104 protein-coding genes and 1 pseudogene (1 of these 105 cut by a window edge) are annotated in these 112336 nt (G+C 68.6%); 45 read left to right on the top strand and 60 right to left on the bottom strand.

From position 1 onward, the window contains the following. From ACWF9G_RS03915 to ACWF9G_RS03880, 8 genes are all read right to left on the bottom strand, one after another. Nucleotides 1-1489: the 5' portion of a toxin glutamine deamidase domain-containing protein gene (locus tag ACWF9G_RS03915; protein WP_452513476.1), read on the bottom strand. 1121 nt of this gene lie to the left of the window's left edge; the window shows 1489 of its 2610 coding nt (coding positions 1-1489); it begins with the start codon at nucleotides 1487-1489; its stop codon lies beyond the left edge, outside the window. Beyond that, a complete protein-coding gene (locus tag ACWF9G_RS03910; RefSeq protein WP_452513474.1) occupies nucleotides 1486-2100 on the bottom strand; it encodes a hypothetical protein in 615 nt (204 codons plus the stop codon). The genes ACWF9G_RS03915 and ACWF9G_RS03910 overlap by 4 nt, the downstream gene beginning before the upstream one ends. A 203-nt stretch (nucleotides 2101-2303) precedes the next feature. Further along, nucleotides 2304-3071 (bottom strand): peptidoglycan recognition protein family protein, encoded by a 768-nt coding sequence (locus ACWF9G_RS03905; RefSeq protein WP_379309336.1) that lies wholly within the window; start codon nucleotides 3069-3071, stop codon nucleotides 2304-2306. 241 nt (nucleotides 3072-3312) lie between these two features. Beyond that, complete coding sequence (locus ACWF9G_RS03900; RefSeq protein ID WP_379309337.1) at nucleotides 3313-3567, bottom strand: hypothetical protein; 255 nt, start codon at nucleotides 3565-3567, stop codon at nucleotides 3313-3315. Between the two features lie 19 nt (nucleotides 3568-3586). Next, nucleotides 3587-3817, bottom strand: a complete 231-nt coding sequence (locus ACWF9G_RS03895; RefSeq protein ID WP_379309338.1) for a hypothetical protein — start codon at nucleotides 3815-3817, stop codon at nucleotides 3587-3589. 30 nt (nucleotides 3818-3847) lie between these two features. Further along, the gene (locus tag ACWF9G_RS03890; RefSeq protein ID WP_452513472.1) at nucleotides 3848-4633 is read right to left on the bottom strand and encodes an alpha/beta fold hydrolase; all 786 of its coding nucleotides are present in this window, start codon (nucleotides 4631-4633) and stop codon (nucleotides 3848-3850) included. Nucleotides 4634-4913: 280 nt separating this feature from the next. Beyond that, complete coding sequence (locus ACWF9G_RS03885; protein WP_452513470.1) at nucleotides 4914-5483, bottom strand: hypothetical protein; 570 nt, start codon at nucleotides 5481-5483, stop codon at nucleotides 4914-4916. 761 nt (nucleotides 5484-6244) lie between these two features. Beyond that, nucleotides 6245-6994, bottom strand: a complete 750-nt coding sequence (locus ACWF9G_RS03880; protein ID WP_452513468.1) for a hypothetical protein — start codon at nucleotides 6992-6994, stop codon at nucleotides 6245-6247. Between the two features lie 328 nt (nucleotides 6995-7322). Between ACWF9G_RS03880 and ACWF9G_RS03875 the strand changes: the two genes are divergently transcribed. Then, the gene (locus tag ACWF9G_RS03875) at nucleotides 7323-7712 is read left to right on the top strand and encodes a helix-turn-helix domain-containing protein (protein ID WP_379309342.1); all 390 of its coding nucleotides are present in this window, start codon (nucleotides 7323-7325) and stop codon (nucleotides 7710-7712) included. A 61-nt stretch (nucleotides 7713-7773) separates the two neighbouring features. On the opposite strand, the gene ACWF9G_RS03870 is transcribed toward ACWF9G_RS03875, so the two are convergent. The 4 genes from ACWF9G_RS03870 to ACWF9G_RS03855 all read right to left on the bottom strand — a co-directional run bounded on the left by ACWF9G_RS03870 (nucleotide 7774) and on the right by ACWF9G_RS03855 (nucleotide 11940). Then, nucleotides 7774-8271 (bottom strand): hypothetical protein, encoded by a 498-nt coding sequence (locus ACWF9G_RS03870; protein ID WP_452513466.1) that lies wholly within the window; start codon nucleotides 8269-8271, stop codon nucleotides 7774-7776. Between the two features lie 492 nt (nucleotides 8272-8763). After that, on the bottom strand, nucleotides 8764-9129 hold the full coding sequence (locus tag ACWF9G_RS03865) for a hypothetical protein (RefSeq protein WP_452513465.1): 366 nt from the start codon (nucleotides 9127-9129) through the stop codon (nucleotides 8764-8766). A gap of 586 nt (nucleotides 9130-9715) precedes the next feature. After that, nucleotides 9716-10585 (bottom strand): MaoC family dehydratase, encoded by an 870-nt coding sequence (locus tag ACWF9G_RS03860; protein ID WP_452513463.1) that lies wholly within the window; start codon nucleotides 10583-10585, stop codon nucleotides 9716-9718. Continuing rightward, nucleotides 10585-11940 carry a 3-oxoacyl-ACP reductase gene (locus tag ACWF9G_RS03855; RefSeq protein WP_452513461.1) on the bottom strand — a complete coding sequence of 452 codons (1356 nt, stop codon included), beginning with the start codon at nucleotides 11938-11940 and terminating at the stop codon, nucleotides 10585-10587. Before ACWF9G_RS03855 ends, ACWF9G_RS03860 begins: the two co-directional genes overlap by 1 nt. Nucleotides 11941-12041: 101 nt before the next feature. Between ACWF9G_RS03855 and ACWF9G_RS03850 the strand changes: the two genes are divergently transcribed. Further along, a complete protein-coding gene (locus ACWF9G_RS03850) occupies nucleotides 12042-13364 on the top strand; it encodes an acetyl-CoA C-acetyltransferase (protein WP_379309348.1) in 1323 nt (440 codons plus the stop codon). A gap of 67 nt (nucleotides 13365-13431) precedes the next feature. Here the strand turns inward: ACWF9G_RS03850 and ACWF9G_RS03845 are convergent, their stop codons facing one another. From ACWF9G_RS03845 to gnd, 5 genes are all read right to left on the bottom strand, one after another. Further along, nucleotides 13432-13659: a hypothetical protein gene (locus tag ACWF9G_RS03845; protein ID WP_379305544.1), complete on the bottom strand. Its 228-nt coding sequence runs from the start codon at nucleotides 13657-13659 to the stop codon at nucleotides 13432-13434. Nucleotides 13660-13703: 44 nt separating this feature from the next. Then, entirely contained in the window at nucleotides 13704-13919 is a 216-nt protein-coding gene (locus ACWF9G_RS03840; RefSeq protein WP_452513460.1) for a hypothetical protein, read from the bottom strand. Between the two features lie 114 nt (nucleotides 13920-14033). After that, complete coding sequence (locus ACWF9G_RS03835) at nucleotides 14034-14990, bottom strand: alpha/beta hydrolase (RefSeq protein WP_452513689.1); 957 nt, start codon at nucleotides 14988-14990, stop codon at nucleotides 14034-14036. A 130-nt stretch (nucleotides 14991-15120) separates the two neighbouring features. Then, complete coding sequence (locus ACWF9G_RS03830; protein ID WP_379305548.1) at nucleotides 15121-15822, bottom strand: hypothetical protein; 702 nt, start codon at nucleotides 15820-15822, stop codon at nucleotides 15121-15123. A 282-nt stretch (nucleotides 15823-16104) separates the two neighbouring features. After that, on the bottom strand, nucleotides 16105-17136 hold the full coding sequence (gene gnd, locus ACWF9G_RS03825; RefSeq protein ID WP_379305550.1) for a phosphogluconate dehydrogenase (NAD(+)-dependent, decarboxylating): 1032 nt from the start codon (nucleotides 17134-17136) through the stop codon (nucleotides 16105-16107). Nucleotides 17137-17472: 336 nt separating this feature from the next. Here gnd and ACWF9G_RS03820 point away from each other — a divergent pair, with 336 nt between their 5' ends. Beyond that, a complete protein-coding gene (locus tag ACWF9G_RS03820; protein WP_452513457.1) occupies nucleotides 17473-19335 on the top strand; it encodes a VanW family protein in 1863 nt (620 codons plus the stop codon). A gap of 7 nt (nucleotides 19336-19342) precedes the next feature. Here the strand turns inward: ACWF9G_RS03820 and ACWF9G_RS03815 are convergent, their stop codons facing one another. From ACWF9G_RS03815 to ACWF9G_RS03805, 3 genes are all read right to left on the bottom strand, one after another. Then, complete coding sequence (locus ACWF9G_RS03815; RefSeq protein WP_452513455.1) at nucleotides 19343-20539, bottom strand: DUF5685 family protein; 1197 nt, start codon at nucleotides 20537-20539, stop codon at nucleotides 19343-19345. Nucleotides 20540-20607: 68 nt separating this feature from the next. Then, the gene (locus ACWF9G_RS03810) at nucleotides 20608-21207 is read right to left on the bottom strand and encodes a TetR/AcrR family transcriptional regulator (protein WP_379082275.1); all 600 of its coding nucleotides are present in this window, start codon (nucleotides 21205-21207) and stop codon (nucleotides 20608-20610) included. 85 nt (nucleotides 21208-21292) lie between these two features. Then, nucleotides 21293-22462, bottom strand: a complete 1170-nt coding sequence (locus ACWF9G_RS03805; RefSeq protein ID WP_452513453.1) for a glycoside hydrolase family 3 N-terminal domain-containing protein — start codon at nucleotides 22460-22462, stop codon at nucleotides 21293-21295. Between the two features lie 113 nt (nucleotides 22463-22575). Between ACWF9G_RS03805 and ACWF9G_RS03800 the strand changes: the two genes are divergently transcribed. The 4 genes from ACWF9G_RS03800 (at nucleotide 22576) to ACWF9G_RS03785 (ending at nucleotide 28859) form a co-directional block, all read left to right on the top strand. Further along, nucleotides 22576-23043, top strand: coding sequence for a universal stress protein (locus tag ACWF9G_RS03800; RefSeq protein ID WP_379305559.1), 468 nt, complete (start codon nucleotides 22576-22578; stop codon nucleotides 23041-23043). A 57-nt stretch (nucleotides 23044-23100) separates the two neighbouring features. Then, nucleotides 23101-24270 (top strand): isochorismate synthase, encoded by a 1170-nt coding sequence (locus ACWF9G_RS03795; protein ID WP_452513451.1) that lies wholly within the window; start codon nucleotides 23101-23103, stop codon nucleotides 24268-24270. 67 nt (nucleotides 24271-24337) lie between these two features. Then, entirely contained in the window at nucleotides 24338-24508 is a 171-nt protein-coding gene (locus ACWF9G_RS03790) for a DUF2613 domain-containing protein (RefSeq protein ID WP_022566695.1), read from the top strand. After that, a complete protein-coding gene (locus ACWF9G_RS03785; protein ID WP_452513687.1) occupies nucleotides 24489-28859 on the top strand; it encodes an alpha-(1->3)-arabinofuranosyltransferase in 4371 nt (1456 codons plus the stop codon). The genes ACWF9G_RS03790 and ACWF9G_RS03785 overlap by 20 nt, the downstream gene beginning before the upstream one ends. Here ACWF9G_RS03785 and ACWF9G_RS03780 read toward each other — a convergent pair. After that, a complete protein-coding gene (locus ACWF9G_RS03780; protein ID WP_379305563.1) occupies nucleotides 28839-30029 on the bottom strand; it encodes an acyltransferase family protein in 1191 nt (396 codons plus the stop codon). The genes ACWF9G_RS03785 and ACWF9G_RS03780 overlap by 21 nt on opposite strands. Before the next feature lie 146 nt (nucleotides 30030-30175). Between ACWF9G_RS03780 and ACWF9G_RS03775 the strand changes: the two genes are divergently transcribed. Next, nucleotides 30176-31375, top strand: coding sequence for a DUF3068 domain-containing protein (locus tag ACWF9G_RS03775; protein ID WP_379305565.1), 1200 nt, complete (start codon nucleotides 30176-30178; stop codon nucleotides 31373-31375). Between the two features lie 171 nt (nucleotides 31376-31546). On the opposite strand, the gene ACWF9G_RS03770 is transcribed toward ACWF9G_RS03775, so the two are convergent. Beyond that, entirely contained in the window at nucleotides 31547-32914 is a 1368-nt protein-coding gene (locus tag ACWF9G_RS03770; protein ID WP_452513448.1) for a polysaccharide biosynthesis protein, read from the bottom strand. Between the two features lie 543 nt (nucleotides 32915-33457). Between ACWF9G_RS03770 and ACWF9G_RS03765 the strand changes: the two genes are divergently transcribed. Further along, the gene (locus tag ACWF9G_RS03765; protein WP_452513446.1) at nucleotides 33458-35863 is read left to right on the top strand and encodes a histidine-rich protein; all 2406 of its coding nucleotides are present in this window, start codon (nucleotides 33458-33460) and stop codon (nucleotides 35861-35863) included. Here ACWF9G_RS03765 and ACWF9G_RS03760 read toward each other — a convergent pair. Continuing rightward, nucleotides 35829-36998, bottom strand: a complete 1170-nt coding sequence (locus ACWF9G_RS03760; protein ID WP_379305571.1) for a glycosyltransferase family 4 protein — start codon at nucleotides 36996-36998, stop codon at nucleotides 35829-35831. The genes ACWF9G_RS03765 and ACWF9G_RS03760 overlap by 35 nt on opposite strands. A gap of 152 nt (nucleotides 36999-37150) precedes the next feature. Between ACWF9G_RS03760 and ACWF9G_RS03755 the strand changes: the two genes are divergently transcribed. Then, complete coding sequence (locus ACWF9G_RS03755; protein ID WP_452513444.1) at nucleotides 37151-38023, top strand: class I SAM-dependent methyltransferase; 873 nt, start codon at nucleotides 37151-37153, stop codon at nucleotides 38021-38023. Here ACWF9G_RS03755 and ACWF9G_RS03750 read toward each other — a convergent pair. Further along, a complete protein-coding gene (locus tag ACWF9G_RS03750) occupies nucleotides 37951-38247 on the bottom strand; it encodes a hypothetical protein (RefSeq protein ID WP_379305575.1) in 297 nt (98 codons plus the stop codon). The genes ACWF9G_RS03755 and ACWF9G_RS03750 overlap by 73 nt on opposite strands. A 211-nt stretch (nucleotides 38248-38458) precedes the next feature. Between ACWF9G_RS03750 and ACWF9G_RS03745 the strand changes: the two genes are divergently transcribed. Continuing rightward, the gene (locus ACWF9G_RS03745) at nucleotides 38459-39907 is read left to right on the top strand and encodes an aldehyde dehydrogenase (RefSeq protein ID WP_379305577.1); all 1449 of its coding nucleotides are present in this window, start codon (nucleotides 38459-38461) and stop codon (nucleotides 39905-39907) included. On the opposite strand, the gene ACWF9G_RS03740 is transcribed toward ACWF9G_RS03745, so the two are convergent. After that, nucleotides 39904-40083 (bottom strand): hypothetical protein, encoded by a 180-nt coding sequence (locus ACWF9G_RS03740; RefSeq protein ID WP_379305579.1) that lies wholly within the window; start codon nucleotides 40081-40083, stop codon nucleotides 39904-39906. The two genes, ACWF9G_RS03745 and ACWF9G_RS03740, sit on opposite strands and share 4 nt — an antisense overlap. Nucleotides 40084-40544: 461 nt before the next feature. Between ACWF9G_RS03740 and ACWF9G_RS03735 the strand changes: the two genes are divergently transcribed. Genes ACWF9G_RS03735 through ACWF9G_RS03725 form a run of 3 tightly spaced genes read left to right on the top strand, consistent with a single transcriptional unit; the run spans nucleotide 40545 to nucleotide 41874 of the window. Continuing rightward, a complete protein-coding gene (locus ACWF9G_RS03735) occupies nucleotides 40545-40748 on the top strand; it encodes a hypothetical protein (RefSeq protein WP_452513441.1) in 204 nt (67 codons plus the stop codon). Continuing rightward, nucleotides 40745-41059 (top strand): type II toxin-antitoxin system PemK/MazF family toxin, encoded by a 315-nt coding sequence (locus tag ACWF9G_RS03730; RefSeq protein WP_452513439.1) that lies wholly within the window; start codon nucleotides 40745-40747, stop codon nucleotides 41057-41059. The genes ACWF9G_RS03735 and ACWF9G_RS03730 overlap by 4 nt, the downstream gene beginning before the upstream one ends. A 59-nt stretch (nucleotides 41060-41118) precedes the next feature. Next, nucleotides 41119-41874, top strand: coding sequence for an HD domain-containing protein (locus tag ACWF9G_RS03725; RefSeq protein ID WP_452513437.1), 756 nt, complete (start codon nucleotides 41119-41121; stop codon nucleotides 41872-41874). A gap of 53 nt (nucleotides 41875-41927) precedes the next feature. Here ACWF9G_RS03725 and ACWF9G_RS03720 read toward each other — a convergent pair whose 3' ends face one another. The 3 genes from ACWF9G_RS03720 to ACWF9G_RS03710 all read right to left on the bottom strand — a co-directional run bounded on the left by ACWF9G_RS03720 (nucleotide 41928) and on the right by ACWF9G_RS03710 (nucleotide 46625). Beyond that, the gene (locus ACWF9G_RS03720; RefSeq protein ID WP_379305585.1) at nucleotides 41928-43757 is read right to left on the bottom strand and encodes a phosphoenolpyruvate carboxykinase (GTP); all 1830 of its coding nucleotides are present in this window, start codon (nucleotides 43755-43757) and stop codon (nucleotides 41928-41930) included. A gap of 251 nt (nucleotides 43758-44008) precedes the next feature. Then, the gene (locus ACWF9G_RS03715; RefSeq protein WP_452513435.1) at nucleotides 44009-45529 is read right to left on the bottom strand and encodes a hypothetical protein; all 1521 of its coding nucleotides are present in this window, start codon (nucleotides 45527-45529) and stop codon (nucleotides 44009-44011) included. Then, nucleotides 45516-46625, bottom strand: coding sequence for a hypothetical protein (locus ACWF9G_RS03710; RefSeq protein ID WP_452513433.1), 1110 nt, complete (start codon nucleotides 46623-46625; stop codon nucleotides 45516-45518). The genes ACWF9G_RS03715 and ACWF9G_RS03710 overlap by 14 nt, the downstream gene beginning before the upstream one ends. A gap of 166 nt (nucleotides 46626-46791) precedes the next feature. Between ACWF9G_RS03710 and trmB the strand changes: the two genes are divergently transcribed. The 4 genes and pseudogenes from trmB (at nucleotide 46792) to ACWF9G_RS03690 (ending at nucleotide 53222) form a co-directional block, all read left to right on the top strand. Then, nucleotides 46792-47649, top strand: a complete 858-nt coding sequence (trmB, locus tag ACWF9G_RS03705; RefSeq protein ID WP_452513431.1) for a tRNA (guanosine(46)-N7)-methyltransferase TrmB — start codon at nucleotides 46792-46794, stop codon at nucleotides 47647-47649. Further along, complete coding sequence (locus ACWF9G_RS03700; protein ID WP_379305593.1) at nucleotides 47646-48368, top strand: NYN domain-containing protein; 723 nt, start codon at nucleotides 47646-47648, stop codon at nucleotides 48366-48368. Before trmB ends, ACWF9G_RS03700 begins: the two co-directional genes overlap by 4 nt. Further along, nucleotides 48369-51591: pseudogene (locus ACWF9G_RS03695) on the top strand (MMPL family transporter). A 560-nt stretch (nucleotides 51592-52151) separates the two neighbouring features. Next, nucleotides 52152-53222 (top strand): hypothetical protein, encoded by a 1071-nt coding sequence (locus tag ACWF9G_RS03690; RefSeq protein ID WP_452513429.1) that lies wholly within the window; start codon nucleotides 52152-52154, stop codon nucleotides 53220-53222. 63 nt (nucleotides 53223-53285) lie between these two features. On the opposite strand, the gene ACWF9G_RS03685 is transcribed toward ACWF9G_RS03690, so the two are convergent. The 6 genes from ACWF9G_RS03685 to ACWF9G_RS03660 all read right to left on the bottom strand — a co-directional run bounded on the left by ACWF9G_RS03685 (nucleotide 53286) and on the right by ACWF9G_RS03660 (nucleotide 60626). Then, complete coding sequence (locus ACWF9G_RS03685; RefSeq protein ID WP_452513427.1) at nucleotides 53286-54134, bottom strand: LLM class flavin-dependent oxidoreductase; 849 nt, start codon at nucleotides 54132-54134, stop codon at nucleotides 53286-53288. Nucleotides 54135-54296: 162 nt separating this feature from the next. Then, nucleotides 54297-56048: a DUF2339 domain-containing protein gene (locus tag ACWF9G_RS03680; RefSeq protein WP_452513425.1), complete on the bottom strand. Its 1752-nt coding sequence runs from the start codon at nucleotides 56046-56048 to the stop codon at nucleotides 54297-54299. A gap of 791 nt (nucleotides 56049-56839) precedes the next feature. Then, nucleotides 56840-57505 carry a DUF1707 SHOCT-like domain-containing protein gene (locus ACWF9G_RS03675; protein WP_189034385.1) on the bottom strand — a complete coding sequence of 222 codons (666 nt, stop codon included), beginning with the start codon at nucleotides 57503-57505 and terminating at the stop codon, nucleotides 56840-56842. Between the two features lie 52 nt (nucleotides 57506-57557). After that, nucleotides 57558-58214, bottom strand: coding sequence for a response regulator (locus tag ACWF9G_RS03670; protein WP_378850376.1), 657 nt, complete (start codon nucleotides 58212-58214; stop codon nucleotides 57558-57560). 14 nt (nucleotides 58215-58228) lie between these two features. Then, nucleotides 58229-59407, bottom strand: a complete 1179-nt coding sequence (gene macS / locus ACWF9G_RS03665; RefSeq protein WP_452513423.1) for a MacS family sensor histidine kinase — start codon at nucleotides 59405-59407, stop codon at nucleotides 58229-58231. Further along, nucleotides 59388-60626, bottom strand: coding sequence for an AI-2E family transporter (locus ACWF9G_RS03660; RefSeq protein ID WP_379305604.1), 1239 nt, complete (start codon nucleotides 60624-60626; stop codon nucleotides 59388-59390). Before ACWF9G_RS03660 ends, macS begins: the two co-directional genes overlap by 20 nt. A 72-nt stretch (nucleotides 60627-60698) precedes the next feature. Here ACWF9G_RS03660 and ACWF9G_RS03655 point away from each other — a divergent pair, with 72 nt between their 5' ends. Together ACWF9G_RS03655 and ACWF9G_RS03650 are read left to right on the top strand one after the other, a co-directional pair. Further along, a complete protein-coding gene (locus ACWF9G_RS03655; RefSeq protein WP_379305721.1) occupies nucleotides 60699-62219 on the top strand; it encodes an adenylate/guanylate cyclase domain-containing protein in 1521 nt (506 codons plus the stop codon). A 4-nt stretch (nucleotides 62220-62223) separates the two neighbouring features. Further along, nucleotides 62224-63306, top strand: a complete 1083-nt coding sequence (locus tag ACWF9G_RS03650; RefSeq protein WP_452513421.1) for a lysylphosphatidylglycerol synthase transmembrane domain-containing protein — start codon at nucleotides 62224-62226, stop codon at nucleotides 63304-63306. A gap of 8 nt (nucleotides 63307-63314) precedes the next feature. On the opposite strand, the gene ACWF9G_RS03645 is transcribed toward ACWF9G_RS03650, so the two are convergent. Together ACWF9G_RS03645 and ACWF9G_RS03640 are read right to left on the bottom strand one after the other, a co-directional pair. Next, nucleotides 63315-63671 (bottom strand): DUF3054 domain-containing protein, encoded by a 357-nt coding sequence (locus tag ACWF9G_RS03645; RefSeq protein WP_379305608.1) that lies wholly within the window; start codon nucleotides 63669-63671, stop codon nucleotides 63315-63317. Nucleotides 63672-63755: 84 nt separating this feature from the next. Beyond that, a complete protein-coding gene (locus tag ACWF9G_RS03640; protein WP_379305610.1) occupies nucleotides 63756-65435 on the bottom strand; it encodes an NTF2-like N-terminal transpeptidase domain-containing protein in 1680 nt (559 codons plus the stop codon). A gap of 398 nt (nucleotides 65436-65833) precedes the next feature. Between ACWF9G_RS03640 and ACWF9G_RS03635 the strand changes: the two genes are divergently transcribed. Continuing rightward, entirely contained in the window at nucleotides 65834-66412 is a 579-nt protein-coding gene (locus tag ACWF9G_RS03635; protein ID WP_452513418.1) for a hypothetical protein, read from the top strand. A gap of 19 nt (nucleotides 66413-66431) precedes the next feature. Beyond that, nucleotides 66432-66890 (top strand): type II 3-dehydroquinate dehydratase, encoded by a 459-nt coding sequence (gene aroQ / locus ACWF9G_RS03630; protein WP_452513416.1) that lies wholly within the window; start codon nucleotides 66432-66434, stop codon nucleotides 66888-66890. Nucleotides 66891-66987: 97 nt separating this feature from the next. On the opposite strand, the gene ACWF9G_RS03625 is transcribed toward aroQ, so the two are convergent. Continuing rightward, nucleotides 66988-67434: a nitroreductase/quinone reductase family protein gene (locus ACWF9G_RS03625; RefSeq protein ID WP_379305723.1), complete on the bottom strand. Its 447-nt coding sequence runs from the start codon at nucleotides 67432-67434 to the stop codon at nucleotides 66988-66990. A gap of 181 nt (nucleotides 67435-67615) precedes the next feature. Here ACWF9G_RS03625 and ACWF9G_RS03620 point away from each other — a divergent pair, with 181 nt between their 5' ends. From ACWF9G_RS03620 to ACWF9G_RS03610, 3 genes are read left to right on the top strand one after another with little or no spacing between them, the layout of a single operon-like run. Beyond that, nucleotides 67616-68545 carry an ABC transporter ATP-binding protein gene (locus ACWF9G_RS03620; protein WP_452513414.1) on the top strand — a complete coding sequence of 310 codons (930 nt, stop codon included), beginning with the start codon at nucleotides 67616-67618 and terminating at the stop codon, nucleotides 68543-68545. After that, the gene (locus ACWF9G_RS03615; protein ID WP_452513412.1) at nucleotides 68542-69378 is read left to right on the top strand and encodes an ABC transporter permease; all 837 of its coding nucleotides are present in this window, start codon (nucleotides 68542-68544) and stop codon (nucleotides 69376-69378) included. Before ACWF9G_RS03620 ends, ACWF9G_RS03615 begins: the two co-directional genes overlap by 4 nt. Continuing rightward, on the top strand, nucleotides 69368-69604 hold the full coding sequence (locus ACWF9G_RS03610; RefSeq protein WP_189034374.1) for a helix-turn-helix transcriptional regulator: 237 nt from the start codon (nucleotides 69368-69370) through the stop codon (nucleotides 69602-69604). Before ACWF9G_RS03615 ends, ACWF9G_RS03610 begins: the two co-directional genes overlap by 11 nt. A gap of 48 nt (nucleotides 69605-69652) precedes the next feature. Here ACWF9G_RS03610 and ACWF9G_RS03605 read toward each other — a convergent pair whose 3' ends face one another. Further along, nucleotides 69653-70582, bottom strand: a complete 930-nt coding sequence (locus ACWF9G_RS03605) for an NAD(P)-dependent oxidoreductase (RefSeq protein WP_452513410.1) — start codon at nucleotides 70580-70582, stop codon at nucleotides 69653-69655. A 93-nt stretch (nucleotides 70583-70675) separates the two neighbouring features. Here ACWF9G_RS03605 and ACWF9G_RS03600 point away from each other — a divergent pair, with 93 nt between their 5' ends. Continuing rightward, the gene (locus ACWF9G_RS03600) at nucleotides 70676-71059 is read left to right on the top strand and encodes a winged helix-turn-helix transcriptional regulator (protein WP_379305620.1); all 384 of its coding nucleotides are present in this window, start codon (nucleotides 70676-70678) and stop codon (nucleotides 71057-71059) included. Nucleotides 71060-71104: 45 nt separating this feature from the next. Here the strand turns inward: ACWF9G_RS03600 and ACWF9G_RS03595 are convergent, their stop codons facing one another. Then, a complete protein-coding gene (locus ACWF9G_RS03595) occupies nucleotides 71105-72232 on the bottom strand; it encodes a glycerate kinase (RefSeq protein WP_379305622.1) in 1128 nt (375 codons plus the stop codon). A gap of 82 nt (nucleotides 72233-72314) precedes the next feature. Here ACWF9G_RS03595 and ACWF9G_RS03590 point away from each other — a divergent pair, with 82 nt between their 5' ends. Further along, nucleotides 72315-72626: a GNAT family N-acetyltransferase gene (locus tag ACWF9G_RS03590; RefSeq protein ID WP_379305624.1), complete on the top strand. Its 312-nt coding sequence runs from the start codon at nucleotides 72315-72317 to the stop codon at nucleotides 72624-72626. On the opposite strand, the gene ACWF9G_RS03585 is transcribed toward ACWF9G_RS03590, so the two are convergent. Next, entirely contained in the window at nucleotides 72620-73381 is a 762-nt protein-coding gene (locus ACWF9G_RS03585; RefSeq protein WP_452513407.1) for a lysophospholipid acyltransferase family protein, read from the bottom strand. The genes ACWF9G_RS03590 and ACWF9G_RS03585 overlap by 7 nt on opposite strands. A gap of 106 nt (nucleotides 73382-73487) precedes the next feature. Between ACWF9G_RS03585 and ACWF9G_RS03580 the strand changes: the two genes are divergently transcribed. From ACWF9G_RS03580 to ACWF9G_RS03570, 3 genes are all read left to right on the top strand, one after another. Further along, on the top strand, nucleotides 73488-74126 hold the full coding sequence (locus ACWF9G_RS03580; RefSeq protein ID WP_379305628.1) for a YqgE/AlgH family protein: 639 nt from the start codon (nucleotides 73488-73490) through the stop codon (nucleotides 74124-74126). A gap of 68 nt (nucleotides 74127-74194) precedes the next feature. After that, the gene (locus ACWF9G_RS03575) at nucleotides 74195-74704 is read left to right on the top strand and encodes a sigma-70 family RNA polymerase sigma factor (protein WP_379305630.1); all 510 of its coding nucleotides are present in this window, start codon (nucleotides 74195-74197) and stop codon (nucleotides 74702-74704) included. Continuing rightward, the gene (locus ACWF9G_RS03570; RefSeq protein ID WP_452513405.1) at nucleotides 74701-75399 is read left to right on the top strand and encodes a zf-HC2 domain-containing protein; all 699 of its coding nucleotides are present in this window, start codon (nucleotides 74701-74703) and stop codon (nucleotides 75397-75399) included. Before ACWF9G_RS03575 ends, ACWF9G_RS03570 begins: the two co-directional genes overlap by 4 nt. Before the next feature lie 51 nt (nucleotides 75400-75450). Here ACWF9G_RS03570 and ACWF9G_RS03565 read toward each other — a convergent pair whose 3' ends face one another. The 3 genes from ACWF9G_RS03565 to ACWF9G_RS03555 form a co-directional block, all read right to left on the bottom strand. Next, on the bottom strand, nucleotides 75451-76233 hold the full coding sequence (locus ACWF9G_RS03565) for an ABC transporter permease (RefSeq protein WP_452513403.1): 783 nt from the start codon (nucleotides 76231-76233) through the stop codon (nucleotides 75451-75453). Then, on the bottom strand, nucleotides 76230-77189 hold the full coding sequence (locus tag ACWF9G_RS03560; RefSeq protein ID WP_452513401.1) for an ATP-binding cassette domain-containing protein: 960 nt from the start codon (nucleotides 77187-77189) through the stop codon (nucleotides 76230-76232). Before ACWF9G_RS03560 ends, ACWF9G_RS03565 begins: the two co-directional genes overlap by 4 nt. A 113-nt stretch (nucleotides 77190-77302) precedes the next feature. After that, nucleotides 77303-77830 (bottom strand): EXLDI protein, encoded by a 528-nt coding sequence (locus ACWF9G_RS03555; protein WP_379305638.1) that lies wholly within the window; start codon nucleotides 77828-77830, stop codon nucleotides 77303-77305. A gap of 164 nt (nucleotides 77831-77994) precedes the next feature. Here ACWF9G_RS03555 and ACWF9G_RS03550 point away from each other — a divergent pair, with 164 nt between their 5' ends. The 5 genes from ACWF9G_RS03550 (at nucleotide 77995) to ACWF9G_RS03530 (ending at nucleotide 82888) form a co-directional block, all read left to right on the top strand. Then, entirely contained in the window at nucleotides 77995-79698 is a 1704-nt protein-coding gene (locus tag ACWF9G_RS03550; protein ID WP_452513400.1) for a thiamine pyrophosphate-binding protein, read from the top strand. Beyond that, nucleotides 79695-80354, top strand: a complete 660-nt coding sequence (locus tag ACWF9G_RS03545; RefSeq protein ID WP_452513398.1) for an SRPBCC family protein — start codon at nucleotides 79695-79697, stop codon at nucleotides 80352-80354. The genes ACWF9G_RS03550 and ACWF9G_RS03545 overlap by 4 nt, the downstream gene beginning before the upstream one ends. Then, the gene (locus ACWF9G_RS03540) at nucleotides 80351-81370 is read left to right on the top strand and encodes a 3-oxoacyl-ACP synthase III family protein (RefSeq protein ID WP_452513685.1); all 1020 of its coding nucleotides are present in this window, start codon (nucleotides 80351-80353) and stop codon (nucleotides 81368-81370) included. The genes ACWF9G_RS03545 and ACWF9G_RS03540 overlap by 4 nt, the downstream gene beginning before the upstream one ends. Beyond that, nucleotides 81367-82395, top strand: a complete 1029-nt coding sequence (locus ACWF9G_RS03535) for a pyridoxal phosphate-dependent aminotransferase (RefSeq protein ID WP_452513396.1) — start codon at nucleotides 81367-81369, stop codon at nucleotides 82393-82395. Before ACWF9G_RS03540 ends, ACWF9G_RS03535 begins: the two co-directional genes overlap by 4 nt. A 109-nt stretch (nucleotides 82396-82504) precedes the next feature. Next, a complete protein-coding gene (locus ACWF9G_RS03530; protein WP_452513394.1) occupies nucleotides 82505-82888 on the top strand; it encodes a cupin domain-containing protein in 384 nt (127 codons plus the stop codon). A 490-nt stretch (nucleotides 82889-83378) separates the two neighbouring features. Here the strand turns inward: ACWF9G_RS03530 and ACWF9G_RS03525 are convergent, their stop codons facing one another. The 3 genes from ACWF9G_RS03525 to ACWF9G_RS03515 form a co-directional block, all read right to left on the bottom strand. Further along, nucleotides 83379-83678: a hypothetical protein gene (locus ACWF9G_RS03525; RefSeq protein ID WP_452513392.1), complete on the bottom strand. Its 300-nt coding sequence runs from the start codon at nucleotides 83676-83678 to the stop codon at nucleotides 83379-83381. Nucleotides 83679-83711: 33 nt separating this feature from the next. Beyond that, nucleotides 83712-84005 carry a hypothetical protein gene (locus tag ACWF9G_RS03520; protein ID WP_452513390.1) on the bottom strand — a complete coding sequence of 98 codons (294 nt, stop codon included), beginning with the start codon at nucleotides 84003-84005 and terminating at the stop codon, nucleotides 83712-83714. 74 nt (nucleotides 84006-84079) lie between these two features. Beyond that, nucleotides 84080-84487, bottom strand: a complete 408-nt coding sequence (locus ACWF9G_RS03515; RefSeq protein ID WP_452513389.1) for an SdpI family protein — start codon at nucleotides 84485-84487, stop codon at nucleotides 84080-84082. A 120-nt stretch (nucleotides 84488-84607) separates the two neighbouring features. On the opposite strand from ACWF9G_RS03515, the gene leuS reads away from it, so the two are divergent. Then, nucleotides 84608-87493, top strand: a complete 2886-nt coding sequence (gene leuS, locus ACWF9G_RS03510) for a leucine--tRNA ligase (RefSeq protein WP_452513388.1) — start codon at nucleotides 84608-84610, stop codon at nucleotides 87491-87493. Nucleotides 87494-87587: 94 nt separating this feature from the next. On the opposite strand, the gene ACWF9G_RS03505 is transcribed toward leuS, so the two are convergent. The 4 genes from ACWF9G_RS03505 to ACWF9G_RS03490 form a co-directional block, all read right to left on the bottom strand. Continuing rightward, the gene (locus tag ACWF9G_RS03505; RefSeq protein ID WP_379305656.1) at nucleotides 87588-88457 is read right to left on the bottom strand and encodes an SGNH/GDSL hydrolase family protein; all 870 of its coding nucleotides are present in this window, start codon (nucleotides 88455-88457) and stop codon (nucleotides 87588-87590) included. Nucleotides 88458-88566: 109 nt separating this feature from the next. Beyond that, on the bottom strand, nucleotides 88567-89691 hold the full coding sequence (locus ACWF9G_RS03500) for an IS4 family transposase (RefSeq protein ID WP_452513684.1): 1125 nt from the start codon (nucleotides 89689-89691) through the stop codon (nucleotides 88567-88569). A 55-nt stretch (nucleotides 89692-89746) separates the two neighbouring features. Beyond that, nucleotides 89747-90535: a polysaccharide deacetylase family protein gene (locus ACWF9G_RS03495; protein WP_379305729.1), complete on the bottom strand. Its 789-nt coding sequence runs from the start codon at nucleotides 90533-90535 to the stop codon at nucleotides 89747-89749. A gap of 227 nt (nucleotides 90536-90762) precedes the next feature. Further along, nucleotides 90763-91452 (bottom strand): SDR family oxidoreductase, encoded by a 690-nt coding sequence (locus ACWF9G_RS03490; protein WP_379305658.1) that lies wholly within the window; start codon nucleotides 91450-91452, stop codon nucleotides 90763-90765. Nucleotides 91453-91598: 146 nt separating this feature from the next. Here ACWF9G_RS03490 and ACWF9G_RS03485 point away from each other — a divergent pair, with 146 nt between their 5' ends. Together ACWF9G_RS03485 and ggh are read left to right on the top strand one after the other, a co-directional pair. Then, nucleotides 91599-92153: a DUF6069 family protein gene (locus ACWF9G_RS03485; RefSeq protein WP_379305660.1), complete on the top strand. Its 555-nt coding sequence runs from the start codon at nucleotides 91599-91601 to the stop codon at nucleotides 92151-92153. A gap of 54 nt (nucleotides 92154-92207) precedes the next feature. Continuing rightward, complete coding sequence (gene ggh / locus ACWF9G_RS03480; protein ID WP_452513386.1) at nucleotides 92208-93548, top strand: glucosylglycerate hydrolase; 1341 nt, start codon at nucleotides 92208-92210, stop codon at nucleotides 93546-93548. Nucleotide 93549: 1 nt separating this feature from the next. On the opposite strand, the gene ACWF9G_RS03475 is transcribed toward ggh, so the two are convergent. The 4 genes from ACWF9G_RS03475 to ACWF9G_RS03460 all read right to left on the bottom strand — a co-directional run bounded on the left by ACWF9G_RS03475 (nucleotide 93550) and on the right by ACWF9G_RS03460 (nucleotide 97922). Further along, nucleotides 93550-94236 (bottom strand): pentapeptide repeat-containing protein, encoded by a 687-nt coding sequence (locus tag ACWF9G_RS03475; RefSeq protein WP_379305664.1) that lies wholly within the window; start codon nucleotides 94234-94236, stop codon nucleotides 93550-93552. 141 nt (nucleotides 94237-94377) lie between these two features. After that, entirely contained in the window at nucleotides 94378-96441 is a 2064-nt protein-coding gene (locus ACWF9G_RS03470) for a PhoX family protein (RefSeq protein ID WP_379305666.1), read from the bottom strand. Between the two features lie 132 nt (nucleotides 96442-96573). Then, on the bottom strand, nucleotides 96574-97368 hold the full coding sequence (locus ACWF9G_RS03465) for a hypothetical protein (protein ID WP_452513383.1): 795 nt from the start codon (nucleotides 97366-97368) through the stop codon (nucleotides 96574-96576). A gap of 41 nt (nucleotides 97369-97409) precedes the next feature. Then, nucleotides 97410-97922 carry a lipoprotein LpqH gene (locus ACWF9G_RS03460; protein WP_379305670.1) on the bottom strand — a complete coding sequence of 171 codons (513 nt, stop codon included), beginning with the start codon at nucleotides 97920-97922 and terminating at the stop codon, nucleotides 97410-97412. Between the two features lie 144 nt (nucleotides 97923-98066). Between ACWF9G_RS03460 and ACWF9G_RS03455 the strand changes: the two genes are divergently transcribed. The 4 genes from ACWF9G_RS03455 (at nucleotide 98067) to ACWF9G_RS03440 (ending at nucleotide 103521) form a co-directional block, all read left to right on the top strand. Next, nucleotides 98067-99392, top strand: coding sequence for a hypothetical protein (locus tag ACWF9G_RS03455; protein ID WP_452513682.1), 1326 nt, complete (start codon nucleotides 98067-98069; stop codon nucleotides 99390-99392). Beyond that, the gene (locus ACWF9G_RS03450) at nucleotides 99392-100627 is read left to right on the top strand and encodes a hypothetical protein (protein WP_452513381.1); all 1236 of its coding nucleotides are present in this window, start codon (nucleotides 99392-99394) and stop codon (nucleotides 100625-100627) included. Before ACWF9G_RS03455 ends, ACWF9G_RS03450 begins: the two co-directional genes overlap by 1 nt. Nucleotides 100628-100726: 99 nt before the next feature. Next, nucleotides 100727-102241: a tetratricopeptide repeat protein gene (locus ACWF9G_RS03445; RefSeq protein ID WP_452513380.1), complete on the top strand. Its 1515-nt coding sequence runs from the start codon at nucleotides 100727-100729 to the stop codon at nucleotides 102239-102241. A 62-nt stretch (nucleotides 102242-102303) separates the two neighbouring features. Further along, nucleotides 102304-103521 (top strand): CHAT domain-containing protein, encoded by a 1218-nt coding sequence (locus tag ACWF9G_RS03440; RefSeq protein WP_452513378.1) that lies wholly within the window; start codon nucleotides 102304-102306, stop codon nucleotides 103519-103521. Nucleotide 103522: 1 nt separating this feature from the next. Here ACWF9G_RS03440 and ACWF9G_RS03435 read toward each other — a convergent pair whose 3' ends face one another. From ACWF9G_RS03435 to ACWF9G_RS03415, 5 genes are all read right to left on the bottom strand, one after another. Further along, complete coding sequence (locus tag ACWF9G_RS03435; RefSeq protein WP_452513376.1) at nucleotides 103523-104590, bottom strand: alpha/beta hydrolase; 1068 nt, start codon at nucleotides 104588-104590, stop codon at nucleotides 103523-103525. Nucleotides 104591-104740: 150 nt separating this feature from the next. Then, complete coding sequence (locus ACWF9G_RS03430) at nucleotides 104741-105037, bottom strand: hypothetical protein (RefSeq protein ID WP_379305679.1); 297 nt, start codon at nucleotides 105035-105037, stop codon at nucleotides 104741-104743. Between the two features lie 105 nt (nucleotides 105038-105142). Next, nucleotides 105143-105868: an amino acid ABC transporter ATP-binding protein gene (locus ACWF9G_RS03425; protein WP_452513374.1), complete on the bottom strand. Its 726-nt coding sequence runs from the start codon at nucleotides 105866-105868 to the stop codon at nucleotides 105143-105145. Then, on the bottom strand, nucleotides 105865-107658 hold the full coding sequence (locus ACWF9G_RS03420; RefSeq protein ID WP_452513372.1) for an ABC transporter substrate-binding protein/permease: 1794 nt from the start codon (nucleotides 107656-107658) through the stop codon (nucleotides 105865-105867). Before ACWF9G_RS03420 ends, ACWF9G_RS03425 begins: the two co-directional genes overlap by 4 nt. A 69-nt stretch (nucleotides 107659-107727) precedes the next feature. Continuing rightward, entirely contained in the window at nucleotides 107728-108522 is a 795-nt protein-coding gene (locus ACWF9G_RS03415; RefSeq protein ID WP_452513371.1) for an LLM class F420-dependent oxidoreductase, read from the bottom strand. A gap of 144 nt (nucleotides 108523-108666) precedes the next feature. Between ACWF9G_RS03415 and ACWF9G_RS03410 the strand changes: the two genes are divergently transcribed. Further along, nucleotides 108667-109749 carry an ABC transporter ATP-binding protein gene (locus tag ACWF9G_RS03410; RefSeq protein WP_379305687.1) on the top strand — a complete coding sequence of 361 codons (1083 nt, stop codon included), beginning with the start codon at nucleotides 108667-108669 and terminating at the stop codon, nucleotides 109747-109749. A gap of 139 nt (nucleotides 109750-109888) precedes the next feature. Beyond that, a complete protein-coding gene (locus ACWF9G_RS03405; protein ID WP_379305689.1) occupies nucleotides 109889-110536 on the top strand; it encodes an NADPH-dependent F420 reductase in 648 nt (215 codons plus the stop codon). Nucleotides 110537-110542: 6 nt separating this feature from the next. Here ACWF9G_RS03405 and ACWF9G_RS03400 read toward each other — a convergent pair whose 3' ends face one another. Next, nucleotides 110543-111064: a winged helix-turn-helix transcriptional regulator gene (locus tag ACWF9G_RS03400; RefSeq protein WP_379305691.1), complete on the bottom strand. Its 522-nt coding sequence runs from the start codon at nucleotides 111062-111064 to the stop codon at nucleotides 110543-110545. Nucleotides 111065-111157: 93 nt separating this feature from the next. Between ACWF9G_RS03400 and ACWF9G_RS03395 the strand changes: the two genes are divergently transcribed. Further along, the gene (locus ACWF9G_RS03395; RefSeq protein ID WP_379305693.1) at nucleotides 111158-112327 is read left to right on the top strand and encodes a thiolase family protein; all 1170 of its coding nucleotides are present in this window, start codon (nucleotides 111158-111160) and stop codon (nucleotides 112325-112327) included. Nucleotides 112328-112336 lie beyond the last annotated feature (9 nt).

The following is a 112336-nucleotide window of genomic DNA, read 5'->3' as shown; positions in this document are numbered from 1 at the left end:
GACCGAAAGGCCCCTGACCTGCGCCGATCTCAGGGAAACCGGGCACTTCGCCAAACTGCGTGTATTTTGCGACCGGCCGAAAGAGCGAGCCCGGACCGTCGATGTCGGTATAGGTAACGGGTTTGCGGCTTGGCCCCCACTCCACAGATACGAGCGTTTTCATCGTCCCATTGCGCGAGGAGGATCGGTCGCGGAGTTCTTGAGTGGCTGTGAATCTGGTCAGCCCATCCGGAAATGTAACCAACGTGCCGAGAACTACCCCGTCCAGCTCAATCTGTTCGCTACCATCAGCATTTCTGCGAAGCACGTAGCTGTCATCCAAGACCTTGCGGCCATCGAACTCATATGACTCGGCGCCGAATTGATAATCAGCCAGCTGATATCCATCGACCCGGCGCCACAACAGCTCCTGTCGCCCATCTGCGAGCAAACGGTAATGAGCCTCGTCGCGCCCATTCAGGTCACTGACAATCAGTTCGATCCACTCGTCTCCCGAACCGCCGTTCTTGACAACATTTGTGACGATCTGCTGAGCAACCGGGTCATAGACCTGTGCATACCGCTGGCCCCAGGTATCAGTACCAAAAGTGGCTTGTGTGCCGGTCACCCCGTTGAACCAGCCAGAACCATCGGGATTACGGACGCCGACTGTCCATGGCTCCTGAAAATCTGGCGACCCTGGCCTGAACGCGACCGTCACTGACCCGCCATCGGGTGTTGGGCTGGTTTCGTTGTAGGTCACGCCGTCGGACTGAACTTCGACGTGGGATGTAACGGTCGCCCCATCCGGCCCTACCGCCTGCTTATCCCACGATCCGTTCCCATCTCCGACGGTGACTGCCGCCACATCGGCCTGAGGCGCGCTTGAGGGGTACGAATAGTTCTCGGTCTTGGAATGGCCATCTGCGTCGGGGGCGGAAACGTAGGTAACTGAATGTGTGCCATCAGGCAGAGTCGTCCAAATGGTGGCTCCACCCTCGCCATCGGAGACAACGCGCGAAGAGGTCGTCGACCCATCGGGATTCGTGATGACGGTGTCGTAACTCTGTCCGCCAGTTCCCGGGACGACGGTGATCGTTTGGCTACCGCCATTGTCCGTGGGCTGAGTGACATTCAGGTCGTCGGGCAGCCCCTCCGGAACGACAGTTTTCGGCTTCTCAACGCCCGGGACGACAGGCTGGGGAAGTTGGTCAGGCCCGCCAGGAATTGGACCATCGATCTGCTCAGCCGTGAGACCCGGGAAATCGCCGGACGGTCCCTGATCGTTGACGAACCTTGCGCCCGAATGATCGGCATGTACCGCTTGTACTGTCAGCTCACGCTGCCCGAGTACTCGGTTGTACGCCCGCGCAGCTGCGGCAGGGGTCATTCCGGCAAGGTTGAAGACTCGGGGTTGATGACCCTGAGAATCCGGAGACTCGGCGCCAATCGGCGTCAGCGAAGCACGCCATGCCGCACCAGCGGTAACCCAATCGGACGCGACGGTCATTTCGACCCCCCCGACGCATCATCGATCCGGCGGCGCAGCTCGGCGACCATCGCCGCATACGCCTCCGACTTCGTCTTCCCCTCACACGCGATCCCGCGGGGATGCGTCGCGTACCAGGCGCTCCCCTCGACCTGCTTCACCGAGATCTCGTCGAAGTCGTAGAACTCCTCGGCGTCGGGTGTAGGCCAGCTGCCTTCGGCGTCGGGGGTGATGTGGGCGCCGGTGTCGAAGGCGCCGGGGGCGCCCGCTGGGGTCGGGACCCACCTAATTTCTTCGAGTTCAGGGTGCACGCGCACGCCGCGCTTGATCAGGTATTCGGCTACCCGGGTTGCCTGCTTGATCGAAGTGACGGTCGGCTCGGCCAGTTTGCGGCCGACGGGGCTGGTCCACTCGGGGAGGTGGATGACCGAAAGTTCTTCTGCCAGTGCGCGAACCTGCGGGTCGAGTTCTTCGTCATGGTCCGGCTCGGCGAGCTTGCCGGACAGGGTCTGCTGGAGGAGGGCCAGAAACTCGGGAGTGACCAGCTGTCCGGATTCGGTCTGAACGTATTCCGGTGTCGATACTTCGTTGGTGCTGAAGTCGACCGAGCCGATGATTTCCTTGCCGGACATGTGGTGGAGCCTCCCGAGCTTGGGCATGAAAAGAGCCCGCACCTACTGGGCGGGCTTCGTGTGGTTGCGGGTGTGGAGTTAGGACAGGCCGAGCAGCGGCAGGATCACCGGGGCTAGGACCACGGCCAGCTCGAGCAGTTCGAGGAGGACAGGAAGCATGGAATTCACCTCCTTCCGTCGTGCGAGGTGACGGGCAGGGCGCGTCAGGTGCGGGGAGCTTCGAGGGCCTTCAGGCGGTCCAGCACGTCGGCCAGGGCGTCGACGACGGTCATGCCGTCGAGCTGTTCCCAGCCGGCGAACATGCCGGCGTCGCGCTGCTGGCTACCGCACAGCTGCTCGCGAATGTCCTTGACATCGGTACCGATCGGGCCGCAGAAGGCGGTGATGAAGTCCTGGATCTGGGCTACTTCGGATGCGCTCATCGGAGCGTCCTCTCCGTCGATGAATGCCTGCACGTCACGGCGGAATTCGTCCATGTCGATACCGGCGGGGTCGATTTTTCCTTCGTGCGAGTACTCGCGGTGGGCCACGCAGTCCTCGGCGGAGCGGCCGATTCGCGCCAGGATGGCCGCGCAGCCGCGCTTGTAGGCGTCGAGTTGGGCTGGGGTCCAATCACTTCCGTCGCCACGCGATACCGCCTCGATGCCGATCACGTGGTAGTTGGCGTTGTCGGTGGGCCAGCCGGGCCATGAGCCGCGGCCCGCGTGCCAGCAGACGCCTGCGGCGATCACGCGGTAGGTGCCGTCGCGTTCGAGGACCAGCTGGGCGAGTGGGCCGGGGAGGTCGGCGCGGCCGTCCTGGACGATGCGCCAGTCGTTCTTGCCGCCGCCGGCGGTGTGGTGGCACAGCACGCCGCGCAGGTCACGGAAGTCGCCGTGGCCTCGGTCTCGCCAGCCTTCGTGTTCGATCACATCGAGCCCGGCGTCGCGCAGCACATCGGCCAGCCATACCGGGTCTCCTGTCCAGCTCATGGACTTCTCCTTGGTCACAATGCTCGGTGGAGGTTTGTGGTCCCGCCCTCGCCGATGAGGGGAAGTGGCAAGGGCGGGACGTGCACCCCTGACGCAGCGACGGCGTCTTCGACCGCAGACCACCTACGGGAGACGGGCGCGTCAGGGGCGCGGCATGCGGCGGGCTCGAATCCCGCACCGTATCGAGTGTTCTCCGGGGGTCCGCCGCATGCGGTTCGGGGACGGCACCGTGGTGGTGCGGTCAGATTTCTTCTTGGAGGGTGGCCGGGATCTTGTATTGGGCCACCGGGGGTTCCTGGCCGGGGACGTGCAGGCGCAGGAAGCCGAGAAGTTCGTCGATGTGCCGCTGCAGGGCGCGGATCAGGCGGATCGCGTCACGGAATCGCAGTTTGTCGTCGGCGGCCTGCTCCTCGAGGGCGACCACGCGCTCGCGCAATTTGGCGACTTCTCTGGCCTGCCAGGCCGTCACCGCGCCGATCACGGTGGCGACGGCCACACCGGTTGCTTGGACGAACTCAGGGCTTAGCCACGACGCCATCCGATTCACCCGCCGATCCCGACACCGGGGTGACCGCGGGTCTGATCACCGCCCCGGCGATCACCGGTGTGGCCAATCCGTACAGGGTGAGCAGGGTCTCGACCCAGGCGGTGTCGACCTCTCGGCCGATGAGAAACGCGACCACACCGGTGATTGCGACGAGTACCGACCGGATCAGCGCGGGCTCTGGTACCTTGCCGATTCGCATTTGGAGGTTCCTTTCCACAGTTCGCGGATGTCAGATTCGCCCTTCGGCGACATCGCGGTTCAGGGCCTGGGCCAGCGCGCGAGCATGGCCGTAGCGGACGTAGTCATCGGTGTGTCTGCCGTCGAACAGGTATCCGCGGGCATAGGCGACAGCGCCCGCCCAGTGGCGCCAGTTGGCCGGTGACCACCAGCGCTGCAGCTGATTCCGGGTGGCCGTGTCCAGCATTCGCTGCGCCCACCGGATGGCCGCGGTCGCGCTGGCGAAGCTGAAGAAGGCGCTCAGATCCGCGATAGTCCGCAGGGGGTTGCCCGCGGGCAATGCGGTGATGGGGTCGCCGGGCGCCGCGGCCCAGTAGGCGGGGATGCCGTCGATCGGGCGCTCCCCGACCACGCCGTAACCGCCGGGGTCGGTGTCGCCGAGGTAATGGCCCGCCGGTCTCCGTGGATCGGCGATCAGCGCGCACGCGATCACCTCGCGGCCCGGATGTTCACCACGGCCGATTTCCGCGGCGAGATCACCGGCGACAGCGGCTCCCTGCGAATATCCCGCCAGTACCACCGGGTTCGGTGTGCGATCGATCGCGGCGAGCAACGCCCGCCTGCCCTCCGCGACGCTGTCGGCATAGCTCACGTGCGAGCCGTAGTCGGCGGGATACGGGACCATGCGCGGTCGGAACATCGACTTGTTCAGTGCGTCGGTGAAGGCGGCGGTGACCCCGTCCCCACCGGGGTTCCAGGTTCCGCCGACGACCAGCACATCGATGACGCGCGAGTCACGGCTGGGACGAGGCGATCCTTTCGGAGACCACAACGACATGTGAAGTACCTCTTTCGGATATGACGTGGGTGGTCCCGCTCCGGACGGTTGTCCGGAGCGGGACCAATTCGCCCCTGCGCGGCGTCGACGTCTGCGACCACAGCTGTGCGGTGGGAGACGGGCGCGTCAGGAGCGGGCATGCGGCGGGCTCTGAACCCGCTGGCGATCGAAGTGTTCGTTCGGGGGCCGGCCGCATGAGCTCGAAGGTCGGCGCGGGTGCGCTGACGACGAAGCCCTCGTTCCGTCTCGGAACGAGGGCTGAGAAGTGGTGTCGTGGTGGCTATTTGTGGTGTCGGCCGGGGGCAAGCCTGCGCAGCATCTCGCCTGAACTCGAGGTCGGCCACAGGCAGAGATACGGGTACTCGGAAGCCATGCCGGGTAGCCAGCCGAGACGGTTCAGCAGGTGGACCGGAATCATCGCGAACTCGTCGTCCGCCAGGTGCTGCAAGCGCCACCCGAGCAGGAACTCCGTCACGCCGAGCACGGCCGCGACGTCGGGAAGGTTGTTGCCTATCTCCAGCGCGTCACGCAGGTCACCGAGCGGGATCAGTCGCTGTGCGACGACGTGGTGCACCTTCATCTCGATCCGGCCGCGCCACAGTTCGCCGTCGAGCGCCGCTGCCAGCTCGAGTGATTCAGCCATCTCGATGTGTGCCACCGAGTGCGCGATCACCTCGTTCCTGACGTGACCGGACAGATCCGCCTGGATCAAGACAGCACGATCGACAACGGACCAATACGAGACGAAGTCGAACACGACGACCGAATCGACCCTGATGCCCTGGTTGAACGCAATTTCCTGCGCATTGAACCCGTTGCGCTGCACCGCGATACCTTGTCGGTCAGGCATCACCGCATCCGACTCACCTTCAACACCCATGGGGACACACAACTCTCACCCTTACCGATGACCACCATCTGCCGCATCCGGACCGCCCGACCAGACCGGATGCCAGAGTTCATTTCACCGCGAGATGTGCTGCCCCACAACGACCGGCGGGCGTAGCGACCGCCACCGGTCCACCGCGCCTGCGACTACTTGAAGGTCTTCTACGCAGATGTCCGCCAGATCGACGTGTCCGGACCGGTTCCTTCTGACCGGCACCGAGTTGCCCTCGCTCCGGAAGGGTCCGCCATCCTCGTGCCGGGGCTGCTCGTCCGCTGGGTTGCCCGAGTCGTCGGGAGTGAACGCGTCGAATGCACCTGACACAAGAAAACCTCACCCAGCAGCCGAAATGTACAGACCCTCGGTCGAGAGCACCTACCCACTCTACCGTCGAGGAAAACCTGAGCCTTGCTCAGGAGTTGATGTGCAGACGGTCACTGAGAATGAAATCTGTTGTGGTTGCCCAATTTTGGGCATGCGAATCCCCGCTGTGACTATCTTGCAACATCGTTCGCCCTGTGTCAACTTATCGCTCTACAATCACCGAAATCGCTGGTGAGAGACAGCTTCTCGATTCGGGCCGAGGCCGCGATCTAGCGAAATAGCCCTTGGCGTAAGGCATTCGGGTGGCAGTGACCGCAAGGGCGCCGCGTCTGCGGATCTCCGAGAACAGCGACGGGGCGCCGGCCACAATCGGCCGACGCCCCGCTCGGGTACTCAGTTCGCTACACGTCTTTCGCACGCTGCCGCGCCGGGAGAGCGCGGTGCGCATCCAGAACCTCGCCGACTACGAACAGCTCGGGCCAGTCGCGCGACCAAGGGCCGGGCACCGGCTGGATCAAGCCCGCTGCACGGAGCGTGCGCACCCGCCGGGCGTTCAAGTTGCCGTACCCATCCCCCAACTGCGTTGCCAGCTTGGCGATCCCAGAGGCATTGAGGCGCACAGCCCTGGCGCGCAGTACCAACGCGGCATCAACGCTGGACGCCTCGGCGGGCGGGCACACGACCGACACCGCCGCCTCGATCGCGGCGCCGATCTCGGCGGGCGCGCCCTCGACACCTTCGGTCATGACGAAGGCGATGATGTTGCGCTGCAGCCACTCCGCCAAGCCCGCGATGCTCGTAGCGCCGTCGTAGGCGAAGTCGCGTTGCTCGCAGACCAGTCGGACCCACGACACCAGGACGGCCCGTAGCTCATCCTCCACCCGTGCCGCGGCCGGATTGAACGGGAGCCGCTGCTCCCTGGCGCCATTGCGGGTTCGGAAGTCCACGGCGCCGAACCGGGTCTGCCTCGTCCGCGCATCCGCCAGATCCTCGGCCAGATCGGGGATGTCGCCGAGCATTCGCGCCAGGTCGCGGGCCGCGTCTCGATCCAGGAACAGGTGCGTATCGTCGATCCACCTGTCCAGCGGGGTCACACCGCATGAATCCTCCAGCATGCGGTTCGACGCCATACCGGCATCGGTCGTGCCCATGTATTTGCTCCTTCAGTCGATAGCGGGTCAGAACCCCGGCCGCACCCGGCGCCGAATGGCCGGAACGGTTGCGCGCCGGGGTGGCGTCGAGTGGACCCCCCTTGCCGAGACCCACAAATTCAACACTCGTTGTATGCAACGTTGTTGCAACCCCGCTGTCAAGCTGAGACGAAACTCAGGGGTACCCAGTTAGGTTGCGCCACAATCACTGTCCTTTGCAGGTTGAGTTGTCGACTATGCTGTGGAGCGCCCAGGACACCCTGTCGCCGCACGGTTGGCGCTACATACACTTCATGCATCACTGCAAACAATCTGCTAGCATCTCAACATGGTGAGACAACGGAGCGCGGTGGTCCCGCCCGAGGTCAGCGCCACCCTGCGGCTTGCTCGCAAGGAGCGCGAGATGTCGATGGACCGCGCCGCGAAGGCAGCACGGATCAGTACCAGCCTGTGGACGCAGGTCGAGAACGGCACCCAGTACAAGCGCGGACAGAAGGTGCCGGCCAGCACCACGGCCGAAACTCTGCAAGCAATGGCGGAGGCCGTCGGGATCGATGCCGAGCCGCTGCTCACGCAAGCGGGATTGGAGCCTGTCGAGGTGGAACAGTCTGCGCCGCAGCAGTCTGCGGGCATCGTCGACCTTTCCGGCCTCTCCGAGGGCGACCTCCGGATCGTGGCCGCCTACGTCAACGGGATTCGCGCAGCCCGGCGCAGCTGATCACCACTGAAACGAACGAATGCCCCGCCGACGGCGGGGCATTCGCTGCGTTACCGGTGCTCTAGGACGGGCAGTTGACCGTGTACTCCCATTGGGTGTCGTCCATGCCGCTGACGCGGACGGTCACTGTTGTCGCCGAGCCCGCGGGGAGGGAGACGACCGCGGAGCCGGTGCCCTGGTTGACGTTGTCGCCGATGTAGCCGGTGTCGAGTACCTGGCCGCCCTCGTAGAAGACCTGGATTCGGTCGGGGATGTTCAGGGTTTCGTAGGACAGGACGAACGAGGTCGGGCCGGTGACGCCGAGCTGGTGGGTGGTTGTGGTGACGCCCTCGCCGCCGGACTTGGTCGATGTGTTGCACGGCTGGACAGTTTCCGACGAGCCGCCCGAGCTTCCGCCGAGAATGCCGCTGCCGGTACCGAGTAGGTCACCGAGAATGCCGCTGCCGGTGTCGATCACGCCGCTTCCGGTTGTGCCGCTGCCCGTGTCGGCGCCGGCCAGGCCGGGCACCATCATCAGCGACCAAGCCGCCGCCAGTGCGATAGCTGCTGTCTTTTTCAACGCTTCCTCCACACCACTTCTCGCCAAAGGATCATCAGGTGAAACGCGTTGGGCGGCCGCATGATCGCCACCCGAGCGGGGATTTCGAAATCCCCGGTTTGCCAGTCGCGTGGACTGGGCACAGAAGTTCTAACACGCGTTTCGGGGGACGAGGAGCGACTGGAATTCGGGCAGCAGGCTGTTCAGATGCCGGTGAGTTGCCGCCTTTTCCCGGCCGGAATGTTGGCGCCGTGGCAACACTGCGATCGGCAGCCCAGACCAGCCTAGGCAACTTCTTAGCTCGTGGAACAAAACACCGGTCGGTAGACCAAGTTCGCGCGAAATCGACTGCGCTGCAATAGTTCAGCAAACTGCTATGTCGAAAATGAGTAATCTCACAGCGAATTGACGTAACGGAGGGCGGGAACCCGCCGATCGGGGCACAATGAATCCGCTGCCCGGAAACGACGAATGCCCCGCCTGGTGGCGGGGCATTCGGTGTGTCACCGGTAATCAGTCGACCGGGTCGGTCTCCGGCTCCTCGGCACCCGCGGAGCCCGAGGTCAGAGCCTCGAGCAGGGCGGCAAGACCGGAAGCGGAACCGGTGTCGGCGCCGGCCTCGTCCTCGTCCTCGTTGATCGCCGTCGCATCCTCGGTCGCCGGCTCCTCGGCACCCGCCGAGCCGGTCGCCAGGGACTCGAGCAGCGCAGCCAGGCCGTCCGCCGAACCGGTGGTGGTCTCCTCCTGGCCGCCACCGGTCTCCGGCTCCTGGGCGGTAGCCACGCCGGTACCGAACATTGCCAGACCTGCCGCGATGGCGATGCCGAAACCGAGCGTCCGGAACTTCTTCATGAAGTTAAACCCCTTGGTAGTAAGCATGATTGTCGACGTTATTGCCGACTGGAAAGTTTTAACACGACCTACCGACGCCACCCCAGCCCGTGTAATTCGGGGCATTAGCCAGCCGTATGCCGAAAGTTTGCCGGGACCGAGCACGGCGACCAACCCGGAGTGAGGATTTCACTGCGGTCCTTCGTCATGTGACGCTCGGAGCCACCCCGACCGGCGCCGACCCCGGCAAACCCGCTGGACAATCAGCCGGGAGTGAAGTTGCGTGGACTACACGCGCAGATGAACGGCAGAGGCAAAATATCGACTCGGAGCCGAACATTGGTGATTACCCAGCTATCCGAGTTCTATGCCATGATTGATCTCACGTCGAAAAGGTGTAACGCTGCCGCCGCGAAAACGATTTGCGCCGCTGCGGTTTGAACGCGAGACGACGAGGGCCGATAGAGCCCCGGAGAAACTCTGGCGGGCAGTTCCTATCGATTCAGAAGGCGTTACTCAGCGTAACGATGGCCGCGTTCAGCGTGCGCCCGATCGAAACCTTCTTTCGCCACGGGCACAGAAATCGCAACGGGCCGCACACCCTTGCGGATGTGCGGCCCGTGGGACCCTGGGCTCAGCGCAGGGTTGCGGTGAGGTGGGGGTAGCCCTTCTTGGGGTTCAGCATGGAGAGGTCCCAGCCGGATCCGACCTGGTCGGCGTAGACGTTGACCGAGGACGGGAGGAAGACCGGCTTGCCGAATTTGACCGTGTAGGTGGTCTTTTCGGGGACGCGGCCCTCGATGGTGGCGAGGATGTTCGCGGCCGACCACATGCCGTGAGCGATGGTCTTCGGGAAGCCCATGGCCTTGGCGCCGAGTCCGGAGACGTGGATCGGGTTGTGATCGCCCGAGGCGGCGGCGTAGCGGTTGATCATCTTCTGATCGACGCGCTGCACGCGCAGCGGCGGCGGTGGGACCACGTCGGCGGGTGGCTCCGACTTCGGGCCGCCCGACAGCGAGGTGCGCTGCTGGTGCAGGAAGGTTGTCACCTGCCGCCAGACCAGCTCGCGGCCGACACGGATCTCCGTGATCGCGTCGACCAGCAGGCCTTTCGGGTGCTCGCGCAGGTTCTCGATGTGGGCGGCGAAATCGAGCGGCTCGGCGACCGAGATCTCGCGGGTGCGCTCGATGACATTCTCGAAATGCACAGCGCCCACCGCGCTGAACGGGAAGTCCCGGGCGACAACCAGTTGCATCGCCAGCGGGAACGCCAGGATGAACGGGTACGTCAGCGGCAGGGTGTCGCTGAAACGCAAGCCGGTGGCGTGGCAGTACGCCGCCAGGTGGTCGGGGTCGACCTGGAAACCGTCGAGGACGACCCGGCGGTCCGGCAGGGTCGGCTTGCGACCCGACAGCGGGCCGGGCAGCGGGACGGCGCCCAGCGCCGCCTTCGCGTACAGCCCGCCGTTCTTCGGAACCTCGGAGAGGGTGATCGTCTGGGTCATCAGGCGCCGATCAGGCTCTGTCCGCAGACGCGAACCACGTTGCCGCTCACCGCGTTCGACGCCGGGCTGGCGAAGTAGGCGATGGTCTCGGCGACGTCGACGGTCTGGCCACCCTGCAGCAGCGAGCTCATCAGGCGGCCCGCCTCGCGGGTGCCGACGGGGATGGCGGCGGTCATCGCGGTCTCGATGAAGCCGGGTGCCACCGCGTTGATGGTGATGCCCTTCTCCTCGAGCAGCGGGGCCTCGGCGTCGACCATACCGATGACACCGGCCTTGGAGGCGCCGTAGTTGGTCTGGCCACGGTTGCCCGCGATGCCCGCGATGGAGGACACGTCGATCACGCGGCCGCCTTCCTTCAGCACACCCTTGGCGACGAGGCCGGAGGTGATGCGGTGCGGGGCGGCGAGATTGACGTTGATGACCGAGTTCCAGCGGCCCTCGTCCATGTTCGCGAGCAGCTTGTCGCGGGTGATGCCCGCGTTGTGCACGACGATGTCGATGCCGCCGAAACGCTCGGTGGCGAACTCGGCGAGGCGCTCGGCGGCGTCGGGGGCGGTGACGTCGAGGGCGAGCGCGGTGGCGCCGACCTTGTTGGCGGTCTCGGACAGGGCCTCGCCTGCGGCGGGGATGTCGGCGACGATGACGGTGGCGCCGTCACGGGCGAAGACCTCGGCGATGGTGGCGCCGATGCCGCGGGCGGCGCCGGTCACGACGGCGACCTTGCCCGCGAGCGGCTTGTCCCAGCTGGCCGGGGCGACGGAATCGGCCTTGCCGACCCGGATGACCTGGCCGTCGACGAAGGCCGACTTGCCCGAGAGCAGGAACCGCAGGGTCGATTCGAGGCCGGTCGCGGACGCGCCCGCCTCCGGGTGCACGTAGACCAGCTGGCCGGTGGCGCCGCGCAGCAGCTCCTTGGCGATCGAACGGCTGAAGCCCTCGAGCGCGCGCTGGGCGATCTGCTCGTCGACCGAGCCGACCAGTTCCGGGGTGGTACCGATGACCACGACACGCCCCGAAGGTGCGAGGTTACGCATCGCGGGCTGGAAGAATTCGAACAGCTGCGACAGCTTGTCGATGGAGTCGATGCCGGTGGCGTCGAAGACCAGCGCGCCGTACTTGGTGCCTGAGTCGAGCGAGTCCGCGACGGTGTAGTCCGACAGCAGCGCGCGGATCGGCTCGGCGAGACGGCCCTTGCCGCCCAGCAGGACCGGGCCGGGAAGTGCGGGCTCGCCTGCCTTGTAGCGGCGCAGCTGCGCCGGCTGGGGCAGGCCCAGCTTGCTCGCCAGGAACGCGCCGGGGGCGGAGTGGATGAAGGATCCGTAGAGGTTGGGTGCACCCTTGCTCTTGGCTGCCACTGTTCCTACCTTCACATTTGCGGGTTCGGTGTCGACAATGAACTTACTCCAGAGTAAGTTATATGTAAACCGATCACCCGACGAGACCATGGAGAACTCGAGTGACAAGCAAAGCCCGCTCGGCGAAGACCCCGGCAAAGACCGCGAAGACCCAGCGCCCGGTCGCGATCGTTGGCGGTAATCGAATCCCGTTCGCTCGCTCCGACAAGGCCTACGCGAAGGCGTCGAACCAGGACATGTTCACCGCCACCCTGGACGGGCTGGTCAGCCGGTTCGGGCTGCAGGGTGAGCGTCTCGGCATGGTCGTCGGCGGCGCTGTGCTCAAGCGCGTCGGCGAGCACAGCCTGATTCGCGAGAGCGTGCTCGGCTCCAAGCTCTCGCCCTACACCCCGGCCCACGACCTGCAGCTCGCCTGTGGCACCGGCCTGCAGTCGGTCGTCACCGTCGGCGACGCGATCGCCATGGGACGCATCGAGTCCGGCATCGGCGGCGGCGCCGACACCACCTCCGACGCGCCGATCGGCGTCAGCGAGGACATGCGCGAGTGGATGCTCACGGCCAACCGCGCCAAGTCCAACAAGGACCGGCTCAAGCTGGTCGGCCAGCTGCGTCCCTCGATGCTCGGCATCGAGATCCCGCGCAACGCCGAGCCGCGCACCGGGCTGTCGATGGGTGAGCACGCCGCCATCACCGCCAAGGAGTTCGGCGTCGCCCGCGAGGCGCAGGACGAGCTGGCCTACCTCTCGCACAAGAACATGGCCGCCGCCTACGACCGTGGCTTCTTCGACGACCTGATCACCCCGTTCCTCGGCCTGACCCGCGACGACAACCTGCGTCCCGGCTCGACCGTGGAGAAGCTGGCCACCCTCAAGCCGGTGTTCGGCACCAAGCTGGGCGACGCCACCATGACCGCGGGCAACTCGACCCCGCTGACCGACGGCGCGTCGGCGGTGCTGCTGTCCAGCGACGAGTGGGCCGCCGAGCGCAAGCTCCCGGTCCTCGCGCATCTGGTCGACTCCGAAGTCGCCTCGGTCGATTACATCCACGGCCCCGACGGCCTGCTGATGGCGCCCACCTACGCGGTGCCGCGCATGCTGGCCCGCAACGGCCTGACCTTGCAGGACTTCGACTACTACGAGATCCACGAGGCCTTCGCCTCCGTGGTGCTCTGCACGCTGGCCGCGTGGGAGTCCGACGCCTACTGCAAGGAGCGCCTCGGCCTCGACGGCGCGCTCGGCTCGATCGACCGCAGCAAGCTCAACGTCAACGGCTCCTCCCTCGCCGCGGGCCACCCGTTCGCCGCGACCGGCGGCCGCATCGTCGCCTCCACCGCGAAGATGCTGGCGGAGAAGGGATCCGGCCGCGCGCTGATCTCCATCTGCGCCGCGGGCGGCCAGGGCGTCGTCGCGATCATCGAGCGCTAGTCACTCGCCGACAACGACAACGGCGGGTGGTTTCCGGTTTCGGAACCCACCCGCCGTTGTTGTGTTGTCAGCGGCAGATCGGGTTGGGGTGGGGCTCCGAGGAGGCCCACGGCCCGCAGATGATGAACTTGATGAAGCCGAGGGGGAAGTCGACGAGGGCGGAACCGGTGCCGGCGGAGCCTGATTCGGCGACGACGGCCGGGGTCGCGGGGGCGGCGACAGCGGGGGACGCGCCCGCGGCGATACCGGCGACCGCCGCGGTAGCGACCAGGATGCGGATCATACGACGTGGCATGGCAAACCTTTCAGTGACACTGAGCGAAGCCGAGAACCGCACCGTCAGGCGCAGATCGGGTTCGAGGGGCCGCCCGCACCGTGGCAGAGGATGAACTTGAGGAAGCCGAGGGGGAAGTCGATGAGGGCGGAGCCGGTGCCGACGGAACCTTCCGCGATGACGCCCGGGGCCGCGGGGGCGGCGACAGCGGGGGACGCGCCCGCGGCGATACCGGCGACGGCTGCGGTGGCGACCAGGATTCGGACCATACGACGGTGCATGACAAGCCTTTCGAGAACAACTGATCAAGATCTAACGACAACATCGTTCGTCTCAATCTGATTGTTAGCCATAACTTTTCGGGGCTTGACGATTCCGATTCACGACCGATCGTTCTAGTTCGCGTCGATGGCGGCGGCGAGCAGCGGCCAGGAGTTGTGGAGGTCCTGTTCCCAGTACTTCCAGGTGTGCGTGCCCGCGGCGCGGAAGACGGTCTGGGCGGGGATGTTCAGTTCCTGGAGACGGGTGGCAAGGCGCTGGGTGCAGAGGTTGGTAGCGGCTTCGATGGCGCCGCCGAGGAGGATCTGGTCGGTCATGCCGATGACCTTGCCGGGACTCGCGCCCGGCGGGAGGGTCTCGGCGATGCCGGGGAGGCCGGTCGCGCTGGAGAGATAGATTGCCTTGTCGCGCAGGCGTTCCGCGTTGAGGTAGGGGTCGTTGGCGCGCCAGGCGGGATCGCCGGGCGGGCCCCACATGTTGGCGGGGTCGGCGCCCGCGCGGGCGAAGACCACGTCGACGTAGGCGCGGCCCATCGGGTCGGCGACCGAGGCGCAGCCGCTGTAGGCGCCGACGGCGCGGTAGCGGTCGGGGGCGGCGATGGCCAGGTTGAGGACAGCGGTGGCCGACATCGACAGTCCGGCAATGGCATTCACGCCCGTCGTGTTCAGCGTGGCGTCGATGATCGGCGGGAGCTCTTCGGTGAGGAAGGTCTGCCACTTGTTGCGGCCGAGTTTGGGGTCGTCGCGCTGCCAGTCGGTGTAGTACGAGAACTTGCCCGCGGCCGGCGTGACGACATTGACGTTCTTGTCGGCGAAGAACTGCACGATGTCGGTCTGGTTGTACCAGTTCGCGACGTCCTCACCGCCGCCGGCGCCGTTGAGCAGGTACAGGGTCGGCCGCGGGACGCTGGTGTCGTGCGCGGTGATGACCTGCAGCGGGATCACCCGGTCCATCGACGCGGAGTACACGTGCAGCGTCTGCTGACGCTGCCCCGGCCGGTCGACGCGATCCAGGCGCGAGCCGTCGGCGCCCGCGGTGCCGATCGAGGCGACCGACAGCAGCACCAGCGCCATGGCCGCCACCGCGACCGAGCGGGTACGGGTGAACACGAACATGAATCCTCACTACAGATGGGGCGATTCCCGGAACCCAGAACGCCGGGACGGCAGCGCGAGACCGTCCCGGCGACCAGGTGCTACGCGATCAGCTACCGATCAGATTGCGCAGCACGTCGGAGATGATGTCGCTCATCGACCCGGTGGAGCTCAGCTGACCGTCGGAGGAGCCAAGCCCGTTGTCGCCGAGGCTGCCGATCACGGTCTCGCCCGCGTTGGCGCCGCGCGCGGTGAAACAGGCGGTGAGGCCGGGCATTTCGTTGCTGACACCCACGGTGCCCGCGACGCCGACGCCACCGCTGGTGACCATCTGGCCCGCCTTGACGCTGTCCGGCACCGGGTAGGTGATGGTCAGGGTGACGGGGTTGCCGGAGTTGACGAACCAGCCGGTGCTGGTGACCTTCCAGCCGCCCGCGTTCGGCTCGGGGGTGACGTCCTCGGTCACCTGGCCGCCGATCGCGTGGTAGGCGGTGATGGTGGTCTTGGTCGGGGCGCCGAAGCCGACCGGCGGGAAGTCGGTGATGGTGTTGACGTAGGGGTTGCCGATCCCGGTCGTACCGACGACAACCTTGTAGGTCACCGAGGTGCCGACACCGATCTGCTCGGCGCTGGCGGTCTTGTCGTAGACGTGCGTGATGCCGACGGTGCTGGCATCCCGCTTCTCGGCGTGGCTGCTCACCGCGCAGGAGCCCGCCGCGGCGGCGACGCCGGAACCGAGAGCGACGCCGACACCGGCGACGACCAGAGCGGTGGTGGCGACGCCCGCGGTGATACGCGAAGTCCGGATCATGATTTTTCCTCCAAGCCCCGGCGAAGTCGGCCGGGACGAATTCCTCATCGGGTGGTCTATCCCCCTTCTGACCAGAAGGTATCCGGTGGACTGGACGGTTGTCCTGGAAAAGAGGAACGTGTTCCCATTTTTGTGGAACATTAGCGTTTTACTCTTTGGGCGGGTGTTTGGCGGGTACCATCCGGACATTTTCGGCCGATCCGGAATCGCCCCGAACAGCGACCACCGGCCTCCCGTCGGGCGACGGGAGGCCGGTGGTGAGCGTCAAGAGGTCTCGACGGCCTACTTCTCCGGCAGCTCGTTGTGGCCGCCGAACGCCTTGCGCATCGCCGAGATCATCTTGTCGGCGTAGAGGGCCTCACCGCGCGAGGAGAAGCGCTGGAACAGGGCCGCCGACAGCACCGGGACCGGCACGGCGGTGTCGATGGCGGCATCGATGGTCCAGCGGCCCTCGCCGGAGTCCGAGACGCGACCGCTGAACCCGTCCAGGTTCGGATCGGCGTACAGGGCGCCCGCGGTGAGGTCGAGCAGCCAGGACGCGACGACCGAACCGCGGCGCCACACCTCGGTGATGTCCGGAATGTCCAGGTCGTACTGGTAGTACTCGGGGTTGTCGAGCGGGGTCTCCTCCGCCGAGTGCTCGCCGCCACCGTGGTCGGCGCCCATGTTCGCGTGCTGGAGGATGTTCAGGCCCTCGGCGTAGGCGGCCATCGCGCCGTACTCGATGCCGTTGTGCACCATCTTCACGAAATGGCCGGCACCGGCCGGACCGCAGTGCAGCCAGCCCTGCTCGGCCGGGGTCGGCTCGCCGGTGCGGCCGGGGGTGCGCGGGGCGGCGTCGACACCGGGGGCGATCGACTCGAACAGCGGCTCCAGGTAGCGCACCTGCTCCTCCTCGCCGCCGATCATCAGGCAGAAGCCGCGCTTCAGGCCGAACACGCCGCCGGAGGTGCCGACGTCGAGGTAGTGGATACCCTTGGGCGCCAGCGCCTTCGCGCGCTTGATGTCCTCGTGGTAGCGGCTGTTGCCGCCGTCGATGATGATGTCGCCCGGCTCGAGCAGCTCGGCCAGATCGTCGACAACGGCACCGGTCGCGCCAGCCGGAACCATCACCCAGACGACGCGGGGCGCGTCGAGCATGGCGACGAATTCCTTCAGGTCGGTGCTGCCCTTGAAGCTGTCGCCGAGCTCCTTCTCCAGCTCGTCGATGTGGCCCTGATGGCGTTCGTGACCGACAGCTGTGTTCCCGTCCCGCACGATGCGGCGCACGATATTGGCGCCCATCCGGCCGAGGCCGATCATTCCCAGCTGCATCAGTTCTCCCTCGTTGTCCGGTACCTGGTGTCGAGTCTCACGTCAGATTGTCCCGGGTGGTCCGGCCTGCCCGCAGGGCGGCCGTCCGTGGGCGTCGCGAAACTCCTCGGAAACAGGCTGTAACGCCCCGGAACGGGCCGCGATAAACAGATCGGCTCCGTGTAGTTGCCAGACCCCCGACCCGGCAACTACGCGGAGCCTTCCTGTTGTCCATCCACTGTTGCCAGGGTGCCGAGGGCGACGAACACCATTACCCTTGGCCGGGGCCCCGCAAACACCTGGGGCCGGGCGCACCTGATCCAGGATGACGCCATAACACCCAACGGAAGGACCTCCGTGCCCAGCGAGTCGAACGCCGGACAACCGGCCGACCGGAGGGGCGAGGTCGGACTACGCAAGCTGCTCGAAGCAAATCGCACTTTCGATGCCGACACCACCGCCCTGCCCACCCAGCCACTCACCACCGTGACCCGTGATCGCTGGTCGCCCGCGCCCCCACCCACCGGCGCGCAGCCGCCGACCGGCTCGGACATCCCCGAACTGACCAAACGGATCGGCATCGCCGTCGGCGCCGTTCTCGCTCTCGGCACCGCGGCCTATCTGGCCGACCTGGCGCTCAGCGCCGGTGACGTGCCGCGCGGCGTCGTCATCGCGGGCGTCGACGTCGGCGGTATGGACAAGGCCGCGGCCGACGCCTTACTGCACAGCCAGCTCAGCCCCAAGGCCGATCGCCCGCTCCCGGTCCGCATCGGTGACGTGCAGGCGACCATGGTGCCCTCCGCCGCCGGTCTGGCCGTGGACTGGGACCGCACCTGGGACGCGGTCGGCGACCAGCCGATCAATCCGGTGAGCCGGCTGGTCTCCCTGTTCGGCTCCCGCGACGTCCAGGTGGCGAGCACGGTCGACGCGGCCGCGCTCGATCAGCAGCTGGCCGGTTTCCGGGTGCACGACAACCCGACCGTGGAAGGCACGGTGCGGTTCGAGAACGGCAGGCCGGTCGCGGTCGCGCCGGTGCCGGGCCGGGTGCTCGACACCGACGCCGCCCGCACCACGATCACCGAGCGCTGGGCCTCGAGCAACGAACTGGATCTGCCGGTGGTGGCCGCGCCCGTCGCGGTGCGCAACGAAGCGGTGCAGGCCGCGCTGCGTGACATCGCCACCCCCGCCGTCGCGTCGCCGATCACGGTGAGCGGCAAGGATTCTCGCGCCGTGCTCACCCCCGAGCAGATCGCGGGCGTGCTCAGCTTCGTTCCCGACGGGAACGGCGGCTTGGCGCCGAAGATCGACAACGACGCCGCGATCGCTGTTCTCGCACCGCAATTGGCGGCCTCCGAGGTGGAACCCAAGGACGCCACCTTCACCGTCGGCGCGGGCAAGCCGACGGTGGTGCCCGCCGTTGTCGGCAACAAGGTCGACTGGCCCAAGACGCTGGAGAAGCTGCCCGCGCTGCTGGCCAAGCCCGGCGACCGGACGGCCGAGGCCGTCTATCAGCGTATCGAGCCGAAGCTCACCACCGAGGCCGCCAACGGTCTCGGCGTCAACGAGATGGTCGGCCAGTTCACCACCGGTGGCTTCAGCGGTCCGTCCGGCGTGAACATCCGCACCGTGGCCGCGAAGGTGAACGGCGCGGTGGTGAAATCGGGAGAGACGTTCTCGCTCAACGAGTTCACCGGTCCGCGCACCGCCGCGGAAGGCTATGTCGAGTCCGGCATCATCGACAAGGGCAGGCCGAGCACCGCGGTCGGCGGCGGCATCAGCCAGTTCGCCACCACGCTCTACAACGCGGCCTACTTCGCCGGCATGGAAGACGCGGGCCACACCGAGCACAGCTACTACATCTCGCGGTACCCGGCGGCGCGCGAAGCCACCGTGTTCGACGGGGCGATCGATCTGGCGTTCCGCAACAACAGCCCGTCCGGCATCTACATCGAGACCGTCGCGACGGGTTCGGACATCACCGTGCGGCTGTGGGGCACCAAGACCGTCGAGGTGGAGTCGATCACCGGCGAGAAGTCGAAGCCGACCGAGCCCACCGAGATCACCCTGCCCAAGGGCAAGGACTGCATCGCCTCCGAGGGCGCGCCCGGGTTCACGATCTCCGATACCCGGGTGATCACCGATCGCAAGACCGGCGCCCAGGTGTCACGGCACACCAGGACGGTGAAGTACGACCCGATCCCGATCGTGAAGTGCGAGTGAGGGTTTCCTAGCAGCTGCAATCGCAGCCGCAGTCGCCACAGCAGCCGTCCTCGCCACCGCAGCTGCAGCAGTTGCCGCAACACTCTCCACAGTCGCAGCAACTGCCGCAGTCGCACCGCTTGGCCCAGGCTTCCTTCTCCTCGCCGGTGCACGGGCTGGTGTGGTCGACGCAGCAGGCCATGCCGGTGCAGTAGACGCCCAGGATCAGCCCGCCCGCCTTCAGTGGGCCGGGCCGGTTCGGGCGCCTGCCCGGCGGGGACGGGAACTGGTAGGGCGAATGCTGCTGGGCGACAGGCGAAGTGCGGCAGACATGGCCGACCGCCAGCCCGAGTCCCTGGCCGAGGCGGCGCAGCAGGGCCGACAGCGGGTCGAGCAGTGCCCAGCGCACCGTCGGCAGCTGGTCGAGCTCGGCCTCGGCGGCGGCGTGGCGGATGGCCGCTTCGCTTTCGCGGACCAGCTGGTAGGCGCGGGGCATGTCGGTGCCGGTGGCGTCGAGGGGGTTGAAGCGGCCGCGGGCTCGGTCGCGTTCGAGGTCTTCGATGGCGTCGGCCAGGTGGGCGATGCGGCCGACGTGGCGGCCGATCTCCTGTAGTGCGACAACGTTTTCCGGACGGTCGGCAAGTGTCGCCGTATGGCCGAACAAGGTGGCGGCGCAGAGTTGAGTCGGGCCGGTCAGGTCATCGAGCGTGATCAGCGTGCCGAGGGAGCCAGCGTCGGGCACGGCCTTGGCCTCGAGTGCCGACTGTGTGGCGATCGCGGCCAGCATCGGCTGCACGTCGAGGCCGATCCGCGCGGCCTGCTCCTGCGCGCGGGCCGCCCAGGTGGACGACACCCGGCGCATCGGCAGACGGGCGAGCGCGGCGGCGTCCCCGTCGTCGACATGATCGCGAATCTTGGCCGCCCCCAACAGCAACGACGCCGTCGCGGCCAGCTGCACGCCCGGCGCGTTCGCCGCGACCACCGATGCCCGGCGCATGCCGCGCAGCGGGCACGGTCCCGCGGTGGTGCGCGCGCCGGAATCGCCGGTTTGGGCTTCGGTGAGCACGCTCAGCACGATCGCGTCGGTATTTGTCGCGGCGCGGGCCACCTGGCCGTGCCCGTCGCGCAGACCGAGGCACAGGCCGCACATGTGCGCCTGCCACTGCCCCGGATCGATGCCGTACTTCGCCGCGCCGTGCGCACACGGCTTCAACACACCGAACACTTCCCACCCCGTCTGTCGTGAATCTTCTAGCCGTGCACAATCGCAGGCCGACGGGGTTGCCGCAAGCGCTACTCCGGTTTCTTGCGGCCCGCCAGACCGCGCCAGGCCAGATCGTCGAGGAGGTCGACCGCCTCGGCGACGTCGATCCGGCCGCCGGCGACCCGGTCGGCGATCGCCTCGCCCGCCCCGATCACCGCCGCAGCGACGACTTCGAAATTGGTCCCCGGATCGGCGTGCTTGGCACTGGACTCGAGCAGTTTCGCGGTGAGCTCGATGACGCGTTCGCGCGCGTTGTCGATTTCCGAGGCGAAAGCTTGCTGGCCGATTGCCTGCCGGTAGAGCACCTGCCAGGACTGGCGGTTGCGGTCGACGAAATCGAGGAAGCCCTCGAGCGCCGTGCGGACCTGCTCGTGCGGGGTGAGATGCGGATTGCCCGCCGGCGCGACGGCCTCGATGAACCGCAGTCCCTCGCGCTGGATGCAGGCGCGGAACAACTCGTCCTTGGAGCCGTAATACAGGTAGAGCATGGGCTTGGAGATCTTCGCCTCGGCCGCTATCGCGTCCATCGAGGTGTCGTGGAAGCCTTTGCGCGCGAACACCTCGACAGCGGCGTCGAGCATCTGTTGCTCACGAACCGCCCGGGGAAGTCGCTTCGTCCCGCCTGCCATCCACTCTCCTACCGCAGGGTGAACCCCTATCTTACTCCAAGGTAAGATCGCGGGTACCCATTTGCCGCTCAGTCGCCGGACCGGCTCAGCAGCCCAGCGCCACACCCTTGTAGCGCGCCATCCGCAGCACGGAAGCATCGACCCGGTCGGCGGGCAGTTTGCCACTCGCCACCGACTGTTCCAAACGGTCGAGTACCTGGGGCACCGCGTCGGTACTGATCCACAGGGCATTGTCGGCGCCGGCGACCAGCGAAGCCTCGACCGCATCGGCGATCGACATGCGGGCGGTGATGGCCGCCATGCCACCGAGATCGTCGGTGAAGATCGGGCCGTCGAACGGCGGCGCGCCGTAGCCGGTGCCCTCACGCAGCAGCGTCATCGCGGCCGGGCTGATACTCGCCGGCACATCGGGTTCGGTCAGCCCCGGCACGTCCAGGTGGCCGACCATCACCGCGGCGCCGGAATCCACCAGTTCGCGGAACGGGACCAGATCCTTGTCCTGCAGCTCCGACAGCGGCGGCGTGCGGACCGCGCCGGTGTGCGAGTCACCGGAACCCGAGCCGTGACCGGGGAAGTGCTTGATGACCGAGCCGAGGCCGACCTCGTTGGCCGCGCGGATGTAGGCGCCTGCGTATTCGGTCACCACCTGCGGGTCGTCGCTGAAGGAGCGGTCACCGATGACGCTGTCGTCGGGCTGGCTGCTCACGTCGACACTGGGGGCGAAGTTCACCGTGATGCCCAGGTCTTGCAACGCCTTCGACCTGGTCAGCGTGTTCTGGTAGTACTGCTCCGAGGTCTGGGTCTGGGCGATCACGCGGGCCGACGGGATCACGCCGATCACGTTCTTCGCGCGCGAGACGCGGCCGCCCTCCTCGTCGATGGTCACCATCAGCGGCGCCTTGGCCAGCGCCTTGACCGCGTCGAGCTGGGTCTTGTCCATCAGCCCCGGATCGGTCCAGCTGCCGATGAAGATGCCGCCGACCTGCTCGGTGCTCACCACATTCGTGGCGTCGGCCGAGCCGGTGATGCCGACGGTGAGCAGCTGGGCGAGTTTCTCGCGCTGGGTGAATTTCGCGAGATAGTCGGTGCCGCATGGGCTTTGGGCTTGGGTGCCCGGCGCGGGCGACCCCGCGGGGGACGACGTGGGAAGGCCGGTGCCGGTCGCCGCGGTGGTCGTCTCAGGCGACGAACCTCCCGAACAGGCGGTGGCAACGGCGGCCAGGACTGCGAACACGACCACAGGCGATTTCCGCATGTGCTCCACGGTAGCCGGGTTCGCGGCGCGATCACGTCACCGGTGTGCGATTGAATCGCCGAATGCGGGGGTAATCTGTGGGAACAGACGCTGGACCAGCGCAGGAGGTCGTCATGGCTTGCGATCGGATGCTCATCGCCTACGACGGTTCCGAACACGCCAAGCGCGCCGTCGAGTACGCGGGCCGCTTCCTCTCCGCCGAGCGCGCGATCCTGCTCACCGCCTGGGAGCCGATGGTCCGCCAGGCCGCCCGGATCTCCGGGCTGGCCGGGGTGATGCAACCGGACTGGGTTCCCGACGAGGAGATCGAGGACATCGCCTACACCGATGCCCGCAAGATCAACGCCGAGGGCGTGCACCTGGCCAAACTGGCCGGAATCGATGCCGAGCCACGGACCGCCGAGTGCACGACCACGATCTGGAACGCGATCGTCGACTGCGCCGACGAGCTCGACGTCGACATCATCGTCGCCGGTACCCGCGGCTCGACCGGGCTGCGCGCGCTACTGCACAGCAGCGTCGCCGAGGCGGTGCTCAAGCACGGGCACCGGCCGGTCTTCCTGGTGCCGCCCGAGCACTGAGAGTTCGATCGCTCTGCTGGCCGGCGGGCGTGGTGCCGGCGTTATGGTCGAAGCACCATGGAACCGTTCCTGCTCGCCCGACCCGATGCCGTGCTGGTGGCCACGGGTGTGCGCGCGTCCTACGCCGACCCCCGGCAGGCGGTCGCGGTGCTGCGTGCCTGGCAGGACGGGGCCGACGACGGCACGGCGGCCGAGACGCGCGCGGCCGAGTCCACACCGCGATCCGGCGAGTCACCGGCGCCGAGGCTGATCGTCGGAGCACTACCGTTCGATCCGAGGGAGCCCGCGGCGCTCTGGCAGCCCGAGACAGCGGTGCACACCGCGGGCCCGTGGCGGCCCGCGGCATTGCCGGAGCTGCCGGATGTGCGGGTCATCCGCGAAATACCCAGTCCCGCAGAGCACATCGCGCGCGTGACCAAACTGGTCGACCAGCTCGGCGACCCCGCGAACGAGCTGCGCAAGGTCGTGGCCGCACGCAGCATGGTGCTCGAAGCCGAGGAACCGCTCGATCCGGAGGTGCTGGCCGGGCACCTGCTGACCAGGCATCCGGCGGCGAGTGTGTACGTGGCCGACCTGTCGGTGGCGGGCAGGCCCGGCGAGATCCTGCTCGGCGCCACCCCCGAGGTACTGGTCGCGCGCCACGGTGACCGCGTCAGCCTGCATCCGCTGGCAGGCACCCTCCCCCGGCGCGCCGATCCGGAGGCCGATGCCGCGCAGGCGCGCGAATTGCTGTCGAGCGCCAAGAACCACGACGAGCACGCGTTCGTGATCGAGTGGATCCGGCGGCAGCTGGATCCGGTCTGCACCGAACTCCACATTCCGGACGCGCCGGAACTGCTGAGTACCGAACAGGTCTGGCACCTGGCCACGCCCATCCATGGCGTGCTGCGCGACCCGTCGACGACAGCGTTGGACCTGGCGTTGCTGCTGCATCCGACACCGGCCGTCAACGGGACCCCCTTCGGCGCCGCGCTGGACGCGATCGTCGCCGACGAACCACAGCGCGGTTTCTACGGCGGCGCGGTCGGCTGGTGTGCCGACGACGGCGACGGCGAATGGGTGGTCGCCATCCGCGGCGCCGAACTCGCGGCCGACCGCCGCACGCTGCGGGCGAGCGCGGGCGGCGGGATCGTCGCGGCCTCCGATCCGCGGGCCGAGCTCGCCGAGACGACCGCCAAATTCCGGACGCTGCTCGGCGCGCTGGATTGCCACGTGCCCGAAGACTGACCTCGCGGGCCACACCTGCTAGGTTGGCCGAAGTACCACCCCGACGTCGAGCGTATTGGAGTGCGCGATGAAGTTTGCTGTTCCGGCTGTTGCCAGCGCGGTCGGCGGCGCCCTGCTGAGCGCAATCGCCGTCTTCGCGATCACGGCAGCGGTGCAGCAGAACACGGCGCCCTCGATCGACCGCAGCGGTGACAAGGACTCCTCGCTGCTCAACGCCCCTGAATACGGCAGCCGCTGAGTCCGACGCCGGCGCGTCACGCCCCCTACTAGCGGGGCAACCGGACACGGCTCCACTGGGTTGGCGCTGGTTCGTCGGCACGGTCGTAGCCGCCTTCGTCCTGACGTTCGCGCAGGCGCCAGGGCTCACCGTCGCGGACACCAAATACGACCTCGCCCAGAACCCGCTGGGTTTCCTCGCGCGGGCATCGCACCTGTGGAGCAGTCAGGCTCCGATGGGCCAGGTGCAGAACCAGGCCTACGGCTACTTCTTCCCGCACGGCACTTTCTTCTCCGCCGGGCATCTGCTGAACCTGCCCGCATGGGTGACTCAGCGCGTCTGGTGGGCGCTGCTGCTGCTCGCCGGTTTCTGGGGCATCGTCAAGCTGTGCGAGACGCTGGGGATCGGCGCGCGCGGGTCGCGGGTGATCGCCGGTATCGCGTTCGCGTTGTCGCCGCGGGTGCTCACCACGCTCGGCTCGATCTCCTCGGAAACGCTGCCGATGATGCTGGCGCCGTGGGTGCTGCTCGCGCCCGCCGCGCTCGGTGTCGCGGTACGGAATCGACGGGGTGTTGGGGCGACCGCGCCTGGTAAACAGAGCGCGCAGGGCGACCGGGGTGCGGGCGCGACCGCGCGCGGCGAGACAGGAGCCGCCCCCGACGACCGGGGTGCCGCAGCAGACGCCCACGGCGATCTGGGTGGGGGTGACCCGGACCGGACAGTGCGGCGCGGTGGCGCGCTCTCGCCAGCCGGTAGTGCGCTCGCGCTGGCACTGATGGGGTCTGTGAACGCGGTCGCGACCGTGGCCGCGTTCCTGCCCGCCGCGCTGTGGTGGGCCTCGTACCGGCCGAATCGGCGGTGGTGGCGGTTCACGGCGGCCTGGATTCCGCTGCTGGTGCTGGCGACTTTCTGGTGGGTGGTGCCGCTGCTGCTGCTCGGCAAGGTCAGCCCGCCGTTCCTGGACTACATCGAGTCCTCGGGGGTGACGACGCAGTGGGCCTCGCTGAGCGAGGTGCTGCGTGGCACGGACAGCTGGACGCCGTTCGTGTCACCCGAGCGCATCGCGGGCGCGGTGCTGGTCACCCAGCCCGCTGCGGTGCTGGCGACCGGGTTGCTCGCCGCGGCGGGTATGGCCGGGCTGGCCCGCTCGTCCATGCCGTACCGGGGCCGGTTCGCGCTGATCCTGCTCGTGGGTCTGGCCGGGATCAGCGCCGGATACGTGGGTGAGCTCGGTGGCCCGTTCGCCGAGTCGGTGCGGGTGTTCCTCGACTCGGGCGGCGCGCCGCTGCGCAATGTGCACAAGCTGGAGCCGCTGATCCGGCTGCCGCTGGTGATCGGCCTGGCGCACCTGCTCGGCCGGGTGCCGCTGCCCGCCTCGGTGCCGCTGCGGGAGTGGCGCAACACGTTCGCCCACCCCGAGCGGGACCGGCTCGTCGCCGTCGCCGCCTTGATTTTGGCCGCGCTCGCCCTCGCCACCTCGCTGGCGTGGACCGGCAAGCTCGCGCCGCGCGGCGCCTACGACGAGGTGCCCGCGTACTGGACCGAGACCGCGGACTGGCTGGCCGACAATGCCGCCGACACCCGCGCGCTGGTCGTGCCCGGCGCGCCGTTCGGCAGCCAGATCTGGGGACTCACCCGCGACGAACCGCTGCAGGCCCTGGCGAGCACGCCCTGGGCCGTGCGCGATTCGGTCCCGTTGAACCCGCCGGGCACCATCCGCGCGATGGATTCGGTGCAGCGCCTCATCGCCGATGGCAGGCCGTCGACCGGACTGGCCGCGACGCTCGCCGACCAGGGCATCGGCGTTCTGGTGCTGCGCAACGACCTCGACCCCGAGACCTCGCGATCGACCCGGCCGATGCTGGCGCACCGCGCGATCGAGGGGTCGCCGGGCCTGACGAAAGTCGCCGAATTCGGTGACCTGATCGGGCCGCGCGCGGCGGACGCCGGGCTGGTCGTCGACAACGATCTGCAGCCCGCCTATCCGGCGATCGAGATCTACCGGGTCGAGGTGCCACCGCCGGGCACCCCGGTCGACGTGCGCGGCGGCACCGGCGCGCCGCCCGGGTTCCCCGGCGCGTACACCGTCGCGCTGGATTCGGTGCCGGTCGTCCAGGGCGGCCCCGAGGTGCTGGAGCGGATCCGGCGCGATACCGGAAACCCCACGGCCCCTGTGCTTCTCGCCGCCGATGCCGCGCGCGCCGGGCTGCCGCCGAAACCGACGCTGCTGACCGATACGCCGATGGACCGCGAGGCCGACTTCGGCCGGGTCGACAATCACAACTCCGCGGTACGCGCCGCCGACGACGCGCGCCGCACCCACAATCTGGTACCCGACTATCCGGTCGACGGCACGCCGCTGGTGCGCGGCGAGTGGTCGGGCGCGAAGGTCACCGCGTCCAGCTCCGCGGCCGACGCCACCCAGATCGGCGGCTCTGCGCCAGGCAGCTCCACCGCCGCCGCTGTCGACGGCGATCCGAGTACCGCCTGGATCAGCAACGGCGCCGAATCCGCACTCGGACAATGGCTCCGGCTCGATCTCGACAAGCCGATCACGACCGGCTCGCTGCGCTTCACCACCACGGCGGCCGCGCTGGGTGATCCGGTGAAGTGGGTGGAGGTCCGCACCTCGCGTGGCACCGTGTCGGCGCGGATCACCGAACCCGGTGCGCCCGTGACGGTCCCGCTGCCCGCGGGCAAGACCGACTGGGTGATGATCACCGCCGCGCGGACCGAGACCGGCACCAGCGGTGGTCAATTCGGGATCAGCGAGCTCACCCTCGACGACTACACGGTGCGGGACGCGCCGGTACGTGTCGATATCCGGCATCGCGTCGTGCTGCCCGATGTCGCGCCGGGCATGAAGGTCACCGGATGGGATCTCGGGCAGGAGTTCCTCGGCCGCAGTGCGTGTTTCGACGGTCCCGACCGGGTGCACTGCAGTAAGGGCCTCGGGCTGCCCGCCGAGGAGCCCGGCGTCTTCGGCCGCACGCTCGCGGTCCCCGAACCGCTCACCGCCACCACCGAGCTGACCGTCCGCACCCGGCCCGGCCCCGCGCTGGAGGCACTGCTCACCGACCACACCCGGCCGGTGGCGCGCGGCAAGGCCGATGTCGCCGACCTGCGCGGCGCCGCGTTCGCCGCCACCGACGGCGATCCGAAGACCACCTGGACCGCCCCGGAATCGACCGTCCGCGGTCTCGCGGGCGCCAAACCCACACTGGTGCTGGAACTTCCGGAACCCACCGAAGTCACCGGGCTCGACCTCACCACGGCGCTCGGCGGACTGCCCGCGACCGCCACCGCCGTCATGGTGAACCTCGGCAACGGTCCGCAGTTCCGTGAACTCCCCGAGCGCGAGCACGGCGAGCCGGCCCGGATCTCGCTGTACCCCACGGTCACCGACCGCGTCGAGATCAGCATCCAGAGCTGGAACGAGGTGCTCGACCGCACCGCGCTCGGCTTCGTGCTCTCCCAGCCCGCCGGACTCGCCGAGGTGGAGGTGCTCGGCCCCGAGTACCCGGCGCCCGCCGCGGGCGATCAGCTCGTCACCATCGGCTGCGCGGACGGGCCGGTGATCGCGATCGGCGGCCGCACCGTGCACACCACCGTCACCGCCACCGCCGACGAACTCCGTTCCGGCGCACCGGTTTCCGCGCGGGCCTGCCTGGAGGACGCGGCCGATATCGAGCTGCTGCCTGGGCATCCCGACCTCACCGTCGCGCCGACCGAGCTGTTCACGGTCGACCGGCTGCGGTTGATCCGCACCGATCCGGTCGCGCCGGCGCCCACCGCGCCCGGCACGCAGTTGCTCGTCCTGCCGCTCAGCACGAATGTCGGCTGGGAGGCGCACACCGCCGACGGGCGGGAACTGTCGCCGGTGGTGGTCGACGGCTGGCAGCAGGCGTGGGTCGTCCCGGCGGGCACGACCGGGGAGATCACCGTGTCGTTCCCGGCCGACCGCTGGTACCGGCTGGCGATCTTCGGCGGTCTGCTGCTGTTGATTCCGCTGGTGCTGCTGGCGATTCCACGGCGGCGCGAGGTGCCCGATGCCGGTCCGGCGCCGGTGACCTGGGGCGTTCGGTGGGCCGCCGCGGTCGGGCTGACCGGTGTGATCACGGTGGTGTCCGGGCCGGTTGGCGCGGTGTTCACGCTGATCGCGCTGGGTTGTAGTCGCTTCCGGCCCGTGCTGACGGCCACGGCACTGCCGTGGGTGGCCGGGCTCGGGACGTTGATCTCGGCGGCCGTGCTGTCGACGGGGACGTGGCGTTCGGGGACGCCCTATATGGGCGGCTCGCTGTGGGCGCAGGCGCCCGCCGTCATCGCTGTCATCGCGGTCGGCGTCGCGGCGCTACCGCGTCGACGGCGCTGACCCGGCGAGCCGCTCGGCCTGCTTGCGAGCGGCCGCGGCCCGGTCGACGCGCCGCGCCAGCCGACGTGCCGGGTCCTCGATCAGGGCGAAGCTCGCGGCGGCGAGCGGCATGGTCAGCGCGGTGGTCAGCACAAGGACATAGCCGAACTGGCCGCTGAACGGCAGGATGCCGAACACCGGGAAGACCATGGTCAGCACGACGAGGTGCCAGAGGAAGATGCCGTAGGACCAGCGGCCGAGGGTCAGGGCGGTCGGCGATTCCAGCCAGCGGTGCGGTGGCGCGTCGGCCGGGCGCAGGACCAGCGGGGCGAGCAGGCCGAACCCGATGATCATGCCGAGCAGCATCTTCATCGCGTACTGCCACGGCTCGGCGCGTTCGAGACCGGCCGGACCGCCGAACTCGGTCGCCGAGACGAGGAACGCGGCCAGCGCCAGCGCCCACATCAGCGGCTGCGACGAGAACAGCCTGCCCCACCAGGCGCCGGGCCTGACCTGATGGATCAGTTCGGCGAGCACCATGCCCGCCGCGAACCACGGCAGGTAGCCGGGCAGCCAGTTGTCGGCGTGGATACCGTCCGGCGTCGGCACCGGCCACAGATTCCAGGTCAGGCTCACCGCGATCAGCCCGCAGAGCACGGGCACCCGCAGGCGAGCCGTCGGCCCACGCAACCACACGATCGACCAGGCCAGCAGCGGCAGCACCAGATAGAAGGCCACCTCCACCGACAGGCTCCACATCTGGGTGAGCCCCTCGGTCAGCGTCAGCGGGACGAACACCTGCAGCAGGAACAGATTCGACACCCACACCCGCAGGTTCGCCGACTGCGCCGCGCCGGGCAGCAACAGCAGTACGAACACCACGACGGCCCAGTACGCGGGCACGATGCGCATCAGGCGATGCAGCAGATAGCGGCCGGTCGTCGGCGCGGTGCCCATGCCGTGCGCCACCGCCGCGTGCGGGCGCCACAGCAGGAAACCCGACAGCGCGAAGAACACCGCGACCGCCATGTCGAAGCGCTCCAGGATCGGGCCGAGCACCGCGACCTTGCCGGTTCCGGTCTGGAACGCGACATGGGTGAGCAAGACGCCGAGCGCGGCCATCCCACGCATGCCTTCCAATGCGGGGATGAAGGCGCGCGGAGCGGGAACGGGGGCGGTGGCGGTTGTCATCGCTCCCCATTTTGCCCGGTCGGCGATTTCCCGGGCGCAGCGCCGCACTCTGTAAGGCCGGGCTGTTAGTGTCGGGGCTCACGAGGGCCTAGGGTGCAATACCAGACCAGCGGAGGATCCGTGTTCGAACGACGAGGAGAGTTTGCATGGCACTGAGTGCCGGTACCAGAAGGACGGTCGCCTGCGTGCTCGTGGGTCTGGGCGCGGCATTACTCGTCGCCGCGCTGATGATCCCCACCTACACCGTGAGCAAGGTGGCCAAGACTCCGCTCGACCTCGAGATCACCACGATCGCGGAGAATCAGAAGGGTGAGGACAGCCTCGTTCTCGACTCCAAGTCGCTGACCACCGGCGACGGGCCCGCCGTCGTGAACAAGGATGTGCCGCTGATCTCCCAGCGCTTCGTCACCGTCGAGGAGCCCTCCGACGCGAACGATATGACGCTGCAGGCAGGCCAGACACTGCGCCGCACCGACGTGCAGGGCGACACCGGCCTGCTCACCGCGACCATCGACCGGGTCACCATCTCGCGCACCACCGGCATGCCCGTCGACACCGAGCCCAACGGCTCGATCGCGGTCACCGTCAACAAGGACGGCAGCGTCATGGAGCCGGTGCAGCACACCGGCCTCGGCTACCGCTTCCCCATCGGCACCGAGCAGAAGACCTACCCGTACTTCGACATCAACGTGCGCAAGTCCTTCGACGCGAACTTCATCGAAGAGACCGAGATCAACAGCACGAAGGTCTACCACTTCCAGATGACCGCGCCGGTCACCAGCACCTGGGACGTCGTGCAGGCGCCTGCCAACCGGCTGACCCTGCCCGCGTCGAAGTGGGGCGTGACCGACGTCCCCGCCGACACCCCGGTCACCATGACCCGCTACTACACCAACGTGCGTGACCTGTGGGTCGAGCCGCAGACCGGCACCGTCATCAAGGGCGGCGAGTCGATCCACCTGTTCTACGCCCGCTCGGCGGACAAGCCCGAGGTGACCGCGCTCAAGTCGCACATCGTGTTCGACGAGGCGACCGTCGAGTCGCAGATCGCGATCGCCAAGGAGAACACCGACAAGCTGTCGCTGTTCGGCCGCATCGTGCCGATCGTGTTCGGCATCCTCGGCGTGATCGCCCTGATCGCCGGCCTGTTCCTCGGCCTGCGCGGCGGCAGCGCCCCTGCCCACGCCAGCCCGCGCGGCACCCGTCCGACCCCCGCTCCGACGGCGGCCCCGGACGAGACCCCCACCTCACGGTGGGACGCCGACGACGACGCGCCGACCACCCAGTTCCCCCGCGGTGAATACGACGCGCCTACCGAACAGATCGACATCGACAAACGTCGCTGAGGACAGTGCTCCGAGAACGGCCCCGGTCATCGTGACCGGGGCCGTTCTTCGTGTGAGCGGTGTGAATGGTTGTGGAGCCAGGCCGGTCCCACAGTTCGGCCCAAGCTGCGAGGCACGGATGTCGCGGGGCGACCGAGCGGGATCGCGGCAGTCCGAGCGAAGTCCGTGGACCTACGAGGCGGTTCCGCTGGTGACGGTGGGCGCCGAACCAGGGGCGGTGCCGCGGGCGGCGGTGCGCAGGACGACGACCGCGACGATCACGGTGGTGACGGCGGCTACCGAGACCGCGGTGGTGATCAGGGTGCCGATCGTGCGCGCGAAGGCGAGCATCAGGGTCACCTCGAGGGCCAGGCCGATCCAGGTGACGGCGGCGAGGGCCGTACGTTCCACGGCGATCGCGGAAAGCAGGGCGCCTTGCAGGACCGCCAAGATCGCGCCGTGCAGGGCGAACATCCACAGCATGCCCTCGATGGGGGCGTAATCCTGCCCGGCGAACAGCGGGGCGAGTGGGGCTGCCAGCGCGGCGCCGATCACCGCGACGACACCGATCACCGACAGCACCGAGAGCGCATCGCGGATCGCGCGGGCCGAATGCGCGGGTTGGGCCATGCGCGGATACAGCACGACACCGACGGCCTGCGGCAGCCAGAACGCGATCTTCGTGGCAATGGTGCCCAGTGAGTAGCGGCTCGCGTCGACGTCGTCGAGGACGATGCGGACGACGATCAGGTCCACCGAGGACAGCGCCATCAGCGCGGCCTGCACCTGAACCGCACGCAGCACCGGAAGAACACCGATCGCCCGGCTCGCACGGGCTACGGCCGGTCCGCGCTTCGATCCGCCCGTGCCTTCCTGCGCCGACAGCCCGCGATCCGTAGTGGCCGAGCCCGCGTCCGCCGAGAGGGCATCATCGGTTCCGCCCGCGCCTGTCCGCCCGGGTGCCCCAGCCAATTCGCCCGATTGCGCGCCGGACCCGGCAAGGGTCGACCTGTCCGATTCGGCCGCGAAATCGTGCACGCGCGCAGTCGATCGGGCGATGCGTCCGGCGATGATCGCCGCGCACACGATGCCCGCCGCGCCTGCCCACAGTGCGCCGGCCGCGCCGCCGCCGAGGGCGAGCGCGACCAGTGCGGGTGCCACGCGCGCCGTCCCGGCCATCGCGAGCACCGTGGCCAGCGCACGGAAATGATTGCCGCCCTGCAGGATTCCTTGTTCGCCGGACAGCACGACCAGCGCGGGTGCCGCACCGAGCGCGCCGGCGGCGGCCCACACGCCGACGTGCAGCACCCCGGCGACCACCGGCACCAGCACCACGGCGACCGCGGCGACGAGCGCGGCGCAGCGCCACTGCATCGACCGCACCGCGCGCAGGTCGGCACCGAGGACGACCTCGCGCGCCACCACGTTCTGCATGGCCAGGGCGGGGACCGCGCACAGCAGCTGCACCGCGAGCAGGCTCGCGAACTCGCTGTACCCGGCGACGCCGAGCCAGCGGCCTGCCAGCAACTGCAGCAGGTACCCGGCGACGTTGGCGGTCATCGCGCCGGCCGTCACCCAGGTCAGGTCAGCAACGACAGGGGGGCGACGGACCGAGGACACGCCCCATCGTCGCACCTCGACGCCCTTCGCATCACCACTACCCCGAAAATGTGAGTCCGACCGGACTCACCTTGCCCGCCGCAGGCCCGCAGCCCCCGAGAACGGACCTCGGTCGCCTCACGAGCCGCCTCCGCATCGAGCAGGCCCACGGCGGCACCTGGACGCGGCGCCCCACTACGACCCGGCGACCCGACAGCCCGAGTGCCCGGCGGCCCGGCGGCCCGGCGACCCGGCGACCCGGCGACCCGACAGCCCGACAACCCGGCGACCCGACAGCCCGACAACCCGGCGACCCGACAGCCCGACGACCCGGCGACCCGGCGACCCGACAGCCCGGCGACCCGGCGACCCGACAGCCCGGCGACCCGGCGACCCGACAGCCCGGCGACCCGGCGACCCGACAGCCCGACGGCCCGGCGGACGGGCGGACGGGCCCGGCCCGCCGGGCCGCTGGGCGAGCGACGGGACGTAAGGTGCAGTGGCGTGACGGGAGATAGGCGTGCGAGGGCCTGGGTGGCCGGATATTGCGCACTGCTCACACTGATCATCGTCGGACCGCTGGCCGGATCGGGATACCTGCTGCTCCGCGACGCCGTCAGCACCCCACGCTCCTACCTCACCGATTCCGCCCTCGGCCTCGGCGCCGCCGCCCCCCGAGCCGTCCCCCAGGACGCCCTGCTCGCCGTCCTGTCCCCGGTGATCGACGGCGGCCTCCTGGTGAAGGCGATCCTGATCGTCGCCCTGTGGGCGGCCGGCTACGGCGCCGCCGTCCTCACCCGCGAATTCCTCGCCGCATCGACCCCCGCCCAACTGGTAGCCGCCACGCTCGCCCTCTGGAACCCCTTCGTCGCCGAACGCCTCCTCCAAGGCCACTGGAGCCTCCTCGCCGGCTACGCCGCCCTGCCCTGGACGGCACTCGCCGCCGTCCGCGTCAGGCGAGCGACGCAACGCCACCGCCCCCTTACCGGCACCAGAACGGACACCAGCGCCGTCGCAGACACTGACACCCGCACTCCGACAGCTGCTCCCGCGAATGCGAGCGCCGATGCCGACGCGAGACCAGATGCGGACTCGAGCGTGGGTGCGAGCGACAGCGCAGACGCCGGCCCGAGCGGGGGCGAGGACGCGGGGGCGAGCGCGGGTACTGATGCCGCTACCAGCGTGGGTGCGGAGACCGATGCCGACCCAGGTGCACGAACCGACACCCATCCGGGCACAGATGCCGCTGCCCATGCGGATGTAGGTGCCGCCACCCACGCGTGTGCAGGTGCGGACACCGGAAAGGGTGGAAGTCCCTATGCACAGGCAGATTCGCGCGCACCGCGCAGGACTGGGTGGTCGGGCCCAGCCAGGTCCGGCGGCCGCGGCGAGTTCTCTGTGGGCCGCGGTTCGTTCGGCGCGTGGGCGGCGCTTGCTGCGGGTTTTGCGGCTGCCGGGTTGACGCCGACGGGGTCGCTGCTGGCCGCGATCATTGGGCTCGCGCTGGTCGGGCGACGCGCTTTCCTGCCCGCCACGGTCCTGTGGATCGCCACCTGTGCGCCGTGGCTGACGGCGACGGCGCTGGGGTCGGGCGCGGAGCCGTCCGATCCGGCGGGGGTGTCGGCGTTCGCGGCCAGGGCCGAACCGTGGCTCGGCACGCTGGGCAGTCTCGCCGGGCTGGGTGGGATCTGGAACAGCGAGGCGGTGCCTGCGACCCGGACGACCCCGTTGGCGCTGGTCGGGACGGTGTTGTTGCTCGGTATCGTCGCGCTCGGAGTGCGCGCCGTGTGGGCGCTGGGGCGGGATGGCCGGACATTGCTGGTGATCGCGGCCGTGGCGATCGTGCTGCCCGCGCTCGGAGCGACCAGTGCGGGGCTCGCGGTCGGCGAGTGGCTGGTTGTGAACGTGCCAGGGGCCGGTCTGCTGCGCGATACACAGAAGTACGTGGCGCTGGCAATGCCCGCGTACGCGCTGTGCGCCGCGGCCGCGTGCCGGACAGTGGTGACGTGGTGGCACCGATATGTGGCCGATCACTCCGAGGCAGATCCCGGTCGTGCGGCGGACACCGGTCGTGCGCCGGATTCCGGTCATGCGGCGGACACCGGTCGTGCGCCGGATTCCGGTCATGCGGCGGATTCCGGTCATGCGGCGGACACCGGTCATGCGGCGGACACCGGTCATGCGGCGGACACCGGTCATGCAGCGGACACCGGTCATGCAGCGGACACCGGTCATGCAGCGGACACCGGTCATGCAGCGGATGCGCGACCACGCACTGCCGTAACCTCCACTGTCGCCATTGTTTTCATCGCGCTGCTGGTCCTGCCACTGGCCGACCTGGCGTGGGGAGTCGGCGGCAAGATGCGCCCTGTGCATTACCCCGCAGGCTGGGCGCAGGCCGTCGACCGCATGGACACACCCGGTGACGTCGCAGTCCTCCCGGCCGGCATGTTCCGCCGATTCCAGTACAGCGGAACAGCTCCCGTCCTCGACCCGGCCCCGCGCATCCTCCCGAACGACGTGCTGCAAACCGGCGAACTCCGGGTCCGCGGCTATGCCGTCACCGGCGAGGGCAATCGGGCTCGCACCGTCGAGGACGCACTCTTGCGTGGCGCGACACCCGCCGAGATCGCCGCACTCGGCGTCGGCTGGATCGTCGTGGAGCGCTCCACACCCGGCCCACTCGGCGACTCCGACAAGACCATCGCCGCAGCGGAATTGGCCTATCAGGACACCGACCTGGCGCTGTACCGCGTTCCTGGCCACACCCCCACCGACATCGCAACGCCCGCGCAGCGGTTGATATCGGGATCGGCTCACATCCTGTGGGCAGTCCTGCTTGTCGGTGGACTTGTCACCGCGGCGCTACGTCGAGTCAGCCCTGAGCGGGCGGGGCGACCAACCCGGTGACGAAAGCACCACGGGCAGCAGCGGACAGCACTTCGTAAACCCCGGAACCTGTTTGCTCCCAGGAGAATTCATGGGCACGCGCCCGCGCCTTCTCGCCCATCATCAGCCGGGTATCCGGGTCGGCAAGCAGATCACCGGCCGCTTCGGCGAGTGCCGGCGCGTCGTCGACGAGCAGCCCGGTGACGCCGTCGACGATGGAGTCGGTGAGCCCGCGCGAGCTGCGGTACCCGATGGTCGGCACCCCGTGCTGGGCCGCCTCGATGACGGCAAGACCCCAGCCTTCCTTGCGGGAGGGCATGACGTGGACCCACGCGGTCGACAGGATCTCGTGCTTGCGGCGTTCGTCGACGTGCCCGTGGAAAGTGACGGCGTCGGCGATGCCGAGCTCGTCGGCGCAGGCACGCAGGTTCGGCGCCCACCAGCCGTCGCCGATGACGTCGAGGTGCACGTCGGGGAACCGCTGACGCAGGGCGGCCACGGAGGTCAGCGCGTCCTCGATCTGCTTGTGCGGAACCAGCCGGGACAGGACGGCGATGCGCGGATGGTCGGCGCGCGTGGTGTCGGCGCCGGGCACGACCTCGGCGGGCACCGGTTCGGCACCGTTGCGGACGACAGCGATGCGCTCGCGGTCGACGCCGAGCACGGCCAGCTCCTCGGCCGAGGGCAGCGACACGGTGAGGTACTGGTTGGCGCGGTGCACGCGCGGTGACAGGCGCGACTCGATCCACCAGCCGATCCGCCCGACCAGCTTGCCCGCGACCGGCCACTGCTCGCGGTGACCGTGGTGCACCAGCACCACCGAGGGCACGCCGGTGGCTCCCGCGAAGAAGGGGATGCCGTTCTGGGTGTCGATCACGACGTCGGGGCGCACATCGCGCAGCGGCCCGATCCCGAGCCGACCGGCCATGATGGCGACCAGTGCCCGCGGATACACGGTGAACCGGCCACCGGCGCGGCTGATGTCGATGCCGTCGATCCGCTCACGCCGGGGCGCACCCGGATAACCGGCCGTACGCAGGGTGACCTTGATGCCGCGCGCGGCCAGCTGGGCGCCGACCTGCTCCAGGTACCGCTCGCTGCCGCCGCCCTGCGGGTGCCCCGTGTCACGCCAGCACAGCAGGAGGACTTCACGCACGGTCGGGCTCGCAATCGGGTCGGTCGAGGACAAAGGTCGGCACCCACCCTAGCGGGTGTGTTCTGCGCGACACATCGATATCACCGCTACCGTCCCGCTGTGTCGGCGGACCACGCGAGAACCCCCGGTGACGCTGCCCATAAACTCTGCCCGTGCCGACCGCATTCCTGCCGAGTACCGAGCAGCACGTCCAGCGTCGCGACCAGTCCAGGTTCGCGCGTCGCGCGACGCTGCGCCGCTCGCTGCGGCTGCTCACCAGCTTCCGGTTCGAGCAGTCCGACCCGGCCAGGTTCTACGGCGGCATCGCCACCGACAGCGCCGACCTGATCGGCGACTTCTACGCCGACATCGCAGGCCGCGACCTCACCGGCACCGTCGTCCTCGACGTCGGCGGCGGGCCCGGCTACTTCGCCGACGAGTTCACCGCGGCGGGCGCGCGCTACGTCTCGGTCGAGCCCGACCCGTCGGAAATGCACGCCGCCGGCCTGCGGGTCTCCGGTTCGGTCCGCGGATCGGGGATGGCATTGCCGTTCCGCGACGATGCCTTCGACGTCTGCTTCTCCTCGAACGTGGCCGAGCACGTGCCGCAGCCGTGGGTGATGGCGGAGGAGATGGCGCGCGTGACCAAGCCCGGCGGCCTCATCGTGTTCTCCTACACGGTGTGGCACGGGCCGTTCGGTGGTCACGAGACCGGCCTCTGGCACTACCTCGGCGGCGAGTACGCGGCCCGCCGGTACCTTCGCAAGCACGGGCGCGAACCCAAGAACAGGTTCGGCAGGTCACTGTTCGCGGTGACCGCCGCCGACGGCTTGCGCTGGGCGGCAACGACTTCGGCCGACGTGCGAACAGTATTTCCCCGCTATCACCCGCGCTGGGCGTGGTGGCTTGTCCGGGTTCCGGTGATCCGCGAGCTATTGGTGAGCAACCTGGTGATCGTCGCCACCAAGGTCGATCAGCCCAGCCAGCTCAATCGGCGGGACCGGCGGACAGGTTCCGGTAGCGCGCTGGCCCACGGCGACTCCTGAATCGCCAGGCCGACGGTCTCCAGCGTGGTCAGTCCGACCTGATCGGCGAGCACCCCGACCATCGCGACCACCTCGGCGGCCTGGATGGCGGCAGTCGCCTGCTCGATCGTGAGTGTGCGGCCCGGCAGGAATGACACAACCCATCCCCCGCTGCCCACACTCTTCGCTTGATGGTCGGTCTGGTCGCTGGTCATCAACGATCGGCCGATCACTTGCACAGCCATGAGTCGGTCTCCCCAATTCGCTGTAAAGGTCTGATGAATCGAGCGAGCTGATCAGTAGCTAAAGCATCCCCTTTTCACCAACAGAACGCAATAGTGCGTTTTCCCGAAAAGCGAACCGACAGGTTGGAATTCGCCCTGTTCACAGTTGTTGCGGGACAGCGAATTAGAACGTGTTGCAGACAACCCGGCCACAAAACTGTAACGTGTTCTTATGCACTACGACAGTCTGTTCATCGGCGGGAAGTGGACCACCCCTGCCGGTAGTGACCGCATTTCCGTGGTCTCACCCGCAACGGAGGAGACCGTCGGCAGCGTGCCCGCGGTAACGAAGGCCGATGTGGACGCGGCGGTCGCCGCGGCCCGCGACGCCTTCGACAGCGGACCGTGGCCATCGACACCGCCACTGGAACGAGCAGAGGTGCTCACCAGGGCGGCCCGCCTGATCGAGCAGCGTTCGCCCGAATTGCTCGCCGCGCTCACCGCGGAGATGGGCGCTCCTTCGTTAGCCGCCTTGACACTCAACCAGATTCCGGCCGTCGCCGCGCTCGATGCCTGGGCGGCGCTGGCTAAGACGTTCCAGTGGAACGAGACTCGCACCGGCCTGTTCGGAACCTCCCGTGTCTCACGGGAACCGCGCGGTGTCGTCGCGGCGATCACCGCCTGGAATGTCCCGATGTTCCTCGCCGCGAACAAGCTCGGCCCCGCCCTGCTGGCCGGCTGCACCGTGGTACTCAAGCCGTCACCGCTGACCCCGCTGACCGCCAACCTCATCGCCGACATCTTCACCGAGGCCGGGCTCCCGGACGGCGTGCTCTCGGTACTGCCCGCCGACGCGGCGGAGAGCGAATACCTCGCAAGCCACCCCGGCGTCGACAAGGTGACCTTCACCGGCAGCACCGCGGTCGGCCGCAAGCTGGCCGCGATCGCGGGCGAGCAGCTCAAGACCGTCTCGCTCGAGCTCGGCGGCAAGTCGGCCGCCATCGTGCTCGAGGATGTCGACCTGGCCGCCAGCATCCCCGTGCTGGCGTTCTCCGGGCTGATGAACAGCGGGCAGGGCTGTGTCGCGCAGACGCGCATCCTCGCGCCGCGCAGCCGCTACGACGAGATCGTCGACGCGCTGGTCGCCCACGTCAAGACCATGCAGACCGGCGACCCGAGCGATCCGGCCACCCAGCTCGGCCCGCTGATCAGCGAGAAGCAGCGCGACCGGGTGGAGAGCTACATCGCCAAGGGCAAGGAAGAGGGCGCGCGCCTGGTCCTCGGCGGCGGCAGGCCCGCCGGCGTCGAGCGTGGCTGGTTCGTCGAGCCGACGATCTTCGCCGACGTCGACAACTCCAGCACCATCGCGCAGGAGGAGATCTTCGGCCCCGTGCTCTCGGTGATCCCGTACGAGACCGAGGAGGAGGCGATCGCCATCGCGAACGACTCCGACTACGGCCTCGCCGGTTCGGTGTGGACCACCGACATCGAGCACGGCGTCGAGATCGCGGCCAAGGTGCGCACCGGCACCTACGCGATCAACTGGTACGCCTTCGATCCCACCGCACCGTTCGGCGGGTACAAGAACTCGGGTATCGGCCGCGAGAACGGTCCCGAGGGCCTCGACGCGTTCTGCGAGCAGAAGTCGGTGCTGATGCCGATGGGCTGGACCGCGGACTAGTTCTCCGGCATCACGACCCGCAGGACCGGCTGTCCGGCCACCTGGCCCCGGGGCGGTAGGTCGACCACGTCGACCCGCCACCCCGGTGGCAGGGCCCGTTGCAGGCGGCCCGCCACACGTTGCAGTGGCGTACTCGAGTAGGTGTCGGACTTGTATCCGGTCACCAGATCGGTCATGCGTCAACCACCTCTCAGCGTCGATTCGCCGGGACCGCGTCTGCGGCTCCCGAGTCTCGAAAGGGAGTTAGCTCGGATGGTGCGACGTGCTGCCCAGGAATATAGGTGACATCGCCCGTCCGCAGACAGCGACCCCCTGACATCGACAGATATACCCCGAATCGAGTCGGGGAAATCGTCCGCGACGGAAGTGATCGGGAAACCCCGAGTTCGCTTACCCGGCTCCACGCCGCCCACTACCCCGAAAAGCGGCACCGCGCCGGATCTCGGTTCAGTGCCGTAGCGAGCGCCGATACGCCGACGGCGTGAGCCCGGTCGCGGCGCGCAGGTGATCGCGCAACGCCGTCACGCTGCCGAACCCCGACCGCTGCGCGACCGTGTCCACCGGCAGCTCGCGAGGTCCGCCGCCGCCAATTCCCGGCGGTCGACACCCATGTTTAACAAGCGTTAAACTCGCTGGTATGGGCACTATCGCCTTCCGCGCCACCGAGGCGGACAGGGAACTTGTCGCGCGACTGAGCCGCACCGGCGAGACCGCATCGGACGTCCTGCGCCGCGCCCTACGCGTGCTCGATCGGGAACACTGGCACGCCGAAGCGCAAGCAGACGCTGACCGCATCATGGTTACCGGAGAGAATCTCAGCGAAGAGGCCGATGCCTGGTGATCCGGGGTGCGATCTACCGCATAGATCTCGGCGAAGAGCGACGTGGCCACGAACTACGCGGACGCCGCTTCGGTGTCGTACTCTCGCGCACAGATTGGACGATGGTGACCGCAGTGCCGACATCGACGAGTGCACAGCCATCGCGGTTCCGTCCCGAGATCAAGATCGACGGCCGGACTACGCTGCTGCTTGTTGACCAGATCAGATCCTTGGATGTCGACTACCTGAAGGGTGACCCGGTTGCTTATCTGACACGCGAAGAACTGACCGACCTCGACCGCGCCGTCATCCGGTACCTGGGACTCGACTGAGCATCGGAGCGAGACCACCTGACCCCGACGGCGGGTGCAACAAGTGGAGGAGATCGACCATGCTCACCGTGACACCCGCCCTCGACTGGGAATGGGCCACCCGCACCGGCGGAAATCTCACCGCCGCCCAGCGCCGCTCCCTGACCTTCGGGTTGCTGCGCACCGCACCCACGCTGGTGCTCGGCCGGATCCGCCATGGGCTCGGCCGCCGCGGCGCCGGGCGGCTCGACCTCGCCGAGCTGCGACTGCCGGACACCGCACTCGCCCGCGCCGCGGAAGTCGAAGCGCGCGAACAGCTTTCGGATGTCGTGCTGGCGCACTCCTTCCGCACCTACTTCTTCGCCCGCGCGCTGGCCGAGCTCGACAGAGTCGACTACGACGACGAGATCGCCTACGTGGCCAGCCTGCTGCACGACCTGAAAATCGAAACACCTACGCCGGGTAGGTGTTTCGCCGTGGCCGGCGGCGAATCGGCGAACGCGTTCGCACTGCGCCACGGCGCGCCGGCCGAGCGGGCCGAGTCGATCGGCGCCGCGATCGCGGCGCATCTCAATCCCGACGCGGCCGCGAACCTCAGCGACCCGGGCGGTTTCGTCTCGGCGGGCGCGTCGGTCGATGTCCTCGGCAGGCGTCTGTCCGACCTCGACGCCGCCTTCGTCGGCGACCTGCTCGCCCAGCACCCACGCCATCACCTCAAGCAGCACCTCATCGACTGCTTCGACGCCGAGGCCGCCGCGGTACCCGACGGCCGGATCCATTGGCTCAAGGGCACCGGCTTCTTCCAGCTGATCAAGCTGGCGCCGTTCGCCGAATAGACGAAACCGCCCGTACCGAATGCGGTACGGGCGGTTCTCTGTCTCCGGGGCGATCAGCCCAGGCGCTCCTTGAGTGCCTCGAACTCGTCGCGCACGCCGGAGGGGAGCTTGTCACCGACGAACTCGAACCACTCCTCGATCGACGGGATCTCGTTGCGCCACTCGTCGGTGTTCACCGCGAGCGCCTCGTCGACGTCGGCAACGACCACGTCGAGGCCTTCCAGATCGAGGTCGGCGGCCGAGGGGACGTTGCCGACCGGGGTCGCCACGGCACCGGAACGGCCCTCGATGCGGCCGACGATCCACTCGAGCACGCGGGAGTTCTCACCGAATCCGGGCCACAGGAAGCGGCCGTCGCCGCCACGACGGAACCAGTTGACGTAGAAGATCTTCGGCAGCTTGTCCGCGTCGGCGTTCTTGCCGAGGTTGATCCAGTGGTTGAGGTAGTCGCCCACGTGGTAGCCGAGGAACGGCAGCATCGCCATCGGGTCGCGGCGGACGGTGCCGACCTTGCCCTCGGCGGCGGCGGTCTGCTCGGAGCCCATGGTGGCGCCCATGAACACGCCGTGCTCCCAGCCGAAGGACTCGGTCACCAGCGGGACGGTGGTCTTGCGGCGACCGCCGAACAGGATCGCCGAGATCGGCACACCCTGCGGGTCGTCCCACTCGGGGGCCAGGATCGGGCACTGCGACATCGGGGTGCAGTAGCGCGAGTTCGGGTGGGCGGCGTGGCCCTCCGACTCCGGCGTCCAGTCGTTGCCCTTCCAGTCGATCAGGTGCTGCGGGTCGCCCTCCAGGCCCTCCCACCACACATCGTTGTCGTCGGTCTCGGCGACGTTGGTGTAGACGGTGTTGCCCGCCTCGATGGTGGCCATCGCGTTGGGGTTGGAGCTGCGGTTGGTGCCCGGCGCGACGCCGAAGAAGCCGAACTCCGGGTTCACCGCGTAGAGGCGGCCGTCCTCGCCGAAACGCATCCAGGCGATGTCGTCGCCCAGGGTCTCCGCGCGCCAGCCCGGGATGGTCGGCTGGATCATCGCGAGGTTGGTCTTACCGCAGGCGCTCGGGAACGCGGCGGCGACGTAGTAGTTCTTGTTCTCGGGCGAGATCAGCTTGAGGATCAGCATGTGCTCGGCCAGCCAGCCCTCGTCGTGTGCCATCGCCGAGGCGATGCGCAGCGAGTAGCACTTCTTGCCGAGCAGCGCGTTGCCGCCGTAGCCGGAACCGAAGGACCAGATCTCGCGGTCCTCGGGGAAGTGGGTGATGTACTTGGTGTCGCTGCACGGCCACGGCACGTCGGCCTGGCCCGCTGCCAGCGGCGCGCCGACGGAGTGCAGCGCCTTCACGAACGGGCGGTCGGCGCCCAGCTTGTCGAGCGCGGCCTGGCCCATGCGGGTCATCACGCGCATCGAGACCACGACGTACTCCGAGTCGGTGATCTCCACGCCCAGCTTGGGGTCCTCGGCACCGAGCGGGCCCATGCAGAAGGGCACCACGTACATGGTGCGGCCCTTCATCGAGCCGCGGTACAGCTCGGTCATGGTGGCGCGCATCTCGGCGGGGTCGACCCAGTTGTTGGTCGGACCGGCGTCGGCCTCGGTCTTGGAGCAGATGTAGGTGCGCGACTCGACGCGGGCGACGTCGGACGGGTCCGACAGCGCCAGGAACGAGTTCGGCTTCTTCTTCTCGTCGAGCTTCTTGAAGGTGCCCGCCTCGACCAGTTGCGTGGTCAGGCGATCCCATTCCGCATCGGAGCCGTCGGCCCAGACCACGCGATCCGGCTGAGTGAGCTCTGCGACTTCCTGTACCCAGGCGAGCAGTTCACTGTGCTCGGTCGGCGCCGTGCCGTCGGATCCACGAAGACCAGGAATGGTCGCTGAGGTCATGAAAACTCTCCTGAGATGGGCGGTTTTTCGATGCGAAGTCCATCGATCGCCACCGGGCGGGAAGGCGTCCGCAGCGAACCAACCACCGCACAACCCCAAATGGACGGCGTACAGCGCCGTCCACGGACGGAGGCCGCGCATCGACTGGCACGGAGCGGACGCCCAGGTTCCTGGTTAAAGGTTAACGCGATATGACGATCGAGACGGAATCGGGTTAGGAATCTGGTCTCTGATAACTACCCATCGGTCGATCAGCCAATCGTGGCGACACAGCGGTCGAGCACCGCGACGTCGCGCTCGCACGCCGCCAGCTGCGCCGGGCGCTCCGCGACGAGCCGCCGTGCGAGAACATCCAGCTCCGCGACGCGACGGTCGACAGCCACCGCCCGTGCCGTCGATTCACGGATCACATGCTCGGCCAATTCTGCCTCCACATCGACCAGCACCGCGGCGACACGCTGCTCGAGCAGGGCTTTTATGTTTACGAGCGCCTCGGCAACCCACTGCGCCAGGTGATTGCGCTCGGCCAGCTGGGCCCGCGCACGCACCACCCAGTAGGCCGCGCCCGCGCCGAGCAGCAGCGTCACGGGGACGCTCGCGACGTCCAGAGTCGGCACCAGCGACAGCGGCGCGACGACCAGTCGGCCGAGGCCGACGCCGGCCGACGCGCCGAGCGCGATCATGAGGTGATCTTCGACACCGCGGTGTCTCGGGGCGGGGTCAGGGCCGAGTCGCGGCGCCGGATCGCGCCTGCGTGCGGCGGGTGCGGCCGTGCCGACCCGGCGGGCGGTCTCGATCACCCGGTCGTCGATGACGGTGTCGACCGCGGCCGACAAGTCACCCGCCGCCTGCTGCAAGCGCTGCGGGTAGGCGCGCAGTTCGCCGCGGTCGCAGCGGTCGAGTTCGGCGCGGGAACGGGTGTGCAGGGCGCGTACCAGCGCGCCGACCTCGGTGGACAGGTCGACACGCGCCAGCTGGACCTGGCTGCGCACCGCCGCCAGACCGGTCTGGCGGCCGCCGTCGCGCTCGGCCAGCAGGGCGACCCGTTCCTCCCTGATCCGGGCGGAGTCGGCGCCGGAGCGCAGCGCGGTGATCTGTTCGGTGATGCGCGCCGTGGTGTCGGTGAGCACCCTGGTCAGCACGGCCGACCTGCGCTCGGCGCCGTCGGCCGGTCCCCGCGCGGTCGCCGCGGCCAGCGCGGCGTGCAGGGCGGCCAGGCCGGAGCGGTCGAGCAGGGCGGAGTCGTCGGCGGCGCGGGCCGCGGCGGCAAGACGCGCCGACACCGGGAGCACGTCGAGGTCGACGATGCCGCGCGCGGCGAGCAGGGCGCTGCTGCGTTCGCGGATCGCCTGCCAGTCCTGATAGGCGTGGAAGCCGTTCATGGCGAGCACGATCCGCTGGTCGGCGGCGCGCAGGCGCTCGATCAGGGCGAGCATGTCGGCGCCGAGCACGCTGCCCGCGTCGAAGAGGATCAGGGCGACGGGGCGGTCTTCGGCCGATGCGGGCGTGGCCGGGTCGGCCAGGTCGATGCGCGGTTCGAAGCGGGCCAGCTCGGTGCGCAGCAGGGTGGTGTTGGCGTCGTCGACCGCGTAGAGGACGACGCGTGCGCCGGTGCCCGGCTGGTCCAGCGCGCGCAGCAGTGCCGCGCCCTGCGGGTTCCACCGCTCGACGACGGCCGTCAGATCCGCAGGAAGCGCCTGCGCCGCCGCGTCGTCGTCGGCGCCCCGTGTCTGCTCGGCAGGCAGGACACCGGGTCTGTCAGAGTCCGGCACTGCTCATCCGTTCCCAGGCGCGGATATAGCCGTTGTGCACGCGTAGAGCGGCGCGGCGGGCGGCGGGCGGCATGTCGCTGGAGACAACGGCGCGCCAGCGGGTCGCGCGCGCGAGGGCTTCGTCGGCGTCGGCGGGCGCGGGCGACGGGTAGCCGGCGGCGAGGTGGGCGACCTGCGGACAGGCCAAGCCCGCGCACAGTCCGGCCCACAGCGCGTCGTCGCCGATGAGGTAGTTCTCGATGAGTTCGCGGGCGTGGCCACCGTCACCGGGGACGGCGCGGGCGGCGAGCCTGGTCAGCTCGTCGAGCAGTTCGCCGCCGCGGACCGCTTCCACCTGCTCGTAGCGGCGGTGCACCAGCCGGTGCAGCGGATCGATGCCGCCCGCGGAGTGCAGGATCTGGATCAGCGCGGCGGCGCTGAGGTCGGGGTCGGCGCGCAGGGCGGTGAGGGCGCAGTCGACGCCGTACAGGTCCCAGCGGGCGATCAGCCGCCTGCGCGCGTCCTGGTCGGAGCCGGTACCGACGAACAGGTCGGCCGACAGCACGGACGGGATATCGGGGCCGACCGCTAGTCTGCGCAGGTCGGTGCGGTCGGCCGCGTCGACCGCGCCCGCCCTGGTGTGGGCGGCCAGCGAGGCGACGACCGGCACGATCGGCAGGCCGAGCTCGCGCGCGTACCGGTCGGCGGCGGCCACCGCCTCGCCCCAGCGCGCGCCAACCGCGTCGGCCTTGTTGAGCACGACGACACCGCGGCCAGGCGGCACAGTGGCGAGCAACCGCTGGTCGGCGGCCTGCGGCGCACCGGCGAGGACGTAGATGACGAGATCGCCGTCGAGGACCGGATCGGGCACTCCCGGCTGATCGACCGGCGGGGTCTCCTCCGCCGACAGCAACGCCAGCGCGCGCAGCACCGTGCTGCGCCCGCTCAGCGCCCGCCCCGCCACCTGGATGCGCAGCGGACGCCGACGACGCGCGACCGCCGCGGCGAGCCCATCGGCGATCGCCGGATCACCGCCCCGACCGGCAGCGAGCGCGGAGATCAGCTGGTCGAGCTGGTCGGATGCCCGTGTCTGTATGGACTCGGTGGCTGTCGACATTCTGCCCACCCCCTTTTCCGAGGGCATTCTGTCAGATCCGCGGGGCGGCGGCCGTCGCGAACCAACTGCCGACCAGGGGCAACACCGCCGCTACATGCCACGATCCGACAGCGCGTCGCCCTGCCCGCCGCACTCGGCTGCGACGGGGCTCGGCGCATGCTGGACAATGGACGTCGTGAACGACGCCGCCAACCACCCTGTCGAGTCGGTTCCGGGGCAGCCGTCCACCGCCTCGGCCCATGCGGATCCGCTCCCGCCGACCCGCCCTGCCCTCTCCGAGATCCCGCACGAGGCGGGCCGTCGCTCGACCACCGGCTCGCGCCTGTATCCGCGCGTCACGAGCTTCCGCTCGCGGCGCGGCGCGCTGACGCCGAATCAGCAGGTCGCCTGGGAACGCACCTGGCCGGTGATCGGCCGCGAGGTCGCCAACGAGCCGATCGACGCCGACGCGTGGTTCGGGCGCAGCGCCCCGCTGGTCATCGAGATCGGCTGCGGCACCGGCACCGCGACGGCCGCCATGGCGCAGGCCGAACCGCACCTGAATCTGATCGGCATCGAGGTGTACCAGCCGGGTCTGGCCCAGCTCGTCTGCCAGATCGAGCGCGAGGAGATCGGTAACATCCGGCTGCTGCGCGGCGACGCCGTCGATGTGCTCGAGAACATGGTTGCCCCGGAGTCGCTGACCGGTGTCCGGGTGTTCTTCCCCGACCCGTGGCCCAAGGCACGTCACCACAAGCGCAGACTGCTGCAGGCGCCGACCTTCGCGTTGATCGCCAGCAGGCTCAAGCCGGGCGGTGTGCTGCACGTCGCCACCGACCACGCCGATTACGCCGAGCACATCCTGGCAGTAGGCTCGGCGGAACCGCTGCTCACCGGCCTGAACGACACCACCGGCGGCAACAGCGCCGCCAACCGCGTCACCGCGCCGATCGGTTTCGAACGGCCCGTCACCAAGTTCGAGGGCAAAGGCCTGCGTGCCGGTAGCGCCATCAACGAGTTCATATGGGGGAAGATCGACAGATGAGCGTGAGTGAGATCGCCACCGAGATGCCGGATATCGCCCAGGGAGCAACCGGCAGCGAGGCGCTGGGCAGTTCCGGCCCCGATGTCCGACGCGTCCTGCTCGTCTGGGACGCGCCGAACCTCGACATGGGACTTGGCGCCATCCTCGGTGGACGTCCCACCGCCGCTTATCGCCCCCGTTTCGACGCGCTCGGCCGCTGGCTGCTCGCGCGCACGGCCGAGCTGTCGGTCGGCGCGAAGGGCCGCGTCGAACCCGAGGCCACCGTCTTCACCAATATCGCGCCGGGCACCGCCGACGTGGTCCGGCCGTGGGTCGAGGCGTTACGCAACGTAGGTTTCGCGGTCTTCGCCAAGCCGAAGATCGACGAGGACTCCGACGTCGACGCCGACATGCTCGCGCACATCGCGATGCGCGAGCGCGACGGCGGCCTGGCCGGCATCATGGTCGCCTCGGCCGACGGCCAGGCGTTCCGTGAACCGCTCGAAGCGATTGCCGCCAAGGGAATCCCAGCTCAGGTCCTCGGATTCCGCGAGCACGCGAGTTGGGCGGTGACTTCCGATACTCTCGAGTTCGTCGACCTCGAGGACATCCCGGGCGTATTCCGGGAGCCGCTACCGCGGGTGAGCCTCGATTCGCTGCCCGACGAGGGTGCCTGGCTGCAGCCTTTCCGGCCGCTGTCGGCACTACTCACGTCTCGCCCTGGTCAAGGAGTCGCTTAAGTGTTCACCCGCTGGGGCGATCTGGTCTATCGGTTCCGTTTCGCCGTCATCGCGGTCTTCGGTGCTGCGTTGCTGGCGCTGGGCGCCTACGGCACGGGGCTCGGCGATCGCCTGTCCCAGAGCGGCTGGTTCGATCCCGGCTCGGAGTCGGTGCAGGGCGCGGAACTCGCCGACAGCTCCTTCGGGCGCGATCACCTGGCCGACGTGATCGTCATGTACAACGCTCCAGCGGACACGACGATCGATGACCCGGAGTTCAGCCGGAAGATCGTCGACAATCTGAACGCGGCCGCCACCGCACACCCAGACCGGATCAGCAAGATCAACGGCACCTACTGGCGGGTGGGCAACGCGCCCGCCGTGCCGTCGACGTTCGGTTCCAAGGACAAGAAGCACGCGTTCGCCTCCATCGCCATCGTCGGTGACGACGACAGCACGGTCATGTCCAACTACCGGGCCGTGGCTGACGTCTTCTACATTCCCGGCGTCGATGTGGAGGTCTCGGGCCTGCAGCCGCTCGCGGTCACGCTCAACGACACCATCGCGCACGACACCAAGCGGATGGAAGTGCTTGCGCTGCCCGCGGTGGCCATCCTGCTGTTCTTCATCTTCGGTGGCATCGTCGCGGCCGCGCTGCCGCTGATCATCGGTGGTCTGACGATCATCGGCGCGACCGGCATCGTGATGACGCTGACCAACTTCACCGAGGTCAACTCGTTCGTCACGGGCGTCGTCTCGATGATCGGTCTCGGCCTCGCGATCGACTACGGCCTGTTCATAGTCAGCCGATTCCGCGAGGAACTGGCCGAGGGGTACGACACCAAGGCCGCCGTCCGGCGATCGGTGGTGACAGCCGGGCGAACGGTCGTCTTCTCCGCGACGATGATCATCGCCAGCCTCGGCGGTGTCCTGCTGTTCCCGCAGGGCTTCCTGCGTTCGGTGGCCTACGGCACCATCGCGACCGTCTCCCTGGCCGCGCTGACCGCGGTGACGATTCTGCCCGCCATGCTGGCCGTGCTCGGCCCGCGCGTCGACATGCTCGGCCTCAAGCGTTTCCGCAAGAACAAGACCGCCGAGCAGATCGAGAACGGTTTCTGGGGCAACCTCACCCGCTGGGTGATGAAGCACCCGCTCAAGATCGCGATCCCGGTCACGGTCGGCCTGCTGTTGCTGATCATCCCGGTGAAGAATCTGTCCTTCGGCGGCATCAACGAGAAGTATCTGCCGCCGGACAATGCGACCCGTGCCTCGCTCGAGCACTTCTACGAGGTCTTCCCGCAGAAGAAGACCGACCCGATCCAGCTGGTCTTCGTCTCGGACAACACCACGGCGATCGGCAAGGTCTGGAAGGAAGCCAACCAAGCTCCCGGTCTGGTCGGCCCGTTCGAAGTGCCGGTCAAGTCGCCGACCGACCCCCAGGTGTTCCGTACCTCGGCGACCCTGGTCGATCCCACCGGCAACGCCGAGCCGACCATCGACTACCTGCGCTCGATCGAAATACCCGACGGCGTCACGATGTATGTCACCGGCCAGCCCGCGCTCATGGCCGACAGCATCGACACGCTGCTCGAACTGATGCCGTGGATGATCTTGATCGTCCTCCTCACCACCTTTGTGCTGATGTTCCTCACCTTCGGTTCGCTGGTGCTACCGATCAAGGCAGCGCTGATGAGCGCGCTCGGGCTCGGCTCGACGCTGGGCATCCTGACCTGGATCTTCATCGACGGCAATGGTTCCGGGCTGCTGAACTTCACCCCGCAACCGATCAGCGCGCCGGTCCTGATGCTGATCATCGCGATCATCTACGGCTTGTCGACCGACTACGAGGTCTTCCTGCTCTCCCGCATGGTGGAGGCGCGCGCGCAAGGCGCGTCGACCACCGAAGCCGTGCGGATCGGCACCGCCCAAACCGGGCGGATCATCACCGCCGCCGCGCTGATTCTGCTCGTGGTGACCGGTGCGTTCGCGTTCTCCGACATGGTGATGATGCAGTACATCGCCTACGGCATGATCGCGGCGCTGTTCATCGATGCCACCGTGCTGCGCATGCTGCTGGTGCCGGCGATCATGAAGCTGCTCGGCGACGACTGCTGGTGGGCGCCGAAGTGGATGAAGCGCATCCAGGAGAAGATCGGTCTCGGCGAGCCCATCCTCGACGACGAGCGCCCGCAGAAGGGCGCAGTGGTCGACCTGGTGAAGACCACACCGATCACCGATCCGCCGACCATGCAGATGACGGTGGTTCCCGACAGCAAGCTGGCAAAGACCCCGCGCCGCCCGCGCACGGTCGCCGAGATCGAGGCCGAGGCGCCGACCGCGCACCTGGACAAGATCACCGAGCACACCGATCCCGCCGAGCCTGCCCGGCCACGGCCCCCGATGTCGCCGGATCCGACCCGTCCCCGCGCGCCGATGTTGTCCTCGGGCGAGCCGACCCAGGTGCTGCCGATCGTGCAGCCGGGTGCCGAGGCGCCCAAGTCCGATCAGGGACAGGCTGATTCGTCCACCGATCAGCCGGACACTCCCTCGGCCGAGCTGTCCCAGCACACCGGCGGCGAGCCGACCCAGATCCTGCCGATCGTCAAGCCCGGTGCCGAGGCACCGAAGTCCGATCAGGGACACAGCGATTCGACGTCGGGTCTCGACAACGGACAGCCGCGCAGCGATCTCCGCTCCGGTGCGCCCGGCACCTCGGGCGTCGATACACCTGGTACCCCAGGCGTCAACGCGCCCGGCGCCACCGGCTTCGCCACACAGGGCGAACCTGGCCCCGGCACGCCGAGCATCTCCGGCATCAGCACGCCGGGCGACTCCCGCCCCGGCACGCAGGACTTCTCCGGGCCTGGCGCATCGGGCGACTCCGGCACCGGCTCGCAGGGGCGTTTCCGCCTCGCGCCCGAAAGCACCAGTGGTGCTGCGGGTTCCAGCATCAGCGAGTCCGGCCTCATCGGTGGTCACGACTCCTCCAGCCCTGACACGCCTGGCGTTATCGGTGGCGGGCACATCCCCGGCGTCGACTCGCCCGGTAGGAGCACGCGCGAACCCGCACCGCGCGGGTCGCAGCGGGTGCAGCCGCCCGCGGGTTACGCGCCGCCTGCGCGCGGGGGCGACAGGTCGGCGCCGCGGGTGTCTGCGCCGTCCGATGCGCCCGAGTTCGGCACGCCCGCAGACGATTCCAGCTCGCGGCCGAGCATTGTCAATCCGGTGCGGCCCAGCCTGGTGAACACGCCGCCGCCCGGTGTCGTGCCGCCGCCTGCGCCGAGCATCGTCAACACGCCGACGCGGGTCGCTCCGCCGTCCGCGCCGAATATCGTCAACCCACCGCCGCCGAGCATGGTCACGCCGACGCCGCGGCCGGTCGAGCCGCCTGCCGGTGGCACGTTCAGTGGGTTCACCCCGCTGACCGGGTACGAACCCGCGCCGGGCACCGACGCGACCGAGCAGTCCGCGCCGGAGCCGGAATCGCGCGGCACCGAACCGGAGTCGCGCGGCTTTGTGCCGCCGACCGATCTCTCGGTCGCGCCGGGTGCGCATCGCGCCGAATCGCCCGCGAACAATGGCATCGTGCGTCCCGCGCCCGAAGCACAGCGTCCCACGCCGAACGCACCGCGCCCCGCGCCGAACGCACCGCGGCCCGTGGCTGACGCACCTCACTCCGTGACTGACGCGCCGCGCCCTGTGACTGACGCACCTCGCCCCGTGGCTGACGCACCTCGCCCCGTGGCTGACACGCCACGCCCCCTGGCTGACACACAGCATCCCACGCCGAACGCACCGCGGCCCGTGGCTGATACATCGCACCAGGCGGCTGACACACCGCAGCCCGCGAACGAACCCTCCGCGCGTGGCGTTTTCGGCACCCCGGTGCCCGTCGAGCCGCAGCCGCGGTCTTCGTGGAGCCCGGCCGAGCCTGCCGCGCCGAGTGGGTTCCGCGCGCCCGAGACCGATGGTGGACCGCGGTTCTCCCAGGTAACGCCGGCGCCGAACCAGGATTCGGCGCAGCCCGAAGTGGTGCGCCCGCAGGTCGCCCCGCCCGGGTTCACCGCCGTCACACCCGGCGAGACCACGCCCGCAACGTGGCAGACCGAACCCGTCGCCGCGCGGAACGACCCTGCGGATACACCCGGATCGTGGCAGTCCGAATCCGCGGACCCGCAGGTCAACCCTGCGGCCACTCCCACATCGTGGGCCGAACCCGCCGCGCAGGACAACCCTGCCGCCACACCCACAGCGTGGCAGCCAGAGCCCGCCGCCGAGGACAACCCTGCGGATACACCCGCATCGTGGGCCCAGCCCGCCGCGCGGGGCAACTCTGCCGCCACACCCACATCGTGGCAGCCTGAACCCGTCGAGCCGCAGGGCAACTCTGCGGCCATGCCCGCATCGTGGCAGTCCGAACCCGCCGCCGCGCAGGACAACCCCGCGGATGCACCCGCATCGTGGCAGGACAGCCCCGCGGCCATGCCAGCAACGTGGCAGTCCGAACCCGCCGCCGCACAGGACAACCCCGCGGATGCACCCGCATCGTGGCTGGCCGAATCCGTCGAACCGCAGGGCAGCCCTGCGGATGCACCCGGTCAGTGGCAGGCTCCCGCCGGTTTCACCGCCGTGCCAGCGCCGGGCCAGGAGGAGCCGATCGGTGCCACCTCGTCGCCGGACGACAATGCCGCTCCCGCACCGGAATCCGACGGGCCGCAGGCGGACAGCCGCAACGAGATCGAGAACTGGATGGCGCAGCTGCGCTCTTCGCGTCGCGGGCCGGCCGCCGACGACGGGCGTCACCAACACGGCGGCGAGGGTCGCACGGTCAGTGTGAACGAGCTGCTGCGTCGCCGCGAGGGCGACAGCGACTGACGGCAGCGGACCCGAACACGAAACCCACGGCGAGATTCCGCCGTGGGTTTCGTCGTTCTGCGTTCAGAGCACGGTGTCGGCGAAGCGATCGACCTGGTCGGGGTCGGTGCCGTAGCAGTACAGGATTGTCTCGTCGGCGCCGAGGTCTTCGAATTGTTTGATGGCGGAACGGATCTGGTCGGGTGTGGTGAGCAGACCGGCGGCCATGTAGTCGGCGCGGCCGCTGAACTCGTAGTAGTCGAGGATGGCGGTGCGGGCGTGGTCGATCAGGGGTTGAGCGCCGAGGACTGCGTTGAGCTGGGCGACGATGCGCGGTGCGCCGGCGCGGCCGTGGTCGGTCCAGGAGCGTCGGGCGAGGTCGAAGAGACCACCTGCCCAGGTGGGTGCGGCGGCGGCGAGGAAGCCGCCGCCCCAGCGGCCGACACGGTCGATGGCGGCGGGTTGGAAGCCGCCGAAGAGCAGGTCGGGACCGTCGGGTGCGGTGGGTGCCGGGCCGATGGGGCCGCAGGTCTGGCTGAACGGCTCGCCGGACCAGAGGCGGCGCATGATGGCGAGCTGTTCGTCGAGGCGGCGGCCGCGGGTGCGGATATCGGTGCCGGTGGCCTCGTGGTCGTCGTCGCGACCGCCGACACCGAGGCCGAGCGCGAAGCGTCCGCCGGAGAGGCGGTCCAGGGTGGCGGCCTGCTTGGCAAGCAGCGCCGGGTCACGCAGGGGTGCGATCAGTACCTCGGTCTGCAAGCGGATGTGGTCGGTCGCCCCGGCGAGCATGGCCAGGGTGACCAGCGGTTCGGGATTGTCGTAGACCATGCGGTCGAGCAGGCCGAGTGTCGAGAACCCGGCGGAGTCGGCGCGACGGGCCCACTCGGGCAGCGCGATGGGGTCGGCGATGGGAAGTCCGAGACCGATGTGCATGGAAATCCTCCAGTGGATATGGGCGTGTGTCATCAAGCCGCCCACTCCACGCCTCGATGAATGAGGCGGGGCTCCCACACTGCGACATATTTCTGGAGAGCGCCGATCGGATTGCGCTCACCGTAAGCGATCCACCCGGAAGTCCGCAACCGCGAGGCTGACCTAAGTGGCAGGATCGGCAGGCCGCGAATCCGCGAACGCTCGCGCGTAGCGAGTCCCGGTGAGCAGCAACAGGATTCCGACGACCAGGAACGCGGCGACGCGGACCAGACCGGACAGCGTCGACAGGTCGAACAGGAAGAGCTTGGCCAGTGCGGCGGCGGCGACGAGCAGACCCGACACCAGGCACACCTTCGCGACGGCCGGCGACCGGGACAGCCTGCGCAGCCCGTAGAACAGCGAGGTCGTGGCCGCGACCATCCACACGATCGTCGCGAGACTGTGCCCGAGGATGAATCCGTCTGCCCCACCAAGGGATACGCCCAGCGATACCGCCGCGACGAGCACGTAGTACAGGCCTGCGACACTCACCGCGATCCACACACCGGTGACAAGCGCCTGATCGGCCCAGCCGGGAAGCCGGGGCACCGTCCACGCCACCATCGCCGCGACGCCGAGCCCCAGCACCGCCGCCGCAGCCGTCGCGATGTCGAGGCGCTGGTCCGCGAGACGGTGTAGCGCAAGGGTTTCCGGTGAGGCGATGGCCAGCAGCACCAGTCCACCGAGCAGCGCGAAGCCGATACCGACGCAGGCTCCCACGCGGGTGCGGCTCGTCGCGGCCACGGCGAGGAATGCCAAGGCCACCGCGAACAGCACCGTCGGCAGGAGGTGCGGTTCGCTTCCGGTAGCGCTGACGCAGGTCAGCAGGAGCGACACGGCACCGGTCAGCGCCGACACCAGCGCGGTGTGCCGGGAAATCCCGAGCCGATCCGCGAGACCTGGGACGAGCGTCGTCGCCGCCAGACCGAGCAAGACCGCGGCCAGGGCCCCGGTGATCGACGCGGTCATCACGCGATCGAACAGCATCGCCGCGGCGAAGAGCGGCAGCGCGGTGAGTGCGATGGTGATGCTCGCGGTGATGTCACCGGGCCTGCGACGCGCTACGAGCACCGCGCCGGCCAGCCCGACCACCGCACACGCGACCGCCGCGACCAACAGTCCACCACGCCGCTCCACCTCATCCCCGGCGATGGCCGCCGAGATCCCACTGAGCGCGATCACACTCAACGCGGCCAGCACCACAGGCAACGTGCGCGCCACGTGCAGAACCGGCCACACCCTGCGCATCTGCACGGGCACACCCGCGGCCTGCAAAACCACAAGGAACCCCAGCAGCATCAGCTCGGTCGTCAACGCAGGCGACAACAACGCCGCCCCGAGCACAACCCCCACCGCCAACGGCTGCGACTGCCACCGCATCGCGATCCCGACACCGATCAGCGCGACCACCAGCGCCACCGCCAGTCCGACCCCAGGCTCTACCCAGCGGTAATACCCGGTCACCGCGACAACATCCAGATACGCACCCGCAATCCCGGTGGCCACCAAGGCAATGCCACCAACACGCCCACCAGGACGACCGAACACCCGCCACCCCGAACCGACGAGGCCGACCGAAAGCACCCCACCGGCAACAACCCTCGCCACGGGCCCGAAGAACCCAGCCTGTGCAGCGAGCACCAACAGCATCAACACACCGATCAGCGTCACCCCGACCCCAGCCACCGCCAGCACCCGCGAGATCACCCCTTCCCGCTGCCACCACGGCGTCCGAGGCCCCCGCACCGGCGGCGCAACCCACCCGGTCCCCCGCTGCCCCACCCCAGCCACCCAACCCGCCGGGCCATACCCAGGAGTCCCAGCCCAACCCCCATACCCCGGCGCGGGCGGCGGAACAGGCTGTGCCGCAGCCATTTGCGTAGCAGGCCCATACCCCGGCGCCCACCCCGCAGGAATCGGAGCGCCACCAACAGGCACCCCACCGGGAACCGGCACACGGAAAGGCACTCCCCCCGACGGACCACCAACCGGCATTTCCCGTCCGACTGGAACACCCCACGCGGACACACCGCCAGGCGCCGGCAGCCCACCAGTCAGGACACCACCGGACGCACCCTCAGCGGTCAAATCCACAGGCACCCCACCCCCAGCAGCCGCGCCACTCGGAACCGAAGAAGCGGCCGACGCCCCACTCGAAGCACCAGTGGCCGCCGCACTCTCAGCGACGACACCTCCTTGACCCAGCTCGCCGCTGCGAGACACCGCACCTGAAACTGTCGAATCTCCCGCAGGCGCACCGGATGCCGCCGCTGTGTCGGGATCCGAAGGGGCGGCACTCCCGCCGACCACGCCAGGCACACCACCAGCAGGCACTTCACCCTCGGCCGCATTCCCGGCAGCTCGTCGGCCGGGATCCGAAGTCCGTCCAGCCCACTCGGCACCGGGAGCCGACGAACGGGCGCGGCCTGCGGCAGCCTGCGCATCAACCGCGGACCGATGCACCTCACCCTGCAACTGTGCGCGCAGCACCTCCAGCTCACCACCCAGCCGCCCCATCTGGGCGCCGAGCGTGGTGAACTCACCCGAGAGTCGCGCGACGAGCGCGGGATCGATCGACGTACTCATGCCTTCATCGTCGACCCGCGGGTCGCGCGGGACATGAGTAGAAACACCCGGTGGGGTGCGGGACTCCTACGTGAATCGCCTCAGGAGCCGAGGAAGCGGCGCCATTGGACCATCAGCGGGTACTTCGCGGTGACGGAGCCGAAGCGGACGCGGCCGTGGACGACCAGGTGCAGTGGACCGATGGGCGGACCGGTGCGGACCTTGTTGTTGACACTGGACCCGATCAGGTCGAGGCCGTTGAGGTCGACGGTGGCGGCGGCGGGGACGAGCAGGGTCAGGCCGGTGCAGTAGTCGTCGACCTTGATCTCGACGATCTGGGTCTGCATGACGGCCTCGGTGAAGTCCAGGGTGACGCCCGACATCAGGTTGTTGAGGTGCAGCACCGGCGGCACCTGCCACGGTCCGCGACGGTGCACGCCCGAGAGGCGGCTGCGGATCAGGCCGGGGGTCGAACCGCCGGGCGGGACCGGCCGCGGCCGTGGCATGGCGGCAGGCTGGGGCGCGCCAGCCACCCGCATGCCGGGCAGGTCGACGAGCACGGCGTTGAGTTCGCCGCGGGTCTTCGCGGCGAGCGCGGTGTCCATGCGTTCGGTGAACTCGCCGAGCGAGAGCATGCCGAGACCGACGGCGCGCTGCAGCAGCTGGCCGACGTGTTCGCGTTCGGCGTCGGAGACGCGCAGGTCCCGGTCGCCGACGGGACCGAAGGTCGTGGCACCGGGTACGGAAAGGGATTCGGGACCGCCCATGTCATCGAGAGTGCCAGGAAATCGGGCACCGCACATCAGGGCAAACCCCCAATTACTCGAGGCCCTGCTCGATGGCGTATCGGGTGAGCTCGACGCGGTTGGCGAGCTGCAGTTTTCGCAGTGTGGCCTGCACGTGATTCTCGACGGTGCGATGCGACAGGCTCAGCCGCGACGCGATCTGCTTGGCCGAGAGCCCCTTGGCGACCATCCGCAGCACCTCGGTCTCCCGCTCGGTCAGCGACGGGCGGTGCGGCTGATCCGCCGCGACGGGCGCTGTCGCCATCCGCCGGTATTCGCCGAGCACCAGACCCGCCAGACCGGGCGTGAACACCGGCTGACCCGCGGCGGTGGCCCGCACGGCGTCGATCAGCTCGGCCGCCGACGCGCTCTTCACCAGGTACCCGCTGGCGCCCGCCTTGATCGCGTCGAGCACGTCGTCGCGTTCGGCCGACGCCGAGAGCACCAGCACCCGGCTGTGCGGTGACACCCGCAGCACCTCGGCGGTGGCGGTGGCACCGTTGCCGTCGGTGAGCTGCATGTCCATCAGCACCACGTCGGGCTGGACCGCGGCGGCGCGGCGGGTGGCCGTGCCGACCCCGTCGGCGGTGGCTGGCACGGCGAACCCGGCCTCGGTGAGGTCGCGGGAGACGCCCTCGCGCCACATCGGGTGGTCGTCGACCACCATCACCGTGATGGCCTGGTCCGCCATCGCTGCTCCTTCGCTCAGGGCGCCGGGTGGCGCGGAATCCGGAATTCCCATTCGGTGCCGAGGTCGTCGCCCTCGGTCAGCAGTTCGGCGGTGCCGCCGAGTGCACCGATGCGTCCGACGATGGATCGCGAAACCCCCATCCGCCCTTCGGCTTCGGCCGCGGCGAGCCTGCCGACCGGAATTCCCACACCGTCGTCGCGCACGCTCACCACCAGCATGTCACCGGTGTCTTCCAGCAGCACATACGCTTTCGCCGTCGGCCCAGCGTGCCGTTCGACATTGGACAGCGCGGTCGCCACGGCAGCGGCGATCTCGTGCGCCGCGAGCCGGCCGACGCGCACCGGATCACCTGGCGTCGCCACCGACACCGTCGGCGTGGCCTGCGTGGTCAGCAGCGGACGCAGATCCACCTCGGCGTCACCGGAATCCGGATGCTCCGCCTGCTCGGACAACAGAACCCGCAGCGCCACTTCCTGTTCCCCCGCTCGCTGCGCGAGTTCCGCAGCGGGTCCGCCTATTTCGGTGCCGCGTCTTTTGATGAAGGCCAGCACCTGGAGCACACCGTCGTGTACCTCGCGGGCCAGACGTTCCCGTTCCTGCGCGGCGGCGGTGATCCGCAGCGCGCGCTCGAGCTGCACTTGGGCGCGCCGAGCCGTATTCGCGGCCAGTCCCAGAGCCAGACCGACGGACACCAGCACCGGCGCGGTGGCATCGCCCCACACATCCTGTCCCCACTGCTCGCGCACCGTCACGACCACGGCCGACATCCCGAGCCCCGCGATGACACCGGCGACCGGCCCGCGCAGGATCGCCATGGAGATCACCGAGTTGGCGATCCACAGCGTCGTCGGCAGGGTCTGATGGCCGTGGTACCAGTCGTAATCGGCGACGAGCCGGGTCGAGGCGATCAGCAGGATCGTCACGACCTGGTCGCCGAAGACCACCCAGCCGCGAATCCGGCCGGTCGCGGTGGGGAAATACCACTGCGAGAGCAGCAGCGCGGAACTGCCCGACCAGATCGCCATCAGCGCGATCAGCACCCAGCTCAGCCGCGGATGCTGGTAGTAGGGCACCGAGGCGATCTGCTGGCCGATCGCGTACAGCAGCGTGACCAGCCGGAAAGCCTGGGCGGCCCGCCACAGCGGCGCGGTCGCCGCGTCGGCCGAGCTCAGCTCAGCTGTGTGCGTCCGCATCGCCGGACTCCGCCTCGGCCTTGCGCAGCGTGCGCGCGACATCGAAACGCCCTGGTTCCGGCTTGTCCGGCTCGGCGGAGAACAATCTTCGGTCCTCACCACCGGCGAGCTCGCCGTAGACCTCCTCCGGACTGTCGGCGAGCAGGTACCGGATCGCGGTATTGCCGACCGCGATCAACGGCACCGCCAGCAGCGCGCCCGCGATCCCGCCGACCACCAAGCCCGCGGTGATCGCCAGAACCACGGCCAGCGGGTGGATGCTCACCGCACGACCCAGCAGCAGCGGCTGCAGCACATGGCCTTCCAGCTGCATCACCGCGATGATGATGCCGAGCACGATCAACGCCGTCACCGGACCCTTGGTGACCAGCGCGATGAACACCGCGACGAACCCGGCGAAGAACGCGCCGATGATCGGGATGAACGCGCTGATGAACACCAGCGAGGCCAGCGGCAGCGCCAGCGGAACGTGCAGGATCGCCAGCCCCGCTCCTATGCCGATCGCGTCCACCGCGGCCACGACGACCGTGGCGCGCACGAACCCGACCAGCGTCCCGAAGCCCAGCTCACCGGCGATGCGGACCTTGTCCCGGTGCGCGGTGGGAATGATCCGGGTGACGAAGTGCCAGATCTGGTCGCCGCCGTAGAGGAAGAAGATGAGGATGAACAGGATCAGGAACGCGCCGGTGAGGATGTGCCCGATCGCGGTGGCGGTGGTCAGCGCGCCGCTGGTCAGGCTCTCGCGGTTGTCCTGGATGGTGCGCACGATGGTGTCGCCCGCGCTGCGGATCTGCTGATCGCTCAGGTGCGGCGGGCCGTTGATCAGCCAGTCCTGCACCTTGTGCACGCTGTTGGTGACCTCGTTGGACAGCCCGGGCACACCGTCGACGAACTGTTCGACGACGAAGGTCATGATCCCGGCGAGCAGACCGATAGACCCGACCAGCGCCACGAACACGCCGAGTGAACGCGGAATCCCGACCCGCTGCATCCAGTCGACCAGCGGCGCGAGCAGCGCGGCCGCGAGCAGCGCGATCGCCAGCGGAATCACCACGGTGGCGAACTTCTGCACCAGCATCCCCACCGCGAGCAGGGCGGCGAAGATGATCAACAGCCGCCAGGACCAGGCTGCGGCTTTGCGGACCAGCGGATGTACCGCCTCGGCGTCCGCGCGCCACGGTGTGGACGTTGGCGCGGAATCTACCTTCTGGTCGGTCACCCGAGAGAGCCTATCGGTCCGAACGCTAGATTGGTGGTCGTGTCGGCGCCTCTGGAAGCGGTCAAACAGACCATGCGAACGCGCTGGCCGCTGTATCTGACCTCGGTACTGCTGGCCAACGCCTTCGGCGCGGTCCTGGTGTGGGCCTTCATCCAATACGGTCTGCCCGTACCCGAAGGCGATCCCGGTGGCGTGCGCAAGACCGGCTTCCTCGCGCCGGTGCTGGTCTTCGGCGCCGCCGCGGTACTGAGCATCTTCGGCGCGGCGCTGATGCTGCGGCCGGTGATGCGCTGGCAGATGCGCGGCGGCCCACCGAGCCGACAGGAACAGATGGCCGCGCTGCACGTGCCGCTGCGCCAGTCGATCCTGCATCTGGTGCTGTGGATCATCGGCGGCGGCATCCTGGCGGCGCTGATCATCGTCGAATCGCCCGAGCTGGCCGGCGCCGTGATCGTCACCGAATGTATGGCCGCGACCATCGTGTTCGGCTTCACCTACATGCTCGGTGAGCGCATCCTGCGCCCGGTCGCCGCCGAGGCGCTGACCGAGGGCACCTTCGACCACACGCTCACCCCCGGCGTCGGTACCAGGATGGCCATGACCTGGGGCATGGGCACCTTCGCGCCGACCATCGCGATCGTGCTGCTGTGCGTCACCCAGATCTCCTCCGATGTGAAGTTCTCGGCGAAATCGCTGGCCATCTCGATCCTGCTGCTGTGCGGCGTGGTGATCATGCAGGCGCTGGCGCTGTCGATGCTCACCGGATCCTCCATCTCCGACCCGGTCCGCCAGCTGTCCCAAGCCATCAACAGGGTGCAGGGCGGCGCGCGCGACGTGCAGGTGGAGGTCTACGACGGCAGCGAGATCGGCCTGCTGCAGGTCGGCTTCAACCGGATGATGGAGGAGGCGGCCAAGCGGCGCAAGCTGCAGGAACTGTTCGGTCAGCACGTCGGCGAGGACGTGGCCCAGCGCGCCCTGGACTACGGCACCGAACTGGGCGGTGAGACCAGGTTCGTCGCGGTGCTGTTCGTCGACATGGTCGGCTCGACGGCCGCGGCGGCCGAGCGTCCGCCGACCGAGGTCGTCAGCCTGCTCAACGAGTTCTTCCGGGTGGTGGTCGACGTGATCGACCGCCACCACGGTTTCGTCAACAAGTTCGTCGGTGACGCGGCGCTGGCCATCTTCGGCGCGCCGCTCGACCGCCCCGACGCACCGAGCGCCGCGCTGGCCGCCGCCCGCGATCTGCGCGAAGCGCTGCGCGAAGTGACCAGCCTCGACGTCGGCATCGGCGTCTCGGCGGGCCTCGCGGTCGCCGGAAACATCGGCGCCGCGAATCGTTTCGAATACACCGTGATCGGCGACCCCGTCAACGAGGCGTCGCGGCTCACCGAATTGGCCAAAGATCAACCCGGCCGCGTTCTCGCTTCGGGCAGCGCGCTCTACTTCGCCGACGAAAGCGAGCAAGACCATTGGGAAACCGGCGACGAGGTCCAGCTGCGTGGCAGACGCAGGAAAACCCGCCTGGCCTGGCCCAAGCCGGCCAACGCCACGGACGACGAGGACCAGGAAGAACAGCTGCGTTCGTTAGGCTGAGACGGTGACGGCCGAAGGCGACCTAACTGGCGAACCCGCCTCGCCCCCGGCCGAGCGCCGCGCCCGGTTCCGGTGGGTGAAATGGGTGCTCGGCGCGGTGCTGCTCATCCTGCTCGTCGGCGAAGGCATCTATCTGTGGCCGCGCCTGCACGAATCCTGGCGCACGCTCACCGAGATCCACTGGGGCTGGGTGGTCGTGTGCGTCGTGTTGCAGGCGATGTCGATGAGCGGGTTCGGCCGGGTACAGAAGCAGCTGCTGCACGCGGGCGGGGTCGACGTCAGCCAGCGCAAATCGGTGTCGGTGGTGTACGGCGCGACCGCGATGTCGGTGACGCTGCCCGCGGGCCAGGTCTTCTCCACCGCGTTCACCTACCGCCAGACCCGGCGCTGGGGTGCGAGCCCGATCGTCGCGTCCTGGCAGCTGGTCTTCTCGGGCGTGGTGGCCGCGGCCGGGCTCGCGCTGCTCGGCATCGCCGGTGCGGCGCTGGTCGGGAATCAGATCGGGCCCAAACTCATCGGGTCGCTGGTGATCTTGGCGGCGCTGCTGATCGCGGGCAATTATCTCGCCCGGCATCCCGGCACGCTCGAGGCGATGCTGCGCCGCGTGCTCGCGCTGGTGAACCGGATCCGCAAGAAGCCCGCCAATCACGGCATCGCGAAGCTGGCCGAGATCAGGGCCCAGCTCGAATCGGTCGACCTTGGCAAGAAGGACGCGGCGCTGGTCGGCTGCTGGGCGCTGGTGCACCGGTTCGCCGACGTGGCCTGTCTCGGCGCCGCCTGTTTCGCGGTCGGCGCCGATCCCAAGTTGTCCGGCCTGCTCATCGCGTTCACCGCGGGCAAGGCCGTCGGTTCCATCCCGTTCGCGCCGGGCGGCATCGTCTACGTCGACGCGACGCTGATCTACGGCCTCACCGCGGGCGCGGGTCTGCCCGCCTCCCAGGCTGTCGCCGCCGCGTTCGTCTACCGGTTCGTCAGCTTCATCCTGGTCGCGATCGTCGGCTGGATCGTCTTCGCGTTCCTGTTCCGCACACCGCAGGCCGACGACGCCGAGTACGAACAGGAGTTCAAGCAGCAGCGCCGAATCTGAACGGAGGTTCAGCGCAGCGCGCGGATGGCCGCTCGCCAACCCAGCAGGAACAGCGCGAGAACGCAGGCCGCCACGATCACGAAGCTCACGGCGACGCCCTGGCCGCTGACGGCGCGCAGCACCATGCCGCCGACGAGGGTGCCGAGCCAGATCAGGATTCCGCTCGGCCACAGCGCCGTCGCGTCGAAGCGGGTGTCGCGCGCGACCAGCACCGCCAGCGCCCAGCCGATCAGTAAGCCGATGCCGAAGGGCCACACGGTCTTCACGAGACCGGCGATGACCGCTTCATCGTGGCTGCGCCTTCCGATCGCGCAGAAGACAATCACCAACAGGACATCAGCGGCGAACGGTAGGAACTTCTTCACTGGAGCAGCCTAACCGGTCATGATCAACACCGAGACCGGCACAACGCCCACTGATCAGGGCAAACTCTGCACGCACACCCCGTTTTACGGCTCTGGCGCGGCCAGCGATTTCAGCAGCACCGCGGCGAGTCGCGACGTGGCGTCGCCGCTGTCGGCGTCGGCGATGTGCACTGCGAACACCAGATCGCCCATGGTGGCCAGCAGCCAGCCGTCGGGTCCGCCGGTCGCCGCGAACGCCGTGACATCGCGGAATCCGCGCAGCGCGGTGGTTTCCGGCCTGCCGATGCCCTCGTGCAGCATGCCGCGCAACCGGTCGACCGCGGGCTGGGTAAGGGCGGGAACCGGGGTGTCGGTGGTGCTCGGCTTGCCGTTCTCGATCATCGGCGGAACCACCGAGCCACGCGAGATCGCGGCCGCGGCGATCGCCATGCCGAACGGGCTGACCAGCACCGCGTCGGCGCCGGCGCCCTGGCGCACCTGCTCGGTGCTGCGGCCCGGCGCGCTGATCCGCCCGGTCACCTCGTCGAGCCCGTGCACCTTGAAGTCGACGCCGACACCGAGCGCGGTGGCCGCCTCGGCCGCCTCCTGCACCGACACATCCTGCGGCGCCTTGTTCTTGGCGGCCGCGGCGACCGCGCGGAACAGTTCCATGGTGCCGCCTGCCGGGAACAGCCCGGTGAACGCAATCGGGCCCTTCTCGGTGGCGTAGCTGTTCTGCGCGACCGCGACGACCGCACCGGTCGACGGCTGGATCGCGACGACCGAGGCAGGCGTGCCGACGCTGACCACCGCGTCCTCGGCCGCGCGCTGTAACCGCTGGTCCATGGTGGCGGAGATGTCCGGCCCCGCCGGGCCCTGATAGCCGGCGACCTGGTTGACGAACCGGCCGTCGGCCTCGAAGATCTGCACGCCCCAGCCCGAGGTGGTCTCCTGGCTGTCGTTCCACACCTCGCGCAGCGCGTCCAGCAGGGGCGACCAGGTGCGGCGGTCGGCGGAGATCAGCTTGGGCTGCTTCTCCATCACCACGCCGGGCACCGCGGCCATCCGCGGTTCCAGGATCGCGAAGTCGCCCTCACGCAGGTTGACCGCGACGACCGGCTTGCCCTGGGACGCGGCCAGCTGCTGCATCAGCGACGGGCCGGTGATCAGCGGCGCGACCGGTTCGATGGCGTCGGCCAGCGCGTTGGTCGACCCGACGAGGTCGCCGGTGCGGCTCGGATCGATCTTGATGACATTGATCGTCTGCTCGGTCATCAGCGCGTCACCGGACAGGTCGACGACCCGCGGCGGCGGCTTCGCGGTGGTGCGAACGAGCTTGACGGTGCGGTTGCCTGCCAGCTGGGGCATGATGACCGCGGGGTCCCAGGAGATCCGCCAGCCGATGGCGAGCTTGCGGACGGTGCCCTGCAGTGTGTAGGTCCAGTCCTTGTGCTCGCCGAAGTTCCAGGCGACGTCCATGCTGAAGATCGCCGACTGCGCGTCGAGATCGATGACCTGGGTCTGCTCGTAGTCGACCGTGCCGGTCGCCAGGCCCTCGAACATTTGCTTCATGGTTGCCGAAGCGGCGGCGGGGTACGAGGTCAGGTCGGCAGCCTTGGTGTAGTCCTGCTCGTCCAGCAGGTCGGTAAACCGCTGGACAACCGATTCCGACTCACTCGGCTTCCCACCCACCCCGCACGAGCACAGCGCGATGGCGAGGGTCGCAACCCCCGCGATCGCCATTGCGCCGCGGACGCGAAAGCGGCGGGATCCCCACACATCCATATCGCCCACTCTTCACTCTTGCCACTCCGGTAACAAATCCACCGTACCGGAAGTTGACCCGTCTCCGATGCCCCGGTATCACGGGACGCTACCCATCCTCAGCACCTTGATTGTGCCCGAAATCGCGCCCCGGTGAGGGGGTGTTTTCGAACCTCGCCCAGCCAGTGGCAACAACTGGCGCACTTACCGTACCGGCAGTCCCGCCGAGTCGCGCGGAACTCGGATCGTCCCGGCGATTCAACGCGAGGGTACCCAGGCCCGCCGACATCCAACCCCGGCGATGCCGGCGCGGATCACCCCGAATCCCTTCGTTCTCGCAGAGCATAAACCGCTACGCATATATCGGCGTAATCTTGTAATCATCGCAACGTGCGCAACAGAGATAGCAGGTGATTTCCATGCGGAACGCCCATCGCGAACGCGGATTCGGCCGGCCGGGCGGCTGGCAGCAAGCAGATCTCCCCGACCCGGCCGACGTCCCCGACTGGTTCGCCGGACGATTGCCCGACGACTGGTTCACCGGCCCGCCCGAGATCAATATCGACCGCGACGAGATCGTGGTCGTCGGCGAACTCCCGATCCCACAGCCCACATCCACCGAAGCCGACGCACCGCCGGTGTCGGCGGCGACGAAAGAAGGTGCGCTCGCGCGCTTCCGCGAGTCCACCCGCCCGGCCAGGATGCAGATCGCCGACGAGGCCCAGCGCCGCTACGGGCGCAGTGTCGCCTGGGGCGTCCGGGTCGACGGTGAGCGAATCCTGTTCACCCACCTCGCCGTTCCGGTGATGACCCGGCTGCGCCAGCCCGAACGCCAGGTCCTCGACACCCTGATCAACGCGGGCGTCGCCCGTTCCCGCGCCGACGCACTGGCCTGGACGGTGAAACTGGCGGGCAAGCACGCCGAGAGCTGGCTCGCCGAACTGCGCGAGGCCATGCGCAAGGTCGACGACCTGCGCTCGGAGGGCCCGCAGGGCTGAGTGAATTAAGGTGGCCTGCATGGCAGACACCGTGCAGGCCACCGGCCCGATTCTCGTGCTCAACGGGCCGAATCTGAACATGCTCGGCACCCGCCAGCCGCAGATCTACGGCGCCGACACCCTCGACGACGTGGTCGCGCTGTGCGAGCGGACCGCTGCCCGGTTCGGGCGCGAGGTCGTCGCGTTCCAGTCGAATCACGAAGGCGCCCTGATCGACCGGATTCAGCAGGCCCGCGGTGAGGTCTCGGCGATCGTCATCAATCCGGGTGGGCTCACCCATACCTCGGTGGCGTTGCGCGACGCCCTGGTGATTCCCGAGGTGCCGATCGTCGAGGTGCACATCAGCAATGTGCATGCCCGCGAGGAGTTCCGGCACCATTCGTTCGTCTCCCCGATCGCGACCGCGGTGATCGCGGGCCTCGGCATCCAGGGCTACGCCGCCGCGATCGAGTACTGTTCCGCCTCCCCGCGTATTTAGGCCAGACTCAGGCGCGAGCCCAGGAACGTTGGCGGCCGGCGGTTCGGTGGTTGTCGAGTTGGCTCGTGCCCGGCGAGTTACCCATGTGCTCGCCTGATCAGGCGAGACGGAATACCGGGAAGCCAGGGGCGATGGCAGCGAGCTGTTCGTCGGTGGCGTTCTTGTCGACACCTTCGAAGAACTTGCCGACCTCCCAGCCCCACTTCTCCAGGTAGAGCCGCAGCAGCGGGACCTTGTCGGCGTCGGCGACCTCCGTGGCGGCGAAGGGCTCCACCTTGCGGCCGAGACGCAGTTCGCCGTCGCCCGCGACGCGCAGGTTGCGCACCCACTGGGTGTGTCCGCGCGGGGCGACCAGGTAGCGCGCGCCGTCGGCGCCGGTCATCACGTTGACCATGGTGGTACGCCATTCCCCGCTCTTGCGGCCGCGCACGGCAAGCAGCCGCGAACCCATGACGCTGATCCCCAGCTTGGGCAGCAGGTTGGCGATCTTGTTCATGATCGGGTCGAAACCGGTGGGGCCGAGGTAGCGGGTGGCGTTGTCCATCTTGATCACTCCTGAACTGTGAGCACTGCTCTCTGTTGAGTACAAGCATGCAGGCAGCCCGATCGATTGTCAAGAGCAGTGCTCTCGTTATCTGAAATGTCCGATTCACATCGAAGTATTGCCGCAATGAAATGTAGTACGTATGCTACATATCATCGAAGGTCGATGACTGGGAGGACTCATGGCTTCGAGTAACGGCGTTGTTCTCGACGTCCAGCAACTACGGATGCGGTACGACGACACCGACGTCCTGAACGATGTGACATTTCAGGCCGAGCGCGGGGAGGTGCTCGTCATGCTCGGGCCCAACGGCGCGGGCAAAACCACCACGATCGAGATCCTCGAGGGGTTTCGCAGGAGGTCGGCCGGCCGGGTCGACGTGCTGGGGACCGATCCCGAACACGGTGACGAACAGTGGCGCGCGCGCATCGGCGTTGTGCTGCAATCCTGGCGTGATCACGCCAAATGGCGAGTGCGCGAACTACTTCAGCATCTCGGCTCGTTCTACTTTCCCTATTCGACCCAGCGCACCCACCGGCCGTGGGACACAGATGACCTCATCGAGCTGGTCGGCCTCACCGAGCACGCGGGCGCCAAGATCGCCACACTCTCCGGCGGCCAGCGCCGCAGGCTGGACGTGGCGATCGGCATCGTCGGCAAGCCCGACCTGCTGTTCATGGACGAACCGACCGCCGGCTTCGATCCGGCCGCGCGGCGCGACTTCCACGATCTGGTGCACCGGCTGGCCGACCTGGAGGAGACCACCGTCCTGCTCACCACGCACGACCTGGACGAGGCGGAGAAGCTCGCCGACCGGATCCTGATCCTGGCCGGTGGCCGCATCATCGCCGACGGGTCACCGGACGAACTGTCCCGCTCGATCGCAGGCGAAGCCCAGGTGAGCTGGACCGTCGACGGTCAGCGTTTCGTGCACACCACCACCGAGTCGACCAAGTACGTGCACGAGCTGTTCAAGCAGCACGGCGAGGCGATCGCCGATCTCGAGGTGCGCCGCGCCTCGCTCGAGGACACCTATATGACCCTGGTCCGGCGCGCGGAATCCGGCGAGGACGCCGCCGCGGTCCACACTCTCGCGGAGGTCACCCGATGAGCGCCACCCGGATCGGCATCGCCCGCGGCCTGATCGAGCTGCGGCAGAGCTACACCAATGCCCCCGATCTGATCGGCCAGTTCCTCACGCCCGCCATCAGCCTCGGCGTGCTGTTCCTGCTGCGCAACCGCATGTACGGCGACTCCGGACTGTCGATCGCCGAGCTTGCCGTGCCCGGCCTGCTCGGCAGCATCATCGCCTTCAACGGCATGTACGCGCTGCTCAACGTGCTGGTGCTGGATCGGGAGGACGGCACGCTACTGCGCGCCAAGGCGATACCGAAGGGCATGGCCGGCTACTTCACCGGCAAGATCGTGTCCACCGCGGGCTCGGTGACCGCGCAGGTCGTTATCGTGCTCGGTGTGGGCATGATGATCATCGGCGGCTCCTCGCTGAGCGGACTCGGCGCGGTGACGACCTTCGCGTGGGTGGTGGTGCTCGGCCTGCTGGCCGTGCTGCCGTTCGGCGCGATCCTCGGCAGCTTCCTCGACACCCGCACAGCGTTCCTGCTGACGATGCCGCTGATGGGCCTGATCGCGATCTCCGGCATCTTCTACCCGATCACCGCGCTGCCCGGCTGGCTGCAAGTGATGGGTCAGCTGTTCCCGATGTACTGGCTCGGCCTCGGTATGCGCTCGGCGCTGCTGCCCGCCGACGCGGCCGCCATCGAGATCGACCAGTCCTGGCGGCATCTGGAAACCGTTGCGGTGCTGGGTGTCTGGGCCGTGGTCGGCCTGATCGTCGCCCCGATCGTGCTGCGGCGCATGGCCGGTCACGAATCCGGATCGACCATGGCGGCCCGCAGGGACAAGGCGATGCAGCGTGCCTTCTGAGGTCATCTACAACCGCATCGCGATGCTGCGCGCCGAGCGCGGCATCTCGCGGCGGGACCTGGCCGAGGCACTCGGCGTGCACTACCAGACCGTCGGCTACCTCGAACGGGGCGAATACAGCCCCAGCCTGCATCTAGCCCTGCGGATCGCGGCGTATTTCGAGGTGGCGGTGGAGGTGGTGTTCTCCACCGAACCGTTCCCCCGGTTGGGCGCCGAGACCGCATGACACGGCACCCGCCCGGCACCTCGTGTGCCGGGCGGAGTCGTCGTCGGATCAGTCCGTGCCGCGGATCAATTCGTAGGTCGACACCGGTTTGCCCGCCGCCTCGCTGGCCTCGACCGCCTTGCGCCAGTACTGCTGCGACAGATGCGAGAACCCCGCGTCGACGCCGACTTCCTCGCTGGCGTCGATGATGTGCTGCGCGCCGGCGACCATCATCTTCAGTGTCGCCAGATCCGCCCAGCCGCCGTTCTGGTTGGCGACCGAGAACTGCTCCATGAAGTACGGGTACGCCTCGCTGGAGCGGATCGCGAACGGCACGAACTGGGCGATGTCGTGACCGGACTTCGCGATCATCGCGGTCGCCTGGTCGAAGGACAGCAGCCAGGGGTGGAAGGTGATCAATAGCGCCTGGTAGAAGACCTGCGCGAGGCCGTCGTCGGCGCCGAGGTACTCCTGCGGGCTGAGCGGGCGCAGCAGCTCGGCGTGCGCGTCGAACACCGCCTTCGGGCCGCTGTAGAAGATGTAGGACGCGGGATGTTCGATATTGTCGCCCGCCGACATCACCCCGCCGGAGAGGAACTCCGCGCCGCGTTCGCGGACCCAGGCCGCACCGGCCCGCGCCTTCTCCGGCGAATCCGACGACAGGTTGGCGATCACCTTGCCCGCCAAGGCTTCCGGCGCCTGACCGAGGACGTCGTACATGGCGGCGTAGTGGGTCAGGCTCAGCACCGACACCTCGTTCGCGGCGAGCGCCTCGGCCACCGAGTCGGCGCGTTTCGCGCCGAGCTCCACCATCGCGTCGACCTTCGCCGTGCTGCGGTTCCACACGGTGACCTCGACGCCGGCCGCCAGGAAGGCCCTGACCATGGCCTGGCCCATCGGGCCGAGACCGAGGACGGATACGGAACGGGTCTTGCTCTGCTCGGACATGTACTGCCCTTTCGGTTCTCGATGCTTGCTGGTTGCGGCGCCGAGATCCATGGTGGTCGCGCGGGTATCGTCGGGGAAGACCGAACGTCGACGTGCGGTTGCTTACCCAGAGGTTCGAAATACGGTCAGAAGGGTGCACCGGACATGAGCAGTGACGCGGATCACGATGTGTGTGGCATGAGCCTGGCCATCGACGTCGTCGGCGGCAAGTGGCGACTGCACCTGATGTGGGTGCTCGGCAGCGGACCGCAGCGGTTCGGGCAGATCAGGCGCATGCTCGACGGGGTGAGCGAGAAGGTGCTCGCGGAGAACCTGCGGCACCTCGAGAGCACGGGCGTGGTGCACCGGGAGATCTATCCCGAGATCCCGCCGCGGGTGGAGTACTCGCTGACCGATCTCGGGGAAACCCTGCGGCTGGCGCTGGTACCGCTCGAGGCGTGGGGCGACGCGCACCGCGTCGCACTCACCGCGAACACCCGCACCCAGGCACCGGTCGCGCCGGTGCGCACTGCCACTGTCGCGATGTGATGCGGCGCGCCGGGCGGGCGCGAGCGACGCGGTCCGGCTAGGGGATCACCAGCGCTCCAAAGCAATCCGCTCACCGACCCGTTCGAGCAGTGCCGCCGCGTTCCTGATCGACAGGCGCGGATTGGGTTCGAGATCGCTGAGCGCGTAGCACCCGGCGAATCCGGCGGCACGGATCTCGCCGGGAGACAACAGCGTTCGCCCGACGGCGGCGACCACCGGGACACCGGCGGCCTTGGCCGCCGCGGCGACTCCGACCGGCGCCTTGCCGTGCATGCTCTGATGGTCCAGCGACCCCTCGCCGGTGACCACCAGCGTGGCGCCGTCCACCAGGGCGGGGAATTTCAGCAGGTCGAGCAGCACATCGATACCGCTGCGAACCTGCGCGCCGAGGACGGCCAGCACACCGAATCCGGTACCGCCCGCCGCGCCCGACCCACCGATCTCGGCATAGCCGGTGCCGAGCACCGCGGCCCAATTGGTCAGCGCCGCTTCCAGTTCCCGCATCTGCGCCTGGTCGGCGCCCTTCTGCGGCGCGTACACCGCGACCGCACCAGCGGGGCCGAGTAGCGGATTGTCCACATCGCAGGCCAGCGTGAATCTGGTCTGCGCGATCGCCGGGTGCAGCCCGGACCGATCGACCGTGACCACGCTGCTGAGCAGGGCGACCACATCGCTGGGTGCACCGCCCAACTCGCGCCCGTCCCGGTCGAGCAGGCGCAGCCCGAGCGCGCGCAGCAGGCCGGCGCCACCGTCGGTGGACGCGCTGCCGCCGAGCCCGAGCACCACCTCGCGGGCGCCGTTGTCGAGCGCGTGCGCGACCACGACACCGAGGCCGAAGGTGTTCGCCCCGATCGGGTCGAGCCTGCCGCCGGGCAGCTTGGCCACCCCGACCGCGGCCGCCAGTTCGACGACGGCGGTGTCACCACGCACGGCGTAGACCGCGCGCTCCGGCGCACCGGTCGGGCCCGGCGCCGGCACCTCGACCCGCTGCCAGCCCGCCGCGACGAAGGCGTCGACCATCCCGTCCCCGCCGTCGGCCACCGGCACGCACTGCACGTCGGCGCCCGGCGCGCGGCGATGGATCCCGGTCGCCAGCGCCGCGGCGACCTCGGGCGCGGTGAGCGAACCCTTGAACTTGTCGGGGGCGAGCACCACACGTGGTCGGTCCGTCATCCCGACATTGTCACGGCTCCGGCCCGAACCCGCCATACGCAGACCACACCGGCCCGGCCGCTGACCGGGGTAGTTTCGACGCATGGCGACCGAGGTCCGCAACAACACCGCGCTCGAGCGGTTCGAACTCACCGCCGACGGGGCTCCCGCCGGCTATATCGAGTACCAGGACACCGGGGCCGAGCGTGCCCTCGTGCACACCGAGATCTATCCCCGGTTCGAGGGTCAGGGCATGGCGAACGCGCTCACCCAGGCCGCGCTCGACACCAGCCGCGCCGAAGGATTCGGCGTGCTGCCGCTGTGTCCGGTGGTCCTGCATTTCGTCAAGACCCATCCCGCCTACATCTCGCTGGTGCCGCAGCGGGCCAGGGAGCTGTTCGGGCTGCCTCAGTAGCTCGCGACGGCACCGTCGACGGCCAGCTGCAATTCCTCCTTGACCAGCCGGGCGATGTCGGCGGGCCGCTGCGGCAGCTCCAGCACCGGCGCACGGAACATGAATCGCGCCGAGACGGCCTCCTCCGCGGTGGGTTCCACCGTCGGATCGGGTCGCGGTCCGTAGCTCATCGCGATGGCGACCAGCGCGGGCGGCGCGTTCAGCTTGGCCGCGCGGAACGCGATATGACCGATCCCGCTGCCGACGGGCTGCACCTTCGCCGGATCGACGTGGTTGCAGGTGCCCTCGGGGAAGACCGCCAGGTGATCACCGGCGGCCAGGCGCTGCGCGCAGATGTCCATCATGCGCTGACCTGCGGCGTTGACGGCCCTGATGCCGTGGTCGCGCCCGCGGAAGACGGGGATGCCGCCCATCATGTCGACCTTGCGGCGCTGGTCGGGATCGATGAACAGTTCGTCCTTGGCCAGCACCCGCACCCGGCCGATCCGTCGGCGCAACGGTGAGTACCACGCGGTCGCCGCGACGGTGTACGGGTCGTTGTTCGACAGGTGATTGATCGCGTAGACGACCGGGCGGCCGCTGCGGATCAGCGCCTCGAGCTGTTGTTTCGCGTCATCGGCGAAGGCCACCCGCGGCCGGAACCGGCGGGCCAGGATGGCATAGCCACCCAGCGCCTTCCAGCGATTCTGCTGATGTCGCAGGTAGTAGTCGTACACGGCGTCGCTGTTCTCGAGCAGGACCTCGGGCGAGTGCATGCCGCGACCCTACCGGGCGCGCCCGCGACCGTTTCGGCGAGAATATTTCCGGTCCAGAGCGGTCCGCGGGGAGCGCGCGACACCGTACCAATGCGATGATGGCTCGGTGGCACGCGGAGACGACCCGGACGAGCGCCGGACTCGCGACGGGCACGGCGATGACCGGCGGCGCGGGCACCCCGCGGTGGGCGTCCGCGCCGGCAACCTGCTGGTGTCGGCGATCGACCTGGTTGAACCGACTTTCCGGCGGACCGTGGTGTACGTCATCGAGCACAACGACGCGGGCAGTCTCGGCGTGGTGCTGAACCGGCCGAGCGAGACCCCGGTGCGCGATGTGCTCCCGCTGTGGGCCGAGCTGGCCGCCACCCCGACCGACCTGTACATCGGCGGTCCGGTGAAACGGGACGCGGCCCTGTGCCTCGGCACGCTGCGGACCGGCGCCGACATCACCGATGTGCGCGGGCTGCGCCGGGTCGACGGCCGGGTGGTGCTGGTCGACCTGGACGCCGATCCCGCCGAGATCGGCCCGCTGGTCGAGGGCATCCGGATCTTCGCGGGCTACGCGGGCTGGTCGATGGGCCAGCTCGACGGCGAACTCGACAACGACGACTGGGTCGTTGTCTCGGCGCTGCCGTCGGATCCGCTCGCCACCGACCGCCACGACCTCTGGGCGAGCGTGCTGCGGCGCCAGCCGCTGCCGCTGGCCCTGCTGGCGACGCACCCGATTGAACTCGAACGCAACTGATCCCGTTACTCCTTCGACAGAGCAGGAGTGACACCATGAATATCGACGAGCAGTGACCCGGACCGCCGATGGACGACGGTCGCGACGAACTGATGCGCGCGCTCTACGCCGAGCACGCTCCCGCACTCTGGCGTTTCACCCTCGGCCTGGTGCGCGATCCCGGCCGGGCCGAGGACATCGTGCAGGAGACGTTGCTGCGGGCCTGGCAGCGGCCCGCGGTGCTGGAACAGACCGAGACCTCACCGCGCGCGTGGTTGTTCACCGTGGCACGTAACCTCGCCGTCGACGAGCACCGCAGCGCGCGCCACCGCCGCGAGTTCGGCACCGACACACCGCCGGAGCAGGTCAGCCCCGACCAGTCCGACCGGGCGCTGGACGGCTGGCTGGTCGCCGACGCGCTGAGCAAGCTGAGCCCGGATCATCGCGAGGTGATCGTGCGCGCCTACTATCGCGGACTCGGGATGGCACAGATCGCCGACGAGCTCGGCATTCCGCCGGGGACGGTGAAGTCGCGCCTGCACTACGGCATGCGCGCGATGCGCCTGGCGTTACAGGAGATGGGGGTGACGAACAGATGACCGATCTCTCCGACGAGTACAGCACCTGGGATGCCGCCTACGTCCTCGGCTCCCTCGGTGCCACCGAGCGCCGCGAATACGAAGCGCACCTGCACGATTGCCCGCACTGCCAGGCTGCGGTCGCCGAGCTGGCGGGCCTGCCTGGCATGTTCGCCCTCGTCGATCGCGATACCGCGCTGTCGATGATCGAATCGCCCGAACCCGCGTCCCCACCGGTACCCGACCTGCTCCCCTCACTGGCCGCGGCGGCCGCACAGCGTCGCAGGCGCCGCCGCTGGCTCGGGATCGGCACCGCGGTCGCGACCGCCGCCGCCGCGGTGGCGATCGCCGTGCCGGTGACGGTTACCGTCGCGGGCCCCGGCACCTCCACCGAACAGGTCGTCGCCCAGCAGCAGATGCAGGCCGTCGTACAGACCCCGATCAGCGCCTCGGTGAAACTGGTCCGCGACGGCGACCGCACCCGCCTGGTGATGATCTGCAGCTACGGCGGCGTCGACTACGGCTACGGCACCACCTGGACCTACGGCCTGGTCGTGACAGCGGACGACAAACGCATCCCCCTCGACCAATGGCCAGCGGGCCCCGGCACGGAACTGACGGTGGACCGCACCATCGACGCCCCACCGGAATCCATCAGCACCATCGAGATCACCTCGATCGACTCCGGCCGCACAGTCCTGGTCGCCCAGGTCTGAACGCAGAACGGTCCGGCCTTGCGGGCCGGACCGTTTGCTGGGCAGAGACTTTCAGCTCGCTTGCTTGCGGAAGATGGACTTGGACCAGAGGTAGCCGCCGCCTGCGATGACCGCGCACCAGGCCAGCGAAACCCAGCCGTTGGCGCCGATCTCGGTGCCCATCAGGAGACCACGCAGGGTTTCGGTGATGGGGGTGAAGGGCTGGTATTCGGCGAACTGGCGCAGGCCGATCGGCATGGTGTCGGTGGCGACAAGGCCGCTGCCGAGGAACGGCATCATCACGATCGGAAACGGTGCGTTGCTCGCGCTTTCGGGATTGGGCGAGAGCAGGCCGAGGGCGACGGCGAGCCAGGTGAACGCGAAGGTCACCAGGGTGAGCAGACCGAAGGCGGCCACCCATTCGACGAGGTTCGCGTTCGGCCGGAAGCCGATCAGCAGCGCGATGCCGGTCATCACGGCCATGCCACCCAGCGCCTGGATGAGCGAGCCGAGCACGTGCCCGGTGAGCATCGACGATTGCGAGATCGCCATCACCCGAAAGCGATTCACGATGCCCTTGCTCTTGTCGGTGGCGATCGAGACGGCCACCGACACGGTCATGTACGCGGGCAGCAACAGCAGCATGCCCGGCGCCAGGTAGTCGATGTACTCGCCGCCGGAGGACTTCTCCAGCGCCCCACCGAAGACGTAGTTGAAGACAAGCAGCAGCACGGTCGGCATGATCAGGATGCCGAAGATCATGCTCGGATAGCGCTTGGCGTGGATGATGTTGCGCCGCAACATCGTCATCGTGTCGGCGAAGGCGTGCTTGTTCGCAACGGTGTGGGTGCTCATGCCAGAGACTCCTGCTCGATGGTGGCGCGGCCGGTGAGGGTGAGGAAGACGTCGTCGAGATTCGGGGTGTGTACGGAAATGCCGCCCGCTTCGATGTTTTCGGCATCGAGCAGATCGAGCACGGCGCGCAGCGAGCGCACGCCGCCGTCGCTCGGCACGGCGAGGGTGAGGCCGTCGCCGCCGTCGAGCACCCGCGCGGACGGGCCGAGCGCGTACTCGGCCGCGGCCAGGGCGGCCTGATCGGCGAAGTCGATGCGGATATGGCCGCCGGGAATCAGCCGCTTCAGTTCCGCTGCAGTGCCTTCGGCGACGATGCGGCCGTGGTCGAGCACCGCGATGCGGTCGGCCAGCTGGTCGGCCTCCTCGAGGTACTGGGTGGTGAGGAAGACGGTGACGCCGAGGTCGTCGACCAGGCCGCGGATGATGTCCCAGATGGCGCGGCGGCTGCGCGGGTCGAGGCCGGTGGTCGGCTCGTCGAGGAAGATCACCCGTGGGTTCCCGACCAGCGTCATGGCCAGATCGAGCCTGCGGGTCATGCCGCCGGAGTAGGTGCTTGCCGGCTTGTCGGCCGCCTCGACCAGGTCGAAGCGTTCGAGCAGTTCGGTGGCCAGGCTGCGGGTGTCGCGGCGGGACAGGTGGTTCAGGTCGCCCATCATGTGCAGGTTCTCGCGGCCGGTCAGCAGTTCGTCGACGGCGGCGAACTGCCCGGTGACGCCGATCAGCTCACGCACGCCCTCCCGGTCGTGCACCACGTCGTAGCCGCCGACCGCGATCTCGCCGCCGTCGGCGCCGATCAGCGTGGTGAGGATCTGCACCGTGGTGGTCTTGCCGGCGCCGTTGGGGCCGAGCAGGGAGAAGATCGTGCCCTCGGCGACGGTGAGGTCGATGCCGTCGAGAACCGTGTGGTCGCCGTAGGCCTTGCGCAGGCCTCGTGCCGTGATGGCCGAGTTGACCATGGTCGTCCCTTTCCAGAGAATTTCATTCATTACTGCGAATAAGTGCATGAGTCATCGACACAGCCCCCAGGGGCTGCGGTAGATGGTGTGGGTATGCGGTTGTGGCCGGGGGCCTAGATGTCGAGTTCCTCGATCTGCGGATGCGAGTGGATGTCCTCGACCTTGCGGTACAGCTTGTCGGGGACGCGGCCCTTCAGATCCGACACGTCGTCGAGGACTTCGTAGTCGTAATCACCCCAGTCCCAAGGCCGGTCGCCGATGCCGAACATCCGGCGCCAGTACTTCCAGTCCTTCAGGTCACCGGCGGCGTCGCCGGTCGGGTAGTCCTTCCACAGCGCCTTGTGCGTATGCAGCACGAGCTTGCCTTTGCGGCTGCGGTAGACCCGCTGGTGCAGCACTCGCTCGTCGCCGACGTCGCGCCATTCGCCGAGCAGGGTGCCCTGAAACCGCACCTGCCGCACGCCGTCTCGACCCACCTGCAGCACGATCTCGTCGAAACCCGCCTGGCGTCCTTCTTCCAGGTCGATGAATCGGCGCAGCGCGGCGACGACCGCGCCGGAGATGTTGCCGCCGACGAGCTCCTGCGCCCGCTGGAACAGGGGCAGATCGTCGTCGGCTACGTAGATCGTCTTGTTGGGCATGAACCCACTATACGTAGATGTATACGTACACACAAGAGGGGGATTTCGGCGGCCGGTGAACCCGCGCCGGAGCCAGCCCGTATCCATCGTGTACGCGGCGATCCGTCCGTCGATGCCTACTGGTTACCGGGTACCCGACGGATAGACGCGGAAGAGGAGGGCAGATGCCGGACAGAGTGGTCGACTACCTGACCGAGGCGGTGTCCGCGCTAGGGGTAACCCATATCTTCGGAGTCGACGGCGCCAATATCGAAGACCTCTACGACGCGATCTTCGATGCGGGCGGGCACCCGGTCGGCATCGTCGCCAAGCACGAGTTCTCCGCCGCAACCATGGCCGACGGCTACGCGCGCAGCACCGGCGGCCTCGGCGTCGTCGCCGCCACCTCGGGCGGCGGGGCGATGAATCTGGTTGCCGGACTAGCCGAGTCCTACACCTCGCGGGTGCCGGTGCTGGCCCTTGTCGGTCAGCCGCCGACGAGTTTGGAAGGTCACGGCGCCTTCCAGGATTCGAGTGGTCTGGCCGAATCAATCGACGCGACAGCGCTGTTCGCCACGGTCAGCCGGTACTGCGCGCGGGTCACCGATCCCGCTGATCTGCCCGCGCAGTTCGCAGCGGCCGTCGCGGCGGCCCGGGCAGGCGGTCCGGCTGTGCTGCTGCTGCCGAAAGATGTTCAGCAGCAGTCGATGCCGAAGCACATTCTCGAAGAATCGCGAGGCGATGTCGCCCGGCACCCAGCCGCGGCCACGACACCGCCTACTGCCTCGACCGACGCGATCGCCGAAGAACTCACCACCGCCCGGCGCACCGGCAAGGTGGTGATCATCGCCGGTGATCAGGTGGCTCGCGACAATGCCCGCGCCGAACTCATCGAACTCGTCACCGCGCTGGACGCCTCGATCGGCCTGGCGCCCGACGCCAAGGATGTCTACGCCAATACCGGCCCCGGCTACTGCGGCGTCGCGGGCAGCATGGGCCACGCCGAGCTTCTCGAGGCGCTGACCTCCGCGAATGCCTGCCTGCTTGTCGGCACCCGGCTGCCGGTCACCGCCGGCGCAGGCCTCGAGTCGGCCATCGCCGACCTCCCGCTGCTCAGCATCGGCGCGTTGCCGCCCTATCCGGCCGCGCTCCACGTCACCGGGACCGATCTCGCCGCGACCATCAGGGACCTGCTGACCCGCCTCGACGCCACCCCGGCCGTCGCCCCCGCACCGACCACCGACCTCACCCCCATGCCGGTGCCCGGCGCCGCGGGCCCCGGCCTGCGCTACCGCACCGTCGTCGAGGCGATTCAGCGCGAACTGCCCACCGGCGCCGATATTTTCGCCGACGCGGGTAACACCGGCGCGTCCGTGGTGCATTACCTGAGGGTGCCCGAAGGTGGACGTTTCGTCGTCGCCCTCGGGATGGGCGGGATGGGTTACGCCTTCGGCGCGGGGATCGGCTCCGCGTTCGCCCGGCACGACGCCGCCGACGGTCCGCATCGCACGATCGTGATCGCCGGCGACGGCGCGTTCTACATGCACGGCATGGAACTGCACACGGCGATCGAACACGATCTGCCGATCAGCTTCGTCGTGTTCAACAACAACGCACACGCCATGTGCGTCACCCGCGAACAGCTCTACTACCGCAATCGCTACAGCTTCAACCGTTTCCGCCCCGCGCAGCTGGGAGCAGGCATCGCCGCCATGTTCCCCGATCTGCCCGCACGCACCGTCGACGCCCCCGATGACCTCACCGAAGCCCTGCGCGGCAGTTTCGCCGCCACCGGCCCCTCGTTCCTCGAAATCCTGTGCGACCCCGACGAAATCCCACCCTTCCTGCCCTTCCTGTCGACCATCGACGCCGCGAGGAGTACACCGTGACCACCAGCGCCCTGCCCGCACTCAGCGATATCCCCGAGGAGGTGATCCCCGGCGTCCTGCGCATCGAGAATTCCGATCGGGAGGCGACCACGCCGATCATCATGGACATGCTGCGGTCGGTGTACCCGCACGACCAGATCTACGGCGACTACTGCCCCGTGCAGACCTACATCGCGGCGCCACCGCGCGAGGTCTTCGAGTATCTCGCCGACACCCGCTCACTCGAGGAGTGGACCTACAGCCTGCGCGGATTCCACGAGACCGACGAGCCGGGACTGTGGCTGTCCTACGACCGGCTCGGCGATACGACCAAGTGTTTCACCAGGACCGTCGCCCACCCCGACGCGATGACCGTCGACTACCACTGCGCCTGGGACCAGTCCGAACACCTGTGGATGATCTACCTGATGCGGGTGATCGACGCGCAGGTCGTGTTCGACAAGCCCGGCTCGGTGGTGCTGTGGGTCAACTGCAAGCACCCGTTCTACGACGAGAACGGCTATCCGGAGACCGCGCCGCCGAAGCGCCCGGTGTGGGTCGGCGATTTCTGGGAGATGTTCTCCGCCGGTCACCAGCTGGAGCTGGACAACCTCAAGGCCATCTGTGAATACCGCGCGGCTCACGGGCTGCCGATCAAGCCGGAGTGGATGCAGTGAATTTCCCGCAGGTGAGTCTGGTCGACGTCGCGAGCTATCTGCCCGGCGATCCGGTCCCGACCGACTACTTCACCCAGTACTCCCGCTCCGAGCGGATGGCGAAGAACGTGATGTTCCGCTCCCCCACCGGACGCCATCACATCGCCCGCGACGAAACCGCCGTCGACATGGCCGAACAGGCCTTCGCCCCGCTGCGGGAACGGCACGGCGATGACCTCGCGTCCGAGATCGACATCCTCATCACCCACACCCAGCTGCCCGACAATCCGGTCATGGGCGCCGGCCCCGAGCTGGCCCGGCGACTCGGCGCGAAACCGGCGCACGTCCTTGATGTGCACAACGGTGGCTGCGCGGCCTTCGTGCACATGATGGGGCTGGCCCGCATGATCATGGCCACGAGCGACGCACGCACCGCGCTGATCGTCGCCGCCCAGAACTGCGCGGGACCGGTGTTCACCCAGTCCGACATCCGCAAACTCGCCCAGGCCCCTGTCCCCGGCGACGGCTGCGGCATCGGCCTGCTGCGCAAGGACGACTCGGCGCCGATCCTCGACATCGAATGCCGCACCTATCCCGAATTCGCCGGTGACATGGACTTCTCCACCAACGGCCCGCGCAAGTACTGGGAACCGGGCGAGGGCCAGGGCTGTGTGAGTTTCACCGAATCCAAGATCACCAAGGTGTTCGCGCGCGGCAACCGGCTTGTCCCCGAGGTGGCGCTGGCGGTGTGCGATCACATCGGGGTGAAGGGCCGCGATATCGACACCTTCGTCACCAATCAGCCCAACCGGCTGTTCCTGCGCAACTGGCACGACGCGCTGGAACTGCCCGCCGAACGTCATCCCGACACCTTCGACGAGTGCGGAAACCTGTTCGCCGCGGGCATTCCGGTGACACTCGATGCGGAGAACCGGGCGGGCAGGCTGCGCAACGGGTCGGTGGTGCTGATGTCGGCCTTCGCGCACGCGGGCGACTTCGCCGGCGCGGCCGCCGTGCGCTGGGGCGCGGCGCGATGACCATCCACCTGGCGGAACCGACGATCCCCTCCCGTCGGTTCCGCACCCCCGCCTCGCCGACGCTGTTCGACCTGTCGCTCAGTGAGAACCCCTATCCCCCACTGCCTTCCATCCTCGCCGCGGTCACCGACACCCTCGCCGACGCGAACCGGTATCCGGAGTTCCGGCCGGAGCAGCTGCCGCGGATCATCGCCGAGCACCTGGGCGTGCCGCCCGACGACGTGGTCGTCGGCGCGGGCGCCACCGGTGTCGCCATGCAGATCCTGCGGACGCTGGCAGGTGGCGAACTGGTGACCAGCACACCGACTTTCGACGGATACCCGATCATGGCGGAGATGGCGGGCATGCCGCTGGTGCCGGTGCCACTCGATGGCAAGGGCGACCAGGATCTGAAGGCGCTACGTCGTGCGGTGACCCGGCGTACCGCGCTGGTCGTGCTGTGCAGGCCGCACAATCCGACCGGGACGCTGCTCGAAGCGGCAGCCGTGCGGTCCTTCCTCGCCGCGCTGCCGTCCCGGGTTCCGGTGCTGCTCGACGAGGCCTACGTCGAATTCCTCGACCAGGCCGACCGCCTCGACCTGCACACCCTGCTCCACCGGCACCCGAATCTGCTGATCCTGCGCACCTTTTCGAAGGCCTACGGGCTGGCAGGCCTGCGCATCGGGTACTGCGTCGGCCGCGGCGCGCTGATCGAACGCATCCACCGCCAGCAACTGCCCTACGGAATCCCCACCGCCGCCGTCGCCGCGGTCCGAGCCGCGTACGCGGCCGAGGACGAACTCCGCGACCGGGTCCACCGGATCACCATGGAACGCGAAGCCCTGCGAATGTCGCTGCGCGCCTGCGGTATCGATGCCCACCGCAGCCACGCGAACTTCCTCTATCTCCCGGGTCCCGGTGTCGCAACCGCACTCCGCCGCGCCGGCATCAAAGCCAAGTCGTATCCGGACGGCAGCGCCCGTCTCACGGTCGGCGACCCCGCCGCGGGCCGCGCCGTGCATGCGGCGCTGGTGGACCTGCGGTGACCAGGTGGCCGAGCCGCTGCACCGGCCAGTTCTGCCGGACGAGTTCGGGACATGACCGCCAGGCCGCTGTACGCGGCGCTTCCATCGGGCCAGGTGATTCGATAGCGGTATGACCTGGTGGCGACCCCCGCCCTTCCTATCCAACCCGGCACCGGCGATCGGCACCGCCAGCCGGACCCTGCTTCGCCTGCGTCTGGCGGGCCACGACATCGTGGTCCGCCGGACCCGCATCGCACCCGGCGGCACCAGCGGATGGCACTACCACGACGGCACCCTGTTCGTACTGGTCACCCGCGGCACCCTCGACCACCCCTACCTCGAACGCGGCCCCGCCGAATACCCCCGCGGTCACGTCTTCCGCGAGCCGAGCGGCCCCGCCAACGCCCACGTCGCCCGAAACCGCGGCGCCACCGAAGTCCGCATCCTGGTCCTCTACGTCAACCCGGCGGGGAGCCCCCTCTCCCACCAGGTCACCCCACCCGACCAGCGCTGACCGCTCAGCTGCTGCTGCCGCCACCGCAGCTGCTCGAACTACCACCACCGCAGCTGCTCGAGCTACCGCTGCTGCAACTGCTCCAGCTGCTCGAACCGGAATCACTTCCGCTCGACCAGCCGCTGCCGCTGGACCAGCCGCTACCGCTCGACCAACTGCTGTCGGTCGAGCTCCAACCGCTCGACCCGCCTCGCCCGCCCCGGTTACGTGCCCTCGCCTGCTGAGCGAGCGCCGCACGGCGCGCTTGCCTGGTTCGGCGTTCCGGCGACTCGTTCACCGCCCTGACGATGGCCACGACGATCATGACCGGCACCAGCACGACTGCCGCGAACCCCATCCCCAGAACGATGAAAGCGACGAATACCGCGATTACCTCAGCCACGTGCCCTCCCTTGCAGTACCGGTCTTGTCGATACCGAAAGTAGGCGCGCGTCCTTGCAATCGGCTTTCGACCGGCCTGCACCGTCAGGTCAGCGCGGGATCGCGGGCCTCACTCACCGCCGCCGCCACCACCGCAGCCACCACCGCCGCTGGAATATCCGCCGTGGTCGACGGAGTCGCTGAGTGAATCCGCGTCATCGATACCGCGGCGGCCAGGACGGTTTCCATCGTGGATGCGCCGAAACTGGCGCACGGTGCGTACCCGGCGATTCTCGACTCGATAGCGCAGACCACCCGCGGCGAGCAGACCAGCGGCGAGAACCAGCAGGACGACGCCGACGGTCACCGAGAGGCCGGTGGCGATCAGGCCGACGAGCGCGACGAGGAACGCCGCGGCGAACAACTTCATCGAACGGTCCATGGGTCAGGTCTTCCGTCCGCCTCAGCTGCCGCCGCCGCAACCACCGCCACCGCAGCCTCCGCCACCACCGCCGTCACTGTGACCGCCGCCATCACCGGACGCGAAGTAGGTGAAACCGCCCGCACCGCTCGCGCCACTGGCACCTGCCCCCCAGCCACGCCGCCTGGTGCTCCGCGTCGTCCGCCCGATGGCCACGCACCCGACGGCGAACACGACCAGCGCGACGACGAGAACAGTGATGCCTACCGCGGGCCAGAAATTGGCCAGGATCAAGCCGACGAGAGCGAGCAATACAGCGGAACCGAAAATCTTCATGAAACCCCCCGATCAGTCCTACCTCTAGTTGTACCGGAGGAGGGGACGGGCGGCCAGAACCAAACGCGGCGAGCTCAGTTGGCGGGAGCGCAGGTGTCGCGCAGCGAGCAGCCGCCACACGAGGAGCCACAGCCACCGACCGGAGCGGGCGGCATCAGGGGCTCGACGGTCCGGGCCGCGGCGTTGGCGCCCGCGCCAAGGGTGAAGACGGCGATCACAGCGGCCACGACGGCGACGCCGAATCCGACGAGACCGCCCTCGACGAGGGCGACCAGACCACTGGCGAACAGCAGCGCGCCCGCGCCGACCGAGGTGGGCGCGGCGATACGGTTGGCGATGCGGAAGTTGTCGTCGCTGTGCAGGGCGGCCTCGGTGGTGACACCGAGGAAACGGTTGCGGGGCAGTTTGCCGAGCAGTCCGAGCACACCGGTCACGATGGCGACCGCGGCCAGCGCGAACAGCAGGGGAGCGACGACGACCATTCCTGCAGGCTAGCGCACCGGCGCGGACGCCGGATCGAGCGCTCCCCGCCGAGGTGACCGCCCACACACCGCAGTGCCCGTGGGAAATCACCTGGCACCGACGTTCTACCCTGTTAGACGATGTTTACCGGGGATCGGCGAGAACAAGAAGGCAGGACCGTGCAGGACACTCGTGCAACCGAGAGTGACGTACCTCAGCACCGGTACAACGCCGAGCTGGCAGGACAGATCGAGCGGCGCTGGCAGCAGAACTGGACCGAGCGCGGCACCTTCCACGCGCCCAACCCGGTCGGCCCACTCGCCGGCGAGACGCCGGCGGACAAGCTGTTCATCCAGGACATGTTCCCGTTCCCCTCGGGCGCGGGCCTGCACGTCGGCCACCCGCTCGGCTATATCGCCACCGACGTCTTCGGCCGCTACCACCGCATGCACGGCCGCAACGTGCTGCACGCGCTGGGCTACGACGCCTTCGGCCTGCCCGCCGAGCAGTACGCGGTGCAGACCGGCGCGCACCCGCGGGTGACCACCGAGGCCAATATCGCGACCATGCAGCGTCAGCTGGACCGGCTCGGCCTCGGCCACGACCCGCGCCGTTCCTTCGCCACCACCGACCCCGAGTACTACCGGTGGACGCAGTGGATCTTCCTGCGCATCTACAACGCGTGGTACGACCAGGAGGCAGGCAGGGCCCGCCCGATCGCCGAGCTGGAAGAGCAGTTCGCCACCGGCGCACGTGCGGTCCCCCAGGGCGAATGGAACACCATGAGCGCGGCCGAGCGCAGCGCCCTGATCGACTCGTATCGCCTGGTGTACCAGTCGGATTCGATCGTCAACTGGTGCCCCGGCCTCGGCACCGTGCTGTCCAACGAAGAGGTCACCGCCGACGGCCGCAGCGAGCGCGGGAACTTCCCGGTGTTCCGTAAGCGCATGTGGCAGTGGATGATGCGGATCACCGCCTACTCCGATCGCCTGGTCGACGACCTGGACGAGCTGGACTGGCCGGACAACGTGAAGTCCATGCAGCGCAACTGGATCGGGCGCTCGCGCGGTGCGCAGGTGCGCTTCGACGCGCCCGACGGCGAGACCATCGAGGTGTTCACGACCCGCCCCGACACCCTGTTCGGCGCGACCTATCTGGTGCTCGCTCCCGAGCACGAGCTGGTCGACAAGCTGACCACCGCCGCGTGGCCCGACAGCACCGTGGCCGCCTGGACCAACGGCGGCGCGGCGACCCCGGCGGAAGCCGTTGCCGCGTACCGTAAGTCGATCGCGGCCAAGTCCGATCTGGAGCGCCAGGAGAACAAGGAGAAGACCGGCGTCTTCCTCGGCTCCTACGCGACCAACCCGGCCGACGGCAAGCAGGTCCCGATCTTCATCGCCGACTACGTGCTCAGCGGCTACGGCACCGGCGCGATCATGGCCGTGCCAGGGCACGACCATCGCGACTGGGAGTTCGCCACCACGCTCGGCCTGCCGATCATCGAGGTCATCGCGGGCGGCGACGTCACCGATTCCGCGCACGCGGGCGACGGCGAGCTGGTGAATTCCGGCTTCCTGAACGGGCTTTCGGTCGACGAGGCCAAGGCGACCATGATCGGTCACCTGGAGGCCGAGGGCCACGGCACCGGCACCGTCCAGTACAAGCTGCGCGACTGGCTGTTCGCGCGTCAGCGCTACTGGGGCGAGCCGTTCCCGATCGTCTACGACGCCGACGGTGTCGCGCACGCGCTGCCGGAATCCATGCTGCCCGTGGAACTTCCGGAGATGGAGGACTTCGCACCGGTCACCTTCGACGCGGACGACGCGAGTTCGGAGCCGTCCCCGCCGCTGGCCAAGGCCACCGACTGGGTGCACGTCGAGCTCGACCTGGGCGACGGGCCGAAGAAGTACCGCCGCGACACCAATGTCATGCCCAACTGGGCAGGCAGCTCCTGGTACCAGCTGCGCTACGCCGATCCGGCCAATGCCGAGACGTTCTGCGCCGAGGAGAACGAGAAGTACTGGCTCGGCCCGCGCACGGCCGAGCACGGCCCGAACGATCCGGGCGGTGTCGACCTGTACGTCGGCGGCGTGGAGCACGCGGTGCTGCACCTGCTGTACGCGCGGTTCTGGCAGAAGGTGCTGTTCGACCTGGGTGACGTGTCCGGCAGCGAGCCCTACCGCCGCCTCTACAACCAGGGCTACGTGCAGGGCTACGCCTACACCGACTCCCGTGGCGCCTACGTGCCCGCCGCCGAGGTCGTCGAGCGCGACGCGAAGTTCTTCTGGACCGGGCCCGACGGCGTCGAGATCGAGGTCGCCCAGGAGTACGGCAAGATCGGCAAGTCGCTGAAGAACGCCATCTCGCCCGACGAGATGTGCGATCTGTACGGCGCCGACACCTTCCGCTTCTACGAGATGTCGATGGGTCCACTGGACACCTCGCGGCCGTGGGCGACCAAGGACGTCGTCGGCGCGCACCGCTTCCTGCAGCGCGTGTGGCGCCTGGCGATCGACGAGGAGACCGGCGCGGTGAAGGCCACCGACGCCGCGCCGTCGGAGGAGACCCTGCGCCTGGTGCACCGCACCATCGCCGGTGTCGACGAGGACCTGGCCGCCCTGCGCGACAACACCGCGGGCGCCAAGCTCATCGAGCTGACCAACCACCTCACCAAGAACTACCCCGACGGCGCCCCGCGCGCCGCCGTGGAACCCCTGGTGCTGATGCTGGCTCCGCTCGCCCCGCACATCGCCGAGGAACTGTGGGAGCGCCTCGGCCACACCACCGCCCTGGCCCACGGCCCGTTCCCGATCGCCGATCCCGCACTGCTGGTGGCGGATTCGGTCGAGTACCCGATCCAGGTGAAGGGCAAGGTGCGCAGCCGCATCCAGGTCCCCGCCGATGCCGATCCGGCCACGATCGAGGCCGCGGCACTGGCCGACGAGAAGATCGTCGCGCTGCTCGAGGGTCAAGCACCCCGCAAGGTGATCGTGGTCCCGGGAAAGATGGTCAACATCGTCCCCTGACATCCGGCTCGCGCCGAGGGGCAGCTGCCCCTCGGCAACGATGAAGGCGGTCCCTGGTCGCCGTGGCGCACCAGGGACCGCCCCTATCATGGTGTCAGCGGATCGCCGCCAGCACCTGGTCGGCCATCTTCTGCATACCGGTCGCGTTCGGATGAATCGGCACGAAGTTCAGACCCCACACCGCAGGCTCGACCCAGCGGGTGCCGATCGGCTTGCACGAGTCGTGGCCGACAGAACTCGACATGTCGACGAAGGTCGCGCCCGTCTCGTCGGCGGCGCGCTTGACGACACTGTTGAGCGTGCCCTGGATGTTGTTGATGTACGGGACATCTCCCTTGGCGATGGGCATCTTCAGGAAACAGTTGCTGTTGTCAGCCGGCATCACCTGGGGATATCCCACGATGGCGACCTTCGCGGACGGCGCCTTGGCGCGGATGTCGCTGAGCGCCTTCTTCACGTCGGGGAAGGTCTTGTTCAGGATGTCGTCGACGAACTGGCCGCCGTAGATCTCCTCGCAGGGGTTGCCGAAGCCTGCGGTCACCGATCCGGCGCTGATGCAGGCGGAGATCACCTTGATCAGGGTGTTGTTGTTGTTGCCCCCGATGGTCAGGGTGACGAGCTTGGTGTCCGCGGTGACGGCGTCGAGCTGCGGGGTCAGGCTCGGCCACTGCTTCTGGTAGAAGTGCGAGGTGTCGGCATCACCGCAGGTGACGTCGGTGAACGAGGCGAGACCGAGGGACTGCGCCACGAGGTTCGGGTAGTTGCGAGTGGTTCGCGCGCACACCGGGGTGACAGTGGGGTCGAGCGGAATGATGCCAGATCCCGCGCTGTAGCTGTCGCCCATCGCGACATACGGGCTGAGACCCGGTGTCGCCTGGACCGGGGCGGCCGCCACCAGGGCGAGGCCGACCGTAATAGCCGTCGTGATAACCGCAGCGATCTGCGTGCGAACAACATTGACCATGCAAAAACTCCAGTTCCAACATTCACAGTTACCTTTCGGTAACGATTGAGCGGAGGAACTGTGACACGTCACGTGTGACGTGCGCAACAGGAGAATTCGACAGGATCGTTTACTTAACCCGGCGTGCCGTGTCGCCGGTGACCAGGACCGGAACGCCGTTCCACTGCATCATGCTGCGAACCGCGTAATGGACGCACAGATAGCTGTAGAGCTCCTGGATCACGCCGTCCGGCGACTTCGACCGCAGCACCCCACCCGCGCCCCGCCGATGGGTCGCGAGCACGCCGAACAGCGTCTCGACGTCCCGCTGCTGTGCGTGTACTCCGACCAGCTCGTCCGCGGGTGCGGCCGCGGGATCGGTGATGGTGGTCAGCAACCGGCCGGGTCGCTCCCCGCTGTGGACCGTGCCCGCTCCGGACGTGGCCCGCGAATACTCGATGACCCGCACCGGGGTCCCCGGACTGATCCGCGATTCGAAAGACCCATCGGAACACCATTTTTCGACCGGAAGCGCGGCATCCGACGCCGTTCGCCACAGCAGGTCCGCACCGGAGGATCGGCACAGGTCCCACAGACGCTCGCACAGCTGCGCTTGATCGGCGAGCAGCAACATCCCTGGGCGAAGTGACCGCACGAGGGGTTCGGTGAGGGTCGGCTCGTCTTGCCCGCAGGTCCCGAACGCGACGTCGATGACCGCGCGCGAACCGCATTCGATCAACCCGATGACCCGTAGCCGGGGCAACGCCGGGCCCCCGACCGCCGACGCGAAACCGAACTGCTCGACATTCGTTTCACTGCCGGGCAGTTCCACGGTCCTTCCGTCGATGCTCATCAGCCGCCAGGATCGGTAGAAACCCCCGGGAACCCGGGGATCGGCCAGTGGCACCGCCACCTTTTCGAACAGCACGCGCAGCGGTTCCGGACCCAAGCGCTTGCGCGCCTGGAACAGTGCGGCCTTCGTCGGAACCACCCGCTGGTGCGGCCAGCCCAATGCCCACCCGAGCCCCGCCATGACCTTGCGCATCACCTGTTCGTACGAGCAGGGAGCGAACAGCGCCAGCGAGAGCACGTAGTAGACCACGAATCGCGCGGGCAGCAGTCGATCGCGGCGTTCGACCCGACCGCACTCGACCAGCGCCGCGTCGACGACATCGGGCGGAAATACCCTGGTCAACAACCCGAACGAGATGAAGTCGGGCCACCGTCGATCATCCACCGACCGCGCCGCTCCCATACGGGGCACAGCTGGAAGAATACTCGCACTAAGTAAACTGACGCGCTTTCTGCCCTCAGGCTCGTACCTGGAGAACGTCGTTCAACGTCACCAGCGACAGGTTGCGTTCCTTGATGATGTCGACGAGCTGGCCGTAGCAGTGGGTGACCGGCGGGAAGTTAGCGTGGCCGATGATGATGGTCTGGGCCGCGAAATACTTTCGGGCGCATTCGATCAGGTATTCCTCGGTGATCAGGCCCGAGTCGGACAGGGAGCCGTACCACATGGCGGGGACCGTGTAGCCGAGGTCGGCGGCCACCTTGTCGACGGTGGCGTTGTGGTAGCCGAAGGGCGGGCGGTAGAACGGGGTGCCGTCGACGCCGAAGTTGTTGCGCAGGAAGTCTTTTGTGCGACCGAGCTGGTCGGCGACGCCGCTCGCGCCGATCTTGGTGAGCGCGGCGTGGTCCCAGGTGTGGTTGCCGAGCTGGATCTGCCCCGAGTCGACCAGCGGGCGCAGGGCAGCGCGGTGGATCGTCCAGGATTCGTAGTAGCCGGTGACGAAGAAGGTGAAGCGGGCGCCGGTGTCCTTGGCCCACTGCACGTAGGCGCCGACCACCTCGGGGCTGGCGCCGTCGTCGACGGTGAGGGCCATGCTGGTGCCCTGGCCGGGCAGCGCGGTGATGGTTCCTGGGCCGATGACCGACTTCGGGCCGCCCGGCGGGGGCGGGAGCAGCGCCCTGGCCGGGGCCGGTCCGGCGGGCGGCGCCGGGATATCGCCGCCCGAACCGGCGTTCACGGCCTCGCCTTCCGCGGTCGCGCAGCCGGTCAGTGCCACGGCGGTACCCGCGGCCAGCAGTGCCAGCATTCGACGTCGTTCCACCTGCGAAAACCCCTACTCGCGCCAGGTGCTCGGGCAGAGCACGGACCAATCAGCGGGACCGTAGCGACAGAATCCGTCGATCCGCTGAACAACTGGGCACGCGATTCGGAACATACCGAACATCGCCGCGCGGGCGGCTCGCCGACTGGCGTAATCGTGCAATCGATGCCGTTCCAGTCAGTTTTCGCACCATTTCGGCGCCGATCGCACGACTACGCCGGTCGGAGCACGATCTCGGTCGGATGCCCGTCGCGCGGGGTGTCGACGGCGGTCCGGACGGCCCCCGCCACCGTCTCCGGGGTGAGGAACTCCTCCGGCTTGTACTCGCGGCCCTCGTCGGCGACGATCGCCCGCTGCATATCGGTGTCGATGCGGCCGGGGAACAGCGAGGTCACCCGCAGTGCCGGCTCCTCGAGCCGCAGGGCGTCGGCGAAGGCACGCAGGCCGAACTTGCTCGCCGCGTACGAACCCCAGCCCGGGTTCGCGCGCAGTCCAGCACCCGAATTGATCAGCACAACATGACCGTTCGCGGTGCGCAGCGCGGGCAGCAGCAGGCGGGTCAGCTCGGCGACCGCGATCAGGTTGACCTCGAGCGTGCCGCGCCACTGCTCCACCGAGGACTCGGCGACAGTCCCGAGATCGGCGATGCCCGCATTGTGAACGAGCACGTCGAGCCGCTCGATCTCACCCGCCGCGGCGGCGACGGCCGGGTAGTCGGTCAGCGCGACGGGCCAGCCGCTCGCGCCGGGCAACTCGGCGAGAATCGGCGCGAGCGCGTCGGCGGACCGCGCACCGAGAAGCAGGTCGTGGGTCGGCGCGAGTTCACGAGCAATCGCCGCGCCGAGGCCACGGCTCGCACCGGTGATCAGAGCGGTAGGGGCGGGAGTACTGGTCACCGTCATGCGTCCCACGCTAACCGGCCGCCCTACTCGGCGGATCGGGCCCCGCACGAACGCCTGCTTCCGACAAATCAGGCGCAGCGCCACCCAGATCTCGACACCACGACCGTTACCCAGCAGATCAGGGACAGGCGCAGTACCGTCGGGCTATGACCGATCCCCGGTACAACTACGGACCAGCGAACCCGCAGTATCTCCAGGGGCAGTATCCCCAGGGACAGGGGCAGTATCCCCAGGGACAGCATCCCCAGGGGCAGGAACAGCCGCCCCAACCGAAGGTCAACATCGGCAAGCTGTGGGCCGGCGGTATCGGCACCGCGGTGGTGGCCGCGCTGCTGGTCGTCGTCGCGATCATGCTGGTGCGCGGGGTGCTCGGCATCGCGATCCTCTCGCCCGAGGGCGCGGGCGCCTACGGCACGGTGTCGACCACTTCCTATGCCCTGGCCGCGGCGGGCGCGGCGCTGCTGGCGACGGCGTTGCTGATGGTGTTGCTGCTGGCCATGCCGAGCCCGCTGACCTTCTTCACCTGGATCTGCCTGCTCGTCACCGCCGTCGCGGTCATCCTGCCGTTCACCCTGGTCGCCGACATGGACGCCAAGATCGCGACCGCGGCGATCAATCTGCTCGTCGGACTGTGCATCACCACCATGCTCAGCTCGGTCGGCTCGGCGGCCCAGAACGACCCGCGTCAAGCGGGGTACTGACCATCACAGCCGTGCCGAGATGCCATCGGCCCTGCTCCGCAGCAGAATAGACGGATGACCGACCCAGGGTTCACCCCCACGCAGCTCGCGGCCCGTGCCGCCTACCTCCTGCGCGGCAACGACCTGGGGACGATGACCAGCGCCGCGCCCCGCCTCTATCCACACATGTGGAGCTGGGACGCGGCGTTCGTCGCGGTCGGGCTCGCGCCGTTGAGCGTGGAGCGCGCGGTCGTCGAACTCGACACGCTGCTCTCGGCGCAGTGGAAGAACGGGATGATCCCGCACATCGTCTTCGCCAACGGCGTCGACGGGTACTTTCCCGGGCCCGCCCGCTGGGAGTGCCGCAAGCTGGCCGCCAACGCACCCGACGGACCCGACACCTCCGGGATCACCCAACCGCCGGTGCACGCCATCGCCGTGCAGCGCATCCTCGACCATTCCCGCAGGCACGGCCGCTCGACCAGGGCCGTCGCCGAGGAATTCCTGAACCGCCGCTGGCCGGATCTGGTGCGCTGGCACCGCTGGCTCGCGCACGCCCGCGACCCGAAGGAGACCGGGCGGGTCACGCTGTACCACGGCTGGGAATCCGGGATGGACAACTCGCCGCGCTGGGACCGCGCCTACGCGAATGTGGTCCCCGGCGCCGATCTGCCGCCGTTCCGGCGCGCCGACACCGCGATCATCTCCGACCCGACCCAGCGGCCGAGCGACCGCGAATACGACCGGTACCTGTGGCTGGTCGAGCAGATGCGGCGGGCGAACTACGACGACTACCAGCTCACCTCGGTGATGAGCTTCGCCGTGGAGGACGTGTTCGTCTCGGCGATCTTCGCGCTGGCCTGCGATGTGCTTGCCGATATCGGCGAGGAGTACAAGCAGCCGCACGCCGACGTCCGCGAACTGCACGGCTGGGCCGAGCGGTTCCGCACCGGCGTCGTCGCCACCACCGACGAGCGGTCCGGCGCCGCACGGGATTACGACGTGCGGCTGCAACGCTGGATCGGCACCGAGACGCTGGCCATGTTCGCGCCGCTGCTCTCCGGCGGGCTGCCGCGCCACGCCGAGCGCGCCCTGCTCAACACCTTCGAGGGCCCGCGCTTCTGCGGTCACCCCGATCTGCGCTACGCCCTGCCGCCGTCGACCTCCCCGGTGGCCAAGGACTTCCGGCCACGCGAGTACTGGCGCGGCCCGGTCTGGCCGGTGATGAGCTGGCTGTTCTCCTGGGCCTTCGCCCGCCGCGGCTGGGCCGAACGCGCCCACATGCTGCGCGCGGAAGGCTTACGCCAGGCCGCCGACGGCAGCTTCGCCGAGTACTACGAGCCGTTCACCGGCGCGCCGCTGGGCAGCATGCAGCAATCCTGGACCGCCGCTTCGGTTCTCGACTGGCTCGGCTGACTCAGTACTCGCCGGCTGCGGTCGGCAATTCGACGGAGATACCGAGTTCGCGGGCCAGCGTGGCGGCCAGCGATTCCAGGTCACCACCCTGGATGGTGGCGCCACGCAGGGCGGTCAGGCCGTAGACGCCGGTGAGGTCGCAGTCCTCGAAACGCAGGTTCTGCTGGGGCCGGGAATCGGAGAACCTGGCACCGGTGAGATTGCACCGCTCGAAGCGGACATTGCGGAACTCGGTCCGCTGGAAATCGGCCTGGCGCAGATCACAGTCCCGGAAAACGACCGTGCGCAACCGGGACTCGGCGAACGAGGCCATATCCGCGCGTGTCGAATCGATCAGCACATCGCGCAAAACGCCTGCGGTCCAGGACAATCCGGTGAGCCTGCCGTGCGCGATCTCGGTCTCGAACATCGAGGAGTCGTCGGCCTGCACATTGGCGAGATCGCACACCCGCAGCGCGGATTCGGTAATCGTGGCCTGACGCAGGGTGCTCGGAAACCGCACACTGTCGAACAAACAGCCCTCGGCACTCAGCCCGTACACGTGAACCTCGGCGAAATCGGCCCCGCGATATTCGACACCGGTCACGCTGAGATCGTCAGCCGGATCGTCCCCCGCCACCGCGGCCCGCAACCCACCAAGCGCCGCCACCGCGGGCTCGAACCGCACCTCACGCTTGCGCGCCGCCATGTCCCACCACTCCCGTCATCCGATGTCCGCACCAACTTACGGGCACCCACCGACGTGTTCGACCAGCCGGCCTCAGGCCATGAAAACGACAAAACCGTCACTCGCCCAGTCGAGTGACGGTTCCGTCAGCGGTGTTGCCGGTTAGACGCCGATGCGGCCGCTGTTCTTCTTCCACACGACCGCGACCGCGGGGCGGGGCTGGGCGGTGCCACCGTCGGGCCAGTGGGATTGCGGGTTGTCGGGGGTGGCGTCGTCGGACTCGCCCGGGTGCTGAACCGAGACGATGACGCGCTGTTCGGTGACGATCGGGCCGCAGGTCTCCGCGCCGCGGGGGACGGTGAGGAACTGCTTGGTCTCACCGCGGTTGGGGCCGTCGAGGATGACCGAGAACAGGCCGTCGTTGGTCTTGAGGGCGTTGCCGTCGGTGGAGATCCACAAATTGCCGTACGGGTCGAAGGCCAGGTTGTCCGGGCAGGAGATCGGGCTGACCTTGGTCTTGTCGAAGCCGGCGAAGTAGGTGTCGGCGGCGGCGGGGTCACCGCAGACCAGCAGCAGCGACCACGTGAAGTCGGTGCCGGTGTGGTTGTCGGTGAGCTCGAGGACCTGGCCGTTCTTGTTCAGCTTGCGCGGGTTGGCCTCGTCGACGCCCGGCTTGTCGTCCTTGGCGCGGTTGTCGTTGTTGGTCAGCGCGACGTACACCTTGCCGGTGAACGGGTTGGCCTCGAAGTCCTCGGGACGGTCCATCTTGGTGGCGCCGACCTTGTCGGCGGCCAGGCGGGTGAACACCGCGACCTCGGCGGCCGACATGCCGTCGACCAGGGACTTGCCCTTGCCGTCGTCACCGGTCTCGAGCAGCGGAATCCACTGGCCCTTGCCGGTGAAGCCCTTGTCCGAGGGGACGGTGCCGCTGCCGTCGATCTTGTCGGCGTGGTCCCCGGTGAGCTTGGCGACGTAGAGGGTGCCCGCGTCGAGGATGGTCAGGTTGTGCCGCATCGCCGCGGCGCCGGTGCCCGACTGGATCTTGCGCGAGGACACGAACTTGTACATGTAGTCGAACTTCTCGTCGTCACCGGTGTAGGAGACGACGTCACCCTTTTCGGTGACGTAGATCGACGCGCCCTCGTGCTTGAGCCGCCCCATCGCCGAGTGCTTGATCGGCGTGGACGAGGCGTCCCACGGGTTCACCTCGACGACATAGCCGAAACGGTTGGCCTCGTTGGGTTCCTGATTCAGATCGAAGCGCTTGTCGGTGCGCTCCCACTGGTTCGGCGTGCCGCCCTTGGGGAAGCCGTAGCGCTTGACGCGCCCCTTCGGGTCGGAGGCCTTGTCGCCGTTGGCGAAGTAGCCGTTGAAGTTCTCCTCGCCGGAAAGCACGGTGCCCCACGGGGTCACGCCGCCCGCGCAGTTGGCGAAGGTGCCGAGCACCTTCGTGCCGGACGGGTCGGCGCCGGTGACGGTGAACGCGCTGCCCGCGGCGGGACCGGTGAGGGTGAACTCGGTGTCGGCGGTGATGCGGCGGTTGTACTTGCCGAAGACCGGGGTCAGCTTGCCGCTGCCCGCCTCGCCCTTCACCTCGACCACGGCCATGCCGTGCGCGGCCTTGGTGATCGCGATCTGCTCGTCGGTGGGGGCGTCTTTGTTGTAGCCGCGGAACATCATCGGGCCGGTGGTGTACTCGTGGTTGACCACGAGCAGGTAGCTGTTGGCCTGGCCCTCGATGGGCATCAGTGCGGCGAAGTCGTTGTTGTAGCCGAACTGCTTGAGCTGCGCCGCCGCGGTCTGCTTGTCGAAGTCGAACGCGGGCGCGTCGGCGAAGAGCGGGTCACCCCAGCGGAGCACGACCTGCTGCTCGTAACCGTCCGGGATCACCAGCGCGTCTTCCTTGTTCGGCGCGACGGCGGTGAAAGCCGTTCCGGTGCCGGGGGTTCCGGCCGGGGTGGGGGCGGGCGTCGTGCTCGCCGCCGAGCTGTCGTCACCACAGGCGGCCAGGGCGCTCGCCGCGCCGACCGCGAGCACCGCGGCGGCGCCGCCCTTGATCAGGCCGCGGCGGTTGAGGCCGCTGACGATATCACCGAAGTAGGCGCCCTCGGACGTGTTCGGCGGCTCGTGGAAGCAGGCGTTGCCGCACTTGTATTCACAGGTCAGGGCGGCGCGTGCCGACTGACCGTCGTGCTTGACGAACAGGGCGAGCGGTTTCGGACTCACGGTGACTCCTGAGTAGATCGGACTCCGGGCACGGTAAGCAGCTCAGGCGAGCCGTCGGGAAAGCGAAGATGAACACACGACCAAAACTCGGCGAGTGGTGTCCTCGCCGAGTTTGGGGTGGTCCCCTTGTCATCAGGCATTGACCGGAAGCGCGATCACCACCTCCTGCTCGTTGCCGGGCAGATAGTGCACCTGCAGTATCCGGCCGACCTGCACCAGCCCGACCGCCGATGGCGGCAGGTACTTCTCGGCGCGGGTCTCGAAGGTGCTGCCGTCCGGGCGGGTCACCACAAGGCCGAGCACGATCTCGGTGTACCCGCCGCGGATCCGGCCGGGGACGTCGAGGCTGCGGACCACCGCCTGGGCGGCCAGGCCGCGCTCGGCGATGTCGAGCTTGCCACGGGTGGTGATGCCCTTGCGGATGAGCGACTCGTTCATCGCCCGCTGCGCGGCGCCGGAGTCACCGGACCGGTCGACCTCGACCTTGTCGGTGCGGCCCGGCAGATACCGGACCGGCAGCACGACGCCGGGCTGCAGCAGCGCCAGCTCGGTGAGCGGCACGATCATCTTGGCGTGCGAGTCGAAGGTCTTCCCGTCCGCGCCCTCGACCCGGAATTCGATCCTGACCTGCGGCTGGTCGTTGACCGACACCCCGGTCTGGCGGAACGAGGTAATGGTGCCCATGCCCACCTCGGCATCGCGGAACTCCGAGCTGTTGCGGCCGGTGAAGGCCTCGAGGATGCCGGTGAAGGCGAAGACCATCGGCACGATGGTCATGGCGATGATCGGCAGCGCCATCTGCGGTCCGACCCAGCCGAGCATGCCGCCGGTGAACTCGTCGGGGGTGTAGGTGAGGCCGTAGTAGAGGTAGTAGCCGACGGACAGGATTCCGAACGCGACCGCGGCCGCACGGAGCTTGGATTTCATGATTCCTCCTCGGAGAAGTAGTGCGACCGGGTCGCGACAGGTCAGGCGATCGTGGTGCAGGCGAAGGTGATGTCGAACTTGGCGGTGGCGGGGCCCGCCAGCGGGTTGGTCATGTCGGGGGCGCTGACACCCTCGCCGGTGATGCGGAAGGTGTTGCCGTCCTTGGCGAGCGTGGCCGAGCCGCCGGGCTGGCCGTTGCCGTAGCCGACGGCGTAGGGCAGGCCGTTCGAGCCGCCCTTGGTGCCCGCGACGGCCACCGCCTGGACGGTGTCGCCCTCGACCGAGGCGCTGACCGAGAGGTTGCCGTAGGTGGCGTTGGCCAGGTCGGTCAGCGCCAGAGCGAGGGTGCCGCCCTGCTTGGCGCAGGTGGTGTCGAACTTGGCGGTGAATTCCTTGCCGTCGACGCTCGCGGTGGACTTGCCCGCGGCCGGAGCGGGTGCGGCCGAGCCGGTGCTGCTCGGGGTCGAGCTGGTGCCGGAGTCGCTGCAGCCGGTGACGAACAGCGCGGTGGCGGCGGCGGAAGCGGCGAGGCCTGCGATCAGCTTGGTGTTCATGGTGTTTCCGTTCTCTCGGTGTGAGCGGGTCGGTGACCCGTTGAGAGAAAGGTAGAAATCTCCCGGCGCCTACCGATCCCAACTTTTCGCCGGGTCACCCGCCGGAAATGCCGTTAACCTGGTCGAATGCGAAGACCCCGCGCCATGGTGCTCGACGAGGTGTGGCGCGGTCTCGACGGTGTCGAGGCGTTGAGCGGCCCACAGGGCGGCCCGTTGCGGCGCACCGTGAAGCTGATCCTCGATCCGCTGGTCATCCGGCCGGTGCAGCATCCGCTGTGCGCGGGCACCGTGCTCTCCGCCGACGGCGTCACCCTGCTGACCTCGCTGGTTCTCGCCCACTCCGACGCGCTGCGCGCCTGCGCGGACTGGTTCACGGTGCTCAAACAGGTACGGCGGGCGCTGCGCATCACGGAGGGCAATGCCCAGGACCTGTACTTCCAGCGCTGCTTCGAACTGGCCACCGTGCACGGAGCGCCCGGCCTCGACGCGCGGGCTCGGGCCGAGGCGGCGCTGCGCGAGATCCACGACAGCACCGGCGGGCGCACCACCACTGCCTTGAAAGCCCATGTGACCGAGCCGAATCGGCTGGCCGAGCTCACCGCGCTGCTCGATATCGCCTGGCGCAGGCGACCACTGTCCGATTTCGGAGCCCGCGATCTGTCGTCCGCGCTGACCGAACTGCTCGAGGCGAGCACACTGGCCCGCGACGGCGACCCCGCCGACGCGGGCCCCCTGCTCGACGAGCTGATCGAAGACCAGGTCGGCACCCACCGAGGCATCGCCCTGTGGCGAACACACCCGGCCCACGGCGCCGACGACCTCGGCCTGACCATCCACACCTGTCCCCAGCGCCCCGACCTCGGCTCCTCCGCGTCGACCGCCAATCTCGGCCTGCCGTTCGACCGGACCGTCTACGAGCGCGTCTTCACCGTGCTCCAGGGCAGCATCGACCGCACCGACCTCCCCGGCATCCCGGAATTGGTGACCACCGAGATCTCCCGCAGCTGTTCACCGTGGGGGCTGCTGGACGAGTCGCTTCGGGTGGCCGCTGCCACGGGTTGTGAACTGGCGCTCGGGTTCTCGCCGATCGGTGGCGACACTCGCGCGGAGCTGGTGGCCACGGCGCCCGACGGATCGTCGCGCGCGCACGAGGTGGTGAACAGCCGCTGGCGGCGGGAAGCGTATGTGCTGCAAGCCCGGCGGTACGCGGTGCATGTGGTCGACGGTGCGACGGGTCCGCTGGCCGCCGTCGCGGCCGAGCTGCACACCCCATGGCGGCCCTATCTGCGCAGGTTGTGGGTCCGATTGCATGGGCGGGACGTGCGGGAGATGCCAGTGGTCGAACCCGGTGAGCTGTGGGATCTGCTCGACGGGGTCGCGCGGTCGGTAATCCTGGACCATCGGGCGAGGGTGAAGCAGGCGCTCACCACCATGGGCGAGCACGCGGCGGCGGAAGCGAGGGCGAGCTGATGACGGCGATCCGCATCCAGCGGGCCGCGGGCATCGTGACGCTGGTCCCGCAGAACGCCACCGGCGGCCAACCCTCCGCGCCGACGCGGGCAGGGGCGCAGCCGACGGTGCTCGACGATACGCCCAGCCTCGACGTTCTCGTGCTGGAAGTGACCGGCGGCCACCTCTCGTGGAGTCTGCTTGCCGGACACTCTCTTCCGGCTGCCGTCCTGGACGACCCAGAATCCGCGCAGGACTGGCTGTGGGCGGTCTACGGCGAAGACGTCGCGCTCGCCGTCGCCGACACCGCGCTCTCCGACGCCGATACCGCGCTCCACGCCGACGCCGCTCCCCACGTCACCTCGCTTGCCGGTGCCGACGCGGATGCCGATGCCGATCGCGATGGCGATGCCGCGAGGCACCACACGCTCTCGGCCGCGCCTGCACGACCAGAGTTGGTAAACGCCCTGCGCCGACTTGCTTACGCGCACTGGGCAGCTCGGTGGTGGCCCGCGTCGACCGTCGATGGGGTTCCCGCGCTCGATCCCGATCTGCTGGCCGCCGAGATCACCGAGCTGACGGACGCTTGCGACACCGCACTCGATGGTGCCGACGCCGAGCCCGGACCGAGCGAATCCCCCAGCCACACACCGGACCAGGAAACCGCACGCGATGACATCCGCGGGTTGAGCGAAACCTCGGACCGCGCGGACGATTACGCGCTGGCCGCAGGCGGATCGACGCCGAGTGACGGTGGGCTGATTGTCGCGCGCGGCAGTGGCGAATGGGATTGGCGGCGTTGCCCGCCCGGAATTCTCGACGCGGGCGAGAACGCGGTGTCTTGGCAGGTGACGCGGACTGCCGAGATATCGACGGTACGGGTCAGTGTGGTTGCCGCACCGGACTGCCGACGTGTGGTACCCGAACACCTTCGGCCGTCTGTGCGGGTGCGGTCGGCCCAGTCTGCTCCCACCGACCAAGCGGGGGCGACGCCGTCGGCCGACGTGGAGTTCACGGCGCCGTTGCACCTACGGGGCGATGCCTGGACGGGAGTCGTCCAGGTTCCCGGACCGCCCGAAACATCGCCTGAGATCACCATTTTCGTTCCCAATGTCGGTCCTGCGGATAGTCCGCACGAGGAGTCGGACATCCGTGCTCGGATCCGGCGGTTCGCACGCCTTCGCCTCAGCGAGCACACCGGCGACTCGCTCCTGACCGCCGAAGCGGCCGCGGCCGAAGCGGACGAGGACTTCTGATGACCATCACCTGCGCTGAGCGATCACCGATCGCTGCCGTGGTGCGGATCTCGACCACGGGATCGAAGAATGTGCGCGCAGCGCGGATCGGGGATAGGGATGGCAGCGACCGGTAGGCCCTCCGACCAGGACGACGCGCAGCTCACCGCGGGGTACGCGGCATACCAGCGTGGTGACGTGGTCGAGGCGATGGAGATCTTCGAGCAGGCCGCGGACGGTGCCCCGCCGCGGTTGCGGAGTGCGGCGCTCATCAATGCGGCGAGTATGGCCGACGAGCTCGGTGACCATCGGCGGTCGGTGACGCTGTTCCGGAGCGCGCTGACCGTCATGCCTGATGACGCGGCGCATCAGCGCCCCGCCGCCCTGGTCAATCTGTCGCAGGCACTGCAACACCTCGGTGATTTCGATGCCGCGCACGAAGTGCTCGAGGAAGCGCGTGCGCTGCTGGCCGACGGAACCGATCAGGGTCTGCTGCGGGTGGCGTGTCTGCTCTCGCTGACCGCGGTCGCGCTGCATCGGCAGCAGTGGGCACGTGCCGGTGAGCTGGCGTCCGAATCCCTGGTTGTGACTGAGCGTTTCGCGCCGGAACTGGCCGGACACCCCTTGATGAACCTGGCGGCGAGTTCGTTCGAGACCGGCCGGTGGGAACTGGCCATCGACTTCGCCCGGCAGGGTGTGGCCGCTTTCGTCGCGGCGGGCGATGCTGCCTCCGTCGCGGAGTCGCGGCAGAACCTGGCCACCATGCTGGTGCGAGCGGGGCGACTCGACGAAGCGGAGGAGCCGCTGCGCGCCAGCCAGCAGTTCTTCGAGGCCGCCGAGCTGGGACATTGGTCCGGGATCGGTGCCAAGACGATGGGCTTCCTCGCCGAGAACAGAGGTGACCTGGCTACGGCGCGAACGCAGTACGAGCAGGCGCTGACGCGCTTCGATGCGACCGGCGCCGTGGTGGACGCGGCGGATGTCCGGCTGCGCCTGGCCACGGTCGCCTGCGCCGAAGGTGATCTCGCGCAAGCCGATGAACTGCTCGCGGCATCGTTCGCGGTGTACTCCGCACACGGGCTCGGCCTGCACTGCGCTCAGCTCGACTACTGGCACGCCGAACTCCTGCACACCACGATGGAACAGCCCTCGCAGCCCGATCCGGCCGTGCTCGCCCGCGCTGTCACCCTGGCGGTGTCCTCGGCACTGGCCATCGACGCGGTGCGCCACACCCTCCCCAACGGCAACCAGCGCGAGCACTGGCACCGCGCCGTAGCCGAACCCGCCATGCGCCTGGCCTTCCGCTGCGCCGCCCGCTCCGGCAATGGTCAGCTGGTCAGCGACCTGATCGACAGCCTCTGCGCGGGCACAACTCTCGATCCCTCCGCATTCGCGGAGACGACCCCGCCCACGCTCGAGTTCCAGCTGTCGGATCCCACACCCATCGAACAGATCACCACTCCCGCCCTGCAACTGGGCGCGGCACTCGCCGACGTCGCCGCCGCGGCCGGAATCCCCGTCGCTCCCCCACCTCGACTGGCAGTGGATGGCCGAATAGTCCTCGCGGAGTTCATCTCGTACGCGGAGCAGCGCTACGGTCGCCCCGTCCGCGACGAGCGGGTGATCGCGCTATGACACCGCCGCCGGCGAACGAGTTCACGGATCCAGCTCACAAGGCACCGACCGCGTTCATTCGAATGGCCGACGCGGGCGATGTCTACGTATCCTGGCGCTGGGCCGACGAAGCGCTGGCGCGCGGGGTGGGCATGATCCCCCAGGACGACGTCCGGGCGACGCTGCGACTGCTGGCCGACGCGGTGCCGAATCCGTCGCGGCCCGATGACCTGCGGCGGGTGCTGACCACGGGCGCGCTCGCCGAACCCGATGCGGAAAACCGGCTGGCGCAAGCTCTGTCACGCGCCCTGCTGCCATACGGATTGGCTGTGCAGCTCTACGAACTGTCGCAGCGCGGAGTTCGGCCACATCTGCGGATTCAGCCGTCCCCGCGGTTGGCGCAGGTGCCGTGGGAGATCATCGCGCCCGATCCACAGATCCGGCTGCTCGATATCGCCGATGTCAGCCTGCTCGCCCCGGTGTCGGTGGTCCACTCGCCGGAGCGAATCGTGCACCGCTGGAGCGATACTCGCGAGCTGCCGGTCGTAGCGGTACTCGATCCCCGTGTTCCCGGGTTCAGAGCCGACTCCGAGCTCGGTTCCGTACTGGGCAGGCCAGGCGCGGAAACCCTGGTGGCCCAGCACTTCCGGAATTATCGCGACCGAGTGGTGCCCACGGTCGCCGATTCCGTCGACCTGCTCCGCCGAACCGATACCGATCGCACCTGGCTATCGGAGGTACTCAGAGCGGGCGCGAGCAGACTCGTCTACGTCGGCCACGTCACCTCTCCCGCACCGGAATCCGGCGAGAGCGAGCACGCGGAGCTGCACCTGAGCTGCACCGCCGGCACCCGTGGCTTCGCGGCACCGAATCGCACGCACCGCCCGCTCTCGGCCAAAGACCTCCTGCTCGGCACCTACACCATCGACCCGTCGCCGGTGCCGGGCCGAGCACTGTGGCCGATGCCGAGCCGCGTCGCCCTCATCGCCTGCGAAAGCGGCGGCGACCTGCGCTTCACCGAAGCCCTCGGGCTCACCACCGCGGCGCTGTCCGCCGGCGCCGAACTGGTGACGGCGACCCGCTGGCCGTTGCCCACCGATCACGCCTTCCACACCCTCACCGACACCACGGCCCATCCGCTGCAAGCCGCCGTCTGCGCCGTGGACACCGCCCACGATTCACCCACACCCATCCCCACCCTGCTGACCTGGCAACGAGCACAGCTGGCCGCATGGCGGAGCGACCCGGCCCCGGAGAACTCCCCGCTGCTCTGGTCCGCCTTCGCCACCGTGACCGACTGACCTATTCGGGCAGGCCGAGCCCCGCGGCGAGGACCGGCCAGGACCGGTAGAAGGCGTCGCGCCAGTATCCCCAGGAGTGGGTGCCGGTGGCTTGACGGTCGAAGGTCGCCGGGATGTGCAGCTCGCTCAGCTTGGCCTCGAGATTGCGCGTGCACCAGTTGACCGCGGCCTCGATGATCCCGCCGACGACGAGCTGGTTCGCCAGACCGAACGGTGTCGGGTTCATCATGTACGGGTCGTCGATGCGGTCGTGCGAACCCGGTAGACCGGAAGCGTCGGAGACGAACAACCTGGTGCCGCGCAGTTTCTCGGCGTGCACGACCGGGTCGTTGGCGGCCCAGGCCGGATCGTCGTCGGCACCGTACATATTGCGGACATCGCCGCCGCCGTAGGTTTCCACCACCAGTTTGGTGAACTGCTTGCCGATCGGGTCGGCGATCTGCGCGCAGCCGCTGTAACCGGCGACGGACTGGTAGAAGCCCGGCCTGGCCTCCGCCAGCTGCAAGACGGCCGTCGCGGTCATCGAGTTGGCGGCGATGGCGTTGACTCCGTTGGTACCCAAGGCCTGGTCGACCAGCGGTGGCAACTCGTCGAGCAGGAAGGTGCGCCACTTGTTGCGGCCCAGCGCCGGGTCGTCGCGCTGCCAGTCGGTGTAGTACGCCCAGGCGCCGCCGATCGGCATCACCACGTTGACGTCCTTGGTAGCGAGGAAGTCGCCGATATCGGTGTTCTGCCACCAGGTCGCCCGGTCCTCACCGCCACCCGCGCCGTTGAGGAGGTACAGCACCGGACGTGGCTCGGACGCGTCCTTGGGACGCTGCACCCGCACCGTGATGCCCTTGTTCATCGCGGCGGAGAAGACGAACATGGTCAGATTGCGATCATCGACCCGGCTGGAGATGATGTGCGATCCGTCGGCCGTGGTCGGCGAGGCGAGCAGCTTCTTCGACTCGATGATGGGATCACGGCCCTCCGCCAGACCGTTGCCCGCGCCGAAGGTGGCTACGCAAGCCGCCAACACGCTGCCGGCGATACCGAAGGCCAACGCGCGCCTGACCGATGTTCTCATCTGCCGAAAACTCCCATTTCGTGAATCGGCAGACATACCACTGGCCGCCAGGACACCGACAGTATCCGGGCAGATGATCGATCGTCGAGCCAGAAGTATTACGGGGAAACGAAATCCACCCGGGCACGCGCCCCGGGTGGAATCAGATGATCAGTGTTCGTCGAAGTGACCGTCGTGCGCCGCGTGGCGGTGGCCGTCGTGGATGTAGTCGACGTGATCCCCGTGCGGAACCGCGACATGACCGCAGCCGGGGCCGTGGACGTGGTCGTGGGCGGTGCACTCGACGTGTGCCGAAACCTCGCACTCGTCGAAGTGGCCCGCGTGTTCGCGGTGCAGGTGGCCGTCGTGGACGTAATCGACGTGATCCCCGTGCGGGACGGCGACATGGCCGCAGGTCGGGCCGTGGACGTGGGTGTGTTCGGGGTGCTCTACGTGTGCCGTTGTCATGCGGATCTCCCTGTACTCGTACCGGTCGATTGCAGCTGGAGCATGTCCGACATTAACAGTTGCGCATGCGTTGCTGCGACCCCGCCGACCGGCCCGAAGACCTGGTCAGAGGACCTGATCGAGGAAGCGGCGCAGCCGCGGGGTCTTGGCGTCGTCGAACAGCGCGTCGGGGGTCCCGGTCTCCACGACGACGCCCTGATCCATGAACACGACGCTGTCGGAGACGCTGCGGGCGAACCCCATCTCGTGGGTCACGACGATCATCGACATGCCGCCCGAGGCGAGGTCGGCCATGAGCGCGAGCACGCCCTTGACCAGTTCAGGGTCGAGCGCCGAGGTGGCCTCGTCGAAGAACATCAGTTCCGGCTTCATGGCGAGCGCGCGGGCGATGGCGACGCGCTGCTGCTGGCCGCCCGACAGCGCGCCGGGCCTGGCATCGGCCTTGTCGGCCAGGCCGACGATCTCCAACTGTTCCAGCGCCAGCGCCCGCGCCTGCTCGGCGGACAGGCCGCGCAGCTTGCGCGGGCCGAGCGCGATGTTGTCGGCGACGGTCTTGTGCGGGAACAGGTTGAAGTGCTGGAACACCATGCCGATGCGCTGACGCAGCTTGTCGGGGTCATCGCGCAGCACCGACTTGCCGTCGAGCAGCACGTCACCGGAATCGGGTTCGTGCAGGCGGTTGAGCACCCGCAGCAGCGTCGACTTGCCCGAGCCGGAGGGGCCGATGACAGTCGTGGCGTGCCCGGCCTCGACGTGGATGTCGACGCCGCGCAGGATGTGGTTGTTGCCCAGCGTCAGGTTCAGACCGGTACCGGTCAGCGATGCACTCATGCGCCGCGTCCTTCCGTGATGACGGCCTGCTCGATCGGGTCGGCGGGCGTCGGTTTGCCGGTGCGCATCCGCCCGTCGATGTAGTTCACCAGGTGGGTGAGCGGGATGGTCAGCACCAGATACATCAGGCCCGCCGCGACCAGCGGGGACAGGTTGCCGGTCTGGGCGTTGAGGTCGCGGCCTACGGCGAACAGTTCGCGCTGGGAGGCGAGCAGGCCGAGGAAGTAGATCAGCGACGAGTCCTTGATCAGCGCGATGAACTGGTTCATCAGCGCGGGCAGCACCCGGCGCACACCCTGCGGGATCACCACCAGCGTCATCGCCTGGCGGTAGCCGAAACCGATGGCGCGCGCGGCCTCGAGCTGGCCCGGTTCGACCGATTGGATACCGGAGCGGAAGATCTCACCGATATAGGCGGCCGCGAGCAGCGCCAGCGCGACCGCGCCGAGCCAGTACGGATTGCCGCCGGTCAGGTTGCGGACCACCGGGCCGACGCCGAGGCCGATCAGCAGGATGATCACGACGGCGGGCAGGCCGCGGAAGATGTCGGTGTAGACGCGGGCGGGCCAGCGCAGCCAGCGCGTGCGGGAAATGCCCATCACCGCGAGGAGCATGCCGAGCACGGTGCCGAGCACGCCGGAGACCACCGCCAGGATCAGCGTATTCGGCAGGCCGGTCTTGATCAGATCGGGAAAGGCCTTGCTGTACAACGACCAGTCGAAGAACGTGTCTTTCAACTGTTGCAAGGTCGACTTCTGTGCCACCTGCTCGGTCGTATCCGGCTGGTTCTCGGCGGCGATCGCGGCGAAGTCCGGAAGTTGCGGCGCGGGTGCCGCTTTGGAGCCGGGCTTCCAGCCGGGCGGCAGTTCGCGCGGCACCCAGTCGGCGTAGAGGCCGGCGTAGGTGCCGTCGGCGATCACCGCGTCCAGACCGGAGTTCAGCGCGTCGATGAGCGGCTGGTTGTTCTTGGCGACGGCGTAGCCGACGAAGTTGTCCAGGCTGAAAGTGTTCTCCGACACCACGATTCCGTCACCGGGCTTGATCGCGCCCTCGGCCTGCGCCGACGGCGCGACCCAGGCGTCGACCTGACCGGACTTCAGATTCGCGTAGGCGGTGTTGTAGTCGGGGAACTTCACCGGATCCAGCCGCAGCTGGTTCACCACGAACTCGTCCTGCACCGTGCCCTGCACGACCGCGATGCGGGTGCTCGCGTTCAGGTCGCCGAAACCCTTGATGGCGCTACCCTGCGGCACGACCAGCGAGAAGTAGCCGAAGTCGTAGCCGTTGGTGAACCCGACCAGCTCGCGGCGGGCGTCGGTGGTGGTGATGTTGGACGACCCGACGTCGAACCGCTTGCCCGACACCTGGGCGAGCAGACCGGCGAACTCGGTGCCCGAGAACTCGACCCGCAGGCCGAGTTTCGCCGCGATCGCCTTCAGCAGCTCGTTGTCGAAACCGGTGAACGTGCCCTGCCCGTTCACGCAGATACTCGGTGGCGCGTCCGACAGCGTGCCGACGCTCAGCGTGCCCGGGTTGAGCAGGCCGAGCTTGCTCGTGTCGATCGACTCGACCGGCGCGGTGGTCTGCGTCGTGTACCGGTCGGTGCCCGCGGTCTCCGAGGAGGCGAGATTGCTCGGCGCTGCCGAGGCGGCGCTCTGGCCCGGTGGGGAACACAGATCCCGCGTCGCCGTTTCGCCGTCCCCGTCCCCACACCCGGTCGCGGCCACGCCGACAAGCAGCAACAACGCGGCGATCCGCGCCTTGGTTCGCACAGCACGCACACCAGCCATGGCGATAAACCCTAGCCGCAACCTCGCACAGTGATGGTTACGCGCCTGTCGGCGACACGGATCGCCTGGTCAGGCGAGGCCTTCGAGCGACTCGGGGTTCACGTCGTCGCGCCACTCGATCGCCCGCTTGACCGTGGTGAGGTCGTAGTCGGGACCGGAAACGCCCACGGTGAACAGGGTGACGCCGGCCGCGTGCAACGCGTCAGCTTTCGCCCGGCCAGGCCACGGAACCGACCGTTCGATGCGCGTCGCGTCGGCGCCGACGGCCGCCGCGTGCTCGGCGAGGACCTTGTTCTTGTGCGTCAGCGCGTCGAGGTCGGCGAAGGAGTGCCAGATGTCGGCGTACTCGGCGACCAGCCGCAGCGTCTTGCGTTCGCCGCCGCCGCCGATGAGGATCGGGATCTCCCTGACCGGCGCCGGATTCAGCTTCGCGAGCCTGGCTTTGATCCGGGGCAGGTTGTCCTTGAGCAGATTCAGCCGGGTGCCCGGCGTGCCGAACTCGTAGCCGTACTCGTCGTAGTCATGCTGGAACCAGCCTGCGCCGATGCTGAGGATGAGCCTGCCGTCGCTGATGTGGTCGACCGTGCGGGCCATGTCGGCGAGCAGGTCGGGATTGCGGTAGCCGCCGCCGGTGACCAGCGCGCCGATCTCGACCCGCTCGGTCTGTTCGGCCCAGGCGCCGAGCATGGTCCAGCATTCGAAATGCGCGCCGACCGGGTCGCCGGTGAGTGGGTAGAAATGGTCCCAATTGAAGACGATGTCGACGCCGGCGTCCTCGGCACGCAGCACCGCGTCGCGGATGAGCGCGTACTCGGGCGCGTGCTGTGGCTGCAGCTGGACTCCGATACGAACTGGACGACTCATACCGTGCTCCTCCGCACTCGGGTGGGCTCCGCGACCGAGGCTACCCGGAATCCGGCGCGGCCTCTCGCCGGCCGCTACGATCCCTGCGACCCTGTACTCGGATCGTCCGGCACGTTCCTGCCGGGATGGGATGTTGATCTACGCATGGCTACCGTGACCTTCGACCGCGCCACCAGGCTCTACGCCGGTGCGACCACACCGGCCGTCGACGCACTCGATCTGGAGATCGCCGACGGCGAATTCCTGGTCCTCGTCGGCCCCTCCGGTTGCGGCAAGTCCACCTCGCTGCGGATGCTGGCCGGCCTCGAAGAGGTCAACGGCGGACGCATTCTGATCGGCGACAACGACGTCACCCATGCCGAGCCCAAGGATCGCGATATCGCGATGGTGTTCCAGAACTACGCGCTCTACCCGCACATGTCGGTCGCGGAGAACATGGGCTTCGCGCTGAAGCTGGCCAAGGTGTCCAAGGCCGAACGCGACGAGCGGGTGCTGGCCGCGGCCAAGCTGCTCGACCTCGAGCAGTACCTGGACCGCAAGCCCAAGGCGCTGTCCGGTGGTCAGCGTCAGCGCGTGGCGATGGGCCGCGCGATCGTGCGCCAGCCGCAGGTGTTCCTGATGGACGAGCCGCTGTCGAACCTCGACGCCAAGCTGCGCGTGCAGACCCGTACCCAGATCGCCCAGCTGCAGCGCCGGCTCGGCACCACCACCGTCTACGTCACCCACGACCAGGTCGAGGCGATGACGATGGGTGACCGCGTCGCCGTGCTCAAGGACGGCCTGCTGCAGCAGTGCGCGTCCCCGCGTGACCTCTACCGCGATCCGGCGAACATGTTCGTCGCCGGGTTCATGGGCTCGCCCGCGATGAACCTGTTCACGCTGCCCGTCGCCGACGGCACCGTCACCATCGGCGGCTACCCGGTGCCGGTGCCGCGCGCGGTGGCCGACGCGGGCGAAGGCACTGTCGTGCTCGGTATCCGTCCCGAGCACCTCGAGGTGGGCGACGGCGGTCTCCGGATGGAGGTCGACGTGGTCGAGGAGCTCGGCTCCGACGCCTATGTCTACGGTCGCGCGGCCTCCGACGGCGCGAACGGGCAGACCGGGGAAACGATTGTGGCGCGGGTGGATTGGCGTAATCCGCCGGCCAAGGGCGAGCTGCTGCGGCTGACCGTCGATCCCGAGCACGTGTACTTCTTCGGCGCCGCGGACGGTCGCAGGCTGCGCTGACCGGGATGGGCCGGCGACCCGGTGTCGCCGGCCCGATTCTGCTCTGCGCATAGTCGCTCGGCAGGGCCTCTCACCTGAACCTATGCTGTCCTGGCCCGGTGCTCGCCGGGCGGGGGTTTCTCGGAGACGGGGTAGCGGAATGCGCGTAGCAGTACTCGGCACAGGGCAGGTCGGCCGTCGGCTGGCGAGCAAGCTGGTCGAGATCGGGTACCCGGTGACGATGGGGTCGCGCACCGCCGACAATGCCGACGCCACCGCCTGGGCCGCCGAAACCGGGGGCGCCCACGGCACTTTCGCCGACGCGGCGGCCGCGGCCGAGCTGATCGTCAACGCCACGTCGGGCACTGTCTCGCTGGCTGCGCTGACCGCGGCCGGTGCGGAGAACCTGCGCGGCAAGGTCGTCGTCGACGTGTCGAATCCGCTCGACTTCTCGCACGGCTTCCCACCGAAACTCGTTGTGCCAGAGGAGGGCAGCGTCGCCGAGTCGCTGCAGGCCGCCTTCCCCGACGCGTTCGTCGTGAAGACGCTCAACACCACCAACAATCAGGTGATGGTCGATCCGGCGCGGATCCCCGGCAGACACAGCATCTTCCTCAGCGGCGACGATGCCGACGCCAAGAAGACGGTCACCGAGCTGCTCACCGCGTTCGGCTGGGCCCCCGATCAACTCATCGATCTCGGCCCGCTCCACACCGCACGCAGCACCGAGCCGATGGTTCTGCTCTGGGTGAGCCTGTTCCAGGCACTGGGCACCGAGGATGTGAACATAGGCGTTTTCAGCGCCTGAGCCGAGTCACTGCTCGCGCTTCGCCGCCTTGCGGGCGCGTAGATAGTCCTGGTTGACCCGGACCGCCAGCCGCTCGAGTTCGACCTCGGTCCCGTCGGCGCTGCGCAACTCGACCCGGACCGGCTCGCCGGTCTCGGCGTCGACGCGCAGCAGCGGCGGCGGGCCGGGTTGCAGGTAGGTGTCGCCCCACTGCCAGAGCGCGACGACCGCGGGGAGCAGGTCGCGGCCCATCTCGGTGAGGACGTATTCGTTGCGGGTGCGCTTGCCCTCTTCCTGGTAGGGGCGCTTTTCCAGGAGGCCTGCCGCGGTGAGCTTGCGGAGCTGGCCTGCCGCGGCGGCATCGGTGATGCCGACGCGGCGGGCGAAGCCGTCGAAGCGGGTGGTGCCGTAGTAGGCCTCGCGCAGGATGAGCATCGCCGAACGGGTGCCGATCAGGTCCATGGCTCTGGCAATGGAACAGCCCGCGGTATCCCACCTGCTCAGATCGGCCAGGGGTCCTTCCATCACGGCTGCCATGACCGACATCATACCCACATCTGACTTGAGTAGATGATAGTTAGCGCCTACGCTGACTATCATTGGATAGAGCCAGAGTCGGCTCACCGTCGAAAGAGGACTCCCATGCGAGACGCGGTCATCGTCGAAGCGGTACGCACCCCCATCGGCAGGGGCAAACCGAACGGCGCACTCCACGACGTCCACCCCGTCGACCTGCTCGCGCACAGCCTGCGCGCGGTGATCGAGCGCAGCGGCATCGACCCGGCCCTGGTCGACGACGTGATCGGCGGCATCGTCACCCAGGTCGGCGAGCAGGGTTCGAACATGACCCGGCGGGCCGCGCTGGCGGCCGGGTATCCCGAATCGGTGCCGGCCACCACTGTCGACCGGCAGTGCGGGAGCAGTCAGCAGGCCATTCACTTCGCCGCGCAAGGGGTGATCGCGGGTGCGTACGACATCGTCGTCGCGGCCGGTGTGGAGTCGATGGGCCGGGTTCCCATGGGCGCCAACCTGATCGGGGCCACCGACCTGTCCGGCGTCGCGTTCGCCGAGCGGTACCCGGATGAGCTTGTGCCCCAGGGCATCAGCGCCGAACTCATCGCCGCCAAGTGGGGACTGACCCGCACCCAGCTCGACGAGTTCGCGCTCGGCAGCCACGAAAAGGCCGCCCGCGCAACCAAAGACGGGCTCTTCGCGGCCGAGCTCGCGGCGCTGAACGGATTGGCCACCGATGAGGGCATCCGGGTCGGTTCCACCCTGGAGACGCTCGGCAAGCTGAAGCCCGCCTACTACGACCCGGCCATGGCGGCCCGTTTCCCGCAGATCGGCTGGGAGATCACGGCGGCCTCGGCCAGCCAGGTCAGCGACGGCAGCGCCGCGGTGCTCATCATGTCCGGCGAACGCGCCGCCCAGCTCGGCCTGCGCCCATTGGCCCGGCTGCACAGCTTCGCCGTCGCCGGCGACGACCCGCTGCTCATGCTCACCGCGGTCATCCCCGCCACCGAGAAGGTCCTGCGCCGGGCAGGCCTGCGACTCGACGACATCGATCTGATCGAGATCAACGAGGCCTTCTCGCCGGTCGTCCTGGCCTGGGCCGAGGAAACCGGCGCCGACCTGAGCAAAGTCAACGTCAACGGCGGCGCCATCGCCCTCGGCCACCCCCTCGGCGCCTCCGGCGCCCGCCTCACCACCACCCTCGTCCACGCCCTCCACCAGCGCGGCGCCCGCTACGGCCTGCAAACCATGTGCGAAGCGGGCGGCCTCGCCAACGCCACCATCATCGAACGCCTCTGACATCACCCC

Source organism: Nocardia sp. NPDC055029 (genome assembly GCF_053608525.1).
The sequence above is the reverse complement of the archived record's forward strand: the minus strand, read 5'-3'. Positions and strand labels throughout refer to the sequence as shown.

What these genes read in the sequence shown, in the direction of transcription:
- ACWF9G_RS03500 (WP_452513684.1), bottom strand. Translation starts at nt 89,691, where the DNA reads ATGGGAGCGGCGCGGTCGGTGGATGATCGACGGTGGCCCGACTTCATC.
- ACWF9G_RS03600 (WP_379305620.1), top strand. Translation starts at nt 70,676, where the DNA reads ATGAGCAGTGACGCGGATCACGATGTGTGTGGCATGAGCCTGGCCATC.
- ACWF9G_RS03780 (WP_379305563.1), bottom strand. Translation starts at nt 30,029, where the DNA reads ATGACAACCGCCACCGCCCCCGTTCCCGCTCCGCGCGCCTTCATCCCC.
- ACWF9G_RS03655 (WP_379305721.1), top strand. Translation starts at nt 60,699, where the DNA reads ATGCGAACGCGCTGGCCGCTGTATCTGACCTCGGTACTGCTGGCCAAC.
- ACWF9G_RS03455 (WP_452513682.1), top strand. Translation starts at nt 98,067, where the DNA reads ATGGTGCTCGACGAGGTGTGGCGCGGTCTCGACGGTGTCGAGGCGTTG.
- ACWF9G_RS03460 (WP_379305670.1), bottom strand. Translation starts at nt 97,922, where the DNA reads ATGAACACCAAGCTGATCGCAGGCCTCGCCGCTTCCGCCGCCGCCACC.
- aroQ (WP_452513416.1), top strand. Translation starts at nt 66,432, where the DNA reads ATGGCAGACACCGTGCAGGCCACCGGCCCGATTCTCGTGCTCAACGGG.
- ACWF9G_RS03555 (WP_379305638.1), bottom strand. Translation starts at nt 77,830, where the DNA reads ATGCCCAACAAGACGATCTACGTAGCCGACGACGATCTGCCCCTGTTC.
- ACWF9G_RS03505 (WP_379305656.1), bottom strand. Translation starts at nt 88,457, where the DNA reads ATGGTCAATGTTGTTCGCACGCAGATCGCTGCGGTTATCACGACGGCT.
- ACWF9G_RS03430 (WP_379305679.1), bottom strand. Translation starts at nt 105,037, where the DNA reads ATGACAACGGCACACGTAGAGCACCCCGAACACACCCACGTCCACGGC.
- trmB (WP_452513431.1), top strand. Translation starts at nt 46,792, where the DNA reads ATGGACGTCGTGAACGACGCCGCCAACCACCCTGTCGAGTCGGTTCCG.
- ggh (WP_452513386.1), top strand. Translation starts at nt 92,208, where the DNA reads ATGACCGACCCAGGGTTCACCCCCACGCAGCTCGCGGCCCGTGCCGCC.
- ACWF9G_RS03840 (WP_452513460.1), bottom strand. Translation starts at nt 13,919, where the DNA reads ATGCACCGTCGTATGGTCCGAATCCTGGTCGCCACCGCAGCCGTCGCC.
- gnd (WP_379305550.1), bottom strand. Translation starts at nt 17,136, where the DNA reads ATGCAGCTGGGAATGATCGGCCTCGGCCGGATGGGCGCCAATATCGTG.
- ACWF9G_RS03550 (WP_452513400.1), top strand. Translation starts at nt 77,995, where the DNA reads ATGCCGGACAGAGTGGTCGACTACCTGACCGAGGCGGTGTCCGCGCTA.
- ACWF9G_RS03620 (WP_452513414.1), top strand. Translation starts at nt 67,616, where the DNA reads ATGGCTTCGAGTAACGGCGTTGTTCTCGACGTCCAGCAACTACGGATG.
- ACWF9G_RS03410 (WP_379305687.1), top strand. Translation starts at nt 108,667, where the DNA reads ATGGCTACCGTGACCTTCGACCGCGCCACCAGGCTCTACGCCGGTGCG.
- ACWF9G_RS03605 (WP_452513410.1), bottom strand. Translation starts at nt 70,582, where the DNA reads ATGGATCTCGGCGCCGCAACCAGCAAGCATCGAGAACCGAAAGGGCAG.
- ACWF9G_RS03890 (WP_452513472.1), bottom strand. Translation starts at nt 4,633, where the DNA reads ATGTCGTTGTGGTCTCCGAAAGGATCGCCTCGTCCCAGCCGTGACTCG.
- ACWF9G_RS03905 (WP_379309336.1), bottom strand. Translation starts at nt 3,071, where the DNA reads ATGAGCTGGACAGGAGACCCGGTATGGCTGGCCGATGTGCTGCGCGAC.
- ACWF9G_RS03875 (WP_379309342.1), top strand. Translation starts at nt 7,323, where the DNA reads ATGGTGAGACAACGGAGCGCGGTGGTCCCGCCCGAGGTCAGCGCCACC.
- ACWF9G_RS03420 (WP_452513372.1), bottom strand. Translation starts at nt 107,658, where the DNA reads ATGGCTGGTGTGCGTGCTGTGCGAACCAAGGCGCGGATCGCCGCGTTG.
- ACWF9G_RS03845 (WP_379305544.1), bottom strand. Translation starts at nt 13,659, where the DNA reads ATGCCACGTCGTATGATCCGCATCCTGGTCGCTACCGCGGCGGTCGCC.
- ACWF9G_RS03520 (WP_452513390.1), bottom strand. Translation starts at nt 84,005, where the DNA reads ATGAAGATTTTCGGTTCCGCTGTATTGCTCGCTCTCGTCGGCTTGATC.
- ACWF9G_RS03735 (WP_452513441.1), top strand. Translation starts at nt 40,545, where the DNA reads ATGGGCACTATCGCCTTCCGCGCCACCGAGGCGGACAGGGAACTTGTC.
- ACWF9G_RS03575 (WP_379305630.1), top strand. Translation starts at nt 74,195, where the DNA reads ATGGACGACGGTCGCGACGAACTGATGCGCGCGCTCTACGCCGAGCAC.
- ACWF9G_RS03400 (WP_379305691.1), bottom strand. Translation starts at nt 111,064, where the DNA reads ATGATGTCGGTCATGGCAGCCGTGATGGAAGGACCCCTGGCCGATCTG.
- ACWF9G_RS03570 (WP_452513405.1), top strand. Translation starts at nt 74,701, where the DNA reads ATGACCGATCTCTCCGACGAGTACAGCACCTGGGATGCCGCCTACGTC.
- ACWF9G_RS03595 (WP_379305622.1), bottom strand. Translation starts at nt 72,232, where the DNA reads ATGACGGACCGACCACGTGTGGTGCTCGCCCCCGACAAGTTCAAGGGT.
- macS (WP_452513423.1), bottom strand. Translation starts at nt 59,407, where the DNA reads ATGCGGACGCACACAGCTGAGCTGAGCTCGGCCGACGCGGCGACCGCG.
- ACWF9G_RS03525 (WP_452513392.1), bottom strand. Translation starts at nt 83,678, where the DNA reads ATGAAGTTGTTCGCCGCGGCGTTCCTCGTCGCGCTCGTCGGCCTGATC.
- ACWF9G_RS03830 (WP_379305548.1), bottom strand. Translation starts at nt 15,822, where the DNA reads ATGATCCGGACTTCGCGTATCACCGCGGGCGTCGCCACCACCGCTCTG.
- ACWF9G_RS03415 (WP_452513371.1), bottom strand. Translation starts at nt 108,522, where the DNA reads ATGAGTCGTCCAGTTCGTATCGGAGTCCAGCTGCAGCCACAGCACGCG.
- ACWF9G_RS03640 (WP_379305610.1), bottom strand. Translation starts at nt 65,435, where the DNA reads ATGGATGTGTGGGGATCCCGCCGCTTTCGCGTCCGCGGCGCAATGGCG.
- ACWF9G_RS03560 (WP_452513401.1), bottom strand. Translation starts at nt 77,189, where the DNA reads ATGGTCAACTCGGCCATCACGGCACGAGGCCTGCGCAAGGCCTACGGC.
- ACWF9G_RS03685 (WP_452513427.1), bottom strand. Translation starts at nt 54,134, where the DNA reads ATGCACATCGGTCTCGGACTTCCCATCGCCGACCCCATCGCGCTGCCC.
- ACWF9G_RS03530 (WP_452513394.1), top strand. Translation starts at nt 82,505, where the DNA reads ATGACCTGGTGGCGACCCCCGCCCTTCCTATCCAACCCGGCACCGGCG.
- ACWF9G_RS03515 (WP_452513389.1), bottom strand. Translation starts at nt 84,487, where the DNA reads ATGGTCGTCGTCGCTCCCCTGCTGTTCGCGCTGGCCGCGGTCGCCATC.
- ACWF9G_RS03700 (WP_379305593.1), top strand. Translation starts at nt 47,646, where the DNA reads ATGAGCGTGAGTGAGATCGCCACCGAGATGCCGGATATCGCCCAGGGA.
- ACWF9G_RS03745 (WP_379305577.1), top strand. Translation starts at nt 38,459, where the DNA reads ATGCACTACGACAGTCTGTTCATCGGCGGGAAGTGGACCACCCCTGCC.
- ACWF9G_RS03750 (WP_379305575.1), bottom strand. Translation starts at nt 38,247, where the DNA reads ATGGCTGTGCAAGTGATCGGCCGATCGTTGATGACCAGCGACCAGACC.
- ACWF9G_RS03670 (WP_378850376.1), bottom strand. Translation starts at nt 58,214, where the DNA reads ATGGCGGACCAGGCCATCACGGTGATGGTGGTCGACGACCACCCGATG.
- ACWF9G_RS03495 (WP_379305729.1), bottom strand. Translation starts at nt 90,535, where the DNA reads ATGCTGGCACTGCTGGCCGCGGGTACCGCCGTGGCACTGACCGGCTGC.
- ACWF9G_RS03485 (WP_379305660.1), top strand. Translation starts at nt 91,599, where the DNA reads ATGACCGATCCCCGGTACAACTACGGACCAGCGAACCCGCAGTATCTC.
- leuS (WP_452513388.1), top strand. Translation starts at nt 84,608, where the DNA reads ATGTTTACCGGGGATCGGCGAGAACAAGAAGGCAGGACCGTGCAGGAC.
- ACWF9G_RS03720 (WP_379305585.1), bottom strand. Translation starts at nt 43,757, where the DNA reads ATGACCTCAGCGACCATTCCTGGTCTTCGTGGATCCGACGGCACGGCG.
- ACWF9G_RS03910 (WP_452513474.1), bottom strand. Translation starts at nt 2,100, where the DNA reads ATGTCCGGCAAGGAAATCATCGGCTCGGTCGACTTCAGCACCAACGAA.
- ACWF9G_RS03865 (WP_452513465.1), bottom strand. Translation starts at nt 9,129, where the DNA reads ATGCTTACTACCAAGGGGTTTAACTTCATGAAGAAGTTCCGGACGCTC.
- ACWF9G_RS03635 (WP_452513418.1), top strand. Translation starts at nt 65,834, where the DNA reads ATGCGGAACGCCCATCGCGAACGCGGATTCGGCCGGCCGGGCGGCTGG.
- ACWF9G_RS03775 (WP_379305565.1), top strand. Translation starts at nt 30,176, where the DNA reads ATGGCACTGAGTGCCGGTACCAGAAGGACGGTCGCCTGCGTGCTCGTG.
- ACWF9G_RS03770 (WP_452513448.1), bottom strand. Translation starts at nt 32,914, where the DNA reads ATGACCGCCAACGTCGCCGGGTACCTGCTGCAGTTGCTGGCAGGCCGC.
- ACWF9G_RS03615 (WP_452513412.1), top strand. Translation starts at nt 68,542, where the DNA reads ATGAGCGCCACCCGGATCGGCATCGCCCGCGGCCTGATCGAGCTGCGG.
- ACWF9G_RS03725 (WP_452513437.1), top strand. Translation starts at nt 41,119, where the DNA reads ATGCTCACCGTGACACCCGCCCTCGACTGGGAATGGGCCACCCGCACC.
- ACWF9G_RS03435 (WP_452513376.1), bottom strand. Translation starts at nt 104,590, where the DNA reads ATGAGAACATCGGTCAGGCGCGCGTTGGCCTTCGGTATCGCCGGCAGC.
- ACWF9G_RS03795 (WP_452513451.1), top strand. Translation starts at nt 23,101, where the DNA reads ATGGAACCGTTCCTGCTCGCCCGACCCGATGCCGTGCTGGTGGCCACG.
- ACWF9G_RS03880 (WP_452513468.1), bottom strand. Translation starts at nt 6,994, where the DNA reads ATGGGCACGACCGATGCCGGTATGGCGTCGAACCGCATGCTGGAGGAT.
- ACWF9G_RS03680 (WP_452513425.1), bottom strand. Translation starts at nt 56,048, where the DNA reads ATGGCTGCGGCACAGCCTGTTCCGCCGCCCGCGCCGGGGTATGGGGGT.
- ACWF9G_RS03800 (WP_379305559.1), top strand. Translation starts at nt 22,576, where the DNA reads ATGGCTTGCGATCGGATGCTCATCGCCTACGACGGTTCCGAACACGCC.
- ACWF9G_RS03860 (WP_452513463.1), bottom strand. Translation starts at nt 10,585, where the DNA reads ATGACCCAGACGATCACCCTCTCCGAGGTTCCGAAGAACGGCGGGCTG.
- ACWF9G_RS03440 (WP_452513378.1), top strand. Translation starts at nt 102,304, where the DNA reads ATGGCCGACGCGGGCGATGTCTACGTATCCTGGCGCTGGGCCGACGAA.
- ACWF9G_RS03475 (WP_379305664.1), bottom strand. Translation starts at nt 94,236, where the DNA reads ATGGCGGCGCGCAAGCGTGAGGTGCGGTTCGAGCCCGCGGTGGCGGCG.
- ACWF9G_RS03405 (WP_379305689.1), top strand. Translation starts at nt 109,889, where the DNA reads ATGCGCGTAGCAGTACTCGGCACAGGGCAGGTCGGCCGTCGGCTGGCG.
- ACWF9G_RS03445 (WP_452513380.1), top strand. Translation starts at nt 100,727, where the DNA reads ATGGCAGCGACCGGTAGGCCCTCCGACCAGGACGACGCGCAGCTCACC.
- ACWF9G_RS03395 (WP_379305693.1), top strand. Translation starts at nt 111,158, where the DNA reads ATGCGAGACGCGGTCATCGTCGAAGCGGTACGCACCCCCATCGGCAGG.
- ACWF9G_RS03450 (WP_452513381.1), top strand. Translation starts at nt 99,392, where the DNA reads ATGACGGCGATCCGCATCCAGCGGGCCGCGGGCATCGTGACGCTGGTC.
- ACWF9G_RS03710 (WP_452513433.1), bottom strand. Translation starts at nt 46,625, where the DNA reads ATGTCGACAGCCACCGAGTCCATACAGACACGGGCATCCGACCAGCTC.
- ACWF9G_RS03810 (WP_379082275.1), bottom strand. Translation starts at nt 21,207, where the DNA reads ATGGCAGGCGGGACGAAGCGACTTCCCCGGGCGGTTCGTGAGCAACAG.
- ACWF9G_RS03535 (WP_452513396.1), top strand. Translation starts at nt 81,367, where the DNA reads ATGACCATCCACCTGGCGGAACCGACGATCCCCTCCCGTCGGTTCCGC.
- ACWF9G_RS03835 (WP_452513689.1), bottom strand. Translation starts at nt 14,990, where the DNA reads ATGGCGCTGGTGCTGCTGTCGGTCGCCTCGATCGGCACCGCGGGCGCC.
- ACWF9G_RS03425 (WP_452513374.1), bottom strand. Translation starts at nt 105,868, where the DNA reads ATGAGTGCATCGCTGACCGGTACCGGTCTGAACCTGACGCTGGGCAAC.
- ACWF9G_RS03490 (WP_379305658.1), bottom strand. Translation starts at nt 91,452, where the DNA reads ATGACGGTGACCAGTACTCCCGCCCCTACCGCTCTGATCACCGGTGCG.
- ACWF9G_RS03585 (WP_452513407.1), bottom strand. Translation starts at nt 73,381, where the DNA reads ATGCACTCGCCCGAGGTCCTGCTCGAGAACAGCGACGCCGTGTACGAC.
- ACWF9G_RS03625 (WP_379305723.1), bottom strand. Translation starts at nt 67,434, where the DNA reads ATGGACAACGCCACCCGCTACCTCGGCCCCACCGGTTTCGACCCGATC.
- ACWF9G_RS03740 (WP_379305579.1), bottom strand. Translation starts at nt 40,083, where the DNA reads ATGACCGATCTGGTGACCGGATACAAGTCCGACACCTACTCGAGTACG.
- ACWF9G_RS03885 (WP_452513470.1), bottom strand. Translation starts at nt 5,483, where the DNA reads ATGCCTGACCGACAAGGTATCGCGGTGCAGCGCAACGGGTTCAATGCG.
- ACWF9G_RS03590 (WP_379305624.1), top strand. Translation starts at nt 72,315, where the DNA reads ATGGCGACCGAGGTCCGCAACAACACCGCGCTCGAGCGGTTCGAACTC.
- ACWF9G_RS03465 (WP_452513383.1), bottom strand. Translation starts at nt 97,368, where the DNA reads ATGAAATCCAAGCTCCGTGCGGCCGCGGTCGCGTTCGGAATCCTGTCC.
- ACWF9G_RS03805 (WP_452513453.1), bottom strand. Translation starts at nt 22,462, where the DNA reads ATGCGGAAATCGCCTGTGGTCGTGTTCGCAGTCCTGGCCGCCGTTGCC.
- ACWF9G_RS03790 (WP_022566695.1), top strand. Translation starts at nt 24,338, where the DNA reads ATGAAGTTTGCTGTTCCGGCTGTTGCCAGCGCGGTCGGCGGCGCCCTG.
- ACWF9G_RS03565 (WP_452513403.1), bottom strand. Translation starts at nt 76,233, where the DNA reads ATGAGCACCCACACCGTTGCGAACAAGCACGCCTTCGCCGACACGATG.
- ACWF9G_RS03895 (WP_379309338.1), bottom strand. Translation starts at nt 3,817, where the DNA reads ATGCGAATCGGCAAGGTACCAGAGCCCGCGCTGATCCGGTCGGTACTC.
- ACWF9G_RS03675 (WP_189034385.1), bottom strand. Translation starts at nt 57,505, where the DNA reads ATGGGCGGTCCCGAATCCCTTTCCGTACCCGGTGCCACGACCTTCGGT.